General features: G+C 73.1%; 78 protein-coding genes and 4 pseudogenes. 40 read left to right on the forward strand and 42 right to left on the reverse strand.

Translation table 11 applies throughout. From position 1 onward, the window contains the following. Together AB0F04_RS36120 and AB0F04_RS36125 are read right to left on the reverse strand one after the other, a co-directional pair. The coding region (locus tag AB0F04_RS36120) for a maltotransferase domain-containing protein (RefSeq protein WP_362050118.1) at positions 1 to 639 on the reverse strand (639 nt) is incomplete at its 3' end. 73 nt (positions 640 to 712) lie between these two features. Then, positions 713 to 1,081: a DUF5133 domain-containing protein gene (locus tag AB0F04_RS36125; RefSeq protein WP_362050120.1), complete on the reverse strand. Its 369-nt coding sequence runs from the start codon at positions 1,079 to 1,081 to the stop codon at positions 713 to 715. A gap of 362 nt (positions 1,082 to 1,443) precedes the next feature. Between AB0F04_RS36125 and AB0F04_RS36130 the strand changes: the two genes are divergently transcribed. Together AB0F04_RS36130 and glgX are read left to right on the forward strand one after the other, a co-directional pair. Next, on the forward strand, positions 1,444 to 1,947 hold the full coding sequence (locus AB0F04_RS36130; protein ID WP_362050123.1) for a pep a2: 504 nt from the start codon (positions 1,444 to 1,446) through the stop codon (positions 1,945 to 1,947). Continuing rightward, positions 1,944 to 4,115, forward strand: a complete 2,172-nt coding sequence (gene glgX, locus AB0F04_RS36135; protein ID WP_362050126.1) for a glycogen debranching protein GlgX — start codon at positions 1,944 to 1,946, stop codon at positions 4,113 to 4,115. Before AB0F04_RS36130 ends, glgX begins: the two co-directional genes overlap by 4 nt. A 9-nt stretch (positions 4,116 to 4,124) precedes the next feature. Here the strand turns inward: glgX and AB0F04_RS36140 are convergent, their stop codons facing one another. Then, positions 4,125 to 4,928, reverse strand: coding sequence for a VOC family protein (locus AB0F04_RS36140; protein ID WP_362050129.1), 804 nt, complete (start codon positions 4,926 to 4,928; stop codon positions 4,125 to 4,127). 246 nt (positions 4,929 to 5,174) lie between these two features. Here AB0F04_RS36140 and AB0F04_RS36145 point away from each other — a divergent pair, with 246 nt between their 5' ends. Continuing rightward, positions 5,175 to 5,495 carry an ANTAR domain-containing protein gene (locus AB0F04_RS36145; RefSeq protein ID WP_362050132.1) on the forward strand — a complete coding sequence of 107 codons (321 nt, stop codon included), beginning with the start codon at positions 5,175 to 5,177 and terminating at the stop codon, positions 5,493 to 5,495. A 36-nt stretch (positions 5,496 to 5,531) separates the two neighbouring features. Here the strand turns inward: AB0F04_RS36145 and AB0F04_RS36150 are convergent, their stop codons facing one another. Continuing rightward, positions 5,532 to 6,323, reverse strand: coding sequence for an RNA polymerase sigma factor SigF (locus AB0F04_RS36150; protein ID WP_362050135.1), 792 nt, complete (start codon positions 6,321 to 6,323; stop codon positions 5,532 to 5,534). 272 nt (positions 6,324 to 6,595) lie between these two features. Between AB0F04_RS36150 and AB0F04_RS36155 the strand changes: the two genes are divergently transcribed. The 4 genes from AB0F04_RS36155 (at position 6,596) to AB0F04_RS36170 (ending at position 9,628) form a co-directional block, all read left to right on the forward strand. Further along, complete coding sequence (locus tag AB0F04_RS36155) at positions 6,596 to 7,051, forward strand: helix-turn-helix domain-containing protein (protein ID WP_362050138.1); 456 nt, start codon at positions 6,596 to 6,598, stop codon at positions 7,049 to 7,051. Continuing rightward, positions 7,048 to 8,094 (forward strand): ATP-binding cassette domain-containing protein, encoded by a 1,047-nt coding sequence (locus tag AB0F04_RS36160; RefSeq protein ID WP_362050141.1) that lies wholly within the window; start codon positions 7,048 to 7,050, stop codon positions 8,092 to 8,094. The genes AB0F04_RS36155 and AB0F04_RS36160 overlap by 4 nt, the downstream gene beginning before the upstream one ends. Then, positions 8,054 to 8,914, forward strand: coding sequence for an ABC transporter permease (locus tag AB0F04_RS36165; RefSeq protein WP_362050144.1), 861 nt, complete (start codon positions 8,054 to 8,056; stop codon positions 8,912 to 8,914). The genes AB0F04_RS36160 and AB0F04_RS36165 overlap by 41 nt, the downstream gene beginning before the upstream one ends. A gap of 192 nt (positions 8,915 to 9,106) precedes the next feature. Continuing rightward, the gene (locus tag AB0F04_RS36170; protein ID WP_362050147.1) at positions 9,107 to 9,628 is read left to right on the forward strand and encodes a hypothetical protein; all 522 of its coding nucleotides are present in this window, start codon (positions 9,107 to 9,109) and stop codon (positions 9,626 to 9,628) included. 60 nt (positions 9,629 to 9,688) lie between these two features. Here AB0F04_RS36170 and hemC read toward each other — a convergent pair whose 3' ends face one another. From hemC to ligD, 3 genes are all read right to left on the reverse strand, one after another. Continuing rightward, positions 9,689 to 10,624, reverse strand: a complete 936-nt coding sequence (gene hemC, locus AB0F04_RS36175) for a hydroxymethylbilane synthase (protein ID WP_362050150.1) — start codon at positions 10,622 to 10,624, stop codon at positions 9,689 to 9,691. Positions 10,625 to 10,807: 183 nt separating this feature from the next. After that, the gene (locus AB0F04_RS36180) at positions 10,808 to 11,584 is read right to left on the reverse strand and encodes an NPP1 family protein (protein ID WP_362050153.1); all 777 of its coding nucleotides are present in this window, start codon (positions 11,582 to 11,584) and stop codon (positions 10,808 to 10,810) included. A 143-nt stretch (positions 11,585 to 11,727) separates the two neighbouring features. Further along, complete coding sequence (gene ligD / locus AB0F04_RS36185; protein ID WP_362050325.1) at positions 11,728 to 12,708, reverse strand: non-homologous end-joining DNA ligase; 981 nt, start codon at positions 12,706 to 12,708, stop codon at positions 11,728 to 11,730. Positions 12,709 to 12,833: 125 nt separating this feature from the next. On the opposite strand from ligD, the pseudogene AB0F04_RS36190 reads away from it, so the two are divergent. Beyond that, a pseudogene (locus AB0F04_RS36190) lies at positions 12,834 to 12,940 on the forward strand (MarR family transcriptional regulator); the annotation flags it as partial. Positions 12,941 to 12,962: 22 nt separating this feature from the next. Here AB0F04_RS36190 and AB0F04_RS36195 read toward each other — a convergent pair. Beyond that, positions 12,963 to 13,313: pseudogene (locus tag AB0F04_RS36195) on the reverse strand (MFS transporter); the annotation flags it as partial. 35 nt (positions 13,314 to 13,348) lie between these two features. Between AB0F04_RS36195 and AB0F04_RS36200 the strand changes: the two are divergent. The 4 genes and pseudogenes from AB0F04_RS36200 (at position 13,349) to AB0F04_RS36215 (ending at position 17,375) form a co-directional block, all read left to right on the forward strand. Beyond that, positions 13,349 to 14,076: pseudogene (locus tag AB0F04_RS36200) on the forward strand (helix-turn-helix transcriptional regulator). A gap of 50 nt (positions 14,077 to 14,126) precedes the next feature. Further along, entirely contained in the window at positions 14,127 to 14,507 is a 381-nt protein-coding gene (locus AB0F04_RS36205; protein WP_362050155.1) for a DoxX family protein, read from the forward strand. Further along, positions 14,504 to 14,971, forward strand: coding sequence for a peroxiredoxin (locus AB0F04_RS36210; protein WP_362050158.1), 468 nt, complete (start codon positions 14,504 to 14,506; stop codon positions 14,969 to 14,971). The genes AB0F04_RS36205 and AB0F04_RS36210 overlap by 4 nt, the downstream gene beginning before the upstream one ends. A 61-nt stretch (positions 14,972 to 15,032) precedes the next feature. Beyond that, on the forward strand, positions 15,033 to 17,375 hold the full coding sequence (locus tag AB0F04_RS36215; RefSeq protein ID WP_362050162.1) for a SpoIIE family protein phosphatase: 2,343 nt from the start codon (positions 15,033 to 15,035) through the stop codon (positions 17,373 to 17,375). 51 nt (positions 17,376 to 17,426) lie between these two features. Here AB0F04_RS36215 and AB0F04_RS36220 read toward each other — a convergent pair whose 3' ends face one another. Together AB0F04_RS36220 and AB0F04_RS36225 are read right to left on the reverse strand one after the other, a co-directional pair. Beyond that, the gene (locus AB0F04_RS36220; RefSeq protein ID WP_362050165.1) at positions 17,427 to 18,047 is read right to left on the reverse strand and encodes a DNA polymerase ligase N-terminal domain-containing protein; all 621 of its coding nucleotides are present in this window, start codon (positions 18,045 to 18,047) and stop codon (positions 17,427 to 17,429) included. Between the two features lie 38 nt (positions 18,048 to 18,085). Beyond that, positions 18,086 to 18,916, reverse strand: coding sequence for an aldo/keto reductase (locus tag AB0F04_RS36225; protein WP_362050167.1), 831 nt, complete (start codon positions 18,914 to 18,916; stop codon positions 18,086 to 18,088). Positions 18,917 to 19,128: 212 nt separating this feature from the next. On the opposite strand from AB0F04_RS36225, the gene AB0F04_RS36230 reads away from it, so the two are divergent. Next, positions 19,129 to 20,103, forward strand: a complete 975-nt coding sequence (locus AB0F04_RS36230) for a TauD/TfdA family dioxygenase (protein WP_362050170.1) — start codon at positions 19,129 to 19,131, stop codon at positions 20,101 to 20,103. A gap of 20 nt (positions 20,104 to 20,123) precedes the next feature. Here the strand turns inward: AB0F04_RS36230 and AB0F04_RS36235 are convergent, their stop codons facing one another. Beyond that, positions 20,124 to 20,699: a CGNR zinc finger domain-containing protein gene (locus tag AB0F04_RS36235; protein WP_362050173.1), complete on the reverse strand. Its 576-nt coding sequence runs from the start codon at positions 20,697 to 20,699 to the stop codon at positions 20,124 to 20,126. Between the two features lie 82 nt (positions 20,700 to 20,781). On the opposite strand from AB0F04_RS36235, the gene AB0F04_RS36240 reads away from it, so the two are divergent. After that, the gene (locus tag AB0F04_RS36240) at positions 20,782 to 21,954 is read left to right on the forward strand and encodes an epoxide hydrolase family protein (RefSeq protein WP_362050176.1); all 1,173 of its coding nucleotides are present in this window, start codon (positions 20,782 to 20,784) and stop codon (positions 21,952 to 21,954) included. Between the two features lie 9 nt (positions 21,955 to 21,963). On the opposite strand, the gene AB0F04_RS36245 is transcribed toward AB0F04_RS36240, so the two are convergent. From AB0F04_RS36245 to AB0F04_RS36290, 10 genes are all read right to left on the reverse strand, one after another. Further along, on the reverse strand, positions 21,964 to 23,730 hold the full coding sequence (locus tag AB0F04_RS36245; protein ID WP_362050328.1) for an ABC transporter ATP-binding protein: 1,767 nt from the start codon (positions 23,728 to 23,730) through the stop codon (positions 21,964 to 21,966). A 101-nt stretch (positions 23,731 to 23,831) separates the two neighbouring features. Continuing rightward, entirely contained in the window at positions 23,832 to 24,269 is a 438-nt protein-coding gene (locus AB0F04_RS36250; protein WP_362050179.1) for a lasso peptide biosynthesis B2 protein, read from the reverse strand. Continuing rightward, positions 24,266 to 24,520 (reverse strand): lasso peptide biosynthesis PqqD family chaperone, encoded by a 255-nt coding sequence (locus tag AB0F04_RS36255; protein ID WP_362050182.1) that lies wholly within the window; start codon positions 24,518 to 24,520, stop codon positions 24,266 to 24,268. Before AB0F04_RS36255 ends, AB0F04_RS36250 begins: the two co-directional genes overlap by 4 nt. 44 nt (positions 24,521 to 24,564) lie before the next feature. Further along, positions 24,565 to 26,415 carry a lasso peptide isopeptide bond-forming cyclase gene (locus AB0F04_RS36260; RefSeq protein WP_362050185.1) on the reverse strand — a complete coding sequence of 617 codons (1,851 nt, stop codon included), beginning with the start codon at positions 26,413 to 26,415 and terminating at the stop codon, positions 24,565 to 24,567. Between the two features lie 26 nt (positions 26,416 to 26,441). Next, positions 26,442 to 26,552 carry a keywimysin-related RiPP gene (locus tag AB0F04_RS36265; RefSeq protein WP_107056101.1) on the reverse strand — a complete coding sequence of 37 codons (111 nt, stop codon included), beginning with the start codon at positions 26,550 to 26,552 and terminating at the stop codon, positions 26,442 to 26,444. Between the two features lie 448 nt (positions 26,553 to 27,000). After that, positions 27,001 to 28,029: an LLM class flavin-dependent oxidoreductase gene (locus AB0F04_RS36270; protein WP_362050188.1), complete on the reverse strand. Its 1,029-nt coding sequence runs from the start codon at positions 28,027 to 28,029 to the stop codon at positions 27,001 to 27,003. Positions 28,030 to 28,112: 83 nt separating this feature from the next. Next, the gene (locus AB0F04_RS36275; protein WP_362050191.1) at positions 28,113 to 29,654 is read right to left on the reverse strand and encodes a metallophosphoesterase; all 1,542 of its coding nucleotides are present in this window, start codon (positions 29,652 to 29,654) and stop codon (positions 28,113 to 28,115) included. A 46-nt stretch (positions 29,655 to 29,700) separates the two neighbouring features. Beyond that, on the reverse strand, positions 29,701 to 30,534 hold the full coding sequence (locus AB0F04_RS36280; protein ID WP_362050194.1) for an MHYT domain-containing protein: 834 nt from the start codon (positions 30,532 to 30,534) through the stop codon (positions 29,701 to 29,703). Between the two features lie 121 nt (positions 30,535 to 30,655). After that, complete coding sequence (locus tag AB0F04_RS36285) at positions 30,656 to 31,411, reverse strand: dienelactone hydrolase family protein (RefSeq protein WP_362050196.1); 756 nt, start codon at positions 31,409 to 31,411, stop codon at positions 30,656 to 30,658. 145 nt (positions 31,412 to 31,556) lie between these two features. After that, positions 31,557 to 32,177, reverse strand: a complete 621-nt coding sequence (locus AB0F04_RS36290; RefSeq protein WP_053672481.1) for an L-threonylcarbamoyladenylate synthase — start codon at positions 32,175 to 32,177, stop codon at positions 31,557 to 31,559. Positions 32,178 to 32,347: 170 nt separating this feature from the next. On the opposite strand from AB0F04_RS36290, the gene AB0F04_RS36295 reads away from it, so the two are divergent. Further along, positions 32,348 to 33,838: a helix-turn-helix domain-containing protein gene (locus AB0F04_RS36295; RefSeq protein ID WP_362050199.1), complete on the forward strand. Its 1,491-nt coding sequence runs from the start codon at positions 32,348 to 32,350 to the stop codon at positions 33,836 to 33,838. Positions 33,839 to 34,069: 231 nt separating this feature from the next. Here AB0F04_RS36295 and AB0F04_RS36300 read toward each other — a convergent pair whose 3' ends face one another. The 6 genes from AB0F04_RS36300 to AB0F04_RS36325 are packed head-to-tail and all read right to left on the reverse strand — an operon-like array spanning position 34,070 to position 39,445. Beyond that, positions 34,070 to 35,296 carry a cytochrome P450 gene (locus AB0F04_RS36300; RefSeq protein ID WP_362050202.1) on the reverse strand — a complete coding sequence of 409 codons (1,227 nt, stop codon included), beginning with the start codon at positions 35,294 to 35,296 and terminating at the stop codon, positions 34,070 to 34,072. Continuing rightward, positions 35,293 to 36,531, reverse strand: coding sequence for a cytochrome P450 (locus AB0F04_RS36305; RefSeq protein WP_362050205.1), 1,239 nt, complete (start codon positions 36,529 to 36,531; stop codon positions 35,293 to 35,295). The genes AB0F04_RS36300 and AB0F04_RS36305 overlap by 4 nt, the downstream gene beginning before the upstream one ends. Beyond that, positions 36,528 to 37,154: an ATP/GTP-binding protein gene (locus AB0F04_RS36310; RefSeq protein WP_362050207.1), complete on the reverse strand. Its 627-nt coding sequence runs from the start codon at positions 37,152 to 37,154 to the stop codon at positions 36,528 to 36,530. Before AB0F04_RS36310 ends, AB0F04_RS36305 begins: the two co-directional genes overlap by 4 nt. After that, a complete protein-coding gene (locus AB0F04_RS36315; RefSeq protein WP_362050210.1) occupies positions 37,126 to 37,488 on the reverse strand; it encodes a DUF742 domain-containing protein in 363 nt (120 codons plus the stop codon). The genes AB0F04_RS36310 and AB0F04_RS36315 overlap by 29 nt, the downstream gene beginning before the upstream one ends. Continuing rightward, positions 37,485 to 37,907, reverse strand: a complete 423-nt coding sequence (locus AB0F04_RS36320; protein ID WP_362050213.1) for a roadblock/LC7 domain-containing protein — start codon at positions 37,905 to 37,907, stop codon at positions 37,485 to 37,487. Before AB0F04_RS36320 ends, AB0F04_RS36315 begins: the two co-directional genes overlap by 4 nt. After that, complete coding sequence (locus AB0F04_RS36325) at positions 37,904 to 39,445, reverse strand: ATP-binding protein (RefSeq protein WP_362050216.1); 1,542 nt, start codon at positions 39,443 to 39,445, stop codon at positions 37,904 to 37,906. The genes AB0F04_RS36320 and AB0F04_RS36325 overlap by 4 nt, the downstream gene beginning before the upstream one ends. Before the next feature lie 330 nt (positions 39,446 to 39,775). Between AB0F04_RS36325 and AB0F04_RS36330 the strand changes: the two genes are divergently transcribed. Beyond that, positions 39,776 to 40,012: a hypothetical protein gene (locus tag AB0F04_RS36330; RefSeq protein ID WP_362050219.1), complete on the forward strand. Its 237-nt coding sequence runs from the start codon at positions 39,776 to 39,778 to the stop codon at positions 40,010 to 40,012. Positions 40,013 to 40,025: 13 nt separating this feature from the next. On the opposite strand, the gene AB0F04_RS36335 is transcribed toward AB0F04_RS36330, so the two are convergent. Beyond that, positions 40,026 to 40,682 (reverse strand): hypothetical protein, encoded by a 657-nt coding sequence (locus AB0F04_RS36335; RefSeq protein ID WP_362050222.1) that lies wholly within the window; start codon positions 40,680 to 40,682, stop codon positions 40,026 to 40,028. A gap of 234 nt (positions 40,683 to 40,916) precedes the next feature. On the opposite strand from AB0F04_RS36335, the gene AB0F04_RS36340 reads away from it, so the two are divergent. Continuing rightward, positions 40,917 to 42,575, forward strand: a complete 1,659-nt coding sequence (locus AB0F04_RS36340; RefSeq protein WP_362050225.1) for a catalase — start codon at positions 40,917 to 40,919, stop codon at positions 42,573 to 42,575. Between the two features lie 6 nt (positions 42,576 to 42,581). Here AB0F04_RS36340 and AB0F04_RS36345 read toward each other — a convergent pair whose 3' ends face one another. Further along, the gene (locus AB0F04_RS36345; protein WP_362050228.1) at positions 42,582 to 43,436 is read right to left on the reverse strand and encodes a fructosamine kinase family protein; all 855 of its coding nucleotides are present in this window, start codon (positions 43,434 to 43,436) and stop codon (positions 42,582 to 42,584) included. Between the two features lie 206 nt (positions 43,437 to 43,642). On the opposite strand from AB0F04_RS36345, the gene AB0F04_RS36350 reads away from it, so the two are divergent. Beyond that, entirely contained in the window at positions 43,643 to 43,966 is a 324-nt protein-coding gene (locus AB0F04_RS36350) for a hypothetical protein (RefSeq protein WP_362050231.1), read from the forward strand. 15 nt (positions 43,967 to 43,981) lie between these two features. Here AB0F04_RS36350 and AB0F04_RS36355 read toward each other — a convergent pair whose 3' ends face one another. Both AB0F04_RS36355 and AB0F04_RS36360 read right to left on the reverse strand, forming a co-directional pair. Next, a complete protein-coding gene (locus AB0F04_RS36355) occupies positions 43,982 to 44,515 on the reverse strand; it encodes a hypothetical protein (RefSeq protein ID WP_362050234.1) in 534 nt (177 codons plus the stop codon). Beyond that, the gene (locus tag AB0F04_RS36360) at positions 44,512 to 45,144 is read right to left on the reverse strand and encodes a hypothetical protein (RefSeq protein WP_362050330.1); all 633 of its coding nucleotides are present in this window, start codon (positions 45,142 to 45,144) and stop codon (positions 44,512 to 44,514) included. Before AB0F04_RS36360 ends, AB0F04_RS36355 begins: the two co-directional genes overlap by 4 nt. Before the next feature lie 852 nt (positions 45,145 to 45,996). Here AB0F04_RS36360 and AB0F04_RS36365 point away from each other — a divergent pair. From AB0F04_RS36365 to rfaE2, 10 genes are all read left to right on the forward strand, one after another. Beyond that, positions 45,997 to 46,524: a hypothetical protein gene (locus tag AB0F04_RS36365; RefSeq protein WP_362050237.1), complete on the forward strand. Its 528-nt coding sequence runs from the start codon at positions 45,997 to 45,999 to the stop codon at positions 46,522 to 46,524. A 205-nt stretch (positions 46,525 to 46,729) separates the two neighbouring features. Then, a complete protein-coding gene (locus tag AB0F04_RS36370; protein ID WP_362050240.1) occupies positions 46,730 to 47,695 on the forward strand; it encodes an NAD-dependent epimerase/dehydratase family protein in 966 nt (321 codons plus the stop codon). A gap of 67 nt (positions 47,696 to 47,762) precedes the next feature. Further along, the gene (locus AB0F04_RS36375) at positions 47,763 to 49,439 is read left to right on the forward strand and encodes a carbamoyltransferase C-terminal domain-containing protein (RefSeq protein ID WP_362050243.1); all 1,677 of its coding nucleotides are present in this window, start codon (positions 47,763 to 47,765) and stop codon (positions 49,437 to 49,439) included. Then, on the forward strand, positions 49,436 to 50,509 hold the full coding sequence (locus AB0F04_RS36380; protein WP_362050246.1) for a glycosyltransferase: 1,074 nt from the start codon (positions 49,436 to 49,438) through the stop codon (positions 50,507 to 50,509). Before AB0F04_RS36375 ends, AB0F04_RS36380 begins: the two co-directional genes overlap by 4 nt. Beyond that, a complete protein-coding gene (locus AB0F04_RS36385) occupies positions 50,506 to 51,114 on the forward strand; it encodes an HAD family hydrolase (protein ID WP_362050249.1) in 609 nt (202 codons plus the stop codon). The genes AB0F04_RS36380 and AB0F04_RS36385 overlap by 4 nt, the downstream gene beginning before the upstream one ends. Next, positions 51,111 to 52,172, forward strand: a complete 1,062-nt coding sequence (locus AB0F04_RS36390) for a glycosyltransferase family 9 protein (protein ID WP_362050252.1) — start codon at positions 51,111 to 51,113, stop codon at positions 52,170 to 52,172. The genes AB0F04_RS36385 and AB0F04_RS36390 overlap by 4 nt, the downstream gene beginning before the upstream one ends. Further along, a complete protein-coding gene (locus tag AB0F04_RS36395; RefSeq protein ID WP_362050256.1) occupies positions 52,169 to 53,134 on the forward strand; it encodes a glycosyltransferase in 966 nt (321 codons plus the stop codon). Before AB0F04_RS36390 ends, AB0F04_RS36395 begins: the two co-directional genes overlap by 4 nt. After that, positions 53,131 to 54,408: a glycosyltransferase gene (locus AB0F04_RS36400; RefSeq protein WP_362050259.1), complete on the forward strand. Its 1,278-nt coding sequence runs from the start codon at positions 53,131 to 53,133 to the stop codon at positions 54,406 to 54,408. Before AB0F04_RS36395 ends, AB0F04_RS36400 begins: the two co-directional genes overlap by 4 nt. Before the next feature lie 75 nt (positions 54,409 to 54,483). Then, positions 54,484 to 55,119 (forward strand): SIS domain-containing protein, encoded by a 636-nt coding sequence (locus AB0F04_RS36405; protein ID WP_362050262.1) that lies wholly within the window; start codon positions 54,484 to 54,486, stop codon positions 55,117 to 55,119. Further along, on the forward strand, positions 55,116 to 56,510 hold the full coding sequence (gene rfaE2 / locus AB0F04_RS36410; RefSeq protein WP_362050265.1) for a D-glycero-beta-D-manno-heptose 1-phosphate adenylyltransferase: 1,395 nt from the start codon (positions 55,116 to 55,118) through the stop codon (positions 56,508 to 56,510). The genes AB0F04_RS36405 and rfaE2 overlap by 4 nt, the downstream gene beginning before the upstream one ends. Before the next feature lie 581 nt (positions 56,511 to 57,091). On the opposite strand, the gene AB0F04_RS36415 is transcribed toward rfaE2, so the two are convergent. The 4 genes from AB0F04_RS36415 to AB0F04_RS36430 all read right to left on the reverse strand — a co-directional run bounded on the left by AB0F04_RS36415 (position 57,092) and on the right by AB0F04_RS36430 (position 61,142). Beyond that, a complete protein-coding gene (locus AB0F04_RS36415; protein ID WP_362050333.1) occupies positions 57,092 to 58,333 on the reverse strand; it encodes an MFS transporter in 1,242 nt (413 codons plus the stop codon). Between the two features lie 393 nt (positions 58,334 to 58,726). Beyond that, positions 58,727 to 59,290, reverse strand: coding sequence for a hemerythrin domain-containing protein (locus tag AB0F04_RS36420; protein ID WP_362050268.1), 564 nt, complete (start codon positions 59,288 to 59,290; stop codon positions 58,727 to 58,729). A 76-nt stretch (positions 59,291 to 59,366) separates the two neighbouring features. Next, positions 59,367 to 59,900: a DoxX family protein gene (locus AB0F04_RS36425; RefSeq protein ID WP_362050271.1), complete on the reverse strand. Its 534-nt coding sequence runs from the start codon at positions 59,898 to 59,900 to the stop codon at positions 59,367 to 59,369. A gap of 63 nt (positions 59,901 to 59,963) precedes the next feature. Further along, positions 59,964 to 61,142 (reverse strand): amidohydrolase, encoded by a 1,179-nt coding sequence (locus AB0F04_RS36430; protein WP_362050274.1) that lies wholly within the window; start codon positions 61,140 to 61,142, stop codon positions 59,964 to 59,966. A gap of 334 nt (positions 61,143 to 61,476) precedes the next feature. On the opposite strand from AB0F04_RS36430, the gene AB0F04_RS36435 reads away from it, so the two are divergent. From AB0F04_RS36435 to AB0F04_RS36460, 6 genes are all read left to right on the forward strand, one after another. Further along, positions 61,477 to 62,949: an ornithine decarboxylase gene (locus AB0F04_RS36435; protein ID WP_362050277.1), complete on the forward strand. Its 1,473-nt coding sequence runs from the start codon at positions 61,477 to 61,479 to the stop codon at positions 62,947 to 62,949. Positions 62,950 to 63,099: 150 nt separating this feature from the next. Next, complete coding sequence (locus tag AB0F04_RS36440; protein WP_362050280.1) at positions 63,100 to 63,288, forward strand: hypothetical protein; 189 nt, start codon at positions 63,100 to 63,102, stop codon at positions 63,286 to 63,288. A gap of 20 nt (positions 63,289 to 63,308) precedes the next feature. After that, a complete protein-coding gene (locus tag AB0F04_RS36445) occupies positions 63,309 to 64,004 on the forward strand; it encodes a hypothetical protein (RefSeq protein WP_362050283.1) in 696 nt (231 codons plus the stop codon). Further along, a complete protein-coding gene (locus tag AB0F04_RS36450) occupies positions 64,001 to 64,963 on the forward strand; it encodes a hypothetical protein (protein ID WP_362050286.1) in 963 nt (320 codons plus the stop codon). The genes AB0F04_RS36445 and AB0F04_RS36450 overlap by 4 nt, the downstream gene beginning before the upstream one ends. Further along, complete coding sequence (locus tag AB0F04_RS36455) at positions 64,960 to 65,877, forward strand: hypothetical protein (RefSeq protein WP_362050289.1); 918 nt, start codon at positions 64,960 to 64,962, stop codon at positions 65,875 to 65,877. The genes AB0F04_RS36450 and AB0F04_RS36455 overlap by 4 nt, the downstream gene beginning before the upstream one ends. A gap of 194 nt (positions 65,878 to 66,071) precedes the next feature. After that, positions 66,072 to 67,130 carry a serine hydrolase domain-containing protein gene (locus AB0F04_RS36460; protein ID WP_362050336.1) on the forward strand — a complete coding sequence of 353 codons (1,059 nt, stop codon included), beginning with the start codon at positions 66,072 to 66,074 and terminating at the stop codon, positions 67,128 to 67,130. A gap of 61 nt (positions 67,131 to 67,191) precedes the next feature. Here the strand turns inward: AB0F04_RS36460 and AB0F04_RS36465 are convergent, their stop codons facing one another. The 3 genes from AB0F04_RS36465 to AB0F04_RS36475 form a co-directional block, all read right to left on the reverse strand. Continuing rightward, positions 67,192 to 68,559, reverse strand: coding sequence for a carbohydrate-binding protein (locus tag AB0F04_RS36465; protein WP_362050292.1), 1,368 nt, complete (start codon positions 68,557 to 68,559; stop codon positions 67,192 to 67,194). Between the two features lie 147 nt (positions 68,560 to 68,706). Next, entirely contained in the window at positions 68,707 to 70,371 is a 1,665-nt protein-coding gene (locus AB0F04_RS36470; RefSeq protein WP_362050295.1) for an alkaline phosphatase D family protein, read from the reverse strand. A gap of 480 nt (positions 70,372 to 70,851) precedes the next feature. Then, positions 70,852 to 71,991, reverse strand: coding sequence for a helix-turn-helix domain-containing protein (locus tag AB0F04_RS36475; RefSeq protein ID WP_362050297.1), 1,140 nt, complete (start codon positions 71,989 to 71,991; stop codon positions 70,852 to 70,854). An 87-nt stretch (positions 71,992 to 72,078) separates the two neighbouring features. Between AB0F04_RS36475 and AB0F04_RS36480 the strand changes: the two genes are divergently transcribed. Both AB0F04_RS36480 and AB0F04_RS36485 read left to right on the forward strand, forming a co-directional pair. Next, complete coding sequence (locus AB0F04_RS36480; RefSeq protein ID WP_362050300.1) at positions 72,079 to 73,134, forward strand: ferredoxin reductase; 1,056 nt, start codon at positions 72,079 to 72,081, stop codon at positions 73,132 to 73,134. A 7-nt stretch (positions 73,135 to 73,141) separates the two neighbouring features. Further along, entirely contained in the window at positions 73,142 to 74,260 is a 1,119-nt protein-coding gene (locus AB0F04_RS36485) for an acyl-CoA desaturase (RefSeq protein ID WP_362050303.1), read from the forward strand. Between the two features lie 207 nt (positions 74,261 to 74,467). Here the strand turns inward: AB0F04_RS36485 and AB0F04_RS36490 are convergent, their stop codons facing one another. The 3 genes from AB0F04_RS36490 to AB0F04_RS36500 are packed head-to-tail and all read right to left on the reverse strand — an operon-like array spanning position 74,468 to position 76,204. After that, positions 74,468 to 75,232 (reverse strand): metallophosphoesterase, encoded by a 765-nt coding sequence (locus AB0F04_RS36490; protein WP_362050306.1) that lies wholly within the window; start codon positions 75,230 to 75,232, stop codon positions 74,468 to 74,470. Continuing rightward, positions 75,229 to 75,516 (reverse strand): BON domain-containing protein, encoded by a 288-nt coding sequence (locus AB0F04_RS36495; RefSeq protein ID WP_053669473.1) that lies wholly within the window; start codon positions 75,514 to 75,516, stop codon positions 75,229 to 75,231. The genes AB0F04_RS36490 and AB0F04_RS36495 overlap by 4 nt, the downstream gene beginning before the upstream one ends. Before the next feature lie 10 nt (positions 75,517 to 75,526). Continuing rightward, complete coding sequence (locus tag AB0F04_RS36500; RefSeq protein ID WP_362050310.1) at positions 75,527 to 76,204, reverse strand: nucleotidyltransferase family protein; 678 nt, start codon at positions 76,202 to 76,204, stop codon at positions 75,527 to 75,529. 257 nt (positions 76,205 to 76,461) lie between these two features. Here AB0F04_RS36500 and AB0F04_RS36505 point away from each other — a divergent pair, with 257 nt between their 5' ends. Both AB0F04_RS36505 and AB0F04_RS36510 read left to right on the forward strand, forming a co-directional pair. Then, complete coding sequence (locus AB0F04_RS36505; RefSeq protein ID WP_362050313.1) at positions 76,462 to 77,016, forward strand: hypothetical protein; 555 nt, start codon at positions 76,462 to 76,464, stop codon at positions 77,014 to 77,016. A 16-nt stretch (positions 77,017 to 77,032) separates the two neighbouring features. Further along, positions 77,033 to 81,364: a cation-translocating P-type ATPase gene (locus AB0F04_RS36510; protein ID WP_362050316.1), complete on the forward strand. Its 4,332-nt coding sequence runs from the start codon at positions 77,033 to 77,035 to the stop codon at positions 81,362 to 81,364. A 79-nt stretch (positions 81,365 to 81,443) separates the two neighbouring features. On the opposite strand, the gene AB0F04_RS36515 is transcribed toward AB0F04_RS36510, so the two are convergent. Beyond that, positions 81,444 to 81,893 carry an SRPBCC family protein gene (locus AB0F04_RS36515; RefSeq protein ID WP_362050319.1) on the reverse strand — a complete coding sequence of 150 codons (450 nt, stop codon included), beginning with the start codon at positions 81,891 to 81,893 and terminating at the stop codon, positions 81,444 to 81,446. A gap of 148 nt (positions 81,894 to 82,041) precedes the next feature. On the opposite strand from AB0F04_RS36515, the pseudogene AB0F04_RS36520 reads away from it, so the two are divergent. Then, a pseudogene (locus AB0F04_RS36520) lies at positions 82,042 to 82,481 on the forward strand (phage holin family protein). Further along, positions 82,478 to 82,909, forward strand: coding sequence for a DUF3618 domain-containing protein (locus AB0F04_RS36525; RefSeq protein ID WP_362050322.1), 432 nt, complete (start codon positions 82,478 to 82,480; stop codon positions 82,907 to 82,909). Before AB0F04_RS36520 ends, AB0F04_RS36525 begins: the two are co-directional and overlap by 4 nt. The last annotated feature ends 44 nt before the right edge of the window (positions 82,910 to 82,953 follow it).

Consider the following 82,953-nt stretch of genomic DNA (forward strand, 5'->3'; position numbering starts at 1 on the left):
AGTGCCCTCGGAGCGGGGGAAGAACTCGTACCAGGAGCCGTACAGGGCCCGCTCGCGCTCCACGAGCAGCGGCAGCGGCTCGCTGCTGGTGACCAAATCCCGCAGCGGATGCCGGGCCAGGACCGCGTCCACCTCCGGCGTCAGCGCCGCCGCCAGACGAGACGCCGGGGACAGCGAGTCGTCGCGCAGGGTCTTCGCCGCAGCGAGCAGCACGGTGCGGCCGGCCTCCTTCGGCACGCCCGCCGCTGCCCGTCGGTACAGTTCCGCGCCCTCTTCCAGGACCAGGCCCGGGTCGATGCCCGCCGGGATCTTGATGCCCGCCGTATGGCGCCAGGTGGCCACCGGATCGCTCCAGGCCTCCACCCGGTACGACCAGTGGCCCACGGCGTTCGCGGTGACCTCGGCGCCCCATCGGTCGCTTCCGGGGGCGAGCTCGCGCATAGGCGTCCACGGCCCGGGGCGGCCCTCGGGGTCCTTCAGGACGACATTGGCGGCCACCGCGTCGTGCCCCTCCCGGAACACGGTGGCGGTGACCTCGAACGTTTCACCCACGACCGCCTTCGCCGGCCGGTTGCCGCTCTCCACGGCCGGGCGGACGTCCCGTACCGGGATACGGCCGATGGCCCGGGTCCTTCTCATGGTCCTCACCTCCAGCGTGCTCGAAAGCCGGGCCGCGGGGCCCGGTGGGGGGACGGGATGTGCGGGAAGGCCGTTACCTTCCCGCCGGGGATCTGTGCTCGGTGGCCGGGGGTCTGCGCTCCGCCGCCGTGGGCCTGCGTCGGACCGCCGTGGCCGGACGAGTCCGTTCGCCGGGTTCCTGCAGACAGGTGACGTGCTGCTCCTGGAGGCAGGTGATCTGCTGTTCCTGCAGGTAGGTGACGTGGTTCGTGCGCAGGTACCGCTCGGCCGCGTCCGCGGCCTCGCGAGCGCAGCGCTTTCCCATCAGCACACAGAGCGTGTAGCCGGAGTCCTCGAACGTGGTCCGCACCGTGCGGTCGTTCGGTGCCGCGAGCATCACGCGTTCCCAGGCCCGGTAACGCCGCAACTGCCGGGCGACTTCGGCTTTGGCGGGTAGCAGCATGGCGCCGATCACCTTTCGGGGCTCGAGGGGCACGGTCTCCCGACGGTCGGACGGCGGCCGTGCGCACAGCGGCACGGATCCGTGACGGCGATCGAGTTCTTCACACATGGTGCATGTGTGGCGACGCAGCGTCTTGTTGGATCTTCAACCAGTGGCGGTTCTCCTGGGCCGTTCGGGCCACTCGAACGCGCTCACTTGTGTGTATGTCCACCTCAGCTGTGCGCTCGTGTTGCACGAACGGGCTATCACCCTCAGGCTGAGTGTGACTCAGAAGCGATGGACGCTCACGTTCCGTGTTCGGGGCTCGTCCCGCAGACCGCGGGAGCGAGAAGGAGCTGAGCTTCGCGGTGAGGAGCCGACCGATGAAGACCGCAGTGCCCTGCTACTACCACCTCGACGTGGAAGTCAGCCCGGAACGGGTGGGACAGGTCAGCCGCATTCTGGCCGCTCACCTGAAGTTCTGGGACCTGGACAACCTGGTCCAGCCCGTCTGCGGCGGTGCCGAGATGCTGCTCAAGGCCATCGACGAACACGCCACGGACAAGAACACGTCGATCGAGATGTGGTGGAACGGGCAGCACCTGATCACCGCCATCGGGGACAACGACCGCGCCCTGCGCCCCGACCAGGAGCTGCGAGGCTGCCTGGAGCACCTCGCGGCCATGAGCGACGGCTGGGGCTGCTGCGCGACCGAGACCGGCAGCAAGGTCATCTGGTTCTCGCAGCGCGCCCGCGCCGGTGAGCGCGTCCCGCTGGTGCCCACCGCCCCCGCCCCGCGCGAGAGCGAGGGCCTCGACGTGCCCCGTGAGGAGCGGGTCGCGCAGCTGGCCGGTCCGGCCGACGTCCTGCTGGAGGACGCGCGGTGACGCGCCGGCCGTCGAGGAAAGGGGCGTCCGCCTGGGGCGGGCGCCCCTACCCTCTGGGGGCGGACTTCGACGGGGAGGGCACCAACTTCGCGCTCTTCAGCGAGGTCGCCGAACGCGTCGAGCTGGTCCTCGTCGACGACGACAACACCCACACCCACGTGCCGCTGAACGAGGTCGACGGCTTCGTGTGGCACGGCTACCTCCCCGGCGTCGGGCCCGGCCAGCGCTACGGGTACCGCGTACACGGGCCGTGGGCCCCGGCCGCGGGGCACCGCTGCAACCCGGCAAAACTGCTGCTCGACCCCTACGCCCGTGCGGTCGACGGACAGATCGACAACCACCCTTCGCTCTACGAACGCAACCCCGACGGCCCCGACCCGGCCGACAGCGCCGGGCACACGATGCTCGGCGTGGTGACCGACCCGGCCTTCGACTGGGGCGACGACGCGCGGCCCGGCCGGCCCTACGCCGACACCGTGATCTACGAGGCACACGTCAAGGGCATGACCCGCACCCATCCCCAGGTGCCCGAGGAACTGCGGGGCACCTACGCCGGACTGGCCCACCCCGCGGCCGTCGAGCACCTGACCTCCCTGGGCGTCACCGCCGTGGAGCTGATGCCCGTTCACCAGTTCGTCCACGACGGAGTGCTGCACGACCGCGGACTGGCCAACTACTGGGGCTACAACACCATCGGCTTCTTCGCGCCCCACAACGGCTACGCCGCCCACGGCACGCGCGGCGAGCAGGTCGCCGAGTTCAAGCAGATGGTGAAGACCCTGCACGCGGCCGGTCTCGAGGTGATCCTCGACGTGGTCTACAACCACACCGCCGAGGGCAACGAGAGGGGGCCCACGCTGTCCTTCCGGGGCATCGACAACTCCTCGTACTACCGCCTGGTCGACGGCGACTGGGGGCACTACTACGACACCACCGGCACCGGTAACAGCCTGCTGATGCGCCACCCCTACGTCCTCCAGCTGATCATGGACTCGCTGCGGTACTGGGTGACCGAGATGCACGTCGACGGCTTCCGTTTCGACCTCGCGGCGACGCTGGCACGGCAGTTCCACGAGGTGGACCGGCTGTCGGCGTTCTTCGACCTCATCCAGCAGGACCCGGTCATCAGCCGTGTCAAGCTGATCGCCGAGCCCTGGGACGTCGGCGAGGGCGGCTACCAGGTGGGCAACTTCCCGCCGCTGTGGTCGGAGTGGAACGGCATGTACCGCGACGCGGTCCGCGACTTCTGGCGCGGTGAGGACCACACCCTCGGCGAGTTCGCCTCCCGGCTCACCGGCTCCTCCGACCTGTACCAGCACAGCAGGCGCCGCCCTCGCGCCAGCGTCAACTTCGTCACGGCGCACGACGGCTTCACCCTGCGCGACCTGGTGTCCTACAACGACAAGCACAACGACGACAACGGCGAGGACAACCAGGACGGCGAGAGCACCAACCGGTCCTGGAACTGCGGCGCCGAGGGGGCGACCCGCGACCCGGCCGTGCTGGAACTGCGCACGCGTCAGCAGCGCAACTTCCTCACCACGCTGCTGCTGTCCCAGGGCATCCCGATGCTCTCCCACGGGGACGAACTCGGGCGCACCCAGGGCGGCAACAACAACGCCTACTGCCAGGACAACGAGACCTCCTGGATCGACTGGCGGCTCACCGGAGAGCAGCGCGATCTGCTGGAGTTCACCCGGTACGTCATCCGGCTGCGCACCGAACATCCCGTGCTGCGTCGGCGCCGCTTCTTCCGCGGCGAGACCCTGACCCGGGCGGACCAGCCGCTGCCCGACCTGGTGTGGCTCGCGCCGGACGCCCGCGAGATGACCGACGACGACTGGCAGCGCGGCGACGCCCACTCCGTCGGTGTCTTCCTCAACGGCGACGCCATCGCCGAACCCGACACGCGGGGGCGCCCGGTCGTCGACGACTCGTTCCTGCTGCTCCTCAACAGCCACTGGGAGCCGGTCGGCTTCCGCCTCCCGAACGCCTCCTACGGCGAACGCTGGAAGGCCCTCATCGACACCGCCGATCCGGAGGGCACCCCGGACGAGTCCGAGCACAAGGCGGGGGCGGGCCTCATCGTCGACGCCCGCAGCCTGGTCCTGCTGTCCCGGCCGTCCAGGGCGTCACGGGCGTCACGGGCGTCGCACGAAAGCGAGTGACAGGGAGGATCAGCGGTCGCGGCGCGCGGTCACCGTGAACTGCGCGCCGTCATGGTCGCGCAGCACCGCTTCGTCGCTGCCCTTGGACAACACGCTGCCGCCGTGGAGTTCCGCCGCCCGGGCGCAGCCCTCCACGTCGTCGACGGAGAAGTGGACCTGCCAGTGCGGCCGGATCGCGGGGTCGGGGGCCGCTTCCAGGGCCCCCGACTCGATCCGCGCCACCACGTCCCCGCGACTGCGCAGCACGACCTCGCCGCCCTCGTAGTGGACCTCGCAGCAGCCCGGCCGCTCGGTCGCCCATTCGAGGATCTCGCCGTAGAAGATCGCCGCGTCGAAGGCGTCCCGGGTGTGGAGCGTGATGAAGGCCGGCTGCGCGTTGCGCCAGGTCTCCCAATCGGTGAAGAGGTCACCCTCCCAGATGCCGAAGGTCGCCCCGTCCCGGTCGGCCAGCAACGCCGCCCGCCCGGGCGGCAGGGAGATCGGCCCTACCGCGACCGTACCCATGCGCTCCTGCACCCGGGCCGCCGCTTCGTCCGCGCTGCGCACCGCGAAATACGGCGTCCATGCCACCGCCATCTGCCACATGGTCGCCACCCCGGCGATGCCGGCCACCGGCGAGCCGTCCACCAGCGCGATCCGGAACCGGTCGCCCAGCTTGGCAGGGCGCCACTGCCAGCCCAGCACGGCACCGTAGAACTCCTCGGTCGCCTTGACGTCCCGGCTCGTCAGGCTCACCCAGCAGGGCGCGCCGAACACGGAGTGTGATGAGACGACGTCCTTCGTGCCGGAGGAGGTGGGCATGTCGTGGTTCATGGCAGTCGCGTCCTGATCTCGTCGGCCTGGCAGCCACCGGAGGATTGACACCAGTGTCCAACCGGAACCGCTGTGGGCGCCTGCCGAGTACCCCGGCGAGGCCGCCGAAACGGCGTCCGGCCTGGTCCGCCCCGGTGGCACCGGGCGGACCGAGTGACGACGATGGATGGGTCGGACACTGCGTCAAGGTACTCAAGCATCCGGAGGGACCTCGGGCGCAGCGGCGCACCGGACCCGGAGGTGACCATGCCCACGGACGGGGGCTCGGATCGGATCCTCGAACTCCAGGAAGAGGTCCAGCAGCTGAAGGAGGCGGTCGTCTCCCACGCCGTCGTGGACCAGGCGATCGGGATGGTGGTGGCGCTCGGCCGGATCTCACCCGATCAGGGGTGGGCCGTGCTCAAGGAGGTCTCCCAGCACACCAACATCAAGCTGCGCAACGTCGCCGAGCTGATCCTCGTCTGGGGACGCACGGGCCTGATGCCCGAGGAGATCAGGGCCGCGCTGGAGGACGCTCTCGATCGCGCCGGGCCGACGCAGATCCCCGGATCACCGCCGGAGGGGTGATCCGGGGACGCACGGGGGGCCTGTCGCTCCCGGGCCTCACCTGGCCTCGGCGAGCAGCTCCTCACGCAGATGGGCGAAGCAGCTGCTGAGCAGCCTGGAGACGTGCATCTGCGAGATGCCGAGCTGTTCGGCGATACGGCTCTGCGTCATGCCCTTGAAGAACCGCAGATAGAGGATGATCCGTTCGCGCTCCGGCAGCGCCTCGAGGCAGGGCCGTACGGCCACCCGGTTCACGACGATGTCGAAGGCCGGGTCGGGCCCGCCGAGCGCGTCGCCGAGGGCGTAACCGTCGGTCCCGGGCATCTCCGCCTCCAGCGACAGCGCGGAGAAGCACTCCAGGGCCTCCATGCCGGTGCGGACCTCACCGTCGGTGAGCTGGGCGAACTCGGCGATCTCGGCGACCGTGGGGGCGCGCCCCGGGGTGGTCTGGGACAGCTCCTTGGCGGCGTGCCGCACCCGGTTGCGCAGGTCCTGGACCCGGCGGGGCACGTGCAGCGTCCACATGTGGTCACGGAAGTGGCGCTTGATCTCGCCGGTGACCGTCGGCACCGCGTACGCCTCGAAGGCGTTGCCACGGGCCGGGTCGTAGTGGTCGACCGCCTTCACGAGGCCGAGAGCCGCCACCTGGTAGAGGTCTTCGAGGGACTCGCCGCGGCCACGGAATCGCACGGCGATCCGCTCGGCCATGGGAAGCCAGGCCTCGACCAGCTCGTCCCGCAGGGCCTTGCGCTCGGGCCCCTGGGGCAGCCGCGCCAGGCGCGCGAAGGCCGCCGCGGTGTCGGGGGCGTCGTCGTGGGGGTGCGTTCGGGTGCTGCCGGCGATACGCATGGTGCGCACCTCCCTGAGCAGGTGCTGAATAGGGACAGACACCGTGGGAAGCGCGGCCTCGGACCTCACGGAAAGCACCGGGAGTCCGGGCGACCGGCTCCCCACATACGTGCCTCCTGTCCGAAGCACTGACAATTCAGACAATACGGCATTTGGGGGATGTGGGCGCCCTCAAGGTCGCTGTCCTTTCGGGAACGTCTCTTGACCTGCCTTGACCTGCCTTGACCTCGCCTTGGACCGATTACCTCTGTGACAGAGCTAATCTCGGCCGCATGGAGCCGGAGACCTTCCCGGAAGAACTGGCCGACGCGCTCGTGGGTGTTCAGCGGCTGATCCGACGGCGCCTGCGGCGGCAGATGCCCGACCCGCGATTGCGTGGTGCCGAGGTGGAACTGCTCCGCCTCGTTATGGCGCGGCCCGGCGTCGGCATCTCCGACGCGGCCAGGGACCTCGGTCTGGCGGCCAACTCGGTGTCCACCCTGGTCAACCGGCTGGCGAGGGCCGGCTACCTGACCCGCGAGACCGACCCCGCCGACCGGCGGGCCGCCCGGCTGCTGCCCACCGCGGCCGCCGGGGAGCGACTGGGCGAGTGGCGAAGACGTCGCGCCGAGCTCGTACGCCGCCAGGTCGCACGCCTCGACGCAGCGGATCGCCGGGCGCTGCACGCCGCTATCCCGGCCCTGCGCAAACTGGCCGACACCCTGCACGAGGAGGCCGAGGAATCATGACACGGGAACCTGCCGCGCCCCGGGCCGGCGAACCCGTTCCGCGGGTCGACGCTTCCGGTTCGCGGGCGGACGGGCCCGGCCTCAGGGCCGGCGCACTCGGTTCGCGGGCCGACGAGCCCGTTCCGCGGGTCCAGGCGCCCGGTTCTCCGGCCGACGAGCCCGGACTCCGGGCCAACGATCCCGTTCCGCGGACCGAAGCACCCGGCCCCCGGGCCGAGGCCGTCGCCTGCACCGGGCTCGTCCACGCCTTCGGCGACACCAACGCCGTGGACGGACTCGACCTCACCGTCCGGCAAGGTGAGGTCTTCGGCCTGCTCGGACCCAACGGCGCGGGCAAGACCACCGCCATCCGCTGCATCACCACCCTGCTGCCCGTCCCCGCCGGCATGGTCCGCGTCCTCGGCCACGATGTCGCCCAAGACCGCATGGCCGTACGCCGCCTGCTCGGCTACGTGCCGCAGCAACTGTCCGCGGACGCCGGACTCACCGGACGGGAGAACGTCGCCCTGTTCGCCCGGGTCTTCGACGTGTCCCGCGCCGAGCGCGCCGAGCGCGTCACCCAGGCGCTCGCCGCCGTCGACCTCACCGACGCCGCCGACCGGCTGGCCGCCACGTACTCCGGCGGCATGGTCCGCCGGCTCGAGCTCGCCCAGGCGCTGGTCAGCGCCCCCCGGCTGCTCATCCTCGACGAGCCCACGATCGGCCTCGACCCGATCGCCCGCACCGGTGTGTGGGAGCACATCGGCGCCGTCCGCGAAGCCACCGGCATGACCGTGCTCGTGACCACCCACTACCTGGACGAGGCCGACCAGTACTGCGACCGGGTCGCCCTGATGCACCGCGGCCGGATCAGGGCCCTCGGAACCCCGGCCGAGCTCCGGGAAGGGCTCGGCGCCCGCCGCCGTGCCGCGGGCGCGGCCCAGAACGCGCTGCCGACGCTGGAGGACGTCTTCCGGGACGTGGCCGGCAGCGGTCTCGACGACGAGGCAGGAGATTTCCGCGATGTCCGAAGCGCCCGCCGCACCGCGCGCCGTGTCGGCTGACCCCGCCCGCGCCCACGGCATCGACCTGCTGCTCAAACCCCCGGCGCCCCGAGCCGGTTGGCGCCTGCTGCCCGCCCGCGTCGGCGCGATGTGCGCGGTCGAACTGCAGAAACTGCGCCACGACCGCACCGAGTTGTACACCCGCGCGGTCCAGCCGGCCCTCTGGCTGCTGATCTTCGGTCAGACCTTCACCCGCATCAAGGCGATCCCCACCGGCGGCATCCCCTACGTCGACTTCCTCGCGCCCGGCATCATCGCCCAGTCCGCGATGTTCATCGCCATCTTCTACGGCATCCAGATCATCTGGGAGCGCGACGCCGGTGTCCTCAACAAGCTCCTCGTCACCCCCACTCCACGGTCGGCCCTGATCACCGGCAAGGCCTTCGCGGCCGGGGTGAAGTCGCTCGTCCAGGCCGTCGTGGTGCTCCTCATCGCGGCACTGCTCGGCGTGGCCCTGACCTGGAACCCGCTCAAGCTGATCGCCGTCGCCGCGATCGTAGTCCTCGGGTCGGCCTTCTTCTCCTGCCTGTCGATGACCATCGCCGGCATCGTCCTCAGCCGTGACCGCCTCATGGGCATCGGCCAGGCGATCACCATGCCGCTGTTCTTCGGCTCCAACGCCCTGTACCCGGTGTCCGTGATGCCGGGCTGGCTCCAGGCCGTCAGCACGGCCAACCCGCTCAGCTACGAGGTGGACGCCCTGCGCGGCCTCCTCCTGGGCACGCCCCACCATCTGGCGTCCGACTTCGCGGTGCTGCTCGTCGCCGCCGCACTCGGCGTCACCGCGGCCTCGGCCCTGCTGGGCCGTCTGGCCCGTTGATCTTCACTCGTGGAAGTGATGTGCGGCACGCCCGGGCAAGCGCTTTCACCCGCTCTTTCCGGATAACCGCTGGGCACGGCTTGATCACCGATCAAAAAGGATGAACTGCCAGGCCACAGCGCATTCTGCTCATTTGACAGTGCGCTGAGACCACAGATAGGAAGCAGCTTCCAGAGGTCGAGAGGGTGCAGCGTGTACGAGCCGAACGTGGTCGGGGACTGGCAGGAGTACGACGAGCATGCCGGTCTGCGCGTCCGCGTCCACCGTCTGGAACCGGCCGAGCCGCCCCGCGGCCGGGACGACGCCGCCGAGGGGCTGACGTACTTCTGCCTCCGCGTGACGGTCGAGAACCGCGGCAGCCGTCATCTCGGCGTGCACCTGGAGGACGGCCAGATCGACGTCCGCCTCGGTCCGGACGGGGAGAGCGCCTTCATCGACTGGCGCAACTCGCAGTTCATCGAGGGCTTCGACGTCTACCCCCTGCGCAGGGCCACCGCCGTGCTGTACGCGGCCGGCGCCGAGGCGTCCCTGAGTCTGGTGGACGTCCAGGTGCAGTTGCGCGTCGAGGAGGAGTGGACCGAACGCCGGCTGTGGTCGGGCGGCATCGGCGCGCACGAGGGGGTCGTCGGCGGTCAGCAGGGCGCGGTGCGGGACAGCCTGGCGCACCAGGTGAGCGTCTTCCTGAGGGACCAGGCGGAGGAAGGCACCGCCTGATCCGGCGTCAGGGCGTCGCCCGTCTCCCTGCGGGATGCCGTCGCGCTGCGGGCTGCCGTCTCAGTGCGGGATGCCGTCGATGATCTCGCGGGCACCCTGACGCAGCAGGGCCACGGCGACCGAGGTGCCGAGGGTGGCCGGGTCGAGCCGGCCCGCCCACTCGTGGGCGTTGAGCCGCGTCTTGCCGTCCGGGGTGAACACACAGGCCCGCAGGGAGAGTTCGCCACTGCGGTCCACCTGTGCGAACCCGGCGATGGGGCTGTTGCAGTGTCCCTGGAGCACGTGCAGGAACATGCGCTCGGCGGTGGTCTCCCGGTAGGTGTCCGGGTCCCCGAGACCGCTCACCGCGTCGATCAGCGCGGCGTCGTCCTCGCGGCACTGCAGCGCCAGTACGCCGGCGCCGATGGGTGGCATCATCGTCTCCGTCGACAGGACCTCGCTGATCACGTCCTCACGGCCGATGCGCTCCAGGCCGGAGACCGCGAGCAGCAGGGCGTCGGCCTCCCCGGCGGCCAGCTTCGCGAGCCGCTTGTTGGCGTTGCCCCGGAACGGCACGCACTCCAGGTGGGGATGCGTCGCGGCCAGCTGCGCGACGCGGCGCACCGATGAGGTGCCGATCCGCGTCCCGGCCGGCAGTTCGTCCAGGGTGAGCCCGCCGGGGTGGATCAGGGCGTCGCGGATGTCGTCCCGCTTCAGGAACGCGGCGAACACCGTGCCCGCCGGGAGCGGCCGGTCGGCGGGCACGTCCTTCACGCAGTGCACGGCGAGGTCGGCCTCACCGGCCAGCAGCGCCGCGTCGACCTCCTTGGTGAACGCGCCCTTGCCCTCGACCTGGGACAGATCGCCCAGCCACTTGTCACCGGTGGTCTTCACCGGAACGACCTCGGTGCGCACTCCGGGATGGGCGGCGGCCAACTCGGCCCGGACGCGCTCCACCTGGGCGAGGGCCATGGGGGAGTCGCGGGAGACGATGCGAATCAGTTCGGGGACGGACATGCGGACACGATAGACCCTCTCGCGGGGGCGTTCGTGCCGAACCTCCCCCGACCGCCGGGCGGGGAACGCCAGTTCGGTGCGAGCGGACCACCCCGCGGCACGGCGTTCGCCTCGCGGTGTGCCGGGCCCCGCCGGAAGACGGACCCGGCCGGAGCTCAGCGGCCCCGGCCGGACCCACGGGCGTCAGGCGTACGGGTCGAAGGCGATGCCGGAGGGCTTGGCCTTCGCGAGGTGGTTGGCGAAGTTGCCGTCCTTCAAGCCGAAGTTGGCGCTGCCGAAGTCGTACGACGTGAGCTTGTCGCGCACTCCGGCGGGGTAGCCGTTCCAGCCGACCAGCGCCGGGTACTGCCAGGTGCGTTTGTGGTTCTCCGGCGGCTCGTCGTTGGCGTTCGCGGCGCGGAAGCAGTGCGTGCTGATGCCGTCCTTGTGGTAGACGATCTTCGCGTGCGTGCCGTCGAAGCGGATCGCGGAGGCCGCGTGCACGGTGAACCCGCCGTGGTTGGACGTCGAGACGTACTTGACCTGGTTGTCCTGCACGAACACCGCGACGTGTTCGAAGTCGTGCCGGTGGCCTCCGATGCTGCTGCCGGCCACGGCCTGGTCCTTCTCGAAGTAGAGGGCGTACAGGATGGCGCACCAGCCGTTGTTGCACGTGGAGCGCGCGTAGCCGTTGGTGTTGTCGAGGTCCGAGGCGTCCCGGCAGTTGCCGTTCAGGGCGCCGGTCGGATTGAGCCCGCCGTTCACGGTGCCGTCGGGGCCGATCGCGGGCGTGGAGTAGCAGCCGTCCGTGTCGTAGTCGTAGGCCGGCTGGTACGTCTGCTCCAGCGCGTCCGCGTGGGCGGGCAGGGCCGACGGCGGGGCGGCGTGGGCCGTGGCGGGGACCGCGAGGACGAGAGCGGCGGCACCGGCCGCTCCGGTGAGCCATCTCCTGCGGTGGCGGGCGAACGGGCGTGACGACACTGCGTCCTCCTTGGTCCGGGCGCAGCCCAACGGCTGTGGGGGGAAAGGGACGTTCAGCTTCCAGGCTGAACGCGTCCATGCCAAGAGGCGCGAAGGATCTCAACAGTGAATCGCAGCCCAACAGTTGGCAGGCGGCCGTCGTTTCAGACCAGGTCGTCCGGGATGTCCGCCGCCGCGTCCTCGGGTGCCAGGTCGGGCCGGAGGCGCAGCCAGGACGGCTGCCTCAGCAGGCCCTCCCGGGTGCGGGTGCTGTAGCGGACCTCGCCCACCAGGCGGGGCACCACCCAATGCGCCCCCGGAGCGCGCGGGGCGGGGTCGAAGGGGCAGACGCCGGTCGCGGCGGCCCGCAACAGCGCGGCGAGTTCCGCGCGTTCGGCCTCGCTCCAGCCGGTGCCGACGCTGCCGACGTAGCGCAGCCGTCCCGCGGCGCGCTGCCCGACCAGCACCGCGCCCGGCAGGCCGGTGAGCCGTCCCTTGCCGGGCTGCCAGCCGCCGACCAGGACGTCCTCGGTGCGCATGTTGCGGATCTTGATCCAGGCCCGGGAACGCGTCCCCGGTTCGTACACGGAGTCCAGCCGCTTGCAGACCAGGCCCTCCAGCCCGTGCTCCCGGGTGGCGCGCAGGGCCTCGGCGCCGTGGCCGACGAGCGCCCGCGGGGTCGACCACGAGGGTCCGGCGAGGCCGAGGTCCTCGAGCGTCGTGCGGCGGCGTGCGTAGGGCAGCCGCAGGAGGGAGTGGCTCTCCAGATGCATCACGTCGAACAGCACGAGATGAACCGGGACCTCCGCCGCCCGCCGCGCGGCCCTGGCGGGTGCGTGGGCCAGGCCCATGCGGGACTGCAGCAACTGGAAGCTGGCGCGGCCCTCGGCGTCCAGGGCCATGATCTCGCCGTCCAGTACGGCGGCCGTGGTGCCAAGGGCGGTGCCGAGCGGCCGGAGTTCGGGATAGGCGGCGGTGATGTCGTCCCCGGAGCGGGCGCGCAGCAGCACACTGCCGTCCCCGGGCAGATAGGCCACCACCCGCTGGCCGTCCTGCTTGGTCTCGTAGGCCCACCGCGCGTCCTGAGCGGTGGGTGGCAGGGTGCCGGACGTGGCGAGCATGGGCGGGATCAGCGGCAGTTCCACGGGTGAGGTGTCGACGGACCGGCCGCTTCTCACGCGTGTTCTCCGGCTGTTTCCCCTGAACGGCGCCGCCCCCGGCAGGAGCGGCGAACCGAGCGAATCACCGGCTCCCCGGCCCCTCCGCGAAAGTGATCGATATCGAGCGCGCGCTCACCCCATCACCCGCCTGAGCACCCGCGCCCGCCGGCGCGACCGGCTGATGGCTCAGGCGGGCGTGCCGCTGGACCGCGTCGCGGCCGGGACGGCCTGATTCCAGGTCACCGTTCGGCCCGGTCGCGCGAATCCGCCCGCACGGCGTCCACCGTCGGCGCCGGTTCGCGCAGCCCGCACAGCAGCAGCCTGCCGAGCGGCAGCAGGGCCGACCGGAGGGACGTCGCGTCGGCCGGCGCCCCGAGCGCGGGGGCCGCGAGGCAGCCGACGCTCACGGTGAGTCCCAGCGTGACCCCGCTCGCGGTGCCCACGCGACGCGGAAGGAAATCCTGACCCAGGGTGATGTGCAGCGAGAACGGCACATAGAGCCCCGCCGACGTCAGCGCCACGAACAAGTACACCGGCGGCCCGGGCACCAGCACCGGCCCGGCCACGGCCAGGACCGTCAGCGCGTACGACCGGCCCTGGCCCGCTTCCGGTGATCCGCCGGACTGTGCCGAACATCCGCCACAGCCCGGTCGCTCCCACCCGCGCCCAGCGGCTCACCGCCGGTGACCGCATCGACGCGCACCGGCACGACGACCACCAGATCGTCTACGCGGGCTACGGCGTCGTCGCCGTCACCACCGACGCGGGCACCTGGTTCGCCCCGGGCACCCGCGCCATCTGGGTCCCGGCCGGAGCCGTGCACGCCCACCGCGCCCACGGCCGGCTCGACCTGCACCTGGTCGGCCTGCCCGCCGGCGACAACCCCCTCGGCCTGGACCACCCGGCCGTCCTCGCCGTCAGCCCCCTGCTACCACCCGGCTGCAGAGCGCCACCGGCTGCGCGCCGTCCTGCGCGACCAGCTGCGGGTCTCGCCCCAGCAACCCCTGCGCCTGCCCACTCCCGCCGACTCGCGGCTGGCCGCCGTCTGCGCGTTCGTGCACGCCGACCCGGCCGACGCGCGCACTCTCGCCGAGCTCGGCGAGGCGACCGGGGCGGGGGAGCGGACCCTCAGCCGGCTCTTCCGCCGCGAGTTCGGCATGACCTTCCCGGCAGTGGCGCACCCAGTCGCGGCTCTACCACGCCCTGCGGATGCTCGCCGACGGCCTGCCCGTCACGACCGTGGCCCACCGCTGCGGCTGGTCCTCCACGAGCGCCTTCATCGACGTCTTCCGTCGGTGTTCCGGCTACACGCCGGGCCGCCACCACCAACGCTCGCGGGACCCGGTGAACTGACCTGGCTACCGGGCGGTAATAATGCGCGGCAGGCCTTCAGAGGAGGAACCGTGCCCCGGTCCGAACGCTCACCCCTGCTGCTCGCCGGCCTGCTGGCCACCGCGGGCGTCGCCCACTTCGCCACCCCACGCCCGTTCGACGCGACCATCCCGCGCGCCCTGCCCGGGACGCCCAGGGCCTGGACCTACGCGAGCGGCGCCGCCGAGCTCGCACTCGCCGCCGGCCTGGCGCTGCCGCGCACCCGCAAGGCCGCCGCCCTGGCCACGGCGGCCTTCTTCGTCGGGGTGTTCCCCGCCAACGTCAAGATGGCCGCCGACTGGCGCCACCGCCCCACCCCCCAGAAGGCCGCCGCCTTCGGACGCCTGCCCCTGCAGGTGCCCCTCGTGCTCTGGGCCCGCGGTGTGGCTCGCAAGACGGAGGGCAGCTCGTGACCGCGCGCGTGGAGACCGGGGACACGGTCGAGGACTTCGCCCTGCCCGACGAGACCGGGTCCGTGCGCAGTCTGTCCGGGCTGCTCGCCGAGGGCCCCGTCGTGCTCTTCTTCTACCCGGCCGCCCTCACCCCGGGCTGCACCGCCCAGGCCTGCCACTTCCGCGACCTCGCGGCCGAGTTCGCCGCCGTCGGAGCGCGCCCCGTCGGCATCAGCGGTGACCCCGTCGAACGGCAGCAGGAGTTCGCCGGACGCCACGGCCTCGGCATGCCGCTGCTGTCCGACGCCGACGGGGCGGTCCGCGAGCGGTTCGGCGTGAAGCGCGGCTTCTCGCTGGCACCCACCAAGCGCACCACGTTCGTCATCGCGCAGGACCGCACCGTCCTCGACGTCGTCCGCAGCGAGCTGCGCATGAACGCACACGCCGACCGGGCCCTCGCAGCGCTGCGCGCCCACCGGGCCTGACTCCGTCCCGAATGCCCCGTCGCGGTTGATAGAGGGCGGCAAAGGGATAATCCTGGACGATATGGAGGACTCCTCCGCTGCTGCGATCATCGACGCCCGCGGCATTCTGACGGGGTGGAGCGAGGGTGCCCAGCGCCTGACCGGCTACCCGGCCGAGGAGGCCGTGGGCCGGTCCGTGCGGGAACTGCTCGCCGAGGACGTGCCGGCCGAGGCGGTGTCCGCGCGGTCGGGCACCGTCATGGTGCGGCACCGCGACGGTTACCTCGTCGGGATCCGTGTCAGCGCCTGCGCCGTGTCGGGCCCGGACGGGACAACGGGCACCTATGTGATCACCGCCGCGCCACCCGGCCGTGAGGAGACGTCCCTGGCAGGCCGGGCCTTCCAGCAGGCGTCCATGTCGATGTCCGTCTTCGACACCAGCCAGCACTATCTGCGGCTCAACGAAGCTGCCTGCCACGTGATGGGCGTGCCCGAGGAGGCCCTGCTCGGCCGGCATTTCCCGGAGACCGTGGGAGAGGCCGAGCACATGCGTGGCTTCAACTGGCATCTCCGGCACGTCGTGGAGACGGGCCGACCGGTGCGTTACGAGAGCTACACCGGTGCGCCGGCCCTGAACCGGGAGCACGCCTGGGTCACCGAGATGTGGCCGGTCCGGGACGCCGCCGGCGCCCTCGTGGGGACCGCCCTGGCCGCGTTCGACAGCACCGAGCAGTACTGGGCCCGGCAGCGGCTGGCCCTCCTCAACGAGGCCGCTGCCGCCATCGGCACCACATTGGACGTGGTCCGCACGGCCGAGGAACTGATCGAAGTCGTGGTGCCCCGCTTCGCGGACTTCGCGAGCGTGGACCTGTTCGACTGGGTGCTCGGCGCGGACGAGCAGCCCTTGGCGCCCGCCGAGGAGATCACCCTCCGGCGGGTCGCGCACGGCTCCGTCACCGAGGGCACCCCCGAGGCGGCCGTGCATCTGGGAGAAGTGGACGTCTACACCGCGTTCTCGCCGATCGCCCGGGCCCTGCGGGAAGGAGGAGCCGTCCTGAGCCAGGCAGGGGAACCTGCCTTCATGCGCTGGGTCGCCGAGCGCAACTCCCGCGCCCCGGAAGGACGCCCTTACCGTACGGGAGCCCATTCCATGATGGCCGTACCGCTGCGGGCCCGTGGCACCACACTCGGTGTCGCCGTGGCCGTGCGCGTGGCGAAGCCGGAGGACTACGCCGCCGACGACGCCGTGTTCGCCGAGGAACTCGCCAGCCGGGCCGCGGTCTGTGTCGACAACGCCCGCCGCTTCGCCCGCGAGCGCACCACCGCCCTCGCCCTCCAGCACAGCCTGCTGCCCAGGGGCCTGCCCGGACAGGCCGCCGTCCAGGTGGCCCACCGCTACCTGCCCTCCGGCTCGGCCGCCGGCATCGGCGGCGACTGGTTCGACGTGATTCCACTGTCCGGCAGCCGCGTCGCACTGGTCGTCGGGGACGTCGTGGGGCACGGGATCCCCTCGACGGCGACCATGGGCCGGCTGGTCACCGCCGTCCGCACCCTCGCCGACGTCGACCTGGCGCCGGACGAGCTCCTCACCCACCTCGACGACCTGGTCACCCATCTCGCCTCGGACGACCAGGGCGACGACGTCGCCGAACTCGGCGCGACCTGCCTCTACGCCGTCTACGACCCCGTCACACGCCGTCTCAGCCTGGCCGCCGCCGGGCACCCCGCGCCCGCGCTGGTGCTGCCCGACGGGTCCGCCCGGCTGATCCCGATGAGCGCGGGACCCCCACTGGGCGTGGGCGGGCTGCCGTTCGAGGCGACGGAGCTCCAGCTGCCCGAAGGCTCCGTCGTCGCCCTCTACACCGACGGGCTGGTCGAGGACCGTGACCGCGACGTCGACCACGCCACCGCAGAGCTGTGCCGCGCCCTGACCGTGCCCGCCGACTCGCTGGACGCCCTGTGCGACACCGTACTGAAGGCCGTACTGCCCGAGGAGCCCGGCGACGACGTGGCCCTGCTGCTGGCCCGGACCCGGGCGCTGGGCGCCGACCAGGTCGCCACCTGGGACGTCACTCCCGACCCCGCGGAGGTGGCCGCCACCCGGCAGGCCGCCACCGACCAGCTCACCGCGTGGGGCCTCGACGAGACGGCCTTCGTCACCGAACTCGTCGTCAGCGAACTGGTCACCAACGCCATCCGGTACGGCGCCCCGCCCATCCAGCTCCGCCTGATCCGGGACCAGACCCTCATCTGCGAGGTGTCCGACGGCAGTTCCACCTCCCCGCACCTGCGGCGGGCCCACCAGGACGACGAGGGCGGCCGCGGCCTGCTGCTGGTCGCCCAGCTCACCCAGCGCTGGGGCAGCCGCCAGACCACCCGGGGCAAGACCATCTGGTGCGAACAGTCGCTCACGCCGCAGTTCTGACCGGCCCGGCAGTTCCGGCCGGCCCGGTCGCCCGGAGGCGGCCTTCGCCGCTCACTCAGGGGCCGCAGCCGCGTCCGACGCGACCTGGGCGAGTGTCCGGCCGGACAAGGCCGAACGGGCGCGACGCGGATCGGGAGCCCCGTGCGCACGGGCCGCACCCCCCGCCCGCTTCACCAGCAGCCAGGCCTCCTCACCGTCACCGTCCCGGCCGCTGCGGAACCGGGTCAGGGCGTACTCGCCGTGCAGCTTGGAACCGCTCAGCCGGAACGTGGCGTGCCCGCGCTCCAGCGATTCCGCGAAGTCGACGGGCCTGCCCTTGCGGTCGTGGCTCAGCGGCTCGTACGTGCCGTGGTCCCAGACGATCACCGTGCCGCCGCCGTACTCGCCGGGGGCGATCACTCCCTCGAACTCCTCGTACTCCAGCGGATGATCCTCCGTGGGCACGGCCAGGCGTTTGTCCTTGGGGTCCGCCGAGGGGCCCTTGGGGACGGACCAGGACTTCAGCACGTCGTCCACCTGCAGCCTGAAGTCGAAGTGCATCGTGCTCGCGTCGTGGATCTGCACCACGAACCGGGGATCGCCGCCGGGCGGCGCTCCACGTCCCCGGGGCTCCCCGGTTCGGCCGAAGTCGCGCTTGCCGCGGTAGTCCCGCAGCCGGTCCCGCTCAGCCACCTGCGGCTCCTTCCTGCCTGGCGCGCCCCGGGTACCCGTCAGAACTCCTCGTGCACCTCGGGGTCGGCGCCGACCCTGCGCTGCGGCCTGTCCGCGACGGCCCGCATCTCCTCCTCGCTCAGCTCGAAGCCGAAGACGTCGAGGTTGGCGCGCTGCCGCTCGGGGTTGGCCGACTTGGGGATCGGCACCGCTCCGAGCTGCGTGTGCCAGCGCAGCACGACCTGCCCCGGCGACACCCCGTGCGCCCCGGCGATCCGCGCCACGGCGGGATCCTCCAGCAGGGGCGTACCCGGGCGCAGCGGACTCCAGCTCTCGGTGACGATGCCCTTGCCCGCGTGGAAGGCGCGCAGGTCGTCCTGCGGCAGCAGGGGGTGCAGCTCGATCTGGTTGACCGAGGGCAGCACCCCCGTCTCCTTCTCCAGCCGCTCGATGTGCCCGGCCGTGAAGTTGGAGACGCCGATCGAGCGGACGAGCCCCTCCTCGCGCAGCTTGATCATGGCCCTCCAGGAGTCGACGTACCGGTCCACGCGCGGCAGCGGCCAGTGGATCAGGTACAGATCGACGTACTCCAGGCCGAGGCGGGCCCGGGACTCCTCGAAGGAAGCGAGGGTCTGCTCGTAGCCGTGGTGCCGGCCCGGGAGCTTCGTCGTCACGACGATCTCCTCGCGCGGCACCACCCCGGAGGTCACAGCGCGGCCGACCCCCGTCTCGTTGCGGTAGTTCGTCGCCGTGTCGATCAGGCGGTAGCCCGCTTCCAGTGCCGAGAGCACCGCCTGCTGCGCCTCGTCGTCACCCAGCGGCCAGGTGCCCAGCCCGAGAGCGGGGAGCGCCGTACCGTCGTTGAGCGTGTGCGTCGGGATGCTGATCACCGTCGGACCTTCCCTTTGGCTGTGCGCGGGGTGTGTCGTCCCCCCAGCGTCACGCACGGGGTGAGCAATGATCAACCGTGACGCGACGCCTCACGCACGGTGCCCGGTTGCCGGCGGAGCCGCACGAGGCGGGTGAGGCGTGGTCGCCTTCGGCGGAGATCGCTGTCACGATCTCCGGGACGGCAACCACGCCCACGACCAGCGGAGTGCTCATGACGACGGATGGCCGGACGACGGACGAGGCCGCGCGGGAGGCCGGGGTGGAGGTGAAACCGGTCGCCGGGTACATCGGCGCGGAGATCGGCGGGGTCGATCTGGCTACCGACCTCGACGACGCGGTGGTCGCCGCGATCCGGGCGGCGGTGCTGCGGTGGAAGGTGGTGTTCTTCCGGGGACAGCGGCTGGACCACGCCGGGCACGTGGCCTTCGCGCGCCGGTTCGGCGAGACCGTGGTGCTGCCCCGGCGGGGCAAGGCCTCGCCCCCGGACTTCCCCGAGATCGAGACGACCGCGGACCGGCTGGAGCTGGGCGGGCGGTTCGGGATGGAGCACGACGAGTGGCTGCGGCGCCGCCGCCACACCCTGCTGCGCGGCTGGCACTGCGACCACGGCGCCCGGGTCGACCCGCCGGCCGCGACGATCCTGCGCGCCGAGACCGTGCCGCCCTACGGCGGCGACACGACCTGGTCGAACCTGGCGGCGGCGTACGCCGGACTCTCCGCGCCGCTGCGGCAGTTCGTCGACGGACTGCGGGCCGAGCACCGGCTCGGCGTCGGCTACCAGCCACGGCCCGGCGACGACGCGTACGTCCGGCACCTGCTGGACCGGCAGGTCGCCGCGGTGCACCCCCTGGTGCGCGTCCACCCGGAGACGGGCGAGCGGATCCTGTACGTCAACGGCTACTACGTCGAGCAGATCGACGGTCTCTCCCGGCCCGAGAGCGGCGCGATCCTGGAGATGCTGCTGGAACAGGCGGTCCGGCCCGAGTACACGGTCCGGTTCCGCTGGGAGCCGGGCAGCGTGGCGTTCTGGGACAACCGTGCCACCATGCACCTCGCGCCCGGCGACACCGCCCGTCTCGATCACCCCCGGATCATGCACCGCGTGATGCTCGCCGGGGACGTGCCCGTCGGGGTGGACGGCAGGCCGTCGGAGCCGGTCACCGGGACCACCCCCGGCCGGTGGTGACCCCGGCCCCGGGCGGACGGTCACTCCGCTGACGTGGGGCGGTCGCGCTGCTTGGCCATGAAGCGCGCCTTCTTCTGACGATTGCCGCACGTGTTCATGTCACACCACTTGCGGGTGCGGCTCCGGCTGGTGTCGAAGAAGGCGGCCCGGCACGTCGGTGAGGCGCACAAGGCCAGTTTCCCGTCTCGCTCGCCGGCGATGATGCCGATCGCGTCGGCGGCGATCACGCCGAGGGCATCCTCCACGCAGGAAGCCGAGCCGAGCCGCCATCGCCGCTCGCCCTCGGGGGTGAGGATCGCCGAGGCCCGGCCCCGAGTGCTGCAGTCATTGATGATCCTGACCGCGGACGCGGGGAGAGGGTCCTGGAGCGCGGCGGCTGTCGCGGCGGCGTGGATCGACTCCCTCAGCCGCCTGGCGACGTCGAGCTGAGCGGTGGTGCAGGAGTCCACGGCGAGGCCGTTCACCCCCAGCCAGTCGACGAGTCGTCGCGGCGTGGGAATGCGCTCCACCGCCTCGCCGTGACGCTCCGACAGGGTCCCCGTGAAGCTGGTCGCCAGCACACTGCCGAGGCGGAAGTCAGGGAACTCACCACGCATGGAACCACCTTAGCGGGTTGCGGCGTGGTTCCGAGGGCTGTTAGAACCGTCTTAGCCGGTTCCGCGATGGCCTGGAGGTCTCATGCTCCGTCCGAGCAGCGATGTGCAAGCGTTTGAAGCTCACGCCACCGACGCCGACCTCGACGATCTGCGCGCGAGACTGGCCGCCGCGCGCCTGCCGGAGGCCGAGACGGTCGATCGCGCCGCGCCCGGCCCGAGGCGATGGGGGCAGGGCGTGCCGCTCGCCGACCTCGTCGATGTCGTCGACTACTGGCGCACCGGGTACGACTGGCGGTCCTTCGAAGAACGCCTCGACGGGATCGGCCAGTTCCGCACGACCATCGACGGTCTGGCCATCCATTTCCTGCACCGCCCATCCCCACGTGCGGACGCCACTCCTCTGGTCCTGACGCACGGCTGGCCGGGCAGCATCGCCGAATTCGTCGACGTGGTGGACGCATTGGCACAACCGGGTGACCCGGACGCACCGGCGTTCCACGTCGTGGTCCCGTCGCTGCCGGGCTTCGGTTACAGCGACAAGCCGACCGCCACCGGGTGGGGAGTCGAAAAGATCGCGGCCGCATGGGTGGAACTGATGGAACGGCTCGGCTACAGCAGGTTCCTGGCCCACGGCGGCGACTGGGGAGGCAACATCACCACGGTCCTCGGCGGCAGGTTCCCGGAGCACGTTCTCGGCATCCACACCACGTTCGCCGAGGGGCCGCCCGGGCTGACGACGGACGGGCTGACGGCGGTCGAGCGTGAGTGGGCCGAGGACACCCGCCACTTCTGGCGTCATCGAGCGGCCTACGCGAAGCAGCAGGCGACCCGGCCGCAGACCATCGGCTACTCCCTCGTCGACTCCCCGGTCGGGCTGCTCGCCTGGATCCTCGACAAGTTCGGCGAGTGGTCGGACACCGAGGACAGCCCGTTCGAGACGATCTCCAGGGACCGCATCCTCGACGACGTCACCCTGTACTGGCTGACGCGGACCGGCGCGTCCGCAGCCCGCATCTACTACGAAAGCCACAACTCGCTCGACCCCGGACTGCGGGTCGACGTCCCGTCGGCCATCACCATGTATCCCCGCGACGTCGAGAAGTGCCCGCGCCCCTGGGCGCAGAAGCGGTACCGGCGGATCGTCCGATGGTGTGCGCCCGAAAAGGGGGGCCACTTCCCGTCGCTGGAGGTCCCCGGGTATTTCGTCAAGGACCTGCAAGAGGGCCTCGCGGCTGTGCTGGCCGCCCATCGGTGAACGTGGTTCTCAACCGCTCCGGGGCCTCCCGCCCGCCCGGAGCATCTGGCTCGCGGCCAGCTCGCGATAGAGGTCACTGCTGACCAGCAAGTCCTCGTGGCGTCCGCCGGCAACCGTGCGGCCGTCACGGAGCAGCACGATGTGGTCGGCGTGCTGCACGGTGGACAGACGGTGGGCGATGACCAGCAGGGCGCACTCCTGGGCGACGTCCTTCATGACGGTGGTGAGCGCCGATTCGTTGATCGCGTCGAGGTGCGAGGTGGGCTCGTCCAGCAGGAGGAGCGCGGGCCGGGCCAGCAACGCGCGTGCGAGTGCGACACGCTGCCGTTCGCCGCCGGAGAGGTTGCAGCCGTGTTCCCCGATGACGGCGGCCAGGCCCCCGGGCAGCCGGTCGACGACCTCTTCGAGCCGGGCCAGTTCGACGACGCGGCCGATCTCCGCATCCGTGGCCTCGGGTACGGCGTAAGTGATGTTGTCGCGCAAGGTGCCGTGGACCACATGGGTCTTCTGGTCGACCACGGCGATGCCCCGGCGGCAGTCACCTCGTGTGAGTTCGGCCGCCGGCCGCCCGTCGAAGAGCAAGGTGCCCGCATCCGGCTCGTAGAACCTCGCCACCAGGGCGAACACCGTGCTCTTGCCGGCTCCGGACGGGCCCACCAGGGCCACGTGCCGGCGCTGCGGGACGGTGAACGACACACCGCGCAGGACCGGCCGCCGCGGGTCGTAGCCGAAGTGCACGTCGCTCAGGGCGAGGACGGGCTGTTCTGCCTGGCCGACCGCACGAGTCCCGGCCGGTCCGGTCGGCTGCGGTGCGGGTGGGCGGTCCGTCGGGTTCCGGGGCGCGGTGGGTTCCACGGGGAGGCGGAGTGCCTCGTCGATGCGCTGGTAGGCGCCCATCCCGCGCTGGACGAGGCCCACCGCGCGGAAGACGGAGGACAGCGGCAGGACGAGGTACGAGGCGTACAGCAGGAACGCGACGAGATCACCCAGGGAACCGGCATGGCCGCCGACGCGCAGGCCGCCGACGACCAGGACGATGAGAAAGGATCCCTGGACGGCGAGTTCGACGGCGGAGCTCATCACGGAGGCGAGCTTCGCGGTGCGCACCCCCGCGCCGTACGCCGCGTCCACGCGGCCGCCGATGCCGGTCGCCTCCCGCTCCTCGGCCCGGTGCACGCGGACCATCGGCAGGGCGCTCAGGGCGCGTTCGAGATCGGCGGCGACGGCACCGACCGAGCGCTGCATGTGTTCCGAGGCGTTCCTGATGCCCGTGAGCAGTGAGGCGACCACCACGGCCGACGCCGCCACGGTCACGACGACCAGCAGCAGCAGCACCGGGTCCAGCCACGCCATGAGGGCGATCGCCCCCACCGCGACCAGGCTTCCCGTCACGAGGTCGACCAGGGCCTGGGAGACGACCTCCCGCAGCAGGGTGGTGTCGGCGGTCACCCGGGAGATGAGGTCGCCGCTCCGGTGGCGGTCGTACTCCCTCATCTCCAGGCGGAGCAGCCGGCCCACCAGCCCGTGCCGGAGCTGGCGTACGACGCCTTCGCCCATCCGTTCCAGAAGGAAACGCCCCGTCGCCCCCGTCGCCGCCTCGAGGACGAACAGCGCGCCCAGGAGGGCCAGCAGCGGCCAGATGAGCTGTCCGCGGCCGCTCGCGTCCACGACGTGCCTGGCGACGAGCGGCTGGGCCAGTCCCAGGGCGGATCCGATCAGCGTCAGCACGCTGGCGACGGCGATGGCACCGCGGTGCCCGGCGGTGAGCCGGTACATCGTGGCCACCGCAGCCACGGTGGACCTACTGGCTCTGGCTTCGGCTTCGGAGTCGGCCGCGGCATTCGCGGCCCGGCCACCGTGCGGGACCGTCGCGCCGGTCATCGGTCGGCAGGACCCGACGGCGGGGCGACGGCCACCAGCCGGGCGAAGTAGCCCTGCGGGACTCCCTCGCCGACGGGCCGGCCCTCCGCCTCGATCCAGGCGTGCGCCGTGAACGGCGGGGTGACCCGTACGCCGGTGCACCAGGTCGGCCAGGTTCCGCCGAGCCGGCACAGCAGCGCCGCTCCCAGGGACCGTGGCAGGCATCCCTTCGGCCCGGCGCAGAGCAGGCTGACGGCGCACATGGCGTCGCGGGCGTTCTGGGCCTGCCCGGTGCTCGCCGGTGCGGCGCCGCGCCGCAGGATGCCGAGCGCCGTGCGGATGTGGCGGGGCGGCAGCAGAGCGAGGACGACGGCGGGGAGCAGGACGAGGCGGGCGGCCGTGCGCCGGACCAGGGGCACACCGGTGGGCCGCTCCAGCGCGCTGGGCGTCGTCATGAGGCGAGCCCCGACGCGCGCAGCTCGCGGACGAGTGTCTCGACGTCCTGGAGGGCTTGCGACCGGTCGATGTCGAACTCCCGGACCAGGGCGGCGGCCGCGTCCGCCTCCTCGCCGCCGTCCAGCAGCGTGCGCACCACCAAAGTGGCCGTCGGGTTCAGCTCCCAGTAGGAGCCGACCTGTTCGTCCAGCAGAACTGTGCCGTAGTCGGTCTCGGCCGTGGAGACGTTGTCGCCGAACCGCAGGGGCATGGGGAGGCCTTTCTGACGTGTGACGGGTGTGAGCGGCGGTGCGGTCAGGGTTGCGGGACACGGGTGCGGCCGCGGGCGAGCCCGCGCAGCCACACCTCGGCGGCGATCGTGGAGTAGAGGATGGCGTCGGAGAGCCCCGGGGAGGCGGGCCGCCGGGCCAGGCGGCGCAGCTCGGCGCCGTCCACCAGCCCCAGTTCCGCCAGCCGTGAGTCCTTCCACAGGGTCAGCAGGTCCGCCCGGTGTTCGCGCAGTCCGTTGGAGGCGTCCATGGAGGCCGTGGCCTTGTTGCTGCGTCGCAGGCACTCCTCGGGCACGATTCCGCGCATCGCGGCGCTCAGGACGGGCTTGTACCGCCAGGGCGTGACGCGCTCGCTCGGACGTACGGAGAGACACGCCTCGATGACGCGGTCGTCCAGGAACGGAGAGGCCATCGGCAGGCCTGCGCGGGCCGCCATCCGGTCCCACTGCCGGATGACGCGGGCGCACGAGCGGATCTGCTCCAGGTCGGTGTGGAGGCCGCGGTCCTGATGCAGTGGAGAGGCCGTCGCCGCCGCGTCGAGCAGGGCCCGGCGCGCGATCCGCTCGGCCTCGGGGGTCACCCAGTCGAACAGGCGTGGGGTCATGCCCCAGCCGAGCCCCGTCGCCACGGGCGGGGGCAACGGGCCGCGCAGGTCACCGGCGGCGTCTGCGAGCCACCTCCGGTACGGCCGGGAGTCGGCGAGGGCGCGCAGGGCGCCGCCGAGCGGCCATTGCCACAGTGCCCGGAACCCGCGCAGCTGGCGCAGGGCGAACAGCGGACGGCTGCGCAACAGCCGGTGGTAGTACGCCTCGGAGCACCAGGCCACGTGATCGCCGCCGATGCCGGTCAGGTGCAGCCGGCTGCCGCGTGCCGCGAGCCCGGGCAGGTGGTGCAGCACCCGGGAACGGTCCATGACACCGATGGTCGGTTCGTCGAGGAGGTCGTCGATGCCGAGCAGGTCCTCGTAGACCAGCGGCGAGTCGTCGGCGTCCCAGACCACGTGCTCGACGTCCGGCAGGTACGTCATCGCCCGCTCGGCCCAGAGCAGGTCGGTGTCCGCCGGGTCCCGTCCGGGCCATGTGCTGGCCACCACGCGGGCGGGGGAACGGTCGGCCAGGAAGCACACGGACGTGGAGTCCAGGCCTCCGGACAGATCGCAGCTGACCACGCCGCCCTGCCGGGTACGCGCGCCGACGGCCTCCTCCAGGGCCGTCCGGATCAGGGGAGCCGCGTCGGCGAGCGGCCGGACCGGCTCCGGCGGCGTCCACCACCGGGTGTGCCGTACGCTGCGCCCGTCCGCGGCGACCAGCACGGCGTCCTGTGGGGGAACGGCGGTGACCGCACGCCACATCGAGGTCTCGAACAGCGGGTACGGGGCGGGCCACAGCAGCCGTACGGCCAGTTCCTCCACGTCGGGTTCCGCGCCCAGGGCGGTGGCCAGAGTGTCGGCGCGGGTCGCTGCCACGCGCACGCCGTCGATCTCCGCGTGGAAGACGAGCCGCAGTCCGCACGCCGTGCCCTGCACTCTGATCCGGCCGTCGAGGGCGCCGACGAGGTGGAAACTGCCGGGGAGGGAGTGGGCCAGCGCGTCGAGTTCCGCGAGATCACGCAACCGTGCGACTCGGCGCCGCAGTGCGTCGGCGTCGATCGGGCAGCAGCCGACGACGGCGAGGGAGGCGCTGCCGACGCTCGCCGTGACGATGTCGTCGTCGTGCCAGTGGCCGACGAGCCAGGGCCGGCCCGACGCGTGCGCGAGGGTCCGGCTTCCGGGGCGGGCGAAGGAGCGGGCCACGGCGGCCGCGCCCGCACGGTCGGTGAAGACCGCGAAGTGCGCGTCGCCGGGGCCCGTCCCCGCACTTTCGTGCAGTTCAGTCATGACGTCGGGTCAAGGACCGTCGGTCGTCAGTTCTTGCTCAGGATCAGCCGGTCGTTGCCGGCGCGCCCGAGGAGCCCCGTCTCCTTCCGGAACGTACCGAGCCGGACGAGCGTCGGCGCCTCGTATGCCTTCTTCATGACCACTCCTCACGTGCAGGTTCGCCGACCGCCTCCCTGACCGGCGGCCCCGGGGTGTGGCCCCGGTGCTGCCGGTCGGCGCCGGGCTCATCGGGAACCCGGGCCGGGAAGCGGACGCGACACCAGCTAGCTGCAGAGCGTGAGTTGAAGGCAAGGGCCTTCGCAAAGCTCGGATAATATGCAAAGTCCGAATCAATCGGGTGGTGCGCCGGCTCACGTTCGGCCCACGCAGGCGCCGGCCGACGTTGCGGGCCGAGTGCGCAAAGGTGCGCAAGAACGTTTTGACATGCGCCTCCGGCAGATGCTCGCGGCACCTGCCAGGACGCAGCCCGGCGACGGCCCGGGCGGGCGCCGCCGGGGCGCACTCCGCTCCCGGGCCGTGCTCCCCTTGGCTCGCACGTTCCCGGGTCGGCTCGGAATTCACCGGGCTACTTCGCCGGGGGCGGCCCTAGGCGCCCGGGTGCCATCCCAGGGCCGGGCCCAGCTCGGTCGCCATGTCGGTGAGGATCTGCACGTAGTCCTCGTGCTCGAAGGAGAACGGCAGGGCGAACGCCACCTCGTCCACCTCCCGGAACGCGACGTGCGCGTGCAGCCGTTCGGCGATCTCGGCCGAGGTCCCCACCAGGTCCGGCGCGAACAGCAGCCGCGCCGGGCCCTGCGGCGTGGCCGTGCGGGGAGTGCGCCGGGCGGCGTACTCCTCGTACCGGGCACGCTGGGCGGGCGAGGCGGAGTCCGTGGGGATGACGACCAGGCCCTGCGAGACGCGGGCCGCGTCGCCGTCGGGATGGGCGGCCCGGAAGGCGCGGATCTGCGCGAGCTGAATCTCCGCGAAGTCGTAGGGGCCCTCGGGCTCTTCGGCCTTCACGACGCTGCTGGTGAGGAGGTTCATGCCGTGCTCACCGGCCCACCGGGCCGACCGCAGGCTGCCGCCGCCGTACCAGAGGCGGCGGCCCAGGCCGGGGGAGTGCGGCTCCACCCGGTCGGAGAAGACCTCGAAGCCCTCGACGCCGCTGAAGTCCGTCGCCGGCTCACCCCGCACGAAGTCCAGCAGCCGTTCCACCCTCCCGTAGCCGAAGTCCTCGGCGTCGGCCGTGTCCGGGTAGAGCGCGCCCTTGACCCGCTCGAAGTGCAGGGGCGGGCCCACGCTCACGCCCGGGTTGAGGCGTCCGCCCGAGAGCAGATCGACGGTGGCCAGGTCCTCGGCCAGCCGCAGCGGGTTCTCCCACCCGAGCGGGATCACCGCCGTGCCCAGCTCGATACGGCGCGTGCGCTGGGATGCCGCCGACAGGACGGCGACGGGGGAGGAGATGCCGTGCTGCAGATGCCGGTGCCGCACCCACGCGCTGTCGAAGCCGAGCCGCTCGCCCAGCTCGATGATCTCCAGGGTGGACTCGTGGCCCGGGCGTGGGTCCCCCGGATCGAACAACCCGATGGTCAGGAAACCCAGCTTGCGCAGCGGTCGTGGGGTCGGCGGCACGAGCCCTCCATCATTGAACTTTCAATGGCGTACGACAGTGCCAACTCCGCGACGCGTCCTGCTGTTCCCGGCCCGCAGGCCCCTCAGACCAGCCCGCCGGGTCCGCCTTGTCCGTCTGCTCGGCGCAGCGGGATCGTCACCTCGTCCTCGACCGGCGGGTCGATCTCCTGGGCGAGGTTGCCGGTCGCCGCGCAGCAGCGCAGCCGGACCGCTTCGGGGGAGACGTCCAGGCGCAGGAAGCACTTGAAGAACGGCGGGCTGTACGTCGCCGAGCTCGGCGAGAACAACGAGGTGTAGATCTTCCGCACCGGCAGCCGGAACCGCCTGGCCCGGTCGGGGCGGCGGCCGGTGCCGAGCAGTCCGGCGACCAGGCGGACGCGGCGGGTGACGCGGGTCGTGGCGCCCGGTCCGCGCGTGGGCTTGATACCGAGCCGCTCGGCGATCACAGCCGCCGCCTCGGCCTCGGTGAGCGTGAAGAAGCGGCGCATCCGCAGTCGGCGGCCGTAGAGGCGGCTGTAGAACGCCAGGGAGTCGCCGCGCAGCGGGTAGCAGCGGAAGTCCTGCTCGGTGACGCCGGCGACGTCGACGCGGGGGATCGTGTGGGTGGCGTGCATGAACGCGCCGCCCCCGCCTGCGACGACGTACTGCAGCGTGCGGCCGTCGTCCAGCCGGACCGGGTAGCGCTGATAGTTGTGGATGTCGCCGCCGATCGCCGCCACGAAGTGGTGGTTCGGGTCGCGGACGATGTCGTCGACGGTGCCGCCCCCCTCGATGGCGCAGGGATCGCTCCGGCCGTCCACGTACAGGGGCGAGCCGGTGACCAGGATCTTCGGGCGGGGTCCCCGGGCCACCTCGCGGAGCCAGGCGCCCTGCTCGGCGTCCAGGGTGCCGAGCAGACCGGTGTCGATGCCGATGATCCGCAGCGGGCCGGCGTCGATCGCCCAGTACGGGCCCGGCTGGACGGCCCGCTGTTCGGGAGCGTCACGCAAGGTGCGTGCCTGCGCGAGGTGTTGTCCCGCGTCCGGACGCGGCCGGTGCCACAGCAGCGACCGCAGCCAGTCCCCGCTGAGCGGGCGCGGCCGGGGCTCGGGCGGCAGGGGCGGGGCGTCGTCGCAGAAAACGCGCATGAATCCGCCGAGGTCCTCGTACCAGTCGTGGTTGCCGGGTATCGCGTAGATCGGCGCCCGGTAGTCCCGGTAGGGGCGGAAGAACTTGGTGCCGTAGTCGTCCGCGCTGCCCACCGGGTAGATCACGTCACTGGCCAGCACCGCGAAGCGGGTGTCCTGACCGGTCCTCAGGAAGCCCGGCACCACGGCGTACTGGGGGTCGTCGCCCTCGCCGGTGTCACCGATGACCAGGAAGGAGAACCGGTCCGGGTCGTCCCGGCGGATCACCTTGTCGGCCGGCGCGCCGGAGGCCGCCCGCTGTGCCACCCACCGGCTGCGCGTCCGGCCGGTGGGGTCGCCGAACCAGGAGGCCAGCACGCCGTTGCGGGCGGCCCACAGCATCCTCGGGTCCAGCCAGGAGATCTTCTCGGACTTCGGCGGCATCAACCGCCGGTACGCGCCCCGTTCGCCCGTGCCCCAGCCGGCGCCTTCGGGGGTATCGCGTGAGGAGTCGGACACGGCTGCACCGTAGCAATCGATCGAGCTGCGTTCGGCGGCGGGCCGCTCACCGCTCGCGCGTGGACGGGGCCGTCGTGCGCCACGACGGTCGGCAGGGGGCCGCGGCGCGGGCGGCAGGCGCGCCGGGCCGGGGTGAAGAGGCCCGCTCGCCCAGCACCAGCAGCGGGTCGAACATCACCACGACCCCGGCCAGCAGCAGGAAGACCACCGGTCCCAGCAGCATCGGCAGCAGCAGGGACGTGGGCGACTCGCCCGCCCACGTCCCGCCGGTCGGGTCGTGCACATGGACGCTGACGGCGGCCATTCCCGTGTAGTGCATGCCGGAGACCGCCACGCCCATCACCAGACTCGCCCCGAGGCTCATGAGGAAGCCGCGGAGGGTGACGGCCGACCACAGCGCGGCGGTCGCGGCCACGACGGCGATCAGCACGGACAGCGCGACACCGACCGGGTCGTAGCCGACTTCGCCGTTCAGCCGCAGCGCCGCCATGCCGAGGTAGTGCATGCCCGCCACGCCCAGTCCGGTGACGGCCCCCGCGACCGCCAGCGTGACAGCGCTCGTGCCGCGGTGGCCGACGATGAACACGCCGACGCCCACCACGGCGACGGCCACGACGAGACTGAGCACCGTCGTGGCCGCGTCGTACCGGACCCGGGTCTCCTCCACGTGGAAGCCGATCATGGCGATGAAGTGCATCGTCCAGATGCCGCATCCGATGGAGGCGGCGCCTAACGCGAGCCAGCCCGTCTTCCCCGACTGCGCGTCGAGCAGCGAGCGCACGATGCACCGCAGCCCGAGCGCCCCTCCCAAACAGGCCATCAGATAGGCCGCCACCGGGGTCACCACCCCGTAGCGGAACCCGTCGACCGTGCCCTCCATGCGTCAACTCCCCCCAGAGTCCTGACCGGTGTTCAGCAAGGTCTACGCGCAGGGATTACGCAAGGGCAAGCCCTTACCGTCGGTAGGTCGCCAACTCGTGTCACCAGGCAGTCGATTGAGGTCAGAATGTGCGCTTCAGCAGGTCCAGCAGCGCCGACCAGTGCCGCTCGTCGCCTTCCCGGTGGTACGCCGCGGTGTCGGCCTGGGTGAAGCCGTGCGGCGCACCCGTGTACACCTCGCACCGGTGGCGGACACCCGCCGCCGTCAGGGCCTCCTCCAGGCGCTCGATCTGCTCCTCGGGCAGGGAGTGGTCCTGGTCGGCGTGGCCGAAGTACACCTCGGCGGTGACCTGGCCCGCCACCAGGTGGGGACTGTCCGGGGCGTCCGTGGCCAGCCGTCCGCCGTGGAAGCCGGCCGCCGCCGCGACCCGGTCCGGGTAGGTGCCCGCGGTGAGCAGCGAGAGGCGGGCGCCCATGCAGTAGCCGGTCAGCGCGACCGGGCCGTCGGCCACCGCGGGCGACTCGGCCAGCCAGCGCAGATACGCACCGGCGTCCCGCATCGCCCGCTCGTTCGTCAGGTCCTGCATGACCGGCGCGATGCGTTCGAATATCTCCGGACGCGCCCCCGGGTCGATGAACTCCGGAAGGTCGAACAGGGGCGCGCGGCCGTGCCGGTAGAACACGTTCGGCACCAGCACCGCGTAGCCCTCGGCGGCCAGCCGGTCCGCCATGCCCCGCAGCCGGGGACGCAGGCCGAAGGCGTCCATGAACACCAGAACCGCCGGATGGGCCGCCCCGTCCGCGGGGTGGGCCAGATACGCGTCGGCGGTGCCGTCCTCGGTGGGGATGTCGACGGCGGTTCCCTGTACAGCGGTCATGGCGGGGCTGCCTCTCTGCGGGGGTGGGGGACTGCAACCCGTCCGCGTGACCGGGCGGATCATGGTCATCGTGACACGCCCGTCCCGGGGCATTTCGCCCACCCCCGGCACACGGTTGAACCGTGAACGTCCCTTGGTGTGCGTTTTACTCGAACCGTGAGGGGTCGCCCGCGCCATGCCGCACGATCTCGGCCTCCCCGCCGGAGAAGTCGACGACCGTCGTCGGCTCGGTACCGCAGTCGCCGGAGTCGACCACCCCGTCCAGCACGTGGTCGAGCAGGTCCTTGATCTCCCAGCCCTGCGTCATCGGCTCCTCCTCGCCGGGCAGCAGCAGGGTGCTGGACAGCAGCGGCTCACCGAGTTCGGCGAGCAGGGCCTGGGTGACGACGTGGTCGGGGATGCGCACCCCGACCGTCTTCTTCTTGGGGTGCTGCAGCACGCGCGGCACCTCCTTCGTCGCGGGCAGGATGAACGTGTAGCTGCCGGGCGTCGACGCCTTGATCGCGCGGAACACGTCGTTGTCGATCCGCACGAACTGGCCGAGCTGGGCGAAGTCCTGGCACACGAGAGTGAAGTGGTGCCGGTCGTCCAGCTTGCGGATCGTGCGGATCCGGTCGATGCCGTCACGGCTGCCGATGCGGCAGCCCAGTGCGTAGCAGGAGTCCGTGGGGTAGGCGACAAGAGCGTCGGCCCGGATGCTGTCGGCGATCTGGCCGATGGTGCGGGCCTGCGGGTTGTCGGGGTGCACGTCGTAGTACTTCGCCATCCGCCGAGCTTATGCCGCCGGCGCGGGTCGGCGGCGCAGCAGGGGGCCGGGCCCGGACACCCCGGCCCTCCCCCGTCCGGTGTCCGGGCCGCGGGAACCGCCCTGCGGACGTGAGGTAACGTCCCCGACCGGTGTGCCGGAGGCGGCACGAGAACGAGGGGAAGGCCCAGGTGGCTGGCCGAGAGGACGGGAACCGGCAGCGCGAGACGCGGGCCGGCACGGACCCGGCGTGGGCGGAGGAACTGCTCGAGCATCTGCGTCCGGCCGGGCGCGACGTCCGCAGAGTCGTCGCCTGGCTCGCCGCCACCCTCGGCGCGACCGTGGCCCTGCAGGACGCCGCCGGGAACCTCATCGCCGGAAACCGGCTCCCGCTGGACGAGGACCTGGTCGCGGACATCACCACCGGCCGGATCGCCTCCGCGGCCTGGGAGAGCCGGGAGCGCCACCTGCGCCTGGTCAGGGTGGAGCACCCGTCCCACGCGTGCGTGCTGGCCGTCTCCCGGCAGGACCCCTTCGACCGGCGGGCCTCCGGTGTCGTCACGCACACCGCCCAGGTGATCGAGTTGCTGCTGACGGCGAGCGAGTCGACCGCGGCCGGGCACCGGCTGCGCCGGGCCACCTCCGACCTGCGCCTGGCGATCCTGCAACTGCTGATGGTCGAGGACACCATCGCCGCCCGTCGCGTCGCCGCCGGACTCTGGCCCGGGCTGCTCGACGCCGAAACGGCGTGCGTGTACGTCGTCGAATCCGCTCCCGACATACGCGACCGCGTCGCCGAGGAGTGCCTGGACCGCACCCGGGAGGACGCCCTGGTCGTGCGCTGCCCGGCCATGGACGGGCATGTGATCGTGGTCGGCCCCAGGGAGAGCACGGGCGACGCTCTGCGGTCCCTCGTCGCACGCAACCCCGGCCTCTTCCTCGGCGGCAGCGTCCGCCAGAGCCTCGCCCAGACCGCCACCGCCTACGGGCAGGCCGTCAGTGCCCTGGCCGTCGCCCACTTCCGGCCCGACAAGACGGCCGTCTACGCCGAGCGCACCCACCCCGAACGCCTGATGGACCCGGTGGCGCTGCGCGGCTGGACGTCCCGGGTGCTGCGCCCCCTCGACGCCCTGCCGCACCACACCCGTGCGGAACTCCTCGCCACCACCCGGCTCGGCCTGGAGTTCACCGCCGTCAACACGGCCAAGGTCCTCGGCGTCAGCCGCAACACCGTCCGCGCCCGCATGGAACGCGTCGAGGCCCTGCTCGGCACCGACTTCGCCGACCTCAGGGCCCGGGCCGTCGTCCACCTGGCGCTCAACACCCGGATCGGTCTGCCCGACGCACCGCCCGAGGGCACCGAGGAGCCGGATCCACGGCTCGCCGACCTGCTGTCCGGACCCGCCGTACGCGCCTGGGGGCGGGACCTGCTGGGGCGGCTCGACGCCGATGCCCGCAATCCGCGCCGGACGCTGCGTACCTGGATCGCCGTCGGCGGCAACGCCGAACGGGCCGCCCAGGCCCTGGGGGTGCACGCCCAGACGGTGCGCGAGCACGTCCGCAGCGCCGAACCCGTCCTCGAACGCCAGCTGCTCGCCGCGGGCACCGACCTGTACGAGGTCGTCCTGGCGCACCTGGCCGTGGCCGACCTCGACCTGCCGGTCCTGCAGACCCCGGCATGAGCCTGTTTGCCTCCGGGGCAACCGGCCGGCCGGATCCGGGCGGGACGAAAGCGGGCCATCCGGACTCAGCTGTGCACGGGTGAGCCCCGTTGAGCGAGCAGCGGGCATCGACACGGTTCACAAGGCCTCGGACGGGGACGTAAATTCAACTCACCGCGGGGGCTCGACCGGAACGGGGGACCGGTCGCGCTCCCGCGTGCTGCCGTGCCGGCCGGCCTCCCCGCCGGGGTGTCAGCCCCGCAGCCGTACCGGGATCTCCTGCCAGCCGAACGCGATGAACGACGGCACCTGCCGCAGTCCGTCGTCGCCGGTGGCCAGGCGCAGGCGGGGGAACCGCTCGAACAGCGCCGGCAGCGCGGTGAGGGCTTCCAGCCGGGCCAGCGGCGCGCCGATGCAGCGGTGGACGCCGATCCCGAACGCCAGATGGTCGTCGGCGCCGCGGGTGGCGTCGAACCGGTCGGCGTCCGGCCCGTAGTGCTCGGGGTCGAGCCCCGCGGCGGCGTACGTCGTGATGATGGCGTCACCGGCCGGGATCGTCACCTCACCGACGGCGAGGTCGGTGACGGCGAAGCGCAGCGGCAGCGAAGCGATCGACGGGTGGGCGCGCAGTGTCTCGTCGACGACGGCGTCCCAGCCGATCTCCCCGGAGCGGACGGCCGCCAGCTGCCCGGGACGGCGGAGCAGGGCGACCACCGCGTTGCCGATGAGGTTCACGGTGGTCTCGAAACCGGCGCCGATCACCAGCAGCAGCGTGTACAGCAGCTCCTCGTCGCTCAGCCGGTCGCCGTCCTCGTCGCGGACCCGGATCAGCTCGGACGTCATGTCGTCCCCGGGGTGTGCGGCCCGGTGGGCGATCAGGGCCGGCAGCACCGTCCCGATCTGCCGCTGCACCGACGCGGCGTGCTCCGGGCTCGGATCGGAGGTGTCCATGATGGCCGCGATGAGCCGGCCGGTGTCCTCCCGCAGTTCGTCCGGCACGCCCATGAGTTCGCAGATCATCCGCATCGGCAGCGGATGGGCGAGCCCCTCCTTGACGTCCACGACCTCGCCGTCGACGGCCTCCAGCGCGGCCAGCAGCTCCGCCGTGATCGCCTCCACCCGGGGCCGCATCGCCTCGGTCCGCCGGAGCGTGAAACTCGGCGCGACCAGCTTGCGCAACCGGGTGTGGTCCGGTCCGTACGTGGAGAGCATGTTCACCACGCCGACCCAGCCCAGGATCCAGGCCCAGGACGGCTTCCCGGCGATCTCGGGCCAGAGCCGCCAGTGCAGCCGCGGGTCCTTGCTGACCCGAGGATCGAGGATGAGCTCCTTCAGCGTGTCGTAGCGCGTCGGCGCCCAGGCCGGGATGCCTCCGGGCAGCTCCACGGGCACGATCGGGCCGAGGGCACGCAGCCGGGCGCTTTCGGCGGCGATGTCGGCTCCCAACGGGTCCAGAGCGATGCGGTCGGTCACGGTCACGGTCGTCCTCCTGGCTGATCGGGGGAGCGGGGGCTGAAACGGACGGGCAGGGCCGTCAGCGAGCGGTGGAACGGACCGGGCCGCCACGTCAGGTGCTCGCGGGGCAGGACCGGTTCGAGGTCGGGCAGCCACTGGGTGAGCCGTTCGATCGCCTCGGTGGCGATGAGCAGGGTGTGCTGCTTGACCGGGCAGGCGTGCGGGCCCGCCGACCAGGACAGGTGAGAGGCGTCCGACGGGTGGCGCTGCGTGCCGCGCTCCAGCTCGGCGGTCTGGGCGAGCGCGCCGTAGGAGATCACCACCGGCACCGCGGCTCTGATCCACACGCCGTGCAGGGTGACCGGCGTACGGGCGTAGTGGATGCCGTAGTTGGCAAGCGGGGTCTCGTGGTGCAGGACCTCCAGCACCGCGTCCGTCACCGGGCGGGCGCCGCTGGTCAGCGTCGAGTAGTAGACCGGGTTGCCGAGGATCCGGGACAGGGCGTTGGACACCAGGTTGGCCGTCGGCTCGTGCCCCGCGCCGAGGGTGAGGAACACCTGCCAGGTGACCTCCTCGGGGGTCAGCCCCGCCGGGTGGTCCAGCAGCCAGCTCGGCAGATCGTCGCCTCGCCGCTGGGCCTTGGCGGCGATCAGCTCCAGCACGTACCCGCCGAACTCGGCTTCCCCCTCGGCCGCCTGGGCGCCGCCCTCGATCAGTTTGCCCAGGGCGCCGTCCAGCCGGTCGCTCGCACTGTCCGGCAGGCCGAACAGGCTGTTGAACACCAGTACCATCAGCGGCCGGGTGAACTCACCCACCAGGTCGGCCTCCCCGCGCGGCCCGATCCGGCTCACCAGCAGGTGCACCGCCCGGTGCACCCGGGCCCGCAGATCGTGCGGCTCCACCAGATCGAAGGCGTCGATCAGCGAGGTGCGGTAGCGCAGATGCGCGCCGCCGTCGGCGAACAGGGTGTTGGGGCGCCAGCGCATCATGCCGAGCACCGGCGCGTCGTCGGGGACGGTCGCCTCCCACGGCCGGGGGTCGTGCGAGAACGTCTCCGTGTCGTGCAGCAGGTCCAGCGCCGCCCGCCGGTCGGTGACGACGTAGGCCGGGACACCGGGCGCGAGTTCCGCCCAGCCGACCGGGCCCTGGGCGCGCAGGGCGGCGTAGTAGGCGTGGGGGTCACGGGCGAAGCCGTCCTCCCAGAGGCGGACGGGCGCCGCGAGGGAGAAGGCCTGCTCGGCGGGGGAGGGGTGGGTCACCGGGGCTCCGGGGGGTGGTGGTCGATCAAGTGCTGTACCAGCGCGAGCAGGGCGTCGACCGAGGAGTCCGTCTCCCGCGCGTCGCACGTCACCATGGGCGTCGTCGCATCGAGGTCCAGGGCGGCGCGCAGCTGCTCGGGCGTGTGAGGGCGGGGCGCGTCCGGGAAGGTGTTGAAGGCGACCGCGTAGGGCAGCCCCGACTCCTCCACCAGTCCCAGCACGTCGAAGGAGGCGTCGATCCGGCGGGCGTCGACCAGCACGAGGGCGCCGAGCGCCCCGTAGGCGATGTCGTCCCACAGCGCCCGGAAGCGTTCCTGCCCGGGTGTGCCGAACAGGTACAGCACGATGCCGCCCGGCAGGCTGATCCGGCCGAAGTCGATGGCGACCGTGGTGGTGTCCTTGTCCCGCACCCCGGCGAGATCGTCGACCTGCGCGGACGCCTCCGAGAGGTGCTCCTCCGTGTGCAGCGGCCGGATCTCGGAGACGGAGCGGATCAGGGTCGTCTTGCCCACCCCGAAGGGTCCGGTGATCAGGATCTTCACCAGGTCCTGGGCGGTGTCGGGCAGGTGGACGCCCGCACCTCCCGGCTCGGCGTCAACGGTGCTTGAGGTCGCGGAGGCCATCGGCCACTCTCTTCAGCAGGTCGGGGTCGAAGCGCCGGGCGGGCGGGATCGGCGCACGAGCCAGCACCAGCTCACGGTCGAGGAGGTCGGCGGCCAGCACCAGCACCGCGGAGACCGGCAGCCGCAGCAGGGCCGCTGCCTCCACCACCGTCAGCGAGCCGTACTCCAGCTCCTCCAGCAAAGCCGCCTGCGCGGGGGGCAGTTCGGCGGGGGCCGGCTCACCGCTGCCGGTCAGCACCGACAGCCGTTCCAGATGCGCACGGCTGGGCCGCGCGACCCCGCCGGTCGACAGGTACGCGGGAACCAGGGGACGGCCGCCTCGGCGGCCGGTCATGCCGGCGTGCCGCCGTCGGCGCCTCGGGGCCCGGCGGCCATCGCCTTCTCGCCCAGCCGCGCCACCTGCGAGTGCACCCGGTGGGCGAGCAGGTCCAGCCGCACCTCGGGATCGCCGTACGCGGCGACGCAGGTGCCATGGGCCGTCGGCACGATCAGCACGTAGCCGTGGTCCGATTCGATGACGACCTGACGGATCTCCGCCCGGTCGGTGTCGGCGAACGCCGCCGCCGCGCTACGGCAGGCGCCCTGCACGGTGCTGGTGATCGCCGCGACCCGCTCGGCCGACGGCCGCGACAGCGCGTCGGTGTATCCGGTGACCAGACCGTCCCGGGTGAGCAGGGCGGCGGCCACGACGTGCGGCACCTCCAGGACCGGTTCGAGCACCCATGCCGTGTCCCCCGTCGCGCGGCTGGTCATCGAGCCGTTCCCCCTTCGTGTCCGGTGCTGCCGGTGTCCTCGGACGCCGCGTCGGCCGTGGTCGCGGCCGGGGCACCCTCTGGTACGGCTGGAACGCCGCCTGTGTTCGACCGCGCGGCCTTCCGCGCCGCCGCTGTCCCGGACTGAAGGGCGCCGAGGGCGGCCGCGGACTCCTCGGGACGGCGGGAGCGGCGTGGTGGCGCGGGATCGGCCGCGGCCGTGCCGCCGGGGCTCGTGGCGCGACCGCGGCGCCGCCGCTGGGGGAGGCCGCCGTTGTCCCGCGGGCCGCGGTGGCCGGGCATCGTGGTGTCATCGCCCAGGTGCCGCTCCGTGCCGTAGCCGTGATCGTCGCCCGTGTCCGTGCCTGCGCCGCCAGGGAGCGGTTCGGCCCTGTGCGGCCCGGCGTCCGGCTGAGCCGAACCGCGGGGCGCGCCGGAACCGCTCGACGCGTCCCGTACGGCTTCCCGCCGGGTCGAACGCGGCGCACTGGCCGCCGGGGGCCGCTCATCCGGGTCGATGCGGGTCAGCAGATGGCTGTCGATCCGCAGCACCGCCCGTACACCGCCGTACGGCGACGGGGAGGACAGATCCACGCTCAGGTCGAACTGCCGCGTCAGCCGGCCGACGGCCGCGAGCCCCATGCGCGGCGGATCCCCGAGCTCGGTCAGCAGGATCGGATCCGAACCGGCGACCATCCGCTGGGCCCGGGCCCGCTCGTCCTGCGTCATGCCCAGACCGGCGTCGTCGACGGTGACGCAGACCCCGTGGTGGACCGCCTCGAGATCGACCACGACGTCCGTGTCGGGCGCGGAGTGCCGCAGCGCGTTGTCGAGGAGCTCGGCGACGATGATGGCGACCGGCTCGACGGCGTGGGACACCAGGGCCGTACCGGCCGCCAGGTGGTTGTTGACCCGGACGCGCTGGTAGCCCGCGAGCCGGGCCTGACCGCCCGTCACCGCGTCGACGAGGTGGGACTCCTCCCGGGCGAGCCCCACCCAGGCTCCGCACACCACCGCGGCGATCTGGGCGCGCCGCAGCGACTGCTCGTTCTCGTGGTCGAGTTCGAACAGGATCTGGGTCAGCTCGGGATCGTCGTAACGCTGTTGCAGTCCCCGCAGGGCGTCCTGCAGCCGGTACAGCGCGGCCTGGATCTCCCGGGTGGCCCCGCGCATCCCGGCCTGCGCCGCGGCGTCGATCCGGGTGCGCTGCGCGGCCAGTTCGGCGTGGAGCCCCGTCAGCACCCGCTCCAGGGCGCTCCCCAGGGGAGAGCCGGCCAGCTGCGGGTTCAGCGGCCCGGGCTCGCTGACGTGGGAATGTGCGGCCTGCCGGGCTGCTGCGGGCACCCGCCGGGCCGCCAGATGCTCGACCTCGGAGGTGAACGCCCTTGTGGTGCCGTCGAGTCGGGCCCGCAGCGCGGCCGTCTTCGCGCGCTGCGCGGCCAAGTGCCGCCGGGAGCGCAGCAGCCCGCCCCCGAGAGCCAACGCGGACAGTGTGCCGAGAGCGAGGGCGCCGACGGCCAGGTCCGGTACTTCGATCATCGAGTCGATTCCAGGAGGGAGTCGGGCAGGGCTGTGTCCGAGGTGCTCAGGCGAGCCACCCGCAGCACAGTACACACCGTCATCGACCGACCTCGCACGGTGGAGCGCCACTTCGTTCCGAAAGTGACCGCTGTCTGTGGGGTTGCGGGTCAACTGTCGGAATTGCCCTACAGGGAAGATGAGTTGGTGGTGCGCAGGGGGCTGACCCCGCGGTCCGGCCACCGTGATCAGGCGGTCGCTCAGGGTGATGGACGAGGGCTGTGTGCCCGGCCGGAGGGAGGGTACCCGTCCGGCGCCTGAAGAGGTCCGCTCCGCGAGAAGGAGGCCCGCATGAGCAGTGGATCGGAGACCGGCGGTGTGACCGGTACGCAGGACAAGGACTACAACCTCATCTGGTACGTCGAGGCGTGCCTGAACAACGCCCTGCGCCTGGAGGGCTACATCCAGGACGCCGAGCGCGCCAAGGACACCGAGGTCGCGGACCTGTTCCGCAAGGCCCAGGCGGACAGCCGCAAGGGCGCCGAACTGGGCAAGGGGCTGCTGCGCGCACGCCTCGACGGGGGCTGAGGCTCACTGGCCCTCAAGGGCCCGGACCCCGCGCGGGTCCGGGCCCTTCCCCGTGCCGGAGCCGGAGGACCTCGCTGACCCGTTCGGCCAGTTCGTCCTCCGTGAGCGTGCCGTCCACCGTGACGGAGGGGAGCCCCAGACGCCCGGTCTCCTCGCGCAGTCGCTCGGTGAACAGGGAGTCCCGCACGGCGAGGTTGTCCTCCGCCCGCCCGGGATCACCGGTCCGCTGCGTGAACCTCCCCCCGCGGGTGGCGCGCCTCGCGAACACGGCCTGGCGGAAGTCCGGTGTGGGCAGCAGCCAGACCGCGTGTCCGGGCTCGGTGAGCAGCGGCTGCACCAGGTGCGGCAGCAACCGGAACCCCTCGACGACCACGGGTACGTCCCGGGGTAGTCGCGCCAGATCCTCGACGATCAGACCGAAGGCCTCGCCCCGGAACCAGTGGAACGTCTCCAGCATGGTCTCGGGGGACCGGTCGACCCACCGCTCGTCCAGGTTCATGGCCAGGAAGGCGTGCAGGAAGGGCGCTTCCTCTGCGGTGGTCCGGTGCGCGTGATCCGCCATCGCGTCGTCGGTCGCGTAGAGACGCCAGCCGTGCCGGTCGGCGAGACGGCGGGCGATCGTGGACTTGCCCGCGCCGCTGCCGCCCCCGATCCAGTAGACGTTCCGCATCCCGCTCCTCTCCCGCGGTTTCCGCTGTCGGGCCGGTTGCCGGCGGCCCTCCATGCCACCGCCCGATCCGGTGGCCGATCGACTCCGAGGCGGCGAAGCCGCCGTCCGAGGTCCGTGGCGCGTGATTGACCGCGCCGCCCGGGTACCCGGCCCCTCCCGCCAGGACCGGCCGGGCGGCCCTTCGGGGTTCCGACCCGGCCGGTCGCCGGCCACGAGCCGAAGGAGCCCACGCATATGACGGACGTTTCCGGCACCGGCCCCGCCCCGGGCGACGACCGCGAGGTACTCACCGACCGCCAGGGCCATCCGGTCTACGACAACCAGAACCAGCGCACCGTCGGCGCCCGCGGCCCCGCCACGCTGGAGAACTACCAGTTCCTGGAGAAGATCAGTCACTTCGACCGGGAACGCATCCCCGAACGCGTCGTGCACGCCCGCGGCGTCACCGCCTACGGCCACTTCGAGGCCTACGGCACCTGGGGGGACGAGCCGATCGGCCGCTACACCCGGGCCAAGCTGTTCCAGGAGCGTGGCAAGCGCACGGACGTCGCCGTCCGCTTCTCCACGGTGATCGGCGGCCGCGACTCCTCCGAGGCCGCCCGCGACCCGCGTGGTTTCGCCGTCAAGTTCTACACCGAGGACGGCAACTGGGACCTGGTCGGCAACAACCTGGGTGTCTTCTTCATCCGCGACGCCATCAAGTTCCCGGACGTCATCCACGCCCTCAAGCCCGACCCGGTGACCTTCGAGCAGCAGCCGGGCCGCATCTTCGACTTCATGTCGCAGACGCCCGAGGCCATGCACATGCTGGTCAACCTCTTCAGCCCGCGCGGCATCCCCGCCGACTACCGCCACATGCAGGGCTTCGGCGTCAACACCTACAAGTGGGTCAACGCCGACGGCGACACCAAGCTCGTCAAGTACCACTGGATGCCCAAGCAGGGCGTGCGCAGCATGACCGAGGAGGACGCCGCCAACGTCCAGGCCGACACCCTGGGTCACGCCACCAAGGACCTGTACGAGGCCGTCGCCCGCGGTGACCACCCGGAGTGGGAGCTGCTCGTGCAGATGATGGACGACCACGACCACCCCGAGCTCGACTTCGACCCGCTGGACGACACCAAGACCTGGCCCGAACAGGACTTCCCGCCGCGGGCGGTGGGCCGGATGGTGCTGGACCGCATGCCGAAGGACTTCTTCGCCGAGAACGAGCAGATCTCCTTCGGCACCGGCGTCCTCGTCGACGGCCTGGACTTCTCCGACGACAAGATGCTCGTCGGCCGGACCTTCTCCTACAGCGACACCCAGCGCTACCGGGTCGGCCCGAACTACCTCCAGCTGCCCGTCAACCAGGCGAAGAACGCCCAGGTGCGCACCAACCAGCGTGACGGCCAGATGGCCTACCACGTCGACGGCGGAGGCGAGAACCCGCAGGTCAACTACGAGCCGTCGATCACCGGGGGACTGCGCGAGGCCCGCTACCCGACGCACGACGAGCAGGGGCCCGAGATCCAGGGCCGGCTCACCCGCAAGCGCATCCCCCGCACGAACGACTACCTCCAGGCCGGTCAGCGCTACCTGCTGCTGGAGGACTGGGAGCGCGACGACCTGGTGAAGAACTTCATCAGTCAACTGTCCCGCTGCGACCGGGCGATCCAGGAGCGCATGGTCTGGCACTTCCTGCTCGTCGAGAACGACCTCGGCCTGCGGGTGGGCGAGGGACTGGGCATCGGCCCGGAGGACGTGGCAGGACTGCAGCCGCTGGCGAGCCAGGACCTCACGGACGAGGATCGCGAACGTCTCGCCAACCTCGGCAAGAACGAGCCGCGCGACGTGGAGGGCCTGACCATGACCCACTGCGTCCCCGACGAACGGCACGTCGTGACCCGCTGACGCGGCTCACCCGTCCAGGGCCGTGCGGGCCGCAGTGAGGGCCTGTTCCGCATAGCCCCGGCCGAACAGCACGGCGTGCACCAGCAGGGGGAACATCTGGTGCACGCCGACGCGTTCGCTCCAGCCGTCCGCGAGCGGAGCAACCTCCTGGTAGCCGTCCACAACCCGCTCCAGATGGGGGCAGCCGAAGAGCCGCAGCATCGCCAGGTCCGTCTCCCGGTGCCCGCCGTGCGCGGCCGGGTCGATCAGCCGGACGTGCCCGTCGGCCCCCCACAGCACATTGCCGCTCCACAGGTCGCCGTGCAGCCGCGCGGGCGGTTCGGCGGGCCCGGCCAGCTCCGGCAGTCGCTCGCACAGACGCTCCACGACGGCCGCCTCCGCGGACCGGAGCGTGCCCCGATCGACCGCCCGCCGCAGATAGGGCAGCACGCGTTGCCCGGCGTACCACCGCGGCCAGTCGGTTCCCGGCTCGTTGCGCATCGGCGCGAGCCCGATGTACGCGTCCTCCGGGCCGTCCGGCGGCGCCGCCCCGAACGCGGGCGCCCCGGCGGCGTGCAGCGCGGCGAGGTCCCGCCCGAACCGCACCGCGGCCGCACGGTCCGGCCGCCCCTCGACAACCCGGTCGACGACCAGCCAGCCGTCCTCGTGCCCGTGCACCACCGGCACTCGTACGCTCCCCGCGGCGGCCAGCCACCGCAGCCCCGCCGCCTCGGCCCGCGCCGCCCCCGGCGCGCCGGACCGCTTGACGACCACGACCCGCCCGTCGTCGAGAGCGACTTCGGCGAGATCCCCCGACAGCTGTCGCTCACCGCTCACCGCCCGCCCGGTGAGCCGGGCCGCCACGTCCCCGCGGACGGTCATACGAGTCCCCTCCAGCTTCCGGAACCGCAGTCCGCATCGAGCAACCGGATCGGCCGCGTCGTCGGACCTGACCTCTCAGGCGGCCGTTGTACCGCACGTGCCCGCTGTTCCGGTCCCGGCACATTGGCCACCCGCCGGTCACGCGGGACGGTGAAATCCCGCCTCCGGGCGACAGAACCGGCCATGGCCGGGGGAGCAGTCGGGTCATGACGAGTACACCGTTCCAGCGCACCATCGCCCTGCCGGCCCCCGTCTGCGAACAAGCCGCTCAGCATCTGGAGCAGGCCGCGCAGCGGGCCGTGGACGGGGCCGCGATCCCGCTGAAGGCGTTCCGCGAGGCCGCCGACCACGACTTCACCCTGCCGGTCCCGGTCGTCGAGCAGGCGGCGGCCTGCCTGCTGGTCCTCGCCACCGAGACCGCCCAGACCGTCCGCCCGTCCGCCCTGCGCGCCACCATCAGCGTCGCGCTGCGGCTGCGCGACGCCGTGCAGCTGGCCCACCAGCCCGCCCTCAGCAGCAGGTTCTGGTGAGCGCACCCTGGTTGCTCAGGCCGCGCGGAAGGCGACCTCGACCTGCCGGTGACGCAGCGCCTCCAGCGTGGCGTGCTGCCGGCGGGCCCGTTCGATGAGCCCGTCGAGCTGCCGGCGGTCGAGACGCTCGTCCGTGGCGGCCAGATCGCGCAGCGTCTCCCAGCCGGCCAGCTTGCCCTCCACCCCGAGCGCCAGCGCCTCCAGCTCCCACAGGGTGCTCAGCGGGGAGCGCCGTACGAGGCTGCCGTTGCCCTTCAGCCGCCCCACCTGCTCGGCCGCCCGGCCCGCGTAGACCTTGTAACGGCGCACCGGGACGTCCAGGCGCCGCATGAGGCGGAGCAGCGTCGTCCGGTCCTCGGCGATCTCGTCGGCGACCGGGGCCAGGGCGTCGGCGAGCGCCGACCCACCGCACGAGCGCAGCAGGTGGCGCACCCGGGCGGTCCCTGCGGTGGCACCGGCGAGATGGTCGTTGAGATAGATGCCCAGCAGGGACATGTCGGTGGCCGGGGCACGCTCGGCGCCCGGCGAATCCGCTCGCTGTTCCGTCATGACGCGACTCCTGTCGTACTCCGGCCCTGCTCCACGGTCACCGTCGTGGTGACCCGCACGAGACAGGGAGGGCGGGGTGTCGAGCCGGTCCCGAAGCGCACGGGGGGCTCGACCGGGGCGAGGGCACCGAGGCTCTCGCCCTTGCAGGTCACGGTGGCCGAGGTGACCGGGTGCAGATCCCGGGCGCCGTACCACTGGTGCCGTCCGGCCCGGGCACCGGCGTGGGTGTGTGCTCCGAGGAGCAGGTGGGCGGGCCGGTCCCACAGCGCGATCCAGCCCGGGCGGACGGCGAGGCGCCGGGGCACCGCGCGCAGGGCCAGGCCCGGAAGGGTCCGGCGGCCGGTGCTGAACTCCAGGCGGAACGGCGGGGCGGTGACGGTCCATTGCCGGCGATCGGCGATGCGTACCCCGACCGGCACGACCCGTACGTCGTCGAAGACGTAGGTGCCGGCGACGAACTGTGCCGTCTCGTCCGTGGGTGCCAGCAGCAGCCGGTGTCCGTCGGCCCCCTCGATCATCACGTCACTGAACGGCCCGAACGGCGAACGTGGCCAGTGGCCGAGCACCACGCGAGCGCCGGACGCCGTGCCGATCCCCGCGATCCAGCCGTCGAAACGCAGCGAGCGCACCGACGGCCGGACGCCGGCGCGCCGGGCCGGACCTGCGGATTCGAGGCCGTGGGAGAACACGCGGGCCGGGTGCCCGGCGCAGATACGGCGAAACGGGCGCTGCCACCGCGCGCGACGGGCGGCCCTACGGGGCCGACCGCGGCACGGCCGCATGTGGCGCCGGGTGGACGAGGCGCAGGGCGGCACGGATCGCCGGGGCCGGCGGCGGCACGGCTGTACGTGGCGGCGGCCAGACCAGGCGACGGTGCGGCTGCCACGGGGTGCGGTTCGGCGGGGCCGGGCGGCGGTGCGGCTCGACGCGGCGAGGCTTGGCATCTGGCGGTGGTGCGGTCGTCACGGGGTGCGGTTCGGCGGGGCCGGGCGGCGGTGCGGCTCGACGCGGCGAGGCTTGGCATCTGGCGGTGGTGCGGTCGTCTTGGGGTGCGGTTCGGCGGGGCTCGGCGGTGGTGTGGCTGCCACGGGGCGCGGTTCGGCGGGGCCCGGCGGCGGTGCGGCTCGACGCGGCGAGGCTTGGCATCTGGCGGTGGTGCGGCTGCCACGGGGTGCGGCTCGGCGGGGCCCGGCGGCGGTGCGGCTCGACGCGGCGAGGCTCGGCAGCTGGCGGTGGTGCGGCTGCCACGGGGGTGTGGCTCGGCGGGAACCGGCGGTGCGCGGCTGTACCGGCGAGGCTCCGCGCGACCCTGCGGCGACGGCTGCGTGGCGCCGCCGGGCGAGGCCCGAAGACGGCGCCGGTCCGTCGGTGATGTGGCCGAGGCCACGTCATGGACGAGGTCCCGGTCACGTCCGGCGGCGGGAAGCGACGGCTACCGTCTACGACCAGTTCCCCGCTCCCTTCCCTCGGACGGCCCGGCAGTGCACGCAGATCTCTCCCCTGTCATCGCGGCGACCGCCCAGTGGCTCACCCGCGCCTTCCCCGCCTCCGGCGGCGCGCTGGCCGCCGCCCTGTGCGAGGTGCAGGCCCGGCAGGCCGTGACCGTCGCGGCCTGGCTCAGGTATCCGACGGTGATGGACGCCGCCCTGCTCGGCATGGCCGGCCCCGGTGGCTCCGGGCGGCTCGACTGGGTGACCGGCGCCGACGCCACCCTCGGCGACGACAGGGACGCACAGGCCTGGCGTACCTGGGTGGACGAGGTCGTCGCCAGCTGGGCGGCCAGTCTGCTCACCGACCAGGGGCTGGCGGCCCGGGCGGTGGCCGCGCTCGCCGGCGGCAGCCACAGCACCGGCGCACCGGCGGAGTTCCGCCGGCTCGTCGCCCCCGACGACGGCGACCGGAACGCCGCCGCCCTGTTGCGCCACCCCGACCTGCTCGCCCCGGTCGCCGGCCTGCACCAGGACCAGCTTCTCGACCGTCTGAACCCGGGCCGCACGCTGATCGCCTGAAACCCGGACGCATCCGCCGACCTGGACGGACAGCTCCGCACCGACCCGTCTCACCCTCCGTGACTCACCGGTTTGCCGTACGCGGCCGTGCCGTGCCCGCACGGCCGTCGGAGGCTGGGCGTGAGCTCGACGGCACTCCGGCCCCTTCGCCGGCCGGAGCGCGACCGTCGTGCCGCGCGCCGCCGCCGACGGAAGAGAGACCGATATGAGCACCGCCCTCTCCCGAACCTGGGAACACGCCGTCGTCACCGGTGGCGCCGGGTTCGTCGGCTCCCACCTGTGCGCCGCCCTCCTCGACGCGGGCGCGGCCGTCACCTGCGTCGACGACTTCAGCACCGGTCGGCCCGAGAACATATCGCCGCTGCTCGAACGGCCCGGCTTCACGCTCGTCCAGGCCGACGTCTCCGAGGGGCTGCGGATCAAACGGCCACCGGACCTCGTGCTGCACTTCGCCTCCCCGGCGTCCCCGGCGGACTATCTGCGCCTCCCGCTGCACACCCTGGAGACCGGCAGCCTCGGCACCCGCAACGTCCTGGAGCTCGCGCACTCCGCCCGCGCCCGCTTCGTCCTCGCCTCGACCTCCGAGGTCTACGGCGACCCGCAGCAGAACCCCCAGGACGAGCGCTACTGGGGCAACGTCAACCCCGTCGGACCGCGCAGCGTCTACGACGAGGCCAAACGCTTCGGCGAGGCACTGACCACCGCCCACGCCGAGACCGAGGGCACCGACACCTGCATCGTGCGGCTGTTCAACACCTACGGTCCGCGCATGCGCGGCCACGACGGCCGGGCGGTGCCGACCTTCGTACGGCAGGCCCTGGCCGGCGAGCCCCTCACCGTCACCGGCGACGGCCGCCAGACCCGGTCGCTGTGCTACGTCGACGACACCGTACGCGGCATCCTCGCCGCCGCCGCCCACGGCATGCGCGGCCCCGTCAACATCGGCAACCCGACCGAGATCACCATGCTCGACCTGGCCCGTCTGATCGTCGCACTCGCCGGGTCGTCCTCCGAGATCCGCTACGTCGAACGCCCCGTGGACGACCCGGCCGTGCGCTGCCCGGACATCACGCTGGCCCGCGACAAGCTCGGCTGGGACCCGCAGGTGCGCGCCGAGGAGGGACTGCGGCGCACGATCGCCTGGTTCCGCGGGGCCGGCACCGAGGAGTGAACCCGCCCGGGCACCCCGCGCCACCGCGTCCCCGGTGTCTCCCGACCGCCGAAAGGCCAGCCTCCCCATGCGCATCCTCGGAATCAACGCCCTCTTCCACGACCCCGCCGCCGCCCTGGTGATCGACGGACGGACCGTCGCCGCCGCGGAGGAGGAGCGGTTCTCCCGGCGCAAACACGGCAAGAGACCCCTGCCGTTCTCCGCCTGGGAACTGCCCGAGCGGGCCGCGGCCTGGTGCCTGAAACGGGCCGGACTGCGCCCGCAGGACCTCGACGCCGTCACCTACTCCTTCGATCCGGCACTCGCCCGCCCGGCCGGCGACATGGGCCTGGACGACCCCTGGGACCACCTGCGGCTGACCTACGCCCGCGAGGCACCCGCCTTCCTGAAGACCGCCCTGCCCGGTCTCGACCCCGCCGTCGTCCGCTTCGTGCCGCACCACATGGCCCACGCCGCCTCCAGCGCCTTCGCCGCACCGGACGCCCGAAACTCCTCCGTCCTCGTCCTCGACGGCCGTGGCGAACGCGCCTCCCACCTGGCCGCGCGCCGCGTGGGCGACCGCCTGGAGGCACTGCACGCCCAGGACCTGCCGCACTCCCTCGGCCTGGTCTACGAGGAACTCACCGAGCACCTCGGCTTCCTGCGCTCCTCCGACGAGTTCAAGGTCATGGCCCTCGCCTCCCACGGCAGGCCCCGCATGCTCGCCGAACTGCGCCGCCACGTGTACCCCACCGGCGACGGCGGCTTCCACGCCACCGGCGTGCCCTGGCACGAGCTGTGCGCACCCCGCGGTCCCGACGAGCCGTGGACACAGGACCACGCCGACGTCGCCGCCAGTGCCCAGGCCGTGCTGGAGGAGACCCTGCTCGACCTGGTGCGCTGGCTGCACGGCCGGACCCACGACCGGGTGCTCACCCTCGCCGGCGGCGTCGCCCTCAACTGCGTCGCCAACTCCCGTATCGCCCGCGAGGGTCCCTTCGCCCGGGTGTGGGTCCAGCCCGCGGCGGGAGACGCCGGCACCGCCCTGGGCGGAGCCCTGCTGCTGTCCGCCGTGCAGGGCGACGAGCCGGAGCCCATGACCGGCGCCGACCTCGGCCGGGAGTGGTCCGACGCCGAGCTCGGAGCCTGGCTGAAGACCGCGGCCGTCCCCTTCGAACGGCCACCGGACATCGCCGAGACCGTCGCCCGCGCCCTGGCGGACAACGGGATCGTCGCCTGGTTCCAGGGCCGCTCCGAGTACGGCCCCCGGGCCCTCGGCCACCGCTCCCTGCTGGCGCACCCCGGGCACGCGGGCAACCTGGAGCGCCTCAACGACGTCAAGGGCCGCGAACAGTTCCGGCCCGTCGCCCCCATGGTCCTCGCCGACCGCGCGGCCGGCCTCTTCGACGGACCGCTGCCCAGCCCGTACATGCTGTTCGTGCACGACGTGGCTCCCGCATGGCGGGACCGCATCCCGGCGGTCGTGCACGTCGACGGCACCGCCCGCATCCAGACCGTCGACCCGGAGCACGAACCCCTGGTCGCGCGCATGCTCGGCGCGTTCGAGCGGCTGACCGGGCTGCCCGTGGTCGTCAACACCAGCCTCAACACGGCCGGCCGGCCCATGGTCGACGACCCGCGCGACGCCCTGGAGTGCTTCGGCTCCTCGCCCGTCGACCTGCTGGCCATCGGCCCGTACGCGATCCGGCGCGGCGACCTCTTCCGTACCGATTCCCGCAGCGGCGACGCCGGAGGCCCCCGATGAGCCGACCCGGGGCCCGCACGCCCGACGCCGCGTACGCCGTCGTCATCCCGACCCTCGGCCGGCCCACTCTGGGCCCCTGCCTGCACGCCCTCGCGGAGGCGACCGGGCCGGGACCCGTCCGGGTGGTCCTCGTCGACGACCGGCCCGACGCGGCCCGCACCCCCCTCACCGCCGACATCCCGCACTCCTTGCGCGCCCGCACCGTCGTCGTGCCCGGCGGCGCGCGCGGACCCGCCGCCGCACGCAACCTCGGCTGGCGGGCCGCCGGTGACGTGCCCTGGATCGTCTTCCTCGACGACGACGTCGTCCCCGGGCCCACCTGGGGCGACGACCTGACCCTGGACCTGGCCGCGGCGACCGAGCGCACCGCCGGGATCACCGCCCGGATCGAGGTGCCCCTGCCCGCCGACCGGCGTCCCACCGACTGGGAACGCAACACGGCCGGACTCGCCGGCGCCCGCTGGATCACCGCCGACCTGGCCTACCGCCGGGCCGCGCTGACGGCCGTGGGCGGGTTCGACGAGCGCTTCCGGCGGGCCTTCAGGGAGGACGCCGACCTGGCCCTGCGCCTGCTCGACGCCGGCTGGACGCTCACCGTCGGCCGGCGCACCACCACCCACCCCGTACGGCGGACCGGGCGCTGGACCTCCGTCCGGCTCCAGGCAGGCAACGCCGACGACGTGCTGATGACCCGGCTGCACGGCCGTCACTGGTGGCGCCGGGCGGAAGCACACCGAGGGCGCCTGCCCCTGCACCTGGCGGTGACCGGAGCGGGGGTGGCGGCGCTCGGCTGCTCCCTGCTCGGCAGGCACCGGGCCGCCGCGGCCTGCACCACCGCCTGGCTGGCCGGCACCACCGAGTTCGCCCTCGCCCGCATCCTGCCCGGGCCGGGCACCCGCGACGAGGTGCTCACCATGGCGGTGACCAGTGTCCTGATCCCGCCCGCCGCGACCTGGCACTGGCTGCGCGGGCGGCTCGTGCACCGCAAAGCCCTGCCGTACACCCCGTTCGGGAGCGGTGAGCCGGCGCCCGCACCCCGCCCGGCCGCCCGGGAACGGCTGCGGTCATGACACCGCCCCTCGCCCCCTGGCTGCTCCCCGGGCACGTGCGCCGGCACCCGCACGTCCCGGGCGGCTCCCGGCCCGCTGCCGTGCTCTTCGACCGCGACGGCACCCTCGTCGCCGACGTGCCCTACAACGGGGACCCGTCGCGGGTCACGCCCATGCCGGGCGCCCGCGAGGCCGTGGACGCCCTGCGCGCCGCCGGGGTGCCCGTCGGTGTCGTGACCAACCAGTCGGGCGTGGCCCGGGGCCTGCTGACCCGGGGCGATGTGCAGAAGGTACGGCTGCGGGTGGAGGAGCTGCTGGGACCGTTCGCCGTGTGGGCCGTGTGCCCGCACGGGCCGGGGGAGGGGTGCGCCTGCCGCAAACCGGCACCCGGACTGATCCTGGCCGCGTGCCGGAGGCTCGCCGTCCCACCGGAACGCACCGTCGTCATCGGCGACATCGGAGCCGACATGGAGGCGGCCCGGGCGGCCGGGGCCCGCGGGGTCCTGGTCCCCACGGCCGTCACGCGGGCGGGCGAGACCGCGGCGGCCGACCTCACGGCACCGGACCTGCCGGCGGCCGTACGCCTCGTCCTCGGCTCGGCGCTCCCGGCCCGGGAGCCGCGATGACCCTCTCCCGCCTTCCCCGCACCCTCGTGGTCCGTCTCGACAGCGCCGGAGACGTACTCCTCGCGGGGCCCGCCGTACGGGCGGTCGCCGCCGGATCCTCGTACACCGCGCTGCTCTGCGGACCACAGGGCGCGGCGGCCGGACGGATGCTGCCCGGCGTCGACGACGTGCTGACCTTCGACGCCCCCTGGGTCGGGCTGGAGCCGCCGCCGGTGACGCGTGCGGACACCCGGCGGCTGATGGAGACGCTCACGGCGGGCCGCTTCGACCGGGCGCTCGTGCTGGTGTCGTACCACCAGAGCCCGCTGCCGGCCGCCCTGCTGCTGAAGCTGGCCGGGATCGGACGGACCGCGGCCGACTGCGAGGACTACCCGGGTGCCCTCCTCGACCGGCGGCACCGCAGGAGGCCGCACCGGCACGAGGCCCTGGCCGCCCTCGACCTGGCCCGCGCCGAGGGCTTCGCGCTCCCGCCCGGCGACGACGGCCGACTGTGTGTCCTGCCGCCGCCGAACGCCGCCCACCTCACCGGCCCCGAGCCGTACGTCGTGCTCCACCCCGGCGCGGCCGTCCCCGCCCGGGCCTGGACGCCGGGCCGGGCGGCACGGGCCGTGGCAGCCCTGTCCGCCGCAGGGCACCGGGTGGTCGTCACGGGCGGGCGCGCCGAGCGCCAACTGACCGCACGGGTCGCCGGACGGCACGCCCTGGACCTCGGCGGCGCCACCGACCTGCCCCACCTGGCCGGGGTCCTGGCCGGAGCCCGGGCCGTGGTGGCCGGCAACACCGGCCCGGCCCATCTCGCCGCCGCCGTGGGCACACCCGTCGTCAGCCTCTTCGCACCGGTCGTGCCGGCCGAACGGTGGGCCCCCCACGGCGTACCGCACGTCCTGCTCGGCGACCCGCACGCGGCGTGCGCGCAGACCCGGGCCCGGCACTGCCCGGTGCCCGGACACCCCTGCCTCGACGGCATCGGCGACGACGAGGTGCTCGCCGCCGTGGCGGCCCTCACGGGCCACCCGGCGGACCGGGGAGAACCGACCGAGCGAGGAGCGGCCGTATGAACATCCTGCTGTGGCATGTGCACGGTTCCTGGACGACCGCGTTCGTCCAGGGCCCGCACACCTACCTCGTCCCCGTCACGCCCGACCGCGGCCCCGACGGCCTCGGGCGGGCCAGGACCTTCACCTGGCCCGTCTCGGTCCGTGAGGTCACCCCCGCGGAACTCGGCGGCACACCCGTCGACCTGGTCCTCCTCCAGCGGCCGCACGAGGCGGCGCTGGCCGAACGCTGGCTGGGCGGGCGCCGCCCCGGGCGGGACGTGCCGGCGGTGTACCTGGAGCACAACGCGCCCGACGGCGGCGTACCCGACACCCGGCACCCGTGCGCCGACCGCGCCGACCTCACGCTCGTGCACGTCACCCACTTCAACCGGCTGTTCTGGGAGTGCGGCAGCACCCGCACCGAGGTGATCGAGCACGGCATCGTCGACCCGGGCCATCGCTACAGCGGCCGGCTCGCCCGCGCCGCCGTCGTCGTCAACGAACCGGTGCGGCGCGCCCGGTACACCGGGACCGACCTGCTGCCCGCCCTCGCCGAGGCCGTCCCGCTCGACGTGTTCGGCATGGGCACCGGGGGCCTGGCCCGACACCTCGGCCTGCCGCCGGACCGCTGCCACACCGCCGACCTGCCCCAGAGCGAGCTGCACACGGCACTGGCCGAACGCCGCATGTACCTGCACCCCGTGCGCTGGACCTCCCTCGGTCTGTCCCTGCTGGAGGCGATGCACCTCGGCATGCCCGTGCTGGCGCTCGCCACCACCGAGGCGGTCGAGGCGGTCCCGCCCGGCGCCGGCACGCTGACCACCCGCCCCGACGTCCTGGCCCGCGCGGCCCGCCGCTACCTCCACGAACCCGAGGCCGCGGCCGCGGACGGAGCCCGCGCCCGCCAGGCGGCCCTCGAACGCTACGGGCTCAAACGCTTCCTGACCGACTGGGAGCGCCTGATCACGGAGGTGTGCTCATGACCCCGTCCCTCAGCCCCTTCCCGTCCGGACCGCTCGGCCGCGGCCCGCTCGACCCCGGCGTCCTCGCGATCGCCCTCGTCTCCGAGCACGCGAGCCCCCTCGCCGCACTCGGCGGTGTCGACGCCGGCGGGCAGAACGTCCACGTCGCCTGCCTCGCCGGGGCACTCGCCGACCGGGGCCACCGCGTGACCGTCCACACCCGCCGCGACGCGCCCGACCTGCCCTGGCGGGTGGAACTGCGCGACGGCGTCGAGGTGCACCACGTACCCGCCGGGCCGCCCGAACCACTCCCCAAGGACGAACTGCTGCCGCACATGGACGAGTTCGGCCGCCACCTCGCCCGCGGCTGGCGCACCCGGGCGCCCGACCTCGTGCACTCCCACTACTGGATGTCGGGCCTGGCCGCGCTGCGGGCCACCCGCGAGCACGGCCTTCCCCTGCTGCACACGTACCACGCACTCGGCACGGTGAAGCGACGGCACCAGCGGCTGGCCGACACCAGCCCGCCGGAGCGGATCCCCGGCGAGATCGAGATCGGCCTGAACTGCGACCGCGTCATCGCCACCTGCCGCGACGAGGTCCACGAACTGGCCCGCATGGGCATCCCCCCGCACCGGATCGGCATCGTGCCGTGCGGTGTGGACACCGACCGGTTCACGCCCAAGGGCCCGGTCGCACCGCGCGGCCCGTACCCGCACCGGATCCTGCAGGTGGGCCGGCTCGTGCCGCGCAAGGGCGCCGCCGTGACCGTCGCCGCCCTGACCCGGCTGCCCGGCACCGAGCTGGTCGTCGTCGGCGGTCCACCCGCCGGAGGCCTCGACGGCGACCCGGAAGTGCGGCGGCTGCGCGACATCGCCCGGGACGCCGGCGTCGCCGACCGCGTCCGCTTCACCGGCGCCCTTCCCAGCGAGGAGGTGCCCGCACTGCTGCGCTCCGCCGACGTGGTGGTCTGCCCCGCCGACTACGAACCCTTCGGCATCGTCCCGCTGGAGGCCATGGCCTGCGGGGTGCCCGTCGTGGCCAGCGCGGTCGGCGGGCAGCTCGACACCGTCGCCGACCCGGGCACCGGACGACTGGTGCCGCCGAACGACCCGGCGGCCCTGGCCGAGGCCGTAGCCGGGCTGCTCGCCGACCCGCAGGCCCGTGCCGCCTGCGGGGCGGCCGGCCGCCGACGGGTGCTCAGCAGATACGGCTGGGGCCAGGTCGCAGCCGCCACCGAAGCCGCCTACTGCGAGGTCCTCGACACCGAGCCCGCCGCCACCGGTGCCGGCTGAGCCGGCCGGTCCCGCCCACCGCCCGAAGGAGGTGTGGGTCCCCGCCGTCCCCGCACGGCGGTGCGCCCGATCCGCATGAGCGAATCTTCTGCACAGCCCGGCCTCGACGCCGCCCGTCTGCACTGCCGGTCGCTGGAGGAGGCCCTGGGCCGATTCCGTGAGAACGGCCTGGACCGGATAGCGGACTGGGGCGGCCGCCTCGCCGACGTCCTCGGCGGCGGCGGCCGGCTCCTCGCCGCGGGCAACGGCGGCAGCGCCGCCCAGGCCCAGCACCTCACCGCCGAGCTGGTCGGCCGCTACCGCAGGGAACGGCGCGCCTACTCCGCGCTCGCCCTGCACGCCGAGACGTCCAGCGTCACCGCGATCGGCAACGACTACGGCTTCGACCACGTCTACGCCCGTCAGGTCGCCGCACACGGCCGCCCCGGCGACGTCCTGATGCTTCTGTCCACCTCGGGGCGCAGCGGCAACCTCATCGCCGCCGCCGTGACCGCCCGGCAGGCCGGACTGCGTGTCTGGGCGCTCACCGGGCGCGGCCCGAATCCCCTGGCGGAAGCCGCCCACGAGGCCCTGTGCGTCGACGCGGAGACCACCGCCAACGTCCAGGAGACCCACCTCGTGGCCGTCCACCTGCTCTGCGAATGTTTCGACACGGCCGTGTCCACGCCCCCCGAGCGGCGCGCGGTCCTGACACACGGGGGTACTCCATGACCGGGACCGGGCCGAACCCCCTCGTCGTCGTCGGGGACGTTCTCCTCGACGAGGACATCGAAGGCGTCTCCACCCGGCTCGCCCCCGACGCCCCCGCGCCCGTCGTCGACGTCACCGGCGACCGTCGCCACCCCGGCGGAGCCGGCCTTGCCGCCGCCCTCGCCGCCCGTGGCGGCCGGGACGTGGTTCTGGTGACCGCGCTGGGCGAGGACGAGGCCAGCGAGGCGGTACGACGCGGGCTGCGCGGCCGGGTCAGGATCATGGAGATCCCGCTGGACGGCACCCTGCCGGTCAAGACCCGCGTCATCGCCGGCGGCCGGCCGGTCGTCCGCATCGACCGGGGCGGCGGCACCCCCGGCGAACCCGACGACGCGGTCCGGCAGGCGCTGGCCGACGCGCACGCCGTCCTGGTCGCCGACTACGGCCGGCACACCGCGGGCGCCCTGCGACCGCTCCTGGAGGACGCCGCCCGCCGCACACCCCTGGTGTGGGACCCGCACCCCACGGGCGACCCGCCCGTGCCCGGGGCACGCCTGGTCACCCCCAACGCGGCGGAGGCACGGGCCCTGCACCCCGGATCGGGAGGGACTTCGCTCGGCGCCTACGCCGAGCGGGCGGCCCGGCTCGCCCAGCGCTGGCGTGCCGCCGGGGTGGCCGTCACCCTCGGCGAGCGCGGGGTGCTGCTGGCCCGGCCGGGCCCCGGCACCCCGATGCTGGTCCCCGTGCCCTACCGGGCCGCCGGGGACCCCTGTGGCGCCGGCGACTGCTTCGCCGCCACGGCGGCGGCCGCCCTGGCCGACGGGCTGCTTCCCGAGGAGGCGCTGCAGCGGGCCGTCGCCGAGGCGGCCGCGTTCGTCGCCGCGGGCGGCGCGGGCAACCCCGGTCTGTGGCGGACCGAGCCCCCGCCCGACGACACCGACGAGCCCACGACCGACGCGTTCGGGCTCGCCGAGCGGGTCAGGGCACGCGGCGGCACCGTCGTCGCCACCGGCGGCTGCTTCGACCTGGTGCACGCCGGTCACGTCGGGCTGCTGGAGAGCGCCCGGCGCATCGGCGACTGCCTCATCGTGTGCCTGAACTCCGACGCGTCCGTCGCGCGACGCAAAGGGCCGGGACGCCCGCTCAACCCGGCGGCGGACCGGGCCCGCGTCCTCGCCGCGCTCGGCAGCGTCGACGCCGTCGTGGTCTTCGAGGAGGACACACCCGAGGCGGTACTCGCCCGGCTGCGGCCGGACGTCTGGGTCAAGGGCGGTGACTACTCCGTACAGGACCTGCCCGAGGCGGGGGTGCTGCGCACCTGGGGCGGGCAGGCGGTGGTCCTGCCCTACCTCGACGGCCGCTCCACGACCCTGCTGGCCCGGCGGGCGGCGGAGGCGGCGCTGCGGTCGTGAGGCACCCCCGGGGGGAGCGGACCCGCGGGCCACATGCTCGTGAGGCACCTGCGGGGGGAGCGGACCCGCGCGGGCCACATGCTCGTGAGGCACCTCCGGGGGGAGCGGACCCGCGCGGGCCACAGGGTCCTGCGGCACCCCGGGGGGAGCGGACCCGCGCGGGCCACATGCTCGTCAGGCACCTGCGGGGGGAGCGGACCCGCGCGGGCCACAGGGTCCTGCGGCACCTGCGGGGGGAGCGGACCCGCGCGGGCCACAGGGTCCTGCGGCACCCCCCGGGGGGAGCGGACCCGCGCGGGCCACAGGGTCCTGCGGCACCCCCCGGGGGGAGCGGACCCGCGCGGGCCACAGGGTCCTGCGGCACCCCCGGGCGAGCGGACCCGCGGGCCACACGGTCGTGAGGCACCTCCGGGGGGAGCGGATCCGCGGACCACATGCTCGTGAGGCACCTCCGGGGGGAGCGGACCCGCCCGCGCCACAGGGCCCTGCGGCACTCCCCGGGGGAGCGGACCCGCGCGGGCCGTACATCGGGGGCCGCCCCCGTACGAGCGCCCGCTCGGACCGTCGGAGCCGCTGCCCGCTCAGGCCGCCGGGGTCAGGGCCGGCCTGCCCGGAGCGTCGTGCCCCTCCTTGCGCAGAACCACCGCTGCCGGGGCCCGGCGTCGGCGCAGCAGGGAGCCCGTCCCGATCGCGCCCGCGATGAGCAGTCCGCCGGTGACGAGGGCGCCGCGCGGTCCGGCCAGTTCCATGAGGAGGCCCAGTGCGGGAGGGCCGCCCAGGCCCCACACCGTGCCGATGCTGCCCCACACGCCCAGCACCCGTCCCCGCAGGTGCGGGGGAGGATCGGTCTGGAGAACGGCCGTGCCGGCGGTGTCGGAGACGGACTCCACCACGGCCATCGGCAGGACCAGCGCGATCAGCACCGCCAGCGACGGTGACAGCCCCGCCACCACCTGCAGCAGCGCCCCCGCCGCCGCCAGCGCGCCGACGAGCCGCACGGACGGCCTGCGCAGCCGGGCGCCGAGCACCGCGCCGAGGATGCCGCCGACGGCGAGCACGGTCGACACCGTGCCGAACGAACCGGCACCCCCCGCGAGCGGCCCGGTGACGAGCACCGCCAGGGTGAGCCCGTAATTGCGGCCGAACACGGAGCTGATGCCGGTCACGCCCGCCAGCGCGACCAGGCGCGGGCGCCGTACGAAGTAGGCCAGCCCCTCCCGGACGGTCAGGTCGGGACCGGTGTTCTCGGGAGCAGGGGCGTCCTGGCGCCCCGCACCGGCCGCCGGACGCAGGAAGGGGATGACCGAGGCGACGAACAGGAACGACAGCCCGTTGCCGAAGTACGCGGCGGAGGTGCCGAGGAACCCGACCGCCACACCGGCGAGGGCCGCCCCGACCAGCCGGCCCGCCTGGTGCACCAGCGCCCCGACCCCGATGGCGGAGGGCACGTCCTCCGCCGGCACGAGGTCGTTGCCGAGCAGCGCGCACGCCGGGTTGTCGACGGTCGCGACGACACCGGTGAGGGCGGCCAGCACCATCAGCGACGTCATGTCGATGAGGTCCAGCGCCACGAGAACGGCCGTGGTGAACGCGATCGCGCCGAGCACCGCCTGGCTGACGGCCGCCGTCAGCTTGCGGGGCCACCGGTCGACGGCGGCCCCGCCCAGCACGCTGATCAGCAATGCCGGAGCGGCCTGCACGGACATGGACAGGCCCGTCGCGGCGGCGGATCCGGTGATCTGCAGGACCAGCAGGTTCTGCACCGTGAGCTGCATCCACGTACCGGCGTTCGACACGAAGTTCGCGACGGACCACCAGCGCATGCTGCGGTACCGCAGCGACCGCCAGGGCGAGCGGGAAGCGGGCAGGGCAGGGGAGGGGGAGGTGAAGGTAGGCACAGTGCGGTACTCGAAGACGAGTCGGAGGACTCAGAGGAGGGCGACGAGGGAGCGCGTCACACCGGCGGCGCTGCACGGTGGATCCCCTCGACGGGTACGGCGCCGCCCATCGTGGCAGAGCAGACCGGAGAAGCGGTTCCACCGGCCCTTGATCCAGGCCCTCCTGCCCCCCAAACGCCCCGCCCGGCACGGCCCTTGAGGCCACAGTGTGGTTGATCACACGGGGTGACCACGCGACGGCCGACCACGCGCGCACGCACACGGAAGCGGGGCCCGTCGCCTCGGGCGACGAGCCCCGCTCAGCAGGGGTGACCTGGCTTACCCGGACTTGCCCCGGCCGCTCAGGGCGTCCCGCAGCCGGTCCACCATCCCGGTGCCCGGAGCCAGGAGCTTGTTGGCCGGCGGCTTGTCGGGGGCCGCCGGGTGGGGCCTGGTCGGGGCGGTCTTCTTGGCCTTGCGCACCTTGTCGCCCAGCTCGTTGAGCGTGTCCATCGGACAGGCCTGCCGCAGCCGCGGGAAGAGGTTGCCCTCCTCGTCCGCGATGTGCGAGCGGATCTCGCTCATCAGCATGCCCATCAGCCGGTCGAAGTCGGCGTCGCCGGGGTCACAGCCCTCCAGATCCTTCATGATCTGCTCGGCCGTGGCATGGTCCTTCAGTTCCTGATCGGCGAGGGCGTCCCCGCCCGCCACGTGCTCGCGTACGGCGGGGTAGAGGTAGGCCTCCTCGGCCACCGAGTGCCGTACGAGCTCCATCGTGACCTGGTCGGCGTACATCTTGCGGTCCTGGTGGCCCGACGGCAGCGCCTCGATCCTGCCGAACATCTCCTCGACCTCGCGGTGATCGGTCACCAGCTCGTCGATGACGTTTCCTCCGTGTCCCATCTCCTTCACCTCCAGCGCTCGGGTCCCCCCGGCCCAGGGGGCTTAACGTGTGGTCCGCCGGTGCCGCTCGGGCGGCTCAGGCGGGGAGCTTGGCCCGGACCCGCCCGACCGCGGATGCGGGCCGTGCGGTGGCGCGGACGGATCGGCGCACCAGGCCCGCGTCGCGCCGCAGGCCCCGGGCGGCGTGGGTGCCGCGCCACACCACCGAGGGGCGGGCGCCGGTGTCGTCGGCGGCGATCAGCAGTCCGCCGAGCATGGACATGTTCTTGAAGAAGTGGATGCGCTGCTGTGCCCGCTCCTCGGGGTCCTGCGCCTCCCAGAAGCGGTGTCCCGCCAGGGTGGTCGGGACCAGCGTGGCGGCGATGGCGAGCGCCGCCGGGCGTGGCACGCGCCCCGTGGCGAGCATCAGCCCCGCCGCGACCTGTACGGCACCGCTGAGCCGTACCACCTGCTCGGTGCGGTCCGGCAGGGCCGGCACGCGCTCGGTGACCGGTTGGACGACAGGCTCGGCGGCGTCGGCGACCTGCTTCGGGTCGCGGACGGAGTTCATCCCGCCCGCGAGGAACATCGAGGCCAGCATGGGGCGGCCGAGCACACGCAACAGACTCATGGCCCTCTCCAGAGAGTCGGTGGGTACAGCGCTCGCCGGGTTCCCCAGCAGGAGCGGAACCACTCACACCGCCTGGTGCCGCGCCCACGCCGCCTCGCGCAGCGCTCCGGACAGCAGGACGTCGGCGGCGGTGCACGCGAGGGCCGTGGTCGCGGCGACCAGCACCTCGCGGGCCCGGGGCGAGGCGGCCGCCTCGGCGAACTCCGGGGTGTGGTCGGAGCGGTCCTCGCCCGTGATCGCGACGAACGGGTGGATGGCGGGCACGCGTGTGCTGACATTGCCGATGTCGGACGATCCCAGGTACACGCCGGGCGTGGGCGGTGACAGTTCGATCCCGGCCCGGGCGAGATGCGCGGCGAACCGCTCGGAGAGCACCTCGCTGTCCCGGAAGTGCTCGTAGCGCACCGTGGCCCGCTCCACCTCGACGCTGGTGCCGGTGGCCCGGGCCACCCCGTCGGCGCACATGCGCAGCCGCTCGGTCAGGTCCTCCAGCGCCGCCGTCGTGGCCGCACGCAGACCGAACAGTCCCTCCGCGTACTCCGGGACGATGTTCGTGGCCGTACCGCCGTGCGTCACGATGCCCTGCACGTGCGAGCCCTCGGGCAGCCGGCGCCCCAGCACGGCGAGCACGTTGAACAGCTCCACGAGCCCCGCCAGCGCGTCGACGCCCTCGGTCGGGTTGCCCGTGGGGTGCGCGGCCCTGCCGTGGAAGGCCACCCGGTACTGCACCTGCGCGGTCAGCGGCGCGCGAACCCAGCTGTACACGCCCGGGTGGAACATCAGCGCCGCGTCGACGTCGTCGAACACCCCCGCCTCCACCTCGACGGCCTTGCCTCCGCCGCCCTCCTCGGCGGGCGTGCCCACCGCCAGCACCGTCCCCGCGGACGCCTCCGGTACGACGGCCGCCACGGCCAGTGCGGCCCCCAGCCCGGCCGCCGCGATGAGGTTGTGACCGCAGGCGTGTCCGAGTCCGGGCAGGGCGTCGTACTCCATCAGCAGCGCCACGGCGGGCCGGCCCCGCCCCGAGCGCGCGCTGAACGCCGTCGGCATCCCCGCCACACCGCGCTCCACGGCGAAACCGGCGCGCTCCAGCTCACCGGAGAGCAGGGCTGCCGCCCGGTGCTCGGCGAAGGCGTACTCGGGGTCGGCGTGCAGGCGCCGGGCCACGTCCCACAGCACGTCGGCCCGTGCCGCCACCTCCTCGCGTACGGCGTGGTGCACGGCCTCGGGCGTTCGGCTCACGGGGTCTCCTCGTCGTCGCGCACGGTGTGCGGCGTGGTGTACGGCGTCCCGGGCGGCTCACACCGCCGGACGCAGGCCTGCCGGGGGCGGTGGGGGCGCACCCCCGGTACCCCTGTCTGCCCCGGCCGGGTTTCACCGCCCGCCGCCGCGACACCTGCGGGCCGGGGCCCCCGCGGCGGGACGCCCCCAGGCCCCGGTGCTTCGGCAGCACCCGGCCGCGACGCCCGCGGCGTTTCGTCCCTGGCCCGGGGTGAACACGGTCGGTGTACCCGCCGGGCCACGACAGCGTGGACGCCGCGGCGGCGGCTCGGGCGGGCCGGACCCGGGAGGAACCATGGATCACTCGCGCGTGCCCGTCCTGGAGGCGCTGGAGGACTTCCGGCGCCGTGGCGACATCGCCTACGGCCCGCCAGGCCACAAGCAGGGCAGGGGAGTCGACCCCCGGGTCGCGGAGATCGTCGGCCTCGACGTGTTCCGCTCCGACGTGCTCTCCCTCAACGGGCTCGACGACCGGCGCCAGTCACAGGGCGTGCTGAGCCGGGCTCAGGAGCTCATGGCCGACGCGGTCGGCGCCGAGCACGCGTTCTTCTCCACCTGCGGCAGCTCCCTGTCCGTGAAGACCGCCATGCTCGCCGTCGCCGGACCCGGCGAGAAACTGCTGCTGTCGCGCAACGCCCACAAGTCCGTCATCGCGGCCGTCGTCGTCAACGGCGTCGAACCGATCTGGGTGCACCCGAAGTTCGACGGCGAACGCCACCTGGCCCACCCGCCCGAGCCGGACGACGTGCGCCGCCGCCTGCGGGAGCACCCGGATGCCAAGGGCATGCTGCTGATCACGCCCACCGACTGGGGTTCCTGCGCCGACATCAGGGGAGTGGCGCGGGTGTGCCACGCGTTCGGTGTGCCCGTCATCGTCGATGAGGCGTGGGGTGCCCACCTGCCGTTCCACTCGGACCTGCCCGCCTGGGGCATGGACGCCGAGGCCGATCTGACGGTGACCAGCGTGCACAAGATGGGCGGGGCCGTGGAGCAGAGCTCCGTCTTCCACCTCCAGTACGACCGCGTGTCGCCCGAGGCCCTCGCGCAGCGGGAGGACCTGCTCGGCACCACCAGCGCCTCCTCCCTCGTCTACGCCACGCTGGACGGCTGGCGTCGCCAGATGGTCGAGCAGGGCCGTGAACTGCTGGACGCGGCCATCCGCCGCGCGGAACGCATCCGCGCGGCGGTGGCCGAACTGCCGGGCCTGCGGCCCATGGGCCGGGAGATCGTGGAGGAGGGGCTCGCCGCCGACCTCGACCCGCTCAAGATCGTGATCGACGTCCGCAAGCTGGGTCTGAGCGGGATGCAGGCCGTGGAGTGGCTGCGCAACCACCGCCATGTGGACGTAGGAGGCTCGGACAGCTGCCGCATCAGCGCCTCCATCACCCATGCGGACGACGACGAGACGGAGGAAGTCCTCCTGGACGCCCTGCGCGCCCTCGTCGAGCACGCGGACTCCGTCGAACGCCGCCCGCCGGTCCGTCTGCCCGAGCCCTCGGCCCTGGAACTGGAGCAGGCCATGCTGCCCCGCGCTGCGTTCTTCGCCCCGGTCGAACACGTGCCCGCCGAACGGGCCGCGGGCCGCATCGCCGCGGAGATGATCAGCCCCTACCCGCCGGGCGTCCCCGTGGTGGCACCCGGCGAGGTCATCACCGACGCGGTGCTGGACTACCTGCGCAGCGGTGCCGAACACGGCGTCCTGATCCCGGACGCGGCCGATGCCTCCGTGCGCACCCTGCGGGTCGTGGCCCGCGCTGACCAGGCGTGATGGTTCCGCGGTAACGACCGCAAGGCACGTAACTCATGCGCGAGATGTTGAAGATGTGACGCAAATAAACTTCTGCGTCAGTTGGCATGATTTGTCCCCATCAGGTGCACTAGAGAGGAAAGCATCCACTTCATCAAAGGAGATGGTGCAATGACTGCCACAGAGAAGGTCACCAAGGACCTGACGGGCATCCGCAGTGCCGACATCGAAGCCGCGCTCGACCCGGCAGAAACCGACGGCATCTACCGCGACAGCCGCGAGTGCGCCGCACTTGCGCTGTTCAAGGGCGGATACGGCCTGCTTCTGTCGCCGCCCACCCCGCGCCCCAAGAAGGGCTAGTGGACCGTCAGGAGTAGACGATGGAGCAGTCAGGCACTTCGTCCCTCTTGCAGGGCGCGGTGCAGGACCTCGCTTCCGGTGTGGTCTCCGCTCTTCGGAGCGGAGACCACACGCGTGCGGCCGCCCCCGAGCGGTCCCACCCGGAGGCGCAGGACCTCGCCCTCGCGGCCGTCCGTGTGCTGGGAGCCGACGCGTTGCTGCCGAGCACCCTCCAGCGCACCCCGCCCCTGCCCGACGAACTCGCCCTATTCCGCAAGGCCGTGGAGGCCTACCCGCCCGGAGACGACGCCGCGCCCACCGTCCGGTGGAGCCACTGGGCCATGCGGCACACCCTGCGGCGGCTCGACCCGGGCCACGCCGACCCCTCGCACGAGGAGCCCGACGCCGCCTGGCTCGAGGGCGCGACCTGGCAGCACCTGACACACCAGCTCGCGGTGCTGGCCCCCCTCGCCGTGCCGGGGGAGGACTGCGCGGTGATCCGCGCGGCACGGCAGCGTCCGGTCGACGTCGCCCGGGGCTTCGTGCGGGCGGTACGCCGCAGGGACTGGCGGCAGGCGGCCGGCGCCGGACGCTGGCTGACCCTGCTGGACGGCGTACCGCAGACGCTGGGACTCGACAACGGCCTGGACTTCGTGGAGCTGATGGGCGGTCAGGACCCGCTGGTGGCTCTGCAGGTGAGCGCGGCACGGCTGACGCGGACGGGAGCGTTCGTGTGAGGGACGCGCGGGGGGCACGGCAGGTGGCCGAGGACGCGCTGGCATGGGTGTCGGCGCACCGCGCGCAGTTCGCGCTGGGCGAGGACGCGCTGGCCGCCGACGGACAGGTGAACCGCAGCTGGAAGCCGCTCGGGGAACTGGCCCAGGTGTGCGCGACCGTGTGCCGGCACACCGCGCCGCCGGATCCGCTCCACGCACGCGCGGCCGACCTGATGGCGTTCGCGTGGCAGGAGACCGGCCGGGGCGAGCTCTTCCTGCGCCTGCATCGGCTGGAGCCCTTCGCCACCTACCCCCTGGAGGTGTACGCCGCCATGGCCGCGGCGGGCCTGCGGCACGCAGGCTACGAGGAGGCCGCCGCCACGGTGGCCCGCACCCGCAGCTGGCAGCTCACCGAGCAGGAGCCCACCCGGCGGCTCGGCGTCCTGAACGCCGAAGCCCGCAGCGGCATCCGGCAGTCCGACACGATGCCGCAGGCGCTGCGGCGCACCTGGCTGGCCGGGCTGCCCGAGCCCTGGACCTTCGAGCAGTCCTCCGGCTACTCCCTCACCCACGTGGTCTTCCACCTCACCGACTGGGGACGTGCCGGACCCGCGGGGCTTCCGCCCGACCTCGCCGGCTACCTGGCCGACTGGCTGCCCCCCTGGCTCGACACCTGTCTGGACGCCGGGATGTGGGACCTCGGCTGCGAGCTGCTGGCCGTGGCGGCGAGCCTGCCCCTGCTGCCCGAAGGTGCCGTCCTCGACGACGCCTGGGCGCGCATCGCAGCGGTACAGCACCCCCTCGGCGCGGTCCCGGAGCAGGGAGGCGGTGCGGACCACGACGGCGACCCGGACTTCCTCTCCCACTACCACCCCACCCTCATGGCGGCCTTCGCGGCGACCCTGACCCTGGGGCGGCTCGGCGACGGAGCCGGTGCGGCCCCACCCCATCCGCCCGGCGGACAAGGAGTGCTGGGATGACCGACACCCGCTTGATCCACAACGTCGGAGTGGGCGCCCTGGAATGGCTGTGGGCCCACCGTGACGGATTCGAGCTGGAACCCGACGTCGACCCCGAGATCGGCTTCCTGGAGCGCTTCAAACCCATCGGCGAACTGGCCATGATCTGCAAGGTGCTGTTCCGCGAAGGCGTCGCCGGGTCGCGCCAGGCGCAGCTGGCCAGGCAACTCATCGATCACACCTGGCGTGAGACGCTGGACGGCGGCCGCATGCTGGTGCGCGGTCAGCTCACCGAGCCCATCTCCCCCATCCCCTTCGAGGTGTACCTGCCCTTCAAGGAACTCGGCTACAGCCAGCCGGAGGTGGAGCGGGCAGCCGCCCTGAACCACCGGATCGACAGCTGGGCGGCTTTCGAGGCGACCCCCACCCGGCGGCTCGGCCTGTCGGCGTTCCAGCGCCGGTTCGGATTCCGGCCCCGGCCGCCGGAGTCCGAGGTGAGGGACACGACCTGGCTGGCCCGCACCCCCGAGCCCTGGACGGTGGAGGGGCACATCGCCTACGACGTCACGCACAACGTGTTCCACCTGACCGACTGGGGAGAGAGGCCGGACGGCCTGCCGCCCGCCACCGCCGACTACCTCGCGACCTGGCTGCCGGTCTGGATCGACGACTGGCTGGACCTGGAACGCTGGGACCTGCTCGGCGAACTGCTGGTGGTCGACGCCTGCCTGCCCCGTCCGACCCTGGACGAGCGGGCCTGGGAAGGCTTCGCCAAGGCTCAGCAGCCCGACGGCGCCATGCCCGCCCTGCGCACGATGCCCGAGGGCCCGCCGGACGAGGTGTTCGACATCGTCTACCATCCCACCCTGGTCGCCGCCTACGCCTCCGTGCTGGCCACATCGCGGTCCATGTCCCTGCTGGCGCACGCGACATGACGTCCCGTCGACCCACACCCTGGCCGGGTGGACCGCTCGACGACACCGAGTACGCGGCGGACGAGTCGCCGGCCGTACACCACGCGCCGGCCACCGATGGCGGCCCGCAGGCCGCACGCGGCACGCCCGCGGACCGGGCCGCCGCCCCTGACGACATGCCGCCGGACGAGCCCCGGCACATGCGCGCCGCGCTCATGACCGCCGGGCCCGACCCGCGCGTGCCGCCGTCGGAACCTCCCCCCGGCGACGGCCCGGTCCTCGAGCGGCTCGCCGACGCCGTCACCGCGTCCGACGCCCCGCAGGTGGTGTTCGCCCTCTCCCGGCACGGGCGCCGCAGCGTCGTGAGCGGCGGCACCGCCCCGGCCCCGCCGCTCGCCGTCGAGAACCTGCGCTACGAGATCGGCTCGGCGACGAAGACCTTCACCGGGCTGCTGCTGGCCCGGCTGATCGACAGCGGCGAGCTGACCGGCGGCGAACCGGCCGCCGCCCTCCTGGACGGGGGACGGCCGACCGGCGCACACCCGGTGACGCTCGCCCACCTGATCACCCACACCTCCGGACTGCCCGCCCTGCCGGCCGGGTTCTTCCTGCGGGGCCTGCCCGCCTGGACCACCAACCCGTACGCCCGCTTCCCGCAGGACCGGGTCGTGGACGCCTTCCTGCGCCACCGGCCGCGCCACCGCCCCGGCACCCGGTGGCGGTACTCCAACTTCGGCGTCGCCGTGCTCGGACACGCACTCGCCGCCGCGACCGGCACCTCCTGGGAGGACCTGCTCACCCGGCAGCTCCTGCGCCCCCTCGGTCTGGACGGCACGACCCTGCGCGCGGACGACTCCGGTCTCGACGCCCCCGGGCACGGAAGGAACGGCGTGTCATCCGTGCCGGCCTTCGAGGCCGGGGGCTTCCAGGCAGCGGGTGCCGTACGGGCCACGCCGCACGACCTGCTCACCTTCCTCGAGGCCCATCTGGACCCGGCAGGCGTGTCACCGCACCTCGTCCCCGCCCTGCGGGCAGTGCGCCGCCCCGTTCTGCGCAGGGGCATCGGGCACCGGCACGTCCACACCATCGCCTGGTTCCGTCACCCGACGGGCGGCGGACCGATGTACTTCCACAGCGGCGCGACCCTCGGCCACCAGGCGTTCCTGGGATTTCGCGCCGACACCGGCACGGCCCTGGCCGCGGTGTGCACCCGCCGGTTCCGCGCCCACGACCCGTTCGTGGCCACCGCGTACGCGCTGCTGGCACAGGAGTAGCGGGCCCCACCCGGCGCGGGCGGTACGTTCCACGCCGGCGCCGGACAGTCCTGACCTCTTGTCACACCCGCAGCCACAGGGCCGGGGTGCGGGTGGGCGCCCAGGCGCCCTGGGCCTGGTGGGTCTGCAGGCACCGGTAGCGCACCCCGGCGTGCAGCACGGTGGCCCCGGCTTCGTAGACGCGCCCCGCTGCCCACGCCTGCGTGACGTTGCCCTGCGGAGGCGCCGACGGGACGGCGGCGGTCTTCAGGGTGAGGCCGTAGTCGCTGAGCAGCGCATTGATCGGCTGGTAGAACGTGGTGCCCCCGCTGCTGCAGTCACCCGTACCGCCGGAGGTCACGCCCTGCGCCTGGACGCCCGCGACGAAGGGCCCGCCGGAATCGCCCGGCTCGGCGCACACCGTCGTCCGGGTCAGCCCGTCCACCCTGCCCTGGGCGTAGCTGACGCTGGTGTCGTGCTGCTGGATGCTGCCGCAGTGCCACCCGGTGGTGGAACCGGAGCGGCAGACGGCGGCCCCGACGAGCGCCTGGACCGACCCGGTGATCTGCACCTTCTGGTCGCCCTCGGCTCGGACGTTCGCGGTCGTGCTCCACCGGTCGTCGACGGCCACCCACGACATGTCCTTGCCGGGGAACGTGGAGGCCTGGAAGGTGCCCTGCGCCGTCCTGTCGAAGCCGGTCGTCGTGTCGCCCTTCTTGCCGCAGTGGCCCGCCGAGGCGAAACCCTGCTGCGTGCCCTTCGTGACGGAGAAGCCGATCGAACACCGGGCGGCGTCGTTGATGTAATAGGCGTCGCCGCCGGTGATGTCCGCCAGGAGGCGTGGCCGGATCGCCGTCACCTTGACGGCGACGCCCTTGGCGTCGAGGCCCGCCGCCTTGATGAACGCGGCGGCCGCGGCCCTGGTCCGAGCCTCCACGGTGACCCGGTTCGCGGGAACGTCGACGTACCACAGGGGCGTGTCGTGGGTGCCGACGCGAGCCGCCGCCCCGTCCAGCTTCCGCTTCGCGGCCACCAGGTCGCGCAGCGGCTTCTTCACGACGGCCGCCGTGGCGCCCTGCGCCTTGATGGCGGGCACGTCCGCGGCCTTGGTGGTCGCCACCACGAGCTCCTGCGAGGTCGCGCCGCGCAGCCAGGCCCCCGCGAAACGGTTCCCCAGCGCATTGCGCAGCAGCCCTGCCCGGGTACCGGCCTCCGCCTCGTTGATCAGCCGCCGGGAGGCCTGAGCCCGGGTCAGCCCGAGGTCACGCTCGAGGGCGCGCAGCAGCGCAGCCGACGGCCGGTCGGCGCCGAGGGTCTGGGCGGTCGAGGGCAGCGGGCCCGCGGGGGGTGCCGGCTCGGCCGCCACGGCGGAGGGCAACCCGGTGGCGAGCAGCGCGCCGAGTGCGGTCAGGGCCGCCCGGCGGCCGGGCACGGCGTGTCTGTGGGCCATGTCGATGTGTCTCCTTCGATCGCGGTGAACCTGCCGGCGAGGCCGTGTGCCTTGCCGGAGCGGCCCGGAGTGATGTCCTGGGGTGCTCCGGTTCGCGCTGTGGCGCCCGGAAGGGCGCCATGTGCGGTACTGCGGACACCCGGCGTGTCACGCGGACTTCAGGCCGGGCGAACCCACCTCCGTGACGAAGGAGGCGGTCGTCGAGATGGTGCCCCCGGGCGTGTTGACGGCCGAGACGGTCCGGAAGTCGACCCGGGCGTTCTCACGGCCCAGCTCGACCCGCACGTAGCCGCGCCGGCCGTCGTAGTGCTTCATATGGGGGTTGGCCTTCATGTACGTGTCCCAGTTGTCCGGCTTGCTGGTTCCGTTCCCGCCGCTGGCGATGGAGGTGCAGGTGAACTCCGTGCCCAGCGTCCTGGACTGCGGGTCGTCGAAGTCGTCCTTGATGTCGAAGGCGTAGCCGACGTGGACATCGCCCGTGAGGACCATCCAGTTGTCGATGCCCGCGGCTTTCGCGCCCGCCATGACCCGGCCGCGGGAGGCCCGGTAGCCGTCCCAGGCGTCCATGGAGACCCGGGCCGGCTCGGTCAGGTCGAACTTGCGCTGGGAGAAGCACACCTGTTGGGGCATCACGTTCCACAGCGCGCCGGAGTCGCGCCAGCCGTCCAGGAGCCACCGCTCCTGAGCGGCGCCCGTGAGCGTGCGGGCCGGATCGTCCGACTCGCTGCCCGGCGCGTGCGGCCGGTCGCCGTAGGCCTGGTCCGAGCGGTACTGGCGGGTGTCGAGGATGTCGAACTGGGCGAGGGAACCCCACGCCAGCCGGCGGTACAAGCGGGCATCGGGGCCCTGCGGCAACTGCTCGGCACGCAGCGGCTGGTTCTCCCAGTAGGCCCGGTAGGCGGCGGCGCGCCGCACCAGGAACTGCTCCTGGGCGCTGCCGCTCTCGTCGTGTTCGCCCGCGTAGTTGTTCTCCGTCTCGTGGTCGTCCCAGGTGACGAGGAAGGGGTGCCGGGCGTGCGCGGCGAGCAGGTCCGGGTCACTCTTGTAGAGCGCGTAGCGCAGCCGGTAGTCCGCAAGGGTGGTCGTCTCGCGGTTGAACACGTCGGGCAGTTTGCGGTCGGTGTAGCGGCGGGCCCCGCCGGTGGAGTCCACCGGGTACTCGTACAGGTAGTCGCCCAGGTGGAACACCAGGTCGACGTCCTCCTGCGCCAGATGCCGGAACGCCGTGTAATAGCCGTCCTGGTAGGCCTGGCAGGCAACGGCGGCCAGCCGCATGCCCGTGGTGTCCGTGCCCGGGGCCGGCGCCGTGCGGGTCCGGCCGACAGGGCTGATCCAGCTGCCCACCCGGAACCGGTAGTAGTAATGGCTGTCCGGCATCAGGCCCTTGACGTCGACGTGCACGCTGTGGGCGTACTCGGGGTGAGCCGTGGCGGTGCCCTGCTGCACGCCGATCGCGAACCACTCGTCCAGGGCCACCTCCCAGTCGACCACGACCCGCTGCGACCCCAGTCCGCCGTCCTCGGCGAACGGTGCGGGGGCCAGCCGGGTCCAGATCAGTACCGAGTCGGGCAGGGGGTCGCCGGAGGCCACACCCAGGGTGAACGGGTCGTCGGACACCCGGGCGGCGTCGAGTTCGGAAGCGGCGGAGGCGCCGTGGGCCGGCCGGTTGGTGGCGAAGGCGAGCATCGCCGCCGCAGCGGTGACCGTCAGGAACCGGCGGCGGGCGACGTGCGGCGCGGCGGTGCGCAGTACGTCGTCGTGCGGGGAGAAAGCATGCTCGGACGCTGCTCTTCGACGGCCCGTCAGCGCCATCTGGTGTCCTCTCGTACGGGGCGGTTGCGCTCCCGTGCGGATGCGTGGGGACATCGTCGGCGTGCGGAGCGCGGAGCTCGCATGCTAAGCAGACAAAATGCCCTGAACGGGCACGACGTGCGGGGGGTTCACACCACAGGCGGTACACCGGCCGCCCGGTGCGCGTGGCGGCTGTCGACTGGCGGACGCCGCGCCGGTGAACGCGCGCGGCATGAAAGGGCGTCAAGTGGCCCGACCGGCCCGCGGCTCACGGAGGGATCACGTGCAGGCGTTTGCCCTCCTGTTCCCGGCGGTCGCGGACTGGACCTGGTGTGAATGGAAGGCTCTACGGTGGCTGGATCACCGCGGAGGTGCGGGGGCCGTTCAAGGGCGCCCCGGGCACCCGGCTGTGGTGAGGGGGAGGGGCGTCGCCCTCACCGTCGCTTTCGCCGGGTAGCCGCAAGCTCTCGTGCTCCTCCTCGGGTGCGGTCGAAGAACGCGTCAGCCGCCCCGAAGAGCGACCGCCAGCGTGAGTTCAAGGACCCGGTGTGGCGATGCGAGATCCGGAAAGAGCTCCCGCAGCTGCGACATCCGGTACCGGACCGTCTGGGGATGGACGAACAACGCCGCCGCCACCTCCTCCCGCCTCCCCTGGTGCAGCAGCCACGCCCGCAACGTCTCCTCCAGCCGTCGTGCGGTCGCGTCAGGCAGGGTCCGCAACGGTGCGAGGGCTCGGGCACGCAGGTCTGCGTGGGCGTCCACGTCGGCGCTCAGCACCAGCTCGGGCAGGTGGTCCTCGGTGTCGCGGATATCGGAGGAGAGGGAGCGGGCGCGTACGGCTCGTGCGTACGAGGCGGACGCTCGAGTCCAGGGCCGGGCCGGGCCGACCACGGCGGTGCGGTCGGTCAGTTGCCGCAAGAGATGTGATCGGTCCGCGTCGGGGACGAGCAGCACCCCGGTGGCGTCCGGCAGATCGTCGAGGACGAGGGTGCTCGGGTCGAGCGCGCGGTAGGCGGGCCGGGCCTGGGCGGCGGGCAGCAGGACCACGGTCAGCGAAACCGGAGGCTGCCACCCGGCCCGTTGAGCAGAGGCCAGCAGCACGTCCGGGCTCGCGCCGGCGAGGAGGTCGCGGGCCAGGTGTTCCAGGTGGCGCTCGTGGGCCCTGCCCTGGGCGGCCAGTTCGTCGGCGTGGCCCGCGGCGCTCGCGGCGGACAGCTCGTCGATGTAGGCGAAGGTCAGTTCGGCGAACTTGGCCACCTCGGCGGCGGGCAGACCTGCGGGTACGGCACCGGCTGCCAGGCAGCGCCAGGCGACCCGGGCGCCGACGCGGTAGGCGCTGAGCAGGGCGTCCATCGAACGGCCGTCGCGCACCTCGCCCCGGCCCAGCTCGTAGGCCGCGTCACCGGCGTCGCCGCCTGTGGCGTTCCCGCTCGCGAGGTCCAGGTAGTGCCCCAGGGCGGTGCGGACGGCTCGGCGGATGGTGCCGCCCATGTGGCCCGAGAGGGCGTTGGCGTAGGGAGGGACCTCGTCGATGATCGCCTGGACGACCTCGTCGGCGGTGGTCTTCAGCGCGGCCCGAAGTGCCGTGACCGTCGTCTCATCCAGGGCCAGTTCGCTGGCCCTCCGGGTTGCATGGCTCACGTTTTTGTTCCCTGCGAACAATTCAGTTGCCCAGATTTACGTCCTGCGGTCAGGACTTTACGCCCTGAGGCACAGCAATCTGGAGTCATGACGAGCACAGCCCTCCGCAGCAGGGCATGGAAGCTGCTGGAGATGGTCACGACGCCGCTGCTGCCGTCGGACTACCTCGACCTGGTCAGCCCGCTGCGTGCGGGCGCTGACCTGCGTGGGCGCATCGAGGCCGTGCACCCCGAGACGGGTGACGCGGCGACTGTCGTGATCAGGCCGGGACGGGGCTGGCGCGGCCACACGGCCGGTCAGTACGTGCGGATCGGGGTCGACGTCGACGGGGTGCGCCTGTGGCGTGCCTACTCGGTCACATCGCCGACCCACCGCCAGGACGGACGCATCACGATCACCGTGAAGGCGATCCCGGACGGCAAGGTCAGCAATCACCTGGTCCGCAGGGCGAAGCCGGGCACGCTGATCCAGCTCGACCAGGCGACCGGTGACTTCGTACTGCCGCAGGCCAGGCCCGCCAAGGTGCTCTACCTGACGGCCGGCAGCGGCATCACGCCCGTGATGGGCATGCTGCGCGACACCGCGTTCGACGACGCCGTCATGGTCCACTGCGCGCCACAGCCGCACGACGTGATCTTCCGCAGCGAACTGCACGACCTGGTCGCGGACGGCAGGCTGCGGCTCACCGAGGTGCACACCGACACGGACGGCATGCTCGACATCGCCCGTCTCGACGAACTCGTGCCCGACTGGGCCGAGCGCGAGACCTGGGCGTGCGGGCCCGCGGGCCTGCTCGACGCCGCCGAGAAGCACTGGGCCGGGCACGGCGTCGGGGAGCGCCTGCACACCGAACGCTTCCGGCCCACCGTCGTCGCCACGGGCGACGGCGGTGAGGTCACGTTCCGCGCCACCGGCAAGACCGTCGACGCGGACGGCGCCACGCCGTTGCTGGACGTCGGCGAGGAAGCCGGCGTGCTCATGCCCTCCGGGTGCCGCATGGGCATCTGCTTCGGCTGCGTCACACCGCTCAAGGCGGGCGCCGTCCGCGACCTGCGCACCGGCGAGATCACCGAGGCCGAGCCGGGCGTCCTCATCCAGACCTGCGTGTCCGCCGCCGCGGGCCCCTGCGACATCGAACGGTAGGAACACCTTGACCGCTATCGACCCCACCGCCCACCTGACCGCGGAGCAGATCGAGGAACTCGGCCGCGAGCTCGACGCGATCCGCGACGAGGTGATCGCCGGCCGTGGTGAGAAGGACGCCGCCTACATCCGCAAGGTGATCTCGGCGCAGCGCACGCTCGAACTGGTCAGCAGGGGCGTGCTGCTGTTCTCGTTCTTCCCGCCCGCGTGGGTGCTCGGCACCGCGGGTCTGTCCGTGGCGAAGATCATGGACAACATGGAGATCGGCCACAACATCCTCCACGGCCAGTGGGACTGGATGCGGGACCCGAAGATCCACTCCACCACCTGGGAGTGGGATCACGTCTCGCCGGCCGACCAGTGGAAGCACTCGCACAACGAGCTGCACCACACGTACACCAACGTGATCGGCAAGGACAACGACCTCGGCTACGGCATCATGCGCGTCGACGAGGACCAGAAGTGGCACCCGTTCCACCTCGGCCAGCCGCTGTGGAACTTCATCAACGCCTGCTTCTTCGAGTACGGCATCGCGGCGTACGACCTGGAACTGGGCAAGAACCTGCACAAGCGCCGCCGCAAGGACCCGGAGTTCCGCGCGCGGGCCAAGGCCGTGGGCCGCAAGATCCGCAAGCAGGTGCTCAAGGACTACGTGATCCACCCGCTGCTGTCGGGCCCCTCGTTCGTCCCCACGCTCGCCGCCACGTTCACCGCGAACCTGGTCCGCAACCTCTGGTCCCACTCGGTGATCATGTGCGGGCACTTCCCCGAGGGCGTGCAGGTCTTCGAGCGCCGGTCGATCAAGGGCGAGACGCGCGGCCAGTGGTACCTGCGCCAGATGATGGGCTCGGCGAACATCAGCGGCAGCAGGGCCATGCACTTCATGACCGGCAACCTGTCGCACCAGATCGAGCACCACCTCTTCCCGGATCTGCCGAGCAACCGGTATGCCGAGGTCGCGGTGAAGGTGCGCGCACTGTTCGAGAAGTACGAGCTGGAGTACGTCACCGGGCCGTTGCCCAAGCAGGTGTTCTCCGCGTGGCGCAAGGTCTTCCGGCTCTCGCTGCCGAACAAGAAGCCCAAGGTCAGGACCCCGGAACGCGAGCAGGAGCTTGTCGCGGCCTGATATCCTCCGTTACTCCAGGCGGCGGTCGACGATGGGGGCGCGGTGAGCGTGCCGGCCCCCGGCGGGGCTTCCAGGCCGGGCGAGCTGGTCCTCCTCGGCGGTCCTCACCGACTGCCCCCTGTGACGCGCCACGAGCCGCCCATGTCGCAGCGGACATGGGGCGCGTCGACGCCTCGACGATCAGACACCCCTTCTCCGGCCGGGCGCTCAGCGGGCCCGCTGGGCGGCGGCTCCGGCCGCGGCGGGCTCCCGTGCCGGGAGGTGGTAGACGTGGAAGGCCCGCCCGATGACAGGCTGGGCGACGTTGCGCACCCGCACGCCGCCGCTCGTCATGCCGTGTTCGGTGCCGGCGTGCGCGTGCCCGTGCACCGCGAGGTCCGCGCCGGCGGTGTCGATCGCCTCGGCGAGCAGATAGCTCCCCAGGAACGGGTAGATCTCCAGCGGCTCGCCCGCCAGGGTGTCCGGAACGGGGGAGTAGTGGGTCAGGGCGATCCGCGCGTCACAGCCGTCCCGGGCCAGTTGTTCCAGGGCGGTCCGCAGACCGTCGGCGCACCGGCGTGAGTGCTGGACGAACTCCTTCATCACCGGCTCGCCGAACTCCCCGGCGCACCGGCCCACGAAGCCGCCCCCGAACCCCTTGGTCCCGGCGACGCCGATCCGCGCCCCGCCGCTCTCCACGACCGTGCTGTGCCCTTCCAGCACCTGCGCGCCGGCGTCCCGGAGGATGGCCGTGACCTCGTCGGGGCGGCCGTCGTGATGGTCGTGATTGCCGAGGACGGCGACGACCGGAACGGCAAGGTCCTGGACCTCCCGAGCCACCACCCGCATCTCCTCGGGCGTGCCGTGCCGGGTCAGGTCCCCGGCCAGCAGCAGGAGGTCGGCGCACTCGGGCAGGGTCTCGAAGGCGGGGCGGAGCACGCCCTGACTGTCGGGCCCCATGTGGATGTCTCCGACGGCTGCGACGCGGATCATGAGAGTTCCTCCGCGTGGTCGGGGGAGGAGGCCTCGGTGACCACGAGGTCGCTGTGCACGGGGAACCCCGCGAGCTCCTCGTGGACGGTGCGCACGATCTCGTCGCGGCAGGGCGCGGAGGGCACGGTGCCGGTGAGCAGAACCGTCCGGCCGCGGGCCTCGACCCGTACGCCCAGTTCCCCGAGCTCGCCGGAGGCGAGGCGGTCCTGCAGGTGGGCGATGCGGTAGTCCAGGTTCTCCGCCGGCGGCCCGCCGCCCGTGTCCTGGGAACCGTGGGTGCTCATGGGTGCTCCTTCAGATGACGTTCAGGCGTTCCAGGAGGAAGAAGAAGGCCGCCGGCATGGGTTCGTCCCCGCACTCGCGCCGGACCTTCTCCCAGTCGACCTTCTCCCGCAGGGCACGTGCGATGGGCAGCGCCGCCCCGAAGTCGCAGTGGTGCTCCGAGAACGCGGCGGTCAGACTCCACAGCAGATCGGTCGGAGCCAGCACGGGCATGCGCACCGAGTCGACCGACAGCTCCTGCGCCCGCTCCAGCATGTCCGCGCCGACCGGCCGGTGCGCCAGCTCGAAGATGATGTCGACCGGCTGCCCGAAGCACGTGGCCTTGATCAGCCAGTCCTCCGGCGGGGTGTACACCGTCAGCCCGGCCTCGTGGAGCGTGGCCGCCACGGCTTCGGCGTCCTCGGGACGGATCGCGAAGTCGACGTCGTGCTGCAGGTTCTTCTCGCCGCCGTGGGCGTACGCGGCCACACTCCCGGCCAGCGCGAACAGGTGCCCCTTGCGCTTCAGCAGGGCGCCGACCTGTTTGGCCGCCTCCAGAAGCGCCTGGTTGCGGTCCTGGGGAAGTTCCTGCAGCGGCTGGTCCGCTTGCGGATCCTGTGGTGGCGCGGGCTCGGCACCGTCCGGTGCCGTCCGGAGGTCGGGGATCCCCGGTCGCCGGACGAGCGTCGCGTCATCACCGTTCTGCGTCATGACCACTCCTTCGCCGAACCGGACACTCCGCCCTCGTGCGGTGTCCGGACCCGGACGGCCTGTGTGCCTGCATTGAGTACCCGGTGCTCCCGGCCCGACACGGACGGCTTCCACGCTCCTTCATCCGGTCGGCCGTCCCGGCGGGCCCCGGCACTCCGGCCGAACAAGACAAGCGCATAACCTGACAAAAGCGGAATATGAGGCATAGAGCTGGGAAGCCGGATCACGCCGCAGACAACGCGCTTGTGGAGGTCGACATGAACCAGGAGACATCACGTTCGTCGGATCTTCCGCAGCCGCTGCGGGCCGTCGCCTCGGGCCTCCGGCACGTGCCGGGCGCGGAGCAGGTGGGCAAGGCGGCCACGGGCGCGCTGGACGTGATCGGCGCCGTCTCACCGCGCGGCCGCCGGATGGCCGTCTACGCCGGCGCCGGAGTGCTCGGTGTGACCGGACTGGTGGAGTGGCCGGTGGCGGTGACCGGAGCCGCCGTCGCCTGGCTGACCCGGCCGCGGCCCGAGCAGCACACCGACGGCGCGTCACCGAACGGCGGAACACGGACCGGCAGCAGCGGAGACAAACGCTCCGCCCGGACCGGTGAGGACGACGAGGACACCTCCGCGTACGGCCCCGGCGGCAGGCTCGCCTCCTCCCACTACCGGCACGACCGGCCGGAACCGCACGTCCACGAACAGCCCGCCAAGGTCGGCGACACCGCCACCGCCTCCGCCCTGAAGCAGGTCGCCGAGGCGACCGCGCACCACGGCGACGAGCACCCCCACGGAAACGCACACGACAGCCGCCCCGCCGGCTGAGTCGGGACAGCAGCAGATGCTCACACGCTTCGACGTCACCCCACTCGTCGGGGCCGTGGCCGGTGCGGCCGCAGGCGCCGCACGCAGCACCGCCCAGTCGGTGACGTCCGTCTACGACACCACCCGCCGCGTCCGCAACGTCGCGCGCAACGCCCTGACCGGCGGACAGCACTGGAAGGCGGGGCAGCGCCTCCACCTCGCGCTGCGGCACTCCGAGGGTGACGCCGCAGCGCTCGCCCACCGCGTCGCCGAGGAACTCGTCGAGCACCCGGACGTCCTCACGGCGTACTGGGACGGGGGACTGGGCCGCCTGGTGGTCACCGTGGCCGAGGACGCCGCCACCGACCGCGTCACCGAGCGGGCCACCGCCCTCGCCACCCGTCTGGGCCTGGCCGAAGGCGTCGACCCGAACCTCCGGGACACCAGCCACCCCGGCGACCCCGCCGAGGTGCGCGTCACCGCGGCGGCGATCCTGCTGGACGCCGCCGGAGCGGCCGGCGCCCTGGCCGGCCGGTCCCTGCGGCTGCCGCCCACCTCGCGGGTCGTCACCGCCACGGTCACACTGCTGCGCGAGAACCCCCGCTTCCGCGCCCTGCTCCGGCAGCGGTTCGGCACGTCCGGCATGGAACTCCTCCTCGCCGCCGCGAACGCCGCCGTCCACGGCATCGGCCAGACCCCGCTGGCCCTCGTGCTCGACGGCATCCTGCGCGGCAACCAGCTCACGGAGGCGGTGGCCAGGGCCGCGGCCTTCGAGGCACTGCACGACGACGTCTGCCACCACCGGCGCACCAGCGTGACCTGTCCCGCGGACGCCCGGCCGCCGCTGAAGGTGACGCCCGCCGCCGAGTACGCCTCCCACGCCAGCACGGGCAGCATCGCCGGCGCCGTCGCCACCCTCCTCGTCACCCACAGCGCCAGGGACGCGGCCGAAGCGGTCCTCGCCGGATCCCCCAAGGCGGCCCGCTACGGGCCGGCCGCCTTCGGCGCGACGCTCGGCACCTTCCTCGCCCACTCCGGGATCCTGTTGCGCAACGGAGAGCGCCTGCGGCAGCTGGAGATCGCCGACGCCCTCGTCCTGCACGCCGACGCCCTGCGCAGCCTGCGGCAGGACGACACCGACGACGGCCTGCCCGACGACCCCGTCCACCCCTTCGCCGAGGCCGTCCTGGACGCCGCCCGCCGGGCCGGACTGCACGTCGTGATCGCAGGCGGCTCCGACCTGAAGGACATCACCCGGCTCGCCGACGAGGTCGCCCCGAGCGCCGAGCCGTTCGGAGACGTCGTACGGGCCCTGCAAGGCGAGGGGCGCGTGGTCGTGACCGTCGCCCGTCTGCACGAGTCCGGCGACGGGCACCTCGCGGCCGGACTGCCCGCCGGTGACGTGGCCATCGCCCTCACCGACGGACGGGCAGCCGTCTCCTGGGGCGTCGACGTGCTGGCCCCCAGGGGTCTCACCGACGTGTGGCGGCTGCTCACGGCGATCCCCGCGGCCCGGCGAGTCGGACGCCGGTCGCAGACCCTGGCCCGCGCCGGCGCGGCCCTGTCCGGGCTCCTGGTCGCCCGCGGCGGGCAGCCCCCGGGCCGTCGCCTCCAGTGGCCCCTCACCCGGCACGCCCCCGTCAACATGGCCGCCGCGGGCGCCCTGATCACCGGCTCGCTCGAAGCCGTCCGCGTCGCCCGCGCCACCCCGCCCCCGCCCCGGCTGCACATCCCCTGGCACGCCCTGGAACCCCACGAGGTCCGTGACCGGCTGGGGCGCGCCGACCGCGACGGCGAGCCCCGCGGACTGACCCTGGTCGCCGACCGCTCTCGGCAGCAGGCCGTACGTCTGACCCGGCACCCGGCACTCGCTCCCGCCCGCTGGACGTGGCAGGCGGCCGGTGCCGTGCGCCGCGAACTCGACGACCCGCTCACCCCCGTCCTCGCCACGGGCGCCGTCGCCTCGGCGCTGCTCGGCTCGGTCGTCGACGCGCTGCTCGTCGTCGGCGCCATGGACCTGAACGCCGTGACCGGCGGACTCCAGCGGCTGCGCGCCGAACAGGCCCTGGCCCGGCTCGCCGCCCGGCAGCAGCCCAAGGCCCGCAAGCAGGACAGCCGCACACGCACGGTCACCGTCGACGCCGCCCGGCTGCGGCCCGGCGACGAGATCAGCCTCGGCGCCGGCGACGTCGTACCCGCCGACGCCCGGCTGCTGGACGTCGACGGCCTGGAGGTCGACGAGTCGGCGCTCACCGGCGAATCCCTGCCGGTGACCAAGACCGTCGAGGCCACCCCCGGCCTCCCCGTGACCCAGCGCACCTGCATGGTCTTCGAGGGCACCACCGTCGTCGCCGGACGGGCCACCGCCCTTGTCGTGGACACCGGAGACCAGACCGAGGCGGGCCGGGCCGTCACCCTCGCCGCCCGTACCCCGCCGCCCGCCGGCGTCCAGGCCCGGCTCCAGGAACTGACCCGCAAGGCCCTGCCGGTGACCTTCACCGGCGGCGCCGCGGTGACCGGACTGTCCCTGCTGCGCGGCAGCCCCGTCCGACGCGCCGTCAGCGGCGGTGTCGCCGTCGCCGTCGCCGCCGTCCCCGAAGGCCTTCCGCTCGTCGCCACCGTCGCGCAGATGGCGGCGGCACGCCGGCTCTCCCGACGCGGCGTCCTGGTCCGCACCCCGCGCACCCTGGAGGCGCTCGGCCGGGTCGACACCGTCTGCTTCGACAAGACCGGCACGCTCACCGAGAACAGACTGCGCCTGGTCCGCGTCGCCACCGCCGACGGCACCGTCCTCGCCACGGACGACGAGCGGGCCGAGCCGATCGTGCGGCTGGCCGCGCGCGCCTGCCCCCCGGAGGAGACGGGGCAGGGCCGGCGCGTCGCGCACGCCACCGACGAGGCCGTCCTCGACGTGGCCCCGCCCGACCAGGGCTGGGCCCCCACCGGTGAACTGCCCTTCGAGACCCGCCGCGGCTACGCCGCCGCGGTCGGCCGCGACGGCGACCCGGACATGGGTGAAGTCCTCGTCGTCAAGGGCGCCCCCGAGACCATCCTGCCCGCCTGCCGGGACCTGCCCGGCCACGCCTCGGACACCGCCCACGCGCTCGCCGGGCAAGGACTGCGCGTCCTCGCCGTAGCCCGCCGCGACTGCCGGGCCGACGACGCCGAGGCCGAACTCGACGCGCCGCTCGCGGACCTGGAGTTCAGCGGCTTCATCGCCCTCGCCGACGTCCCGCGCGACACCTCGCACGCCCTGCTCGCGGAACTGCGCCGCTCCGGCATCCTGCCCGTCATGCTCACCGGCGACCACCCGGAGACCGCCCGCGCCATCGCCCTGCAGCTGGGCTGGCCGGAGGAGACCGAGGCGGTGACCGGCGACGAACTCGTCGCCATGGAACGCCGCGAACGCGTACGGGTCCTGCGCGGCGCGGGCGTCGTCGCCCGGGTGGCGCCCGAGCAGAAGCTGCACGTCGTCGAGGCCCTGCAACAGGCCGGACGGGTCGTGGCGATGGCCGGAGACGGCGCCAACGACGCCGCCGCCATCCGCGCGGCCGACGTCGGCGTCGGCGTCGAGTCGCGCGGCTCGGCGGCCGCCCGCAACGCCGCCGACCTCGTGCTCACCACCGGCGACCTGTCCGTCCTCGTGGACGCGGTCACCGAAGGCCGTGCCCTGTGGCGCAGCGTCGCCGACGCGGTGAGCATCCTCATCGGCGGCAACGCCGGCGAGGTCGGCTTCAGCGTCCTGGGCACCCTGCTCGCCGGTGCCTCGCCCCTGTCGACCCGTCAGCTGCTGCTGGTCAACCTGCTCACCGACATGTTCCCGGCCATGGCCGTGGCCGTCACCCCGAGCAGCGACCCCTCGACCGCCGAACACGCGGCGACCGGCCCGATGGGCCTCGACGTCCTCGGCGCGCCCCTGCTGCGCTCCATCCGCCGCCGCGGCATCACCACCTGCTTCGGCGCCGTCGCGGCGTACCTCATCGGCCGCCTCACCCCCGGCACCGAACGCCGGTCCACCACCATGGCCCTGTGCGGTGTCGTCGGCGCCCAGCTCGTGCAGACCCTCTCCGGGCGGCGCCACAGCACGCTGGTGTGGGTCACGGCCCTCGGCTCCGCCGCCGTCCTCGCCGCCCTTGTCCAGACCCCCGGTGTCAGCCACTTCTTCGGCTGCACCCCGCTCGGGCCCGTGGCGTGGGCCGGCGTCGCCCTGGCCATCGCCCTGTCGGCCCTGGCCCCCCGCCTCGAGCGGCTCCAAGCCGTCCACGCCCTCTACGACGCCGCGGCCCGGCTCGCCCTGCGTCTCGACGACCTGAGCCGCCAGGCCCGGCACCTCTTCCGGAGCGGGATCGCCGCCCCGGTGGCGTCGTAGGGCGCAGCGGGGCAGCCGCAGGGCAGACACGAAAGGAGGCCGCCCCCACGAGTTGTGGGGACGGCCTCCTCATCTGCGGTCAGACCTCGCCGCGCCAGGCGCCGGTCTCCGTCCCGCGCGCCTCCATGAACTGCTTGAAGCGCTTCAGGTCACCGGAGACCTGCCGCTTCACGAAGCCCAGCTTGTCGCCGACGTTCTCGGCCAGGCCACTGGGGTCGAAGTCCATCTGCAGCATGACCTTCGTGGTGTCGTCCTGGATGCGGTGGAACGTCACCACACCGGCCTGCCGCGCCTCGCCGCCCACGGTGGTCCAGGCGACCCGCTCGTCCGGGACCTGCTCGGTGATCTCCGCGTCGAACTCCCGCGCCTGTCCGCCGACCTTCGTCACCCAGTGCGTGAGGGTGTCGGTGCGCTGCTCGATGCGCTCGACGCCGTCCATGAACTCGGGGAAGGACTCGAACTGCGTCCACTGGTTGTACGCGGTGTGCACCGGCACGCGGACCTCGATGGATTCCTCTACCTGCGACAAGGCGAAACCTCCCTCTCTCGTGTGTGAGCGACGGACGGGTACCAGTTCTCGCGCCGCTCACTCCTCGTCATCACAAGTTGTCCGACCAGGTGTTTTTTCCGCCCCAGCTGGTACTCGGCCAGAAACTACGGACCGGGAGGTGATCGTCATGGCGGACACGCACCGCACGGCCCCCGCCGCTCCCCGCACAGGGAGCGCGGCGGCCGGGGAGGAGCCTGTGGGCGAGCTGGTGCAACGGGCCACCGAGAGCTGACCGACCTGGTGCGCGGCGAAATGCGCCTCGCCCGGGCGGAGATGACCGAGAAGGGCAAACGCTTCGGCAAGGGCGGCGGATTGTTCGGCGGAGCCGGCGTGCTCGGCTTCGTCACTCTCCAGGCCCTGGTCGCCACGGCGATCGCCGCCCTGGCCGTTCCGCTGCCGGTGTGGGCGGCGGCGCTGATCGTCACGGGCGTCCTGGCCGTCGCCACGGGCCTGACGGCGCTGGCCGGCCGCAAGGAGATGCGCAGCGCCACTCCGCCCGCCCCGCAGCAGACCATCGACAGCGTGAAGGCCGACGTGGCCGAGATCAAGGAGAGTGCACAGCGATGACCCAGCCTCCGCACGACGAGCCGACCGCCCGCAGCCAGGAGGAACTGCGCGAGCAGGTCGAGAACACCCGCCACGAACTGGGCGACACCGTCCAGGCCCTGGCGGACCGGGCCGACGTCAAGACCCGGGCCCGTGAGAAGGCCGCCGCAGTCAGGGACCAGGCCGGCGTCAAGGCCGAGGCATGGGGCGGGCAGGCCAGGACCAAGGCCGCGCACCTGGCCCACACCGTGGAGGAGAAGCTGCCCGAGCCGGTCAAGCAGAAGGGCGCCGCCGCTGCTCAGAGCGCCAAGGAGAAGGCCGCACAGGCCGAGCAGGTCTGGCAGGACAAGGCCCCGCAGCAGGTGCGCGACCACCGTGCCGCCCTGCTGGCGGGCGCCGGTGCCGTCCTCGTGGCCTGCCTGCTGATCCGCCGCCGCGGAAACCGCTGAGCCGCGGCCGCACCCCGGGCCCCCGCACCGCGCGCGGTGCGGGC

It is taken from the genome of Streptomyces sp. NPDC029041 (assembly GCF_040637515.1).
Lineage (GTDB): Bacteria > Actinomycetota > Actinomycetes > Streptomycetales > Streptomycetaceae > Streptomyces.

Coding starts and splice junctions, on each gene's coding strand:
- AB0F04_RS36125 (WP_362050120.1), bottom strand. CDS start 1,081: ATGCTGCTACCCGCCAAAGCCGAAGTCGCCCGGCAGTTGCGGCGTTAC.
- AB0F04_RS36130 (WP_362050123.1), top strand. CDS start 1,444: ATGAAGACCGCAGTGCCCTGCTACTACCACCTCGACGTGGAAGTCAGC.
- AB0F04_RS36140 (WP_362050129.1), bottom strand. CDS start 4,928: ATGAACCACGACATGCCCACCTCCTCCGGCACGAAGGACGTCGTCTCA.
- AB0F04_RS36145 (WP_362050132.1), top strand. CDS start 5,175: ATGCCCACGGACGGGGGCTCGGATCGGATCCTCGAACTCCAGGAAGAG.
- AB0F04_RS36150 (WP_362050135.1), bottom strand. CDS start 6,323: ATGCGTATCGCCGGCAGCACCCGAACGCACCCCCACGACGACGCCCCC.
- AB0F04_RS36155 (WP_362050138.1), top strand. CDS start 6,596: ATGGAGCCGGAGACCTTCCCGGAAGAACTGGCCGACGCGCTCGTGGGT.
- AB0F04_RS36160 (WP_362050141.1), top strand. CDS start 7,048: ATGACACGGGAACCTGCCGCGCCCCGGGCCGGCGAACCCGTTCCGCGG.
- AB0F04_RS36165 (WP_362050144.1), top strand. CDS start 8,054: ATGTCCGAAGCGCCCGCCGCACCGCGCGCCGTGTCGGCTGACCCCGCC.
- hemC (WP_362050150.1), bottom strand. CDS start 10,624: ATGTCCGTCCCCGAACTGATTCGCATCGTCTCCCGCGACTCCCCCATG.
- AB0F04_RS36215 (WP_362050162.1), top strand. CDS start 15,033: ATGGAGGACTCCTCCGCTGCTGCGATCATCGACGCCCGCGGCATTCTG.
- AB0F04_RS36230 (WP_362050170.1), top strand. CDS start 19,129: ATGACGACGGATGGCCGGACGACGGACGAGGCCGCGCGGGAGGCCGGG.
- AB0F04_RS36235 (WP_362050173.1), bottom strand. CDS start 20,699: ATGCGTGGTGAGTTCCCTGACTTCCGCCTCGGCAGTGTGCTGGCGACC.
- AB0F04_RS36240 (WP_362050176.1), top strand. CDS start 20,782: ATGCTCCGTCCGAGCAGCGATGTGCAAGCGTTTGAAGCTCACGCCACC.
- AB0F04_RS36245 (WP_362050328.1), bottom strand. CDS start 23,730: ATGTACCGGCTCACCGCCGGGCACCGCGGTGCCATCGCCGTCGCCAGC.
- AB0F04_RS36250 (WP_362050179.1), bottom strand. CDS start 24,269: ATGACGACGCCCAGCGCGCTGGAGCGGCCCACCGGTGTGCCCCTGGTC.
- AB0F04_RS36255 (WP_362050182.1), bottom strand. CDS start 24,520: ATGCCCCTGCGGTTCGGCGACAACGTCTCCACGGCCGAGACCGACTAC.
- AB0F04_RS36260 (WP_362050185.1), bottom strand. CDS start 26,415: ATGACTGAACTGCACGAAAGTGCGGGGACGGGCCCCGGCGACGCGCAC.
- AB0F04_RS36265 (WP_107056101.1), bottom strand. CDS start 26,552: ATGAAGAAGGCATACGAGGCGCCGACGCTCGTCCGGCTCGGTACGTTC.
- AB0F04_RS36280 (WP_362050194.1), bottom strand. CDS start 30,534: ATGGAGGGCACGGTCGACGGGTTCCGCTACGGGGTGGTGACCCCGGTG.
- AB0F04_RS36285 (WP_362050196.1), bottom strand. CDS start 31,411: ATGACCGCTGTACAGGGAACCGCCGTCGACATCCCCACCGAGGACGGC.
- AB0F04_RS36290 (WP_053672481.1), bottom strand. CDS start 32,177: ATGGCGAAGTACTACGACGTGCACCCCGACAACCCGCAGGCCCGCACC.
- AB0F04_RS36310 (WP_362050207.1), bottom strand. CDS start 37,154: ATGGCCTCCGCGACCTCAAGCACCGTTGACGCCGAGCCGGGAGGTGCG.
- AB0F04_RS36315 (WP_362050210.1), bottom strand. CDS start 37,488: ATGACCGGCCGCCGAGGCGGCCGTCCCCTGGTTCCCGCGTACCTGTCG.
- AB0F04_RS36320 (WP_362050213.1), bottom strand. CDS start 37,907: ATGACCAGCCGCGCGACGGGGGACACGGCATGGGTGCTCGAACCGGTC.
- AB0F04_RS36325 (WP_362050216.1), bottom strand. CDS start 39,445: ATGATCGAAGTACCGGACCTGGCCGTCGGCGCCCTCGCTCTCGGCACA.
- AB0F04_RS36330 (WP_362050219.1), top strand. CDS start 39,776: ATGAGCAGTGGATCGGAGACCGGCGGTGTGACCGGTACGCAGGACAAG.
- AB0F04_RS36335 (WP_362050222.1), bottom strand. CDS start 40,682: ATGCGGAACGTCTACTGGATCGGGGGCGGCAGCGGCGCGGGCAAGTCC.
- AB0F04_RS36340 (WP_362050225.1), top strand. CDS start 40,917: ATGACGGACGTTTCCGGCACCGGCCCCGCCCCGGGCGACGACCGCGAG.
- AB0F04_RS36345 (WP_362050228.1), bottom strand. CDS start 43,436: ATGACCGTCCGCGGGGACGTGGCGGCCCGGCTCACCGGGCGGGCGGTG.
- AB0F04_RS36350 (WP_362050231.1), top strand. CDS start 43,643: ATGACGAGTACACCGTTCCAGCGCACCATCGCCCTGCCGGCCCCCGTC.
- AB0F04_RS36355 (WP_362050234.1), bottom strand. CDS start 44,515: ATGACGGAACAGCGAGCGGATTCGCCGGGCGCCGAGCGTGCCCCGGCC.
- AB0F04_RS36370 (WP_362050240.1), top strand. CDS start 46,730: ATGAGCACCGCCCTCTCCCGAACCTGGGAACACGCCGTCGTCACCGGT.
- AB0F04_RS36375 (WP_362050243.1), top strand. CDS start 47,763: ATGCGCATCCTCGGAATCAACGCCCTCTTCCACGACCCCGCCGCCGCC.
- AB0F04_RS36380 (WP_362050246.1), top strand. CDS start 49,436: ATGAGCCGACCCGGGGCCCGCACGCCCGACGCCGCGTACGCCGTCGTC.
- AB0F04_RS36385 (WP_362050249.1), top strand. CDS start 50,506: ATGACACCGCCCCTCGCCCCCTGGCTGCTCCCCGGGCACGTGCGCCGG.
- AB0F04_RS36390 (WP_362050252.1), top strand. CDS start 51,111: ATGACCCTCTCCCGCCTTCCCCGCACCCTCGTGGTCCGTCTCGACAGC.
- AB0F04_RS36395 (WP_362050256.1), top strand. CDS start 52,169: ATGAACATCCTGCTGTGGCATGTGCACGGTTCCTGGACGACCGCGTTC.
- AB0F04_RS36400 (WP_362050259.1), top strand. CDS start 53,131: ATGACCCCGTCCCTCAGCCCCTTCCCGTCCGGACCGCTCGGCCGCGGC.
- AB0F04_RS36405 (WP_362050262.1), top strand. CDS start 54,484: ATGAGCGAATCTTCTGCACAGCCCGGCCTCGACGCCGCCCGTCTGCAC.
- rfaE2 (WP_362050265.1), top strand. CDS start 55,116: ATGACCGGGACCGGGCCGAACCCCCTCGTCGTCGTCGGGGACGTTCTC.
- AB0F04_RS36415 (WP_362050333.1), bottom strand. CDS start 58,333: ATGCGCTGGTGGTCCGTCGCGAACTTCGTGTCGAACGCCGGTACGTGG.
- AB0F04_RS36420 (WP_362050268.1), bottom strand. CDS start 59,290: ATGGGACACGGAGGAAACGTCATCGACGAGCTGGTGACCGATCACCGC.
- AB0F04_RS36425 (WP_362050271.1), bottom strand. CDS start 59,900: ATGAGTCTGTTGCGTGTGCTCGGCCGCCCCATGCTGGCCTCGATGTTC.
- AB0F04_RS36435 (WP_362050277.1), top strand. CDS start 61,477: ATGGATCACTCGCGCGTGCCCGTCCTGGAGGCGCTGGAGGACTTCCGG.
- AB0F04_RS36440 (WP_362050280.1), top strand. CDS start 63,100: ATGACTGCCACAGAGAAGGTCACCAAGGACCTGACGGGCATCCGCAGT.
- AB0F04_RS36445 (WP_362050283.1), top strand. CDS start 63,309: ATGGAGCAGTCAGGCACTTCGTCCCTCTTGCAGGGCGCGGTGCAGGAC.
- AB0F04_RS36455 (WP_362050289.1), top strand. CDS start 64,960: ATGACCGACACCCGCTTGATCCACAACGTCGGAGTGGGCGCCCTGGAA.
- AB0F04_RS36460 (WP_362050336.1), top strand. CDS start 66,072: ATGACCGCCGGGCCCGACCCGCGCGTGCCGCCGTCGGAACCTCCCCCC.
- AB0F04_RS36465 (WP_362050292.1), bottom strand. CDS start 68,559: ATGGCCCACAGACACGCCGTGCCCGGCCGCCGGGCGGCCCTGACCGCA.
- AB0F04_RS36470 (WP_362050295.1), bottom strand. CDS start 70,371: ATGGCGCTGACGGGCCGTCGAAGAGCAGCGTCCGAGCATGCTTTCTCC.
- AB0F04_RS36480 (WP_362050300.1), top strand. CDS start 72,079: ATGACGAGCACAGCCCTCCGCAGCAGGGCATGGAAGCTGCTGGAGATG.
- AB0F04_RS36490 (WP_362050306.1), bottom strand. CDS start 75,232: ATGATCCGCGTCGCAGCCGTCGGAGACATCCACATGGGGCCCGACAGT.
- AB0F04_RS36495 (WP_053669473.1), bottom strand. CDS start 75,516: ATGAGCACCCACGGTTCCCAGGACACGGGCGGCGGGCCGCCGGCGGAG.
- AB0F04_RS36500 (WP_362050310.1), bottom strand. CDS start 76,204: ATGACGCAGAACGGTGATGACGCGACGCTCGTCCGGCGACCGGGGATC.
- AB0F04_RS36505 (WP_362050313.1), top strand. CDS start 76,462: ATGAACCAGGAGACATCACGTTCGTCGGATCTTCCGCAGCCGCTGCGG.
- AB0F04_RS36510 (WP_362050316.1), top strand. CDS start 77,033: ATGCTCACACGCTTCGACGTCACCCCACTCGTCGGGGCCGTGGCCGGT.
- AB0F04_RS36525 (WP_362050322.1), top strand. CDS start 82,478: ATGACCCAGCCTCCGCACGACGAGCCGACCGCCCGCAGCCAGGAGGAA.